General features: G+C 59.3%; 111 protein-coding genes (1 of these 111 running past the window's edge). 48 read left to right on the top strand and 63 right to left on the bottom strand.

Annotated features, from left to right (window positions below; genetic code table 11):
- Nucleotides 1-73: the start of a class I SAM-dependent methyltransferase gene (locus tag ACA049_RS19470; RefSeq protein WP_497329014.1), read on the bottom strand. Its footprint begins 974 nt before the window's first position; only the first 73 of its 1,047 coding nucleotides appear in the window; it begins with the start codon at nucleotides 71-73; its stop codon lies beyond the left edge, outside the window.
- A gap of 435 nt (nucleotides 74-508) precedes the next feature.
- Between ACA049_RS19470 and ACA049_RS19465 the strand changes: the two genes are divergently transcribed.
- The 3 genes from ACA049_RS19465 to ACA049_RS19455 all read left to right on the top strand — a co-directional run bounded on the left by ACA049_RS19465 (nucleotide 509) and on the right by ACA049_RS19455 (nucleotide 3,578).
- Nucleotides 509-1,843 carry an acetamidase/formamidase family protein gene (locus ACA049_RS19465; RefSeq protein ID WP_497329012.1) on the top strand — a complete coding sequence of 445 codons (1,335 nt, stop codon included), beginning with the start codon at nucleotides 509-511 and terminating at the stop codon, nucleotides 1,841-1,843.
- Nucleotides 1,844-1,987: 144 nt separating this feature from the next.
- Complete coding sequence (locus ACA049_RS19460; protein WP_497329010.1) at nucleotides 1,988-2,827, top strand: HvfB family MNIO-type RiPP peptide maturase; 840 nt, start codon at nucleotides 1,988-1,990, stop codon at nucleotides 2,825-2,827.
- Nucleotides 2,820-3,578: an HvfC family RiPP maturation protein gene (locus ACA049_RS19455; protein WP_497329008.1), complete on the top strand. Its 759-nt coding sequence runs from the start codon at nucleotides 2,820-2,822 to the stop codon at nucleotides 3,576-3,578. Before ACA049_RS19460 ends, ACA049_RS19455 begins: the two co-directional genes overlap by 8 nt.
- A gap of 136 nt (nucleotides 3,579-3,714) precedes the next feature.
- On the opposite strand, the gene ACA049_RS19450 is transcribed toward ACA049_RS19455, so the two are convergent.
- The 5 genes from ACA049_RS19450 to ACA049_RS19430 all read right to left on the bottom strand — a co-directional run bounded on the left by ACA049_RS19450 (nucleotide 3,715) and on the right by ACA049_RS19430 (nucleotide 8,093).
- Nucleotides 3,715-4,662, bottom strand: coding sequence for a phosphatidate cytidylyltransferase (locus ACA049_RS19450; RefSeq protein ID WP_497329006.1), 948 nt, complete (start codon nucleotides 4,660-4,662; stop codon nucleotides 3,715-3,717).
- Complete coding sequence (locus tag ACA049_RS19445; RefSeq protein ID WP_077749092.1) at nucleotides 4,659-5,258, bottom strand: lysophospholipid acyltransferase family protein; 600 nt, start codon at nucleotides 5,256-5,258, stop codon at nucleotides 4,659-4,661. Before ACA049_RS19445 ends, ACA049_RS19450 begins: the two co-directional genes overlap by 4 nt.
- Complete coding sequence (locus tag ACA049_RS19440; protein ID WP_497329004.1) at nucleotides 5,245-5,877, bottom strand: CDP-alcohol phosphatidyltransferase family protein; 633 nt, start codon at nucleotides 5,875-5,877, stop codon at nucleotides 5,245-5,247. Before ACA049_RS19440 ends, ACA049_RS19445 begins: the two co-directional genes overlap by 14 nt.
- Nucleotides 5,878-6,060: 183 nt before the next feature.
- The gene (locus ACA049_RS19435; RefSeq protein ID WP_497329002.1) at nucleotides 6,061-7,356 is read right to left on the bottom strand and encodes an ATP-binding protein; all 1,296 of its coding nucleotides are present in this window, start codon (nucleotides 7,354-7,356) and stop codon (nucleotides 6,061-6,063) included.
- Nucleotides 7,353-8,093, bottom strand: coding sequence for a response regulator (locus ACA049_RS19430; protein ID WP_033060285.1), 741 nt, complete (start codon nucleotides 8,091-8,093; stop codon nucleotides 7,353-7,355). The genes ACA049_RS19435 and ACA049_RS19430 overlap by 4 nt, the downstream gene beginning before the upstream one ends.
- A 306-nt stretch (nucleotides 8,094-8,399) precedes the next feature.
- Here ACA049_RS19430 and ACA049_RS19425 point away from each other — a divergent pair, with 306 nt between their 5' ends.
- From ACA049_RS19425 to ACA049_RS19415, 3 genes are all read left to right on the top strand, one after another.
- Complete coding sequence (locus ACA049_RS19425) at nucleotides 8,400-8,666, top strand: DUF2790 domain-containing protein (RefSeq protein ID WP_497329000.1); 267 nt, start codon at nucleotides 8,400-8,402, stop codon at nucleotides 8,664-8,666.
- Nucleotides 8,667-8,714: 48 nt separating this feature from the next.
- Nucleotides 8,715-8,927, top strand: coding sequence for a hypothetical protein (locus tag ACA049_RS19420; protein WP_497328998.1), 213 nt, complete (start codon nucleotides 8,715-8,717; stop codon nucleotides 8,925-8,927).
- Nucleotides 8,928-9,093: 166 nt separating this feature from the next.
- Nucleotides 9,094-10,302 carry a cytochrome c biogenesis protein DipZ gene (locus ACA049_RS19415; RefSeq protein WP_497328996.1) on the top strand — a complete coding sequence of 403 codons (1,209 nt, stop codon included), beginning with the start codon at nucleotides 9,094-9,096 and terminating at the stop codon, nucleotides 10,300-10,302.
- A 9-nt stretch (nucleotides 10,303-10,311) separates the two neighbouring features.
- Here ACA049_RS19415 and ACA049_RS19410 read toward each other — a convergent pair whose 3' ends face one another.
- Nucleotides 10,312-11,304 (bottom strand): AraC family transcriptional regulator, encoded by a 993-nt coding sequence (locus ACA049_RS19410; RefSeq protein ID WP_497328994.1) that lies wholly within the window; start codon nucleotides 11,302-11,304, stop codon nucleotides 10,312-10,314.
- Between the two features lie 184 nt (nucleotides 11,305-11,488).
- Here ACA049_RS19410 and ACA049_RS19405 point away from each other — a divergent pair, with 184 nt between their 5' ends.
- Nucleotides 11,489-11,758, top strand: coding sequence for a DUF4242 domain-containing protein (locus tag ACA049_RS19405; protein WP_497328992.1), 270 nt, complete (start codon nucleotides 11,489-11,491; stop codon nucleotides 11,756-11,758).
- 37 nt (nucleotides 11,759-11,795) lie between these two features.
- On the top strand, nucleotides 11,796-12,608 hold the full coding sequence (locus tag ACA049_RS19400) for a class I SAM-dependent methyltransferase (protein ID WP_497328990.1): 813 nt from the start codon (nucleotides 11,796-11,798) through the stop codon (nucleotides 12,606-12,608).
- A gap of 136 nt (nucleotides 12,609-12,744) precedes the next feature.
- On the opposite strand, the gene ACA049_RS19395 is transcribed toward ACA049_RS19400, so the two are convergent.
- From ACA049_RS19395 to pcsA, 3 genes are all read right to left on the bottom strand, one after another.
- Nucleotides 12,745-13,671 carry a universal stress protein gene (locus tag ACA049_RS19395; protein ID WP_497328988.1) on the bottom strand — a complete coding sequence of 309 codons (927 nt, stop codon included), beginning with the start codon at nucleotides 13,669-13,671 and terminating at the stop codon, nucleotides 12,745-12,747.
- Between the two features lie 205 nt (nucleotides 13,672-13,876).
- Nucleotides 13,877-14,263 (bottom strand): DUF488 domain-containing protein, encoded by a 387-nt coding sequence (locus ACA049_RS19390; protein ID WP_497328986.1) that lies wholly within the window; start codon nucleotides 14,261-14,263, stop codon nucleotides 13,877-13,879.
- Between the two features lie 6 nt (nucleotides 14,264-14,269).
- Nucleotides 14,270-14,992 carry a phosphatidylcholine synthase gene (pcsA, locus tag ACA049_RS19385; protein WP_094471814.1) on the bottom strand — a complete coding sequence of 241 codons (723 nt, stop codon included), beginning with the start codon at nucleotides 14,990-14,992 and terminating at the stop codon, nucleotides 14,270-14,272.
- A 322-nt stretch (nucleotides 14,993-15,314) separates the two neighbouring features.
- On the opposite strand from pcsA, the gene ACA049_RS19380 reads away from it, so the two are divergent.
- Nucleotides 15,315-16,037 carry a tellurite resistance TerB family protein gene (locus tag ACA049_RS19380; RefSeq protein ID WP_497328984.1) on the top strand — a complete coding sequence of 241 codons (723 nt, stop codon included), beginning with the start codon at nucleotides 15,315-15,317 and terminating at the stop codon, nucleotides 16,035-16,037.
- 119 nt (nucleotides 16,038-16,156) lie between these two features.
- On the opposite strand, the gene ACA049_RS19375 is transcribed toward ACA049_RS19380, so the two are convergent.
- Nucleotides 16,157-16,621 (bottom strand): cupin domain-containing protein, encoded by a 465-nt coding sequence (locus ACA049_RS19375; RefSeq protein ID WP_497328982.1) that lies wholly within the window; start codon nucleotides 16,619-16,621, stop codon nucleotides 16,157-16,159.
- A gap of 193 nt (nucleotides 16,622-16,814) precedes the next feature.
- Here ACA049_RS19375 and ACA049_RS19370 point away from each other — a divergent pair, with 193 nt between their 5' ends.
- From ACA049_RS19370 to ligD, 3 genes are read left to right on the top strand one after another with little or no spacing between them, the layout of a single operon-like run.
- Nucleotides 16,815-18,200, top strand: coding sequence for an iron-containing redox enzyme family protein (locus ACA049_RS19370; protein ID WP_497328980.1), 1,386 nt, complete (start codon nucleotides 16,815-16,817; stop codon nucleotides 18,198-18,200).
- Nucleotides 18,201-18,210: 10 nt separating this feature from the next.
- Nucleotides 18,211-19,203, top strand: a complete 993-nt coding sequence (locus ACA049_RS19365; protein WP_497328978.1) for a methyltransferase — start codon at nucleotides 18,211-18,213, stop codon at nucleotides 19,201-19,203.
- Nucleotides 19,200-21,800 carry a DNA ligase D gene (ligD, locus tag ACA049_RS19360; protein ID WP_497328976.1) on the top strand — a complete coding sequence of 867 codons (2,601 nt, stop codon included), beginning with the start codon at nucleotides 19,200-19,202 and terminating at the stop codon, nucleotides 21,798-21,800. The genes ACA049_RS19365 and ligD overlap by 4 nt, the downstream gene beginning before the upstream one ends.
- 174 nt (nucleotides 21,801-21,974) lie before the next feature.
- On the opposite strand, the gene ACA049_RS19355 is transcribed toward ligD, so the two are convergent.
- From ACA049_RS19355 to ACA049_RS19345, 3 genes are all read right to left on the bottom strand, one after another.
- The gene (locus ACA049_RS19355) at nucleotides 21,975-22,640 is read right to left on the bottom strand and encodes a DUF3313 domain-containing protein (protein WP_497328974.1); all 666 of its coding nucleotides are present in this window, start codon (nucleotides 22,638-22,640) and stop codon (nucleotides 21,975-21,977) included.
- A 47-nt stretch (nucleotides 22,641-22,687) separates the two neighbouring features.
- Nucleotides 22,688-23,962 (bottom strand): OmpP1/FadL family transporter, encoded by a 1,275-nt coding sequence (locus tag ACA049_RS19350; RefSeq protein ID WP_497328972.1) that lies wholly within the window; start codon nucleotides 23,960-23,962, stop codon nucleotides 22,688-22,690.
- A gap of 68 nt (nucleotides 23,963-24,030) precedes the next feature.
- Nucleotides 24,031-25,647, bottom strand: a complete 1,617-nt coding sequence (locus tag ACA049_RS19345) for an arylsulfatase (RefSeq protein ID WP_497328970.1) — start codon at nucleotides 25,645-25,647, stop codon at nucleotides 24,031-24,033.
- A gap of 315 nt (nucleotides 25,648-25,962) precedes the next feature.
- Here ACA049_RS19345 and ACA049_RS19340 point away from each other — a divergent pair, with 315 nt between their 5' ends.
- The 3 genes from ACA049_RS19340 to ACA049_RS19330 all read left to right on the top strand — a co-directional run bounded on the left by ACA049_RS19340 (nucleotide 25,963) and on the right by ACA049_RS19330 (nucleotide 28,446).
- Nucleotides 25,963-26,781 (top strand): DUF2092 domain-containing protein, encoded by an 819-nt coding sequence (locus ACA049_RS19340; RefSeq protein ID WP_497328968.1) that lies wholly within the window; start codon nucleotides 25,963-25,965, stop codon nucleotides 26,779-26,781.
- Nucleotides 26,782-26,797: 16 nt separating this feature from the next.
- Nucleotides 26,798-27,613 carry a hypothetical protein gene (locus tag ACA049_RS19335; protein ID WP_497328966.1) on the top strand — a complete coding sequence of 272 codons (816 nt, stop codon included), beginning with the start codon at nucleotides 26,798-26,800 and terminating at the stop codon, nucleotides 27,611-27,613.
- A gap of 62 nt (nucleotides 27,614-27,675) precedes the next feature.
- Nucleotides 27,676-28,446, top strand: a complete 771-nt coding sequence (locus ACA049_RS19330) for a transporter (protein WP_497336916.1) — start codon at nucleotides 27,676-27,678, stop codon at nucleotides 28,444-28,446.
- A gap of 52 nt (nucleotides 28,447-28,498) precedes the next feature.
- Here ACA049_RS19330 and ACA049_RS19325 read toward each other — a convergent pair whose 3' ends face one another.
- The 5 genes from ACA049_RS19325 to ACA049_RS19305 form a co-directional block, all read right to left on the bottom strand.
- On the bottom strand, nucleotides 28,499-30,085 hold the full coding sequence (locus ACA049_RS19325) for a class I adenylate-forming enzyme family protein (RefSeq protein WP_497328964.1): 1,587 nt from the start codon (nucleotides 30,083-30,085) through the stop codon (nucleotides 28,499-28,501).
- Nucleotides 30,086-30,127: 42 nt separating this feature from the next.
- Nucleotides 30,128-30,904, bottom strand: a complete 777-nt coding sequence (locus ACA049_RS19320) for an SDR family NAD(P)-dependent oxidoreductase (protein WP_497328962.1) — start codon at nucleotides 30,902-30,904, stop codon at nucleotides 30,128-30,130.
- 73 nt (nucleotides 30,905-30,977) lie between these two features.
- A complete protein-coding gene (locus ACA049_RS19315; protein WP_497328960.1) occupies nucleotides 30,978-32,135 on the bottom strand; it encodes an acyl-CoA dehydrogenase family protein in 1,158 nt (385 codons plus the stop codon).
- An 11-nt stretch (nucleotides 32,136-32,146) separates the two neighbouring features.
- Nucleotides 32,147-33,394: a thiolase family protein gene (locus ACA049_RS19310; protein ID WP_497328958.1), complete on the bottom strand. Its 1,248-nt coding sequence runs from the start codon at nucleotides 33,392-33,394 to the stop codon at nucleotides 32,147-32,149.
- A gap of 34 nt (nucleotides 33,395-33,428) precedes the next feature.
- On the bottom strand, nucleotides 33,429-34,214 hold the full coding sequence (locus ACA049_RS19305; RefSeq protein WP_497328956.1) for an enoyl-CoA hydratase/isomerase family protein: 786 nt from the start codon (nucleotides 34,212-34,214) through the stop codon (nucleotides 33,429-33,431).
- Between the two features lie 248 nt (nucleotides 34,215-34,462).
- On the opposite strand from ACA049_RS19305, the gene ACA049_RS19300 reads away from it, so the two are divergent.
- From ACA049_RS19300 to ACA049_RS19290, 3 genes are all read left to right on the top strand, one after another.
- Nucleotides 34,463-35,905: a coniferyl aldehyde dehydrogenase gene (locus tag ACA049_RS19300; protein WP_497328954.1), complete on the top strand. Its 1,443-nt coding sequence runs from the start codon at nucleotides 34,463-34,465 to the stop codon at nucleotides 35,903-35,905.
- Between the two features lie 139 nt (nucleotides 35,906-36,044).
- Nucleotides 36,045-37,814, top strand: coding sequence for an arylsulfatase (locus ACA049_RS19295; protein ID WP_497328952.1), 1,770 nt, complete (start codon nucleotides 36,045-36,047; stop codon nucleotides 37,812-37,814).
- Nucleotides 37,811-38,362 carry a DUF2889 domain-containing protein gene (locus ACA049_RS19290; RefSeq protein ID WP_497328950.1) on the top strand — a complete coding sequence of 184 codons (552 nt, stop codon included), beginning with the start codon at nucleotides 37,811-37,813 and terminating at the stop codon, nucleotides 38,360-38,362. Before ACA049_RS19295 ends, ACA049_RS19290 begins: the two co-directional genes overlap by 4 nt.
- A 155-nt stretch (nucleotides 38,363-38,517) precedes the next feature.
- Here ACA049_RS19290 and ACA049_RS19285 read toward each other — a convergent pair whose 3' ends face one another.
- The 3 genes from ACA049_RS19285 to ACA049_RS19275 form a co-directional block, all read right to left on the bottom strand.
- Nucleotides 38,518-39,639 (bottom strand): CaiB/BaiF CoA transferase family protein, encoded by a 1,122-nt coding sequence (locus ACA049_RS19285; protein WP_497328948.1) that lies wholly within the window; start codon nucleotides 39,637-39,639, stop codon nucleotides 38,518-38,520.
- Between the two features lie 148 nt (nucleotides 39,640-39,787).
- Nucleotides 39,788-40,147, bottom strand: a complete 360-nt coding sequence (locus tag ACA049_RS19280; RefSeq protein WP_497328946.1) for a hypothetical protein — start codon at nucleotides 40,145-40,147, stop codon at nucleotides 39,788-39,790.
- Entirely contained in the window at nucleotides 40,116-41,777 is a 1,662-nt protein-coding gene (locus ACA049_RS19275) for a GMC family oxidoreductase (protein WP_497328944.1), read from the bottom strand. The genes ACA049_RS19280 and ACA049_RS19275 overlap by 32 nt, the downstream gene beginning before the upstream one ends.
- Nucleotides 41,778-41,986: 209 nt before the next feature.
- On the opposite strand from ACA049_RS19275, the gene ACA049_RS19270 reads away from it, so the two are divergent.
- On the top strand, nucleotides 41,987-43,039 hold the full coding sequence (locus tag ACA049_RS19270; RefSeq protein ID WP_497328942.1) for an AraC family transcriptional regulator: 1,053 nt from the start codon (nucleotides 41,987-41,989) through the stop codon (nucleotides 43,037-43,039).
- Nucleotides 43,040-43,168: 129 nt separating this feature from the next.
- On the opposite strand, the gene ACA049_RS19265 is transcribed toward ACA049_RS19270, so the two are convergent.
- On the bottom strand, nucleotides 43,169-43,627 hold the full coding sequence (locus ACA049_RS19265) for an REP-associated tyrosine transposase (protein WP_497336914.1): 459 nt from the start codon (nucleotides 43,625-43,627) through the stop codon (nucleotides 43,169-43,171).
- 231 nt (nucleotides 43,628-43,858) lie between these two features.
- The gene (locus ACA049_RS19260) at nucleotides 43,859-45,853 is read right to left on the bottom strand and encodes an alkyl/aryl-sulfatase (RefSeq protein WP_497328940.1); all 1,995 of its coding nucleotides are present in this window, start codon (nucleotides 45,851-45,853) and stop codon (nucleotides 43,859-43,861) included.
- 314 nt (nucleotides 45,854-46,167) lie between these two features.
- Between ACA049_RS19260 and ACA049_RS19255 the strand changes: the two genes are divergently transcribed.
- The 4 genes from ACA049_RS19255 (at nucleotide 46,168) to ACA049_RS19240 (ending at nucleotide 53,100) form a co-directional block, all read left to right on the top strand.
- Nucleotides 46,168-47,997 carry a DUF1302 domain-containing protein gene (locus ACA049_RS19255; protein ID WP_497328938.1) on the top strand — a complete coding sequence of 610 codons (1,830 nt, stop codon included), beginning with the start codon at nucleotides 46,168-46,170 and terminating at the stop codon, nucleotides 47,995-47,997.
- 31 nt (nucleotides 47,998-48,028) lie between these two features.
- Entirely contained in the window at nucleotides 48,029-49,393 is a 1,365-nt protein-coding gene (locus tag ACA049_RS19250; RefSeq protein WP_497328936.1) for a DUF1329 domain-containing protein, read from the top strand.
- Between the two features lie 173 nt (nucleotides 49,394-49,566).
- A complete protein-coding gene (locus ACA049_RS19245; RefSeq protein ID WP_497328934.1) occupies nucleotides 49,567-50,643 on the top strand; it encodes a WD40/YVTN/BNR-like repeat-containing protein in 1,077 nt (358 codons plus the stop codon).
- Nucleotides 50,644-50,670: 27 nt separating this feature from the next.
- Nucleotides 50,671-53,100: an efflux RND transporter permease subunit gene (locus ACA049_RS19240; protein WP_497336912.1), complete on the top strand. Its 2,430-nt coding sequence runs from the start codon at nucleotides 50,671-50,673 to the stop codon at nucleotides 53,098-53,100.
- A gap of 182 nt (nucleotides 53,101-53,282) precedes the next feature.
- Here the strand turns inward: ACA049_RS19240 and ACA049_RS19235 are convergent, their stop codons facing one another.
- From ACA049_RS19235 to ACA049_RS19225, 3 genes are read right to left on the bottom strand one after another with little or no spacing between them, the layout of a single operon-like run.
- A complete protein-coding gene (locus ACA049_RS19235; RefSeq protein WP_497328932.1) occupies nucleotides 53,283-53,822 on the bottom strand; it encodes an HD domain-containing protein in 540 nt (179 codons plus the stop codon).
- Nucleotides 53,823-53,833: 11 nt separating this feature from the next.
- Nucleotides 53,834-54,235, bottom strand: a complete 402-nt coding sequence (locus tag ACA049_RS19230; protein WP_497328930.1) for a hypothetical protein — start codon at nucleotides 54,233-54,235, stop codon at nucleotides 53,834-53,836.
- 33 nt (nucleotides 54,236-54,268) lie between these two features.
- Complete coding sequence (locus ACA049_RS19225) at nucleotides 54,269-54,838, bottom strand: RrF2 family transcriptional regulator (protein ID WP_497328928.1); 570 nt, start codon at nucleotides 54,836-54,838, stop codon at nucleotides 54,269-54,271.
- 256 nt (nucleotides 54,839-55,094) lie between these two features.
- On the opposite strand from ACA049_RS19225, the gene ACA049_RS19220 reads away from it, so the two are divergent.
- Nucleotides 55,095-56,300, top strand: coding sequence for an NAD(P)/FAD-dependent oxidoreductase (locus ACA049_RS19220; RefSeq protein ID WP_497328926.1), 1,206 nt, complete (start codon nucleotides 55,095-55,097; stop codon nucleotides 56,298-56,300).
- An 80-nt stretch (nucleotides 56,301-56,380) separates the two neighbouring features.
- Here ACA049_RS19220 and ACA049_RS19215 read toward each other — a convergent pair whose 3' ends face one another.
- The 3 genes from ACA049_RS19215 to ACA049_RS19205 all read right to left on the bottom strand — a co-directional run bounded on the left by ACA049_RS19215 (nucleotide 56,381) and on the right by ACA049_RS19205 (nucleotide 57,760).
- Nucleotides 56,381-56,812, bottom strand: coding sequence for a nuclear transport factor 2 family protein (locus tag ACA049_RS19215; RefSeq protein ID WP_497328924.1), 432 nt, complete (start codon nucleotides 56,810-56,812; stop codon nucleotides 56,381-56,383).
- 147 nt (nucleotides 56,813-56,959) lie between these two features.
- Nucleotides 56,960-57,211 (bottom strand): glutaredoxin 3, encoded by a 252-nt coding sequence (grxC, locus tag ACA049_RS19210; RefSeq protein WP_497328922.1) that lies wholly within the window; start codon nucleotides 57,209-57,211, stop codon nucleotides 56,960-56,962.
- A gap of 30 nt (nucleotides 57,212-57,241) precedes the next feature.
- Nucleotides 57,242-57,760, bottom strand: coding sequence for a carboxymuconolactone decarboxylase family protein (locus ACA049_RS19205; RefSeq protein ID WP_497328920.1), 519 nt, complete (start codon nucleotides 57,758-57,760; stop codon nucleotides 57,242-57,244).
- Nucleotides 57,761-57,895: 135 nt separating this feature from the next.
- On the opposite strand from ACA049_RS19205, the gene ACA049_RS19200 reads away from it, so the two are divergent.
- The 3 genes from ACA049_RS19200 (at nucleotide 57,896) to ACA049_RS19190 (ending at nucleotide 61,365) form a co-directional block, all read left to right on the top strand.
- On the top strand, nucleotides 57,896-58,726 hold the full coding sequence (locus ACA049_RS19200) for an AraC family transcriptional regulator (RefSeq protein WP_497328918.1): 831 nt from the start codon (nucleotides 57,896-57,898) through the stop codon (nucleotides 58,724-58,726).
- 744 nt (nucleotides 58,727-59,470) lie between these two features.
- Nucleotides 59,471-60,691, top strand: coding sequence for a helix-turn-helix domain-containing protein (locus ACA049_RS19195; protein WP_497328916.1), 1,221 nt, complete (start codon nucleotides 59,471-59,473; stop codon nucleotides 60,689-60,691).
- A gap of 35 nt (nucleotides 60,692-60,726) precedes the next feature.
- Nucleotides 60,727-61,365: a Vgb family protein gene (locus tag ACA049_RS19190; RefSeq protein ID WP_497328914.1), complete on the top strand. Its 639-nt coding sequence runs from the start codon at nucleotides 60,727-60,729 to the stop codon at nucleotides 61,363-61,365.
- Here ACA049_RS19190 and ACA049_RS19185 read toward each other — a convergent pair.
- Nucleotides 61,362-61,631: a hypothetical protein gene (locus tag ACA049_RS19185; protein WP_497328912.1), complete on the bottom strand. Its 270-nt coding sequence runs from the start codon at nucleotides 61,629-61,631 to the stop codon at nucleotides 61,362-61,364. The two genes, ACA049_RS19190 and ACA049_RS19185, sit on opposite strands and share 4 nt — an antisense overlap.
- Complete coding sequence (locus ACA049_RS19180) at nucleotides 61,628-61,840, bottom strand: hypothetical protein (RefSeq protein ID WP_497337027.1); 213 nt, start codon at nucleotides 61,838-61,840, stop codon at nucleotides 61,628-61,630. The genes ACA049_RS19185 and ACA049_RS19180 overlap by 4 nt, the downstream gene beginning before the upstream one ends.
- Before the next feature lie 213 nt (nucleotides 61,841-62,053).
- Between ACA049_RS19180 and ACA049_RS19175 the strand changes: the two genes are divergently transcribed.
- Together ACA049_RS19175 and ACA049_RS19170 are read left to right on the top strand one after the other, a co-directional pair.
- Nucleotides 62,054-63,121, top strand: coding sequence for a hypothetical protein (locus ACA049_RS19175; protein WP_497328910.1), 1,068 nt, complete (start codon nucleotides 62,054-62,056; stop codon nucleotides 63,119-63,121).
- A gap of 16 nt (nucleotides 63,122-63,137) precedes the next feature.
- The gene (locus ACA049_RS19170) at nucleotides 63,138-63,491 is read left to right on the top strand and encodes a DUF1428 domain-containing protein (RefSeq protein WP_497328908.1); all 354 of its coding nucleotides are present in this window, start codon (nucleotides 63,138-63,140) and stop codon (nucleotides 63,489-63,491) included.
- Between the two features lie 14 nt (nucleotides 63,492-63,505).
- Here the strand turns inward: ACA049_RS19170 and ACA049_RS19165 are convergent, their stop codons facing one another.
- Entirely contained in the window at nucleotides 63,506-63,700 is a 195-nt protein-coding gene (locus ACA049_RS19165; RefSeq protein WP_497328906.1) for a hypothetical protein, read from the bottom strand.
- Nucleotides 63,701-63,760: 60 nt separating this feature from the next.
- Here ACA049_RS19165 and thpR point away from each other — a divergent pair, with 60 nt between their 5' ends.
- Nucleotides 63,761-64,300 carry an RNA 2',3'-cyclic phosphodiesterase gene (thpR, locus tag ACA049_RS19160; protein ID WP_497328904.1) on the top strand — a complete coding sequence of 180 codons (540 nt, stop codon included), beginning with the start codon at nucleotides 63,761-63,763 and terminating at the stop codon, nucleotides 64,298-64,300.
- Between the two features lie 253 nt (nucleotides 64,301-64,553).
- On the opposite strand, the gene ACA049_RS19155 is transcribed toward thpR, so the two are convergent.
- From ACA049_RS19155 to ACA049_RS19135, 5 genes are all read right to left on the bottom strand, one after another.
- The gene (locus tag ACA049_RS19155) at nucleotides 64,554-65,651 is read right to left on the bottom strand and encodes a polyamine ABC transporter substrate-binding protein (protein WP_497328902.1); all 1,098 of its coding nucleotides are present in this window, start codon (nucleotides 65,649-65,651) and stop codon (nucleotides 64,554-64,556) included.
- 176 nt (nucleotides 65,652-65,827) lie between these two features.
- Entirely contained in the window at nucleotides 65,828-66,712 is an 885-nt protein-coding gene (locus ACA049_RS19150; RefSeq protein WP_497328900.1) for an ABC transporter permease subunit, read from the bottom strand.
- Nucleotides 66,709-67,590 carry an ABC transporter permease subunit gene (locus ACA049_RS19145; RefSeq protein WP_497336910.1) on the bottom strand — a complete coding sequence of 294 codons (882 nt, stop codon included), beginning with the start codon at nucleotides 67,588-67,590 and terminating at the stop codon, nucleotides 66,709-66,711. Before ACA049_RS19145 ends, ACA049_RS19150 begins: the two co-directional genes overlap by 4 nt.
- Nucleotides 67,591-67,619: 29 nt before the next feature.
- Nucleotides 67,620-68,762: a polyamine ABC transporter ATP-binding protein gene (gene potA / locus ACA049_RS19140; protein WP_438660361.1), complete on the bottom strand. Its 1,143-nt coding sequence runs from the start codon at nucleotides 68,760-68,762 to the stop codon at nucleotides 67,620-67,622.
- A 348-nt stretch (nucleotides 68,763-69,110) separates the two neighbouring features.
- Nucleotides 69,111-69,872, bottom strand: a complete 762-nt coding sequence (locus ACA049_RS19135) for a gamma-glutamyl-gamma-aminobutyrate hydrolase family protein (RefSeq protein ID WP_497328898.1) — start codon at nucleotides 69,870-69,872, stop codon at nucleotides 69,111-69,113.
- Nucleotides 69,873-70,152: 280 nt separating this feature from the next.
- Here ACA049_RS19135 and ACA049_RS19130 point away from each other — a divergent pair, with 280 nt between their 5' ends.
- From ACA049_RS19130 to ACA049_RS19105, 6 genes are all read left to right on the top strand, one after another.
- Nucleotides 70,153-71,529, top strand: a complete 1,377-nt coding sequence (locus tag ACA049_RS19130; RefSeq protein ID WP_497328896.1) for a glutamine synthetase family protein — start codon at nucleotides 70,153-70,155, stop codon at nucleotides 71,527-71,529.
- A gap of 223 nt (nucleotides 71,530-71,752) precedes the next feature.
- Nucleotides 71,753-73,243: an aldehyde dehydrogenase gene (locus ACA049_RS19125; protein WP_497328894.1), complete on the top strand. Its 1,491-nt coding sequence runs from the start codon at nucleotides 71,753-71,755 to the stop codon at nucleotides 73,241-73,243.
- A 56-nt stretch (nucleotides 73,244-73,299) separates the two neighbouring features.
- Entirely contained in the window at nucleotides 73,300-74,586 is a 1,287-nt protein-coding gene (locus ACA049_RS19120) for an NAD(P)/FAD-dependent oxidoreductase (RefSeq protein WP_497328892.1), read from the top strand.
- A 416-nt stretch (nucleotides 74,587-75,002) separates the two neighbouring features.
- On the top strand, nucleotides 75,003-75,551 hold the full coding sequence (locus ACA049_RS19115; protein ID WP_007946335.1) for a cupin domain-containing protein: 549 nt from the start codon (nucleotides 75,003-75,005) through the stop codon (nucleotides 75,549-75,551).
- A gap of 104 nt (nucleotides 75,552-75,655) precedes the next feature.
- A complete protein-coding gene (locus ACA049_RS19110; protein ID WP_497328890.1) occupies nucleotides 75,656-76,102 on the top strand; it encodes an NUDIX hydrolase in 447 nt (148 codons plus the stop codon).
- A gap of 72 nt (nucleotides 76,103-76,174) precedes the next feature.
- A complete protein-coding gene (locus tag ACA049_RS19105) occupies nucleotides 76,175-76,747 on the top strand; it encodes a nucleotidyltransferase family protein (protein ID WP_497328888.1) in 573 nt (190 codons plus the stop codon).
- Nucleotides 76,748-76,773: 26 nt separating this feature from the next.
- Here ACA049_RS19105 and ACA049_RS19100 read toward each other — a convergent pair whose 3' ends face one another.
- Both ACA049_RS19100 and ACA049_RS19095 read right to left on the bottom strand, forming a co-directional pair.
- Nucleotides 76,774-77,286, bottom strand: coding sequence for a DUF6644 family protein (locus ACA049_RS19100; protein ID WP_497328886.1), 513 nt, complete (start codon nucleotides 77,284-77,286; stop codon nucleotides 76,774-76,776).
- A complete protein-coding gene (locus ACA049_RS19095) occupies nucleotides 77,286-77,636 on the bottom strand; it encodes a DUF6152 family protein (RefSeq protein ID WP_497328884.1) in 351 nt (116 codons plus the stop codon). The genes ACA049_RS19100 and ACA049_RS19095 overlap by 1 nt, the downstream gene beginning before the upstream one ends.
- Before the next feature lie 227 nt (nucleotides 77,637-77,863).
- Here ACA049_RS19095 and ACA049_RS19090 point away from each other — a divergent pair, with 227 nt between their 5' ends.
- Together ACA049_RS19090 and ACA049_RS19085 are read left to right on the top strand one after the other, a co-directional pair.
- Nucleotides 77,864-78,484: a hypothetical protein gene (locus ACA049_RS19090; RefSeq protein ID WP_497328882.1), complete on the top strand. Its 621-nt coding sequence runs from the start codon at nucleotides 77,864-77,866 to the stop codon at nucleotides 78,482-78,484.
- A 251-nt stretch (nucleotides 78,485-78,735) separates the two neighbouring features.
- Nucleotides 78,736-79,206, top strand: a complete 471-nt coding sequence (locus tag ACA049_RS19085; protein ID WP_497328880.1) for a GNAT family N-acetyltransferase — start codon at nucleotides 78,736-78,738, stop codon at nucleotides 79,204-79,206.
- 160 nt (nucleotides 79,207-79,366) lie between these two features.
- On the opposite strand, the gene ACA049_RS19080 is transcribed toward ACA049_RS19085, so the two are convergent.
- Nucleotides 79,367-80,839 (bottom strand): hypothetical protein, encoded by a 1,473-nt coding sequence (locus tag ACA049_RS19080; protein ID WP_497328878.1) that lies wholly within the window; start codon nucleotides 80,837-80,839, stop codon nucleotides 79,367-79,369.
- Between the two features lie 129 nt (nucleotides 80,840-80,968).
- Between ACA049_RS19080 and ACA049_RS19075 the strand changes: the two genes are divergently transcribed.
- Together ACA049_RS19075 and ACA049_RS19070 are read left to right on the top strand one after the other, a co-directional pair.
- Nucleotides 80,969-81,391, top strand: coding sequence for a hypothetical protein (locus ACA049_RS19075; protein WP_497328876.1), 423 nt, complete (start codon nucleotides 80,969-80,971; stop codon nucleotides 81,389-81,391).
- 38 nt (nucleotides 81,392-81,429) lie between these two features.
- Nucleotides 81,430-82,119, top strand: coding sequence for a hypothetical protein (locus ACA049_RS19070; RefSeq protein ID WP_497328874.1), 690 nt, complete (start codon nucleotides 81,430-81,432; stop codon nucleotides 82,117-82,119).
- 617 nt (nucleotides 82,120-82,736) lie between these two features.
- Here the strand turns inward: ACA049_RS19070 and ACA049_RS19065 are convergent.
- The 8 genes from ACA049_RS19065 to ACA049_RS19030 form a co-directional block, all read right to left on the bottom strand.
- Nucleotides 82,737-83,510 carry a hypothetical protein gene (locus ACA049_RS19065; RefSeq protein WP_497328872.1) on the bottom strand — a complete coding sequence of 258 codons (774 nt, stop codon included), beginning with the start codon at nucleotides 83,508-83,510 and terminating at the stop codon, nucleotides 82,737-82,739.
- A gap of 320 nt (nucleotides 83,511-83,830) precedes the next feature.
- Nucleotides 83,831-84,124, bottom strand: a complete 294-nt coding sequence (locus ACA049_RS19060; RefSeq protein WP_497328870.1) for a fructose-bisphosphate aldolase — start codon at nucleotides 84,122-84,124, stop codon at nucleotides 83,831-83,833.
- Nucleotides 84,125-84,813: 689 nt separating this feature from the next.
- Nucleotides 84,814-85,032 carry a PLD nuclease N-terminal domain-containing protein gene (locus tag ACA049_RS19055; protein WP_497328868.1) on the bottom strand — a complete coding sequence of 73 codons (219 nt, stop codon included), beginning with the start codon at nucleotides 85,030-85,032 and terminating at the stop codon, nucleotides 84,814-84,816.
- Between the two features lie 173 nt (nucleotides 85,033-85,205).
- Nucleotides 85,206-86,621, bottom strand: coding sequence for a purine-cytosine permease family protein (locus tag ACA049_RS19050; protein ID WP_497328866.1), 1,416 nt, complete (start codon nucleotides 86,619-86,621; stop codon nucleotides 85,206-85,208).
- A gap of 286 nt (nucleotides 86,622-86,907) precedes the next feature.
- Nucleotides 86,908-88,059, bottom strand: coding sequence for an acetylornithine deacetylase (argE, locus tag ACA049_RS19045; RefSeq protein ID WP_497328864.1), 1,152 nt, complete (start codon nucleotides 88,057-88,059; stop codon nucleotides 86,908-86,910).
- Nucleotides 88,056-88,733, bottom strand: a complete 678-nt coding sequence (locus ACA049_RS19040; RefSeq protein WP_131062270.1) for a DUF1028 domain-containing protein — start codon at nucleotides 88,731-88,733, stop codon at nucleotides 88,056-88,058. Before ACA049_RS19040 ends, argE begins: the two co-directional genes overlap by 4 nt.
- Before the next feature lie 167 nt (nucleotides 88,734-88,900).
- The gene (locus ACA049_RS19035) at nucleotides 88,901-89,317 is read right to left on the bottom strand and encodes a RidA family protein (RefSeq protein ID WP_017338215.1); all 417 of its coding nucleotides are present in this window, start codon (nucleotides 89,315-89,317) and stop codon (nucleotides 88,901-88,903) included.
- Nucleotides 89,318-89,341: 24 nt separating this feature from the next.
- A complete protein-coding gene (locus ACA049_RS19030; RefSeq protein ID WP_497328862.1) occupies nucleotides 89,342-90,652 on the bottom strand; it encodes a flavin-containing monooxygenase in 1,311 nt (436 codons plus the stop codon).
- Nucleotides 90,653-90,923: 271 nt separating this feature from the next.
- Between ACA049_RS19030 and ACA049_RS19025 the strand changes: the two genes are divergently transcribed.
- Entirely contained in the window at nucleotides 90,924-91,907 is a 984-nt protein-coding gene (locus ACA049_RS19025; protein WP_497336908.1) for a GlxA family transcriptional regulator, read from the top strand.
- A gap of 29 nt (nucleotides 91,908-91,936) precedes the next feature.
- On the opposite strand, the gene ACA049_RS19020 is transcribed toward ACA049_RS19025, so the two are convergent.
- A complete protein-coding gene (locus ACA049_RS19020; protein ID WP_497328860.1) occupies nucleotides 91,937-92,425 on the bottom strand; it encodes a copper chaperone PCu(A)C in 489 nt (162 codons plus the stop codon).
- Complete coding sequence (locus ACA049_RS19015) at nucleotides 92,425-93,030, bottom strand: SCO family protein (RefSeq protein WP_109629716.1); 606 nt, start codon at nucleotides 93,028-93,030, stop codon at nucleotides 92,425-92,427. Before ACA049_RS19015 ends, ACA049_RS19020 begins: the two co-directional genes overlap by 1 nt.
- A gap of 319 nt (nucleotides 93,031-93,349) precedes the next feature.
- Here ACA049_RS19015 and ACA049_RS19010 point away from each other — a divergent pair, with 319 nt between their 5' ends.
- Nucleotides 93,350-93,550, top strand: coding sequence for a YbdD/YjiX family protein (locus ACA049_RS19010; protein WP_497328858.1), 201 nt, complete (start codon nucleotides 93,350-93,352; stop codon nucleotides 93,548-93,550).
- A 191-nt stretch (nucleotides 93,551-93,741) separates the two neighbouring features.
- Complete coding sequence (locus tag ACA049_RS19005; protein WP_497328856.1) at nucleotides 93,742-94,548, top strand: hypothetical protein; 807 nt, start codon at nucleotides 93,742-93,744, stop codon at nucleotides 94,546-94,548.
- 40 nt (nucleotides 94,549-94,588) lie between these two features.
- Here the strand turns inward: ACA049_RS19005 and ACA049_RS19000 are convergent, their stop codons facing one another.
- From ACA049_RS19000 to ACA049_RS18980, 5 genes are all read right to left on the bottom strand, one after another.
- A complete protein-coding gene (locus ACA049_RS19000; RefSeq protein ID WP_497328854.1) occupies nucleotides 94,589-95,332 on the bottom strand; it encodes a hypothetical protein in 744 nt (247 codons plus the stop codon).
- A 253-nt stretch (nucleotides 95,333-95,585) separates the two neighbouring features.
- Nucleotides 95,586-95,834: a hypothetical protein gene (locus ACA049_RS18995; RefSeq protein WP_109629727.1), complete on the bottom strand. Its 249-nt coding sequence runs from the start codon at nucleotides 95,832-95,834 to the stop codon at nucleotides 95,586-95,588.
- A 189-nt stretch (nucleotides 95,835-96,023) separates the two neighbouring features.
- Complete coding sequence (locus tag ACA049_RS18990; RefSeq protein WP_497328852.1) at nucleotides 96,024-96,449, bottom strand: hypothetical protein; 426 nt, start codon at nucleotides 96,447-96,449, stop codon at nucleotides 96,024-96,026.
- Nucleotides 96,450-96,690: 241 nt separating this feature from the next.
- Nucleotides 96,691-97,596: an alpha/beta fold hydrolase gene (locus tag ACA049_RS18985; protein ID WP_497328850.1), complete on the bottom strand. Its 906-nt coding sequence runs from the start codon at nucleotides 97,594-97,596 to the stop codon at nucleotides 96,691-96,693.
- Between the two features lie 116 nt (nucleotides 97,597-97,712).
- Nucleotides 97,713-99,389, bottom strand: coding sequence for an MFS transporter (locus ACA049_RS18980; protein WP_497328848.1), 1,677 nt, complete (start codon nucleotides 99,387-99,389; stop codon nucleotides 97,713-97,715).
- Nucleotides 99,390-99,719: 330 nt separating this feature from the next.
- Between ACA049_RS18980 and ACA049_RS18975 the strand changes: the two genes are divergently transcribed.
- Entirely contained in the window at nucleotides 99,720-100,388 is a 669-nt protein-coding gene (locus tag ACA049_RS18975; protein ID WP_497328846.1) for an ATPase, read from the top strand.
- Nucleotides 100,389-100,425: 37 nt separating this feature from the next.
- Here the strand turns inward: ACA049_RS18975 and ACA049_RS18970 are convergent, their stop codons facing one another.
- Nucleotides 100,426-101,304, bottom strand: a complete 879-nt coding sequence (locus ACA049_RS18970) for a serine hydrolase domain-containing protein (protein WP_497328844.1) — start codon at nucleotides 101,302-101,304, stop codon at nucleotides 100,426-100,428.
- 113 nt (nucleotides 101,305-101,417) lie between these two features.
- Between ACA049_RS18970 and ACA049_RS18965 the strand changes: the two genes are divergently transcribed.
- Together ACA049_RS18965 and ACA049_RS18960 are read left to right on the top strand one after the other, a co-directional pair.
- A complete protein-coding gene (locus ACA049_RS18965) occupies nucleotides 101,418-102,206 on the top strand; it encodes a DeoR/GlpR family DNA-binding transcription regulator (RefSeq protein ID WP_497328842.1) in 789 nt (262 codons plus the stop codon).
- Between the two features lie 10 nt (nucleotides 102,207-102,216).
- Nucleotides 102,217-102,360, top strand: a complete 144-nt coding sequence (locus ACA049_RS18960) for a hypothetical protein (RefSeq protein WP_497298758.1) — start codon at nucleotides 102,217-102,219, stop codon at nucleotides 102,358-102,360.
- A gap of 128 nt (nucleotides 102,361-102,488) precedes the next feature.
- On the opposite strand, the gene yghX is transcribed toward ACA049_RS18960, so the two are convergent.
- Together yghX and ACA049_RS18950 are read right to left on the bottom strand one after the other, a co-directional pair.
- Nucleotides 102,489-103,376, bottom strand: coding sequence for a YghX family hydrolase (gene yghX, locus ACA049_RS18955; protein ID WP_497328840.1), 888 nt, complete (start codon nucleotides 103,374-103,376; stop codon nucleotides 102,489-102,491).
- A gap of 60 nt (nucleotides 103,377-103,436) precedes the next feature.
- Complete coding sequence (locus ACA049_RS18950; protein ID WP_497328838.1) at nucleotides 103,437-104,282, bottom strand: LysR family transcriptional regulator; 846 nt, start codon at nucleotides 104,280-104,282, stop codon at nucleotides 103,437-103,439.
- A 146-nt stretch (nucleotides 104,283-104,428) separates the two neighbouring features.
- Between ACA049_RS18950 and ACA049_RS18945 the strand changes: the two genes are divergently transcribed.
- Entirely contained in the window at nucleotides 104,429-105,361 is a 933-nt protein-coding gene (locus ACA049_RS18945) for a DMT family transporter (RefSeq protein ID WP_497328836.1), read from the top strand.
- A 1,542-nt stretch (nucleotides 105,362-106,903) separates the two neighbouring features.
- On the opposite strand, the gene ACA049_RS18940 is transcribed toward ACA049_RS18945, so the two are convergent.
- Nucleotides 106,904-107,167, bottom strand: a complete 264-nt coding sequence (locus ACA049_RS18940; protein ID WP_497328834.1) for a DUF2790 domain-containing protein — start codon at nucleotides 107,165-107,167, stop codon at nucleotides 106,904-106,906.
- Between the two features lie 175 nt (nucleotides 107,168-107,342).
- Nucleotides 107,343-107,756: an ester cyclase gene (locus tag ACA049_RS18935; RefSeq protein ID WP_497328832.1), complete on the bottom strand. Its 414-nt coding sequence runs from the start codon at nucleotides 107,754-107,756 to the stop codon at nucleotides 107,343-107,345.
- 102 nt (nucleotides 107,757-107,858) lie between these two features.
- Here ACA049_RS18935 and ACA049_RS18930 point away from each other — a divergent pair, with 102 nt between their 5' ends.
- Nucleotides 107,859-108,740 (top strand): LysR substrate-binding domain-containing protein, encoded by an 882-nt coding sequence (locus ACA049_RS18930; protein ID WP_497328830.1) that lies wholly within the window; start codon nucleotides 107,859-107,861, stop codon nucleotides 108,738-108,740.
- Between the two features lie 2 nt (nucleotides 108,741-108,742).
- Here ACA049_RS18930 and ACA049_RS18925 read toward each other — a convergent pair whose 3' ends face one another.
- Complete coding sequence (locus ACA049_RS18925; RefSeq protein WP_497328828.1) at nucleotides 108,743-109,135, bottom strand: hypothetical protein; 393 nt, start codon at nucleotides 109,133-109,135, stop codon at nucleotides 108,743-108,745.
- Between the two features lie 77 nt (nucleotides 109,136-109,212).
- On the bottom strand, nucleotides 109,213-110,976 hold the full coding sequence (locus tag ACA049_RS18920) for an L-lactate permease (protein ID WP_497328826.1): 1,764 nt from the start codon (nucleotides 110,974-110,976) through the stop codon (nucleotides 109,213-109,215).
- Nucleotides 110,977-111,135: the final 159 nt, after the last annotated feature.

Below are 111,135 nucleotides of genomic sequence, written 5' to 3'. Positions count from 1 at the left end.
TGGCAAGCATCGCCGCGCCGCCCATGTCGTTCACCAGTTTGCCCATGAAATCGTTGAGTCTGGCCTCGTCCATCACGTGTGCTCCTTCAGCAGGATCACGGTCCAGAGGCCTTGTTTATCGAGGCGTTCACCCCTGGGCGGTGGTCGTGGGAATGAACAGGACGCTGTGCACGTCCCGCGTGCAGTAAGTTTAGTCCGAGCCCCGTGCGCCGCGGCCTGGAGCGACGAAAGCCCACATTTCCCTGACCACCACCAATCCCTGTAGGAGCTGTCGAGTGAAACGAGGCTGCGATCTTTTGATCTTGATCTTTAAAAGCAAGATCAAAAGATCGCAGCCTCGTTTCACTCGACAGCTCCTACAGGGGATTTGTGGTGTGTATCGCATTGTGTCCAACCTGCGCCCCGATACATTCCGCTTCATTCCCTGGCGCTGCCGAACACAGACGAGATACAAATCTGCGATGAACTGTGACCCCGTATTACGCCTTTCACCGTTAAGGGGACACCAATGACCACGCTTGCGTCTGAAACCGACCTCAACACTTCACCCGTCAACCACCTGCGCGTCGATCAGTACACCAACGGCCTGATCGGGCCCAGCCAGCCAATGCTCGGTCCTCTGGCCGACGGCGGCACCCTGATCACCGGCACACCGCCGGGCTGCTGGGGCCCGATGATCACGCCGGCCTTCGAGGGCGGCCACGAAGTGACGCAACCGGTGGCCATTGCCGGCGCCGAAGTCGGCGACGCCGTGGCGATCAAGATCAAAAGCATGCGCGTCACTTCGCTGGCGACCTCGTCCGGGGTCATGAGCTTCGTGGAAGGGCGATACAACGGCGACCCGTTCGTCTCCAAATTCTGCTCCAAGTGCGGCACCGATCACCCGGCCAGTCATGTCGAAGGCATTGGCGAGGAGTCGATTCGCTGCAACAACTGCGGCGCCGAAGTCAGCGCGTTTCGTTTCAGCCATGGCTACGTGATCGTCTTCGATGCGCAGAACCAGGTCAGCCTGACCGTCAATCAGGACGTCGCTAACCGATTGGCCGGCAATGCCTCGCAAATGTCGGCCTTGCCGGAATTCGCCGCCCAGCACTCGATCCTGTCCCTGGCTCGCGCCGACATCCCCGGCGTTGCCGCGCACATGCGCCCGTTCCTCGGCAACATCGGCACCACGCCGTCCCGTGATTTACCCGATTCGCACAACTGCGCCGATTTCGGCCAATACCTGATCAACGCACCGCACCGTTTCGGCATGACCCGCGAAGAACTGCACGCGGCCAAGACCGACGGCCACATGGACACCAACTCGATCCGCGAAGGCTGCGTGCTGATCTGCCCGGTGAAAGTGCCGGGCGCTGGTGTGTACATGGGCGACATGCACGCCCAGCAAGGCAACGGCGAGATCGCCGGGCACGCCACCGACTGCTCCGGGGAAACCGAAGTGGTGGTGCAAGTGGTGAAAAACCTCACGCTGGAAGGGCCGATCCTCCTGCAAAACCTCGACGATCTGCCGCCAATGGCGCGGCCGATGAGCGCCGAACAACGGCAGAAAGTCCGCGAACTGGGCGAGCGTTGGGGTCAGCACGAAATCGAACAGAGCGGCCCGATCACTTTTATCGGCAGCGGCGAGAACCTCAACGTTGCTGTCGAGAACGGCTTGAAACGCGCCGCTGCGGTGACCGGTCTGCCATACGACGAAGTGCTCAACCGCGCGACCATCACCGGCTCGATCGACATCAGCCGCTTGCCGGGCACCGTCCGCGTGACCTTCCTGTGCCCGATGGACGTGCTCGATCGCATCGGCATCGGCCATCTGGTACGTGAGAAATACGACTTGGCGTAACCCTTGCCGAAGGGTCTGTACCGAAGTGTGTACAGACCCGCCGGCGATACAACCGCCGCGATTTTCTGCCGCTACGGAACACAGCCCCGATACACCGCTTGGATTAACTGTGATTCCGTACTGGCAACCCTCGAGATCGACACCATGCAGACCCCCATCACCTCAGCGAAAGCGACCGTCGGGCTCGGCTTGCGTCGCGGATTAATGAAGGACCTCCAGGCCGCCCGTACCGGCGATTTCGACTTCCTGGAAGTCGCGCCGGAGAACTGGATCGGCATCGGCGGCGCCCATGGTCATGCCTTGCGTGCCCTGGCCGAGCGTTTTCCGTTGTCCTGCCACGGCTTGTCGCTGTCGTTGGGCGGACCGGCGCCACTGGACGTCGGGTTTCTGCAGGAAGTCCGGGTGTTCCTCGATCACTACAACGTGCCGCTGTACAGCGAGCACCTGAGTTATTGCAGCGATGACGGTCATCTCTACGACCTGTTGCCGCTGCCGTTTACCGAAGAAGCGGTGCATCACGTGGCCGCGCGGATTCGCCAGGCCCAGGACATTCTCGGTCGGCGCCTGGCGGTGGAAAACGTGTCCTACTACGCGGCGCCGCAGCAGGACATGGACGAAGTGACCTTCACCAACGCGGTCCTGCGGGAAGCCGATTGCGACCTGTTGCTGGACGTCAACAACGTCTACGTCAACTCGATCAATCACGGGTTCGATCCGCAGACCTTTCTGGCCGGCATCGATTCGGGCCGGGTGGTGGCGATGCACGTGGCCGGGCATTTCGATGAATCCGACACGTTGAAAATCGACACCCATGGCGCGTCGGTGAAACCGGTGGTGTGGTCGTTGCTGGCCCAGGCTTACGCCCGGTTTGGCGCGCAACCGACGCTGCTGGAGCGGGATTTCAACTTCCCGGCGTTTTCTGAACTGGTGGCCGAATTGCAGACCATTCGCCGTCTGCAAGCGAAGGGGGTGAACCGTGGATAAGCACTCGTTGCTTCAACAGCAATCCACGCTGGGCCAATACCTGCGCGATCCCGATCACTGCGCGCCACCGGCCGGGATGGATGTGGCGCGGGCACAGGTTTACCGCGACCTGATTTTTTCCAACCTGTCGTTGTTGCTCAGCGGCACCTTTCCGGTGCTGATCAAGATTCTCGGTGATGAGCATTGGCGCTCGCTGGTGCGAATCTTCCTGCGGGACTACCGCGCGCGCACGCCGAAATTCGGCGAAATCGCCCAGGAGTTTGTCGAGTTCCTGGCCTCCGGACCGCAGGCGTTGAGTGAGCGTGAGTGGCCGCCGTTCATGGTGGAGCTGGCGCATTACGAATGGGTCGAGATGGCGTTGCAGCAGTCCGAGGCCGAGCCGTTGGCGCCGAGTGATGTGGCGTTGATCCTGGAGCGACCGCTGCAAGTGTCGCCGCTGGCCTGGCCGTTGGCCTATGCGTGGCCGGTGCAACTGGTGGGGCCGGATCATCAGCCGGACATTGCACCGCCTCAACCCACATTATTGTTGGTGCGCCGGGACGAGGACTGGAGTGTGAAATTTTCCGAGCTGAGCCCGTTGGCGTGGCGGTTGTTGCAGCGGGTCGAGGAGTTTCCCGAGCTGGATGGGCAGGCGCAGCTGGAAGGGCTGGCGGTGGAAGCGGGGGCCGCTGGATCGCCGGAGTTCATGGCGAGTGGCGCGGCGTTGTTGCGGCAGATGCATGGGGAAGGGGTGGTCGGCATCGTTGCTTGATTTCCCAACCACCACATATCCCCTGTGGGAGCGGGCTTGCTCGCGAAGGCGTCGTGTCAGGCAACATCACTGTCGACTGACACACCGCCTTCGCGAGCAAGCCCGCTCCCACAGGTTGAGTGGTGTGTCTGGATACTTATGGCGCGGAGAAGAAATACCGCGTCAGGTGAAAGAAGATCGGCGCCGCGAAGCAGATCGAATCCATCCGATCCAGCATGCCGCCATGGCCCTTGATCATGGTCCCCCAATCCTTGGCGCTCAGGCTGCGTTTGATCGCTGACATAACCAGCCCACCCAGAAACCCCATCACCACGATCACCAGCGACATCAGCAGCGATTGCCAAAAATTGAACGGGGTCATCCAGAACATGCACCCGCCGATCAGCGTGGCCGACAGGCCTCCACCGACCAGGCCTTCCACCGTTTTCGACGGACTTACCAGCGGCGCAACCTTGTGCTTGCCGAAGAGCTTCCCGAACACGTACTGCAACACGTCACTCAACTGCACGACGAACACGAGATAGAACAGCAGCAGCGCGTTCTGCCCCTTGAAGCCTTCCAGGTCCAGCAGCAACAGGGCCGGCGCATGGCTGATGCAGTAGACACAAATCATCACCCCCCACTGGATCTTGGCCGCCCGTTCCAGGAACGCGTCGGTGTCCTGGCTCAGCACCGCAATCGCCGGCAACAACAGGAAGGCGTACACCGGAATCAGCAGCGTGAACAGCGAGTACCAGTGGGTGCCGATCAATACGTATTGCAGCGGGATCAGAATGAAAAACGCCGAAAACAGCGCGTTATGGTCGCCAAGCCGAGTCGGCGTCAGGGTGATGAATTCCCGGAGCGCGAACAGTGAAATGAAGCCAAACAGAATGACCGTCGCGTTCCCGCCCAGCAGGTAGGACACGAAGAAAATGATGACCATGCCCCACCAGGCGTTCACCCGCTGGTTGAGGTTTTCGATGGTCGACATCGAGCTTTCTGATTTAGCGCGCTTGGCCAGAATCCGGCCGATGATCGAAGCGATCGCCAGCAGGGCGGCAATGGCACCGAAGAACCACAAGAACTTTTGGTCAAGATTCATTCCGACAACCTCACAATCGCTTCACGCGCCCGATCCAGAAACACCTGTTTTTCCTCGCCACTGATCCTCGGCAACGGGTCGCCGATCCGGATCGTGCAGATGATGGGCAGCGGCACGTGTTTGCCTTTTGGCATGGAGCGATGCAGGTTTTCCAGGTAGATGGGCACCAAGTCGACCTCGGGGAATGTCTCGGCCAAGCGGTACAGGCCGGATTTGAAAGGACCGGGCAACGCCTCGCTGCCGCGCGTGCCTTCCGGAAAGATGATGATCGAATGGCCGGCGCGCACCACATCGAAAATCGGCTCCAGCACGTTGACGCCGGGCGCCGGGTTACGCTCGATCAGCACCGCATTCAGGCCTTTCTGCGAGATGTACGACAGAAACTTGTTCTTTCCCCAGTAGTCGGCGGCCGCGACCGGTTTCACGTTCACCCGGGCTTCCGGTGGCAGGGCGGCGATGATTGCCAGGGTGTCCATGTGACTGGAGTGATTGGCGAAATAGATGCGCTGGCGTGTCAGGTCGGGCGGGCTTTCCCAGCGGGCGGTGACGCCGATCAGGAAGCGAAGGACAGAAATCAGCGCGTTACTGATCCACATGAGCATTCCCCTTGAGCTGGCGCGAGATGGCCAATGTGCGCGTGACGCAGGTCGCGGCTGAGCCGGCAGCGATGATGACCAGCGCGATCAACAGCACGTAGTGAGTGGCATAAACGCTGGCTTCGACGGCATTCAACAGCAGTGCCACCGTCATCACGGCCATTCGGTGTTGCTTGGCCATCGGGCCGATGAAACTCTGCTTCAGGCCAATCGAGCCGCCGAACACCCTGACATACGCCGTCAGTGCCGCCGCCAGCGCCGCGAACCAGCCAAGATCGGCGTAGCCGATGGCATACCCCAGCGCGACGATCAGCAGGCTGTCGGCGATGCGGTCGGGGAATTCGTTGTAGAGGCTGCCGATGTCGGACTTCTTGCCGCCCTCGATCGCCACCATCCCGTCGAAGAGGTTGCACAGCAGGCGCAATTGAATGCCGACGGCGCAGAGGATCGAGCCGATGAGCCCGTTATCGATGTTCAGCGCCACCGCCCCGGCGAGCGCGAAGGCGATGCTGGCGACGGAGATCTGATTGGGGGAGATGTCTCTTTTCACCAGGAGGTCGGTGATGTGTTTCGCCCAGCCCGCAGAGCGCGTCTTGATGGGCCTTCTGTTGTCATCCATTCGCCAATATCCATATAAGTGTCGGTTGCTATCGGGTGCGCACGACTGTGTCCGACAATATAAAGACTTTCCATCGCCATTGGGCCGTTTGTAGGAGCGAGGCTTGCCCGCGAAGGGCGTTACACGGTTTTAATCGAGAACCGCGTCATCGTTCTTCGCGGGCAAGCCTCGCTCCTACAAAAGCTAAATCGGCAGCTTCAACTCCGCACACAAACCGCCGCCCTCACGATTGCTCAACGTCAACGATCCCCCGAGCGCCAACGCCAATTGCTGCGCAATCGCCAGCCCCAGGCCGGTGCCGCCGGTGCTGCGGTTGCGCGAATTCTCTACCCGATAAAACGGCTCCATCACGTGCGCCAGTTCCTCTTCGGCAATGCCCGGGCCGCGATCCATGACCTTCACCGACAGGCTGCCGTTTTTCGCTTCCACCCACAATTCAGCGGCCCCGGCGAACTTCAGTGCGTTATCCGTCAGGTTCACCAGCACCCGCCGCAGGGCATGCGGTCGGGTGTCGATCACCGCGCCACTTTTGCCACCCAATTGCACGTTTTTGTCCATGTCCTGGTAGTCGAACACCAGGCTGTCGAGGAACGAATCCAGGTCGGTGCGGCGGCTTTCTTCGGTGGCGCCGTGCACGCTGCGGGCATACGCCACGCCTTCGCGCACCAAGTGTTCCATCTCGCCGAGGTCGTTCCACAGTTTGTCTTTTTCGAGGCAGTCGTCCATGAATTCGGCGCGCAGTTTCATGCGGGTGATCGGGGTTTGCAGGTCGTGGGAAATCGCCGCCAGCAGTTGCATGCGTTCCTTCAAGTACGCGGCGATCCGCGCCTGCATCGAATTGAAGGCGATGGCGGCGTGGGCGACCTCGGTCGGGCCTTTTTCATCCAGGTGCACCGCGTGGGTGTTGGGATCAAGGTTGTCCACGGCTTCGGCGAGGCGGGTGAGGGGGCGGATGGCGATTCTGACGGCCAGCCAGGTGCAGGCGATCATCAGCGCCAACTGACCCAGCAACACGATGGGTAACCACGGCGACAGCGCCACCATGGTCGGACGCACATCGATGGTCACGGGGCTGCCGTCCGCGAGTTTCAGGTGCACCTGAAAGTGTTTCTGCGGGCCGGGAATGTCGGTCACGGTCATCGGGTAATCCTTGCCGATGGCGTCTTTGATCGAGGTCATCGCGATGGGCATGTCTTCCATGCGGGTGCCCGGCGAACCTTCATTGAGCAGATAACTGTAATTGCGCCGATCCAGTTGTTTCAGCCAGCTCATGCGTTCTTCGGCCGGCAAGCGGTCGAGGATGGCAATGGAAGTCGAGACGTCGGTTTCCAGGTTGCCGAGCATGGTGTTTTTCGCGCTTTCGTAACGCTCGTAATACTGCGCGCCGAAGGACAGCGCCTGCGCCAGGATCAGGCAGACCAGGAAGATCAGCGACAACCGTGAGGCGAGGGTGCGTGGCCAACGAAGCGACAGGTTCATGACGGCGCACCGAGTACTTCCACCGGCAGCGAAAACACATAGCCTTCGCTGCGCACGGTTTTGATGTAGGCCGGTTCGCGGGCATCGTCCAGCAAGCGCTGGCGCAAACGGCTGACCAGCAAGTCGATGGAGCGGTCGAACAGATCGGCGTCGCGGCCCTGGGTCAGGTTCAGCAGCTGGTCACGGTTGAGTACCCGTTGCGGGTGATCGAGGAATACCCGCAGCAATCGGTATTCGGCGCCGCTGAGCGCGACCATGGTGCCGTCTTCATCCAGCAAGTGGCGGGCCGAGGTGTCCAGGCGCCAGCGGCCGAACGCCAGCAGGCGGCCGCTTTCGGTGACCACCAGGTTCGGCGGCAGCATCCGCGTGCGGCGCAAAACGGCGTTGATTCGCGCGAGCAATTCACGGGCGGCGAACGGCTTGACCAGGTAATCGTCGGCGCCCATTTCCAGGCCGATGATGCGGTCGGTTTCGTCGTTGCGGGCGGTGAGCATCAGTACCGGCGTGGCCTTGTGTTTGCCGGCGCGCAACTCGCGGCAAAGCATCAGGCCGTCGTCGCCCGGCATCATGATGTCGAGCACGATCAGGTCCACCGGCGTGGACTCAAGAAACGTGCGCATCTGGCGCCCGTCGGCGACGACCGTGGTGCGCAGGCCGTTCTTCTTGAGGTAGTTGCCTACCAGTTCCCGGATCTCGCGGTCATCGTCCACGATGAGAATGTGATCGACGTGTTCCATGGGGCCAAGCCTCTATCAATGGGGGATGTTGCGCAGTCTATCGAGCCTTGGCCCGCTCGCCCGCAGCCCTTTGTATTGCAGTGTATCTGGCGTGGCAGCGGATACACGCGAACGCAAAAATGCGATTTTTCGGGGGTTTTGTATCGCTCTGTATCAGGGGCCGACTTTGATACGTACCGATTTACACGCGGCTGTTTTCGACACAGACGAGATACCTCGCGAGCTTCTAATGGGTTCCATCGAGGCAACCCACACCGCCTCTTCTCGATTGAACGATCTACCCATTGAAGCCTTGAGGAAATCACCATGAACACCAAAGCCATCTACGCCGCTTGCCTGTTTGCCGCCCTGAACATCTGCACCTTGTCGGCCCGCGCCGAAGCCGCCGATGTCAACGCCAAAACCTACTCCTACGGCACCCACCTGGACATCAAGAAAGTGGTGTCGCTGAAAGAAGACGCTGCGCCTGCCTGCGGGATCGTGAATGCCCAGCTGACCTACCTGGATTCCCAGCACAAAACCCAGGTGCTGGATTACCGCAAATTTGCTGACGGCTGCAACGCGGACAACTGAGTCATTCGCTGACCGATTGCCAATCCCCTTTGAAACAGGAAGAACACCATGAAAAACGTCACTCGCTTCTTGACCGCTGTTGCTTTCTCCGTCGCCGGCGCGGCGGCCCATGCCAATGCCGCTGTTGAGCAGAAAAGCTGTGGCAGCGCGACCTGCTTTCAGCTGACGCCGGTGGCGGAGCAGAGCGGCCATGCCTTCCTGGCTGAGGATGGTTCCAGTCGTACGCCGCAAGGTCAGCAACTGGAAAGCCAGACGGCGTGATGCCTGTTTTGAGCCCACCACCCATCCCCTGTGGGAGCGGGCTTGCTCGCGAAAGCGGAGTGTCAGTCGACATTCATTTTGAATGTACTGGCCTCTTCGCGAGCAAGCCCGCTCCCACAGGGGGGATGGGTGGTGTGTCGTCCCTCCCTATTTCAAGGTGATTACCATGTTTCTCATCGCTTTCCTGGGCGGCATATTGACCGTCCTCAGCCCCTGCATCCTCCCGGTCGTGCCGTTCCTGTTCGCCGGGGTCAAACGCACGCGTTCATCCATCCTGCTCACCCTCGGCGGCATGGTCCTGACCTTCGCCCTGATCTCCAGCCTGGCCGTGGTCAGCAGCGAATGGGTGGTGCAAGCCAACAATACCGGTCGCCACGTCGCGCTCTTCGTGATGGGGTTGTTTGCCCTGTCGCTGATTTCTGCTCGTGTCGGTGACTGGCTGGCCCGTCCCTTCGTGGCGCTGGGCAATCGCCTCGACCCCGACACCCGCAAAATGTCCGGCCCGCTGGGTTCGGTGATGATCGGCGTTGCCACCGGACTGCTCTGGGCACCGTGCGCCGGTCCGATCCTCGGCGTAATCCTCACCGGCGCCATGCTGCAAGGCGCCAACGCCCAGACCAGCCTGTTGCTGCTGGCGTATGGTCTGGGCAGCGCGTTGTCCCTGGGCACCTTGCTCTTCGCCGGTCGCGGCCTGGTCAATCGCTTGAAAGCGTCGATCCCGGTCACCGGTTGGTTGCGTCGTGGTGCCGGTGTTGCCGTGTTGGCCACCGTGGCGGTGATTTCCACAGGTGCCGACAGGACACTGCTGGCCAGCACCTCGTCCGAAGGCGTCAGCAGCCTCGAAAAAGGCGTGATGGAAAACGTGCCGAAAGTCGTCGATTACTTCGTCAGCAAGGTCAAGGCCGACTCCCTGGACAACGCCCAAGGCGCCATGCCGTCGCTGTCCGGCGCCGTGCAATGGCTGAACTCGCCAGCGCTGAGCAATGATTCGCTCAAAGGCAAAGTGGTGCTGGTGGACTTCTGGACCTACGACTGCATCAACTGCCAGCACACCTTGCCGTACGTGAAGGACTGGGCGAAGAAATACGAGAAGGATGGTCTGGTGGTCGTCGGCGTCCACACCCCTGAATACGGTTTCGAGCGCATCATCGACAACGTCAAGGATCAGGTGAAGAAGCTCGGCATCACTTACCCGGTGGCCATCGACAACAACTACGCGATCTGGCGCGCCTTCGACAACCAGTACTGGCCCGCTCACTACCTGATCGACGCCAAGGGCCAGGTGCGTTACACCCACTTCGGTGAAGGCGCCTACGAAACCCAGGAGAAAATGATTCAGCAACTGCTGGAAGAGGCCAAGGCACCTTCCGCGTAACCCTCGACATCAATGGCTCACAGGCTGCGCGCCGTGGGCCATTGGTCTTTTCTCCTGATTGCGCCGCCACGCTGCTGGAGGCGCTCCATACTCTCGACGAAAGGCCCGGCTGAACGCCGTGTCGGTCTGGTAGCCCACCTCTTCGGCAATTCGCATCAACGAACTGTTACTGCTGCGTAACAGGTTGGCCGCGAGCAACATCCGCCATTGCGTCAAATACTGCATCGGCGAACTCCCCACCAATTGCGCAAAGCGCTCCGCCAACACCGACCTTGATGTCCCGGCGGTCCGCGCCAGCTCATCCAGGGTCCAGGCGTGACAGGGTTTTTTGTGCAACGCATTCAGGGCGGCACCGACGATTCGGTCGCCGACACCGGCCAGCCAACCGGTCCGGCCTTCACCGTGTTCGTTCATGTACAGGCGCAACACCTCGATGAACAACACCTCGGCCAGTTTCGCCAGCACACCTTCGCCGCCGGGCCTGGGCGAGCGTGCTTCGGCCAGCGCGTAACGAACCGAAGATTCCAGCCACATACCCGCATTCGAGCCGCGCACATTGACCCGGACCACGGCTGGTAAACCGGTCAGCAACATGCCCGCCAACCGTGTATCGCACGCCAGATAACCGCACACCAGACGCGTGACCGCGCCGCCACCGCCGTAGCTCAGTTGCCGGGGACGGCGCGCCAGCACCACGTCCAGGCGCTTGCCGGTGACCGGCGTCAGCCCGGGTTGCGAGCTCATGCGATGGGCGTCGCCCTGAGGAAACACCACCACATCGCCAGCGGTCAGCAGCAGCGGCGGATCGTCGCCCAACTCCACATAACACGTGCCTTCGGTGATCAAGTGGAAGATCACCACCCGTTCCGCGCCGGGCTCCAGAAACGGCGCGGCGGTGTCGGCGCTGGGCGACTGGTAACACCAGGGCGCGGAGAACCTGGCATTGATGAAAATCGCGCCGACCAGGTGGACGACTCGCAGGGTTTGGGACAGGGCATCCATGGTGCGTTACCCGCGTGGGCAAATGTTTTCTGATTGTGAGCCTGTCTCGGCCGTCCGCGAAAGCTCCGGACGATCGGACAGTACTGGCCGACGATCGGGCAGGACGCCGGCCCGCGCCAGAGCGATAGTTTGCACACAGGGCCACTGCCGACCCTGTCATCAATAACAAGAATGAGAGGTTGCCATGCCAAAGTTCGTCATAGAACGCGAGATCCCAGGTGCTGGAACACTGTCAGAAAGGGATTTGAAAGCGGCTTCGCAAAAGTCCTGCCGGACGCTGCGCGATTTGCCGGAGGTGCAGTGGCTTCAGAGTTATGTCACGGGCGACAAGTTGTACTGCGTGTACATCGCGCCGAGCGAAGCGCTGATCCAGGAACACGCCAGGCAGAGCGGATTCCCGGCCAACCGCATCTCCCAAGTCACGAGCATTATCGATCCCACCACGGCGGAATAAGCCGGGGCAGCGTTCCAACCCGTACGGAGCTGACTTAATGAGTACACCCATTGATCTCACTGCCCTGAAAAACCGCCAGATGGCCTCCTGGGCCAGCGGCGACTACGCCGTCATCGGCACCACCCTGCAGATTGTCGGCGAGCAACTGGCCGAAGCCTGTGACTTGCTCTGCGACGAGCGTGTGCTGGACGTGGCAGCCGGCAACGGCAATGCGACGCTCGCCGCCGCCCGCCGTGGCTGCAACGTCACCTCGACCGACTACGTCGCCGCGCTGCTCGAACGCGGCGATGACCGGGCCCGGGCGGAACGCCTGGAGGTGACCTTCCAGGTCGCTGATGCCGAGGCGCTGCCGTTCGACGACGCCAGCTTCGATGCCGTGCTCTCGACCTTCGGTGTGATGTTTACGCCGGATCAGGCCAAAGCGGCTTCGGAACTGGCCAGAGTGTGTCGCCCCGGCGGCCGCATTGGCCTGGCCAACTGGACGCCGGAAGGCTTTGTCGGCCAGATGTTCAAGACCCTGGGGCGTCATCTGCCGCCACCAGCAGGCGCGCAACCGCCTTCAAACTGGGGAACCGAAGCCTGGTTGCACACGCACTTCGATGAGCGCGACTTCCAGGTCCAGGTGACGAAACGCACCTTCAACTTCCGTTATCGCTCGGCGGCGCACTTTATTGACACTTTCCGCACCTGGTACGGCCCGGTCCACAAAGCCTTCGCGGCGCTGCCACCCGAGAGTGGCCAGGCCTTGGAAAGCGACCTGACCGGACTGATCAACAAGATGAACAGGGCGGGAGAGAAATCGCTGGTGGTGCCGAGTGAATACCTCGAAGTGGTGATCACCCGGCGCTAACCAGGACACCACAAAACCTTGTAGGAGCGAGGCTTGCCCGCGAAGACGGAGTGTCAGGCAACATCTTTGTCGACTGATACTCCGTCTTCGCGGGCAAGCCTCGCTCCTACAGGGGGATGCGGTGTCTGGAAGAGGCTCACTCATCCACCCGCTCGGTGTACACCACCCACACGCTGCACGGCATTTTGTACAGCAAATGCTCCACCGTGCTGCCGATCAGCCGGCCCAAGCCGCGATGGCCGACCCGGCCCATGACAATCACATCGACGTCATAGGCATCGGCATAACGGGTCAATACCTTGGCCGGGTTGCCCATGATCATGTGCCGCTGCTCCGGCGCGATGCCGTTGCGCTCGGCCAATTCGTTGAAGGCGTCTTCCTGGTAGTCGAACAGGGTCTTGGCCTTGCCGGAACTGAAAAACGCCGAACCGTTGTCGAAGCCGAACTCGTCGGCGCTGATGGATGACAGGTCGTAGGCGTAGACCACATCCAGCTCGGCGTTGCAGGCGCTCGCCAGTTTCGCCGCTTCGTGAAGGATCCGGTCGTTGAAGGTTTTGTAGTGGTCATCGCGATGGAAAGGGTCGACCGCCGCGACGATCCGGCGTGGCAGGGCGTGAACCGCGTGGCTGACGAAATGCAGCGGCACCGGGCATTCGCGCAGCAAATGCACGTCGAGCGGGGTGAACATCAGCCGCGACAGCAGCGATTCGTGCTCCAGCGCCTTGATCAACACGTCCATCGGCTGTTCTTTGAGGTGAATCAGGATTTCTTCCAGCGGTTTTTCGACCCATGCCACTTCGGTGGTGACGTGGACACCGATCTTGCGCAAGGGGCGGGCCTGCTCCTCAAGCCACTGGCGGTGTCGATCGACGTAGCCCAGGCGTATCTGTTCCAGGGCTTTTTCGTTGACCATGCTGGCGGTGGCCAGGCCTTCCAGGTAATCGAAAGCCACGATGTGCAACGCTGCGTCTTCGGCCTTGGCCAGCGCCGCGGCTCTGTCGAAGGCGGGGCTGTGCTCCATCAGTGGCGAGGCGACCAGCATGAAGCGTGATTGACCCGACATGGCAAACCTCCCGTGGAGAAACGAAGAGACATTGGTCATTCAACAGGCATTCAATCCCTTGAGTATTGACCATGATCAACGTCCTGTAGGAGCTGTCGAGTGAAACGAGGCTGCGATCTTTTGATCTTGTTGTTAAAAATCAAAGTCAAAAGATCGCAGCCTCGTTTCACTCGACAGCTCCTACAGGGGGAGGTGTTTGGTCTTTCTAGAGAACTTTTGCGCCGCGTGCTTCAAGCAGCTCGCGCAATACGGAACGATGGCAATGCGCCTCTTCCTCGCAATAACAGCCCACCGCCAGCGAGGTTTGATGGGAGAGGGCAGCCAGCAGGTCCAGCAATTGATTGGGCGCGGGATGGTTCATTTCCGCCTTGAATTTGCGCCGAAAGGCCTCCCAGGCCTTCTCATCCTCGGCCGCTTTGGCTTCGGCCACCAGTTCGGCGCTAGGCGACAGCAGCGGCTGCCACACATCATAAAAATCCCGACTGGCAAACTCGGCCTTCGGTACCCCGCGAGGCGGGCGGCGTACCGTGCCGATCCGCAGGCCTTCATCGGGCGTGCGGGGTGAGCCAAGTCGAACGATATGGATGGCCATGCCGCGTTACTTGTGGCGCGATCCGTCAAACCACTCCATGGCGGTGCGCCAGATGCAGATACCGAGGAAGTACGCCGACATCAGCAGCCAAAGGCCCATGACCATTGGGTTGATGACCGGATGGTTGACCACCAGCGACAAGCTGCACAGCAACCAGATGGCCGTCACGGCGATGTTGATCGGCATGAACTTGCGCACGCGGAACGGGTGCAGGAATTTCATTCGCGTCACGGTCAACAACGCCAGGCCGATGACGGTCAGGAAGGTAATCCACGGCGACGGGGCGATGATGTAAAGGCACAGGGCCACGACGTTCCACGCGGCGGGGAAGCCCTGGAAGTAGTTGTCCTTGCTTTTCATGTTGACGTTGCAGAAGCAGAACAGCGACGAAACCAGAATCAGCGACACGGTCAGCAGCAGCGTGTAGTCCGGCAACGGAATGTAGCGATAGATGAACAGCGCGGGGATGAACACATACGTCAGGTAGTCGATCACCAGATCGAGGATCGATCCATCGAAACTCGGCAGCACCGATTGCACATTGACCTTGCGCGCCAGGGCACCGTCCAGCCCGTCGACGATCAGGGCCACGCCCAGCCACAGCAGGCAGTTGGTGGCCTGGTTCTCCAGCAGGGCGAGGGTGGCGAGGAAGGCAGTGACCACGCCGGTGGCGGTAAAACCATGGGCGCCCCATGCTTTGAGCCTGGCGATGTGTAGGGTGGATATCACGGGGGCGTTCTCCAGAAAGTGAAGCAAGCCAGTCATCACCCTCATCATCGAGGGCGGCGGCAAACCGGTTCGGTTGCAGGTATCGACCGGAAATCCGGGAATAAGGTTCACCGTCAGTAAATCTTAGCTGGGCCGCCAAGAAATACTTCGGATTAATCTACAAGACTCTTCACTTAAAAGCGGCACCTCAGGCGAGCAAGAAGTTTGTCCCGTTTTCTCCGCCAGTTGGGTCGATGTCATGTCAGCCAAACGGTGGTGGCGCATTTAGTGGCGAGGACTATTGTTGCCTGACCGGGTCACTCCCATCGATGAGGACGTCGTCATGAACACCAGCGATTTGCTCGAACAACTCCTGCGGGCCGGCCAGGGCTCCGGGGCGCAACAGGGTGGCGCGTCCGCTCAGGGTGGCATCGGTGGCGGCCTGGGTGGGTTGCTGGGCGGCCTGTTGGGTGGTGGCGCCGGTTCAAGTGCGGGCGGTGGCGGATTGGGTGGTTTGCTTGGTGGGCTGCTGGGCGGCGGCTCACCCCTGGGCGGCTCGACCCGGACCCGCTCGGGTGGCGGCACCAATTATGCCGCGCTGGCGTCCCTCGGGATGATGGCCTTCCAGGCGTATCAGGCGTGGCAACGCAGTCAGGCGGCAGCGCCACAACAGGCACCGCGCACCGTAGATCTGTTGTCCGGCCCGGAAGTCGAAGACCACAGCCATGCGGTCCTGCGCGCGTTGATTGCGGCGGCCAAGGCTGATGGCCGGATCGATGACTCCGAAAAGCAGATGATCAGCACTGAAATCGGCCGCCACACCGATGATCCGGAGCTGCAGCAGTGGCTGGATGACGAAGTGGCCCGGCCGCTGGATGCTGCCGATGTGGCGCAGTCGGCGACCGATCCGGCGATGGCGGCGGAAATGTACCTGGCCAGTGTGATGCTGGTGGACGATCAGCAGGATGCCGAGCGCAATTATCTGGATGAACTGGCGGCTGCGCTGGGCATTGAACCGGAGCTGCAAGTGCATCTGGAGCAACAGGCCAAGGGTGGCGTTGCCTGACACCGAACCCTGTAGCAGCTGTGTAGGAGCTGTCGAGTGAAACGAGGCTGCGATCTTTTGATCTTGTTCTTTAAAAAATCAAAGTCAAAAGATCGCAGCCTCGTTTCACTCGACAGCTCCTACAGGGAGTGTGGGGGTTGTGGGGAGTGTGGGGAATTTGGGATCAGGAAGATGACGCCGTGTTCTTCGGCTATCTGGAGAATTCGGGGCAGATCTTCAGGCACTCTCAGCCGATCCACCGCCGCAAAGAACTGGCCACCCCGCGGATCGGACACCACACCGATCATTTTCGCCGTGGCGCTGATGTTCTTGTAGGCATGAATCGACCCACCGGGAATATGCACATACCCCCCGGCCGACACCGTGGTGGATTTGCCCGCCACGGTCACTTCGACCTGGCCGTCGACCACGTAGAATGCCTCGTCCCACGGATGAAAGTGCGGCGGCGGACCTCCGCCTTGCACGCCTTCCTGAATATGCATTTCAAACGGTTTGCTCAGATCGCCGCCCGCTAGAATCGTGATCGCTTCGCCCACGACATTCACCGGCGCCGACGCTTGCTCGATGACGTGCACCGTTCGCATGATTGCTCTCCGAAGATGAGTCAACACCCGCTGAGTATATGCCCGGCACGCCAGCCGGGCGCCGCCCGCGCAAGCCCGTCCGTCAGGGCAAATTCAACGCCAATTGAATTTTTATCCCGGCAAATCGCTCTGCTGATGTAGAGACCTGTTGATTCAGCGTCCTGCCACTGGCCTGAGACCGAGAGATGCGCCCATGACTGCCCTGACACGACTTGAATCGCGGACTGCCGACGAACACCCGATCCCGGACGCCGGAAGCCTGAAACAGGCCTACGAGCAACTGCTGCTGGGCGATGACCCCAAGCAACGGCGCGCACTCGCCCGAAGCTTTCTCGAGACGCAGATCGAACACGCCACCGACCTGCCTCAGGAGATGCCGACGGACCTGTCGGCCCTGCAATCGTTCGTCGAACAGCACAGCGTCGAGGTTGCCCGCCAATACGCCGACTACCTGCAACAACGCAAGGCAGGCGGACCACGCCAGTTCTTCACCAACAAGGCGCACGCGCTGTTTTTCCTGCAAGCCGTGGCCCCGACCAAACTGGTTGACGGCGCCTGGCTGTATGGCCTGTTGCGTCAATGGCGCGACCCGCGTTTCGAAGGGCTGATTTGCACTTACCTCGAGGAACTGGGCGACGGCAACCCGGCGCAGAATCACGTGGTGATCTACCGCAAACTGCTCGCCGAACATGGCCTGCAAGACACCGGGGTGATCGCCGACGAGCATTACCTGCAAGGCGCGATACAACTGGCGCTGGGCGAATCCGCCGACGAGTTTCTGCCGGAGGTGATCGGCTACAACCTCGGCTACGAACAACTGCCCCTGCATTTGCTGATCAGCGCCTATGAACTCAGCGAACTGGGCATCGATCCGTACTACTTCACCCTGCACGTGACCATCGACAACGCCAGCACCGGCCATGCGCACAAAGCCGTGCAGTCGGTGCTGCAACTGCTGCCGGTGGAAGGTGATCGCGAAGACTTCCTGCGCCGGGTGGCGCTGGGTTATCGGCTCAACGATCTGGGGCAGGGCAGTCGCGCGATCATCGAATCGTTCGACCTCGACACCGAGTTGCTCAACATGCTTGAGCGCAAGCGCCCGTTCGGCCAGCACATGCATTCCGACTATTGCCGTTTTGAAGGCAAGACCGTTAACCAATGGTTATCGGCGCCGGAGCAGTTGCCAGGCTTCCTCACCGCCATGGAAAACAAAGGCTGGATCAAACGTCAGCAAGACCCGCAAGCCAGCCGTTTCTGGCAGTTGATCGAGGGCGATGGTGCCGCGATGTTCGGGGTGTTCAGCCCTTATGAAAAACAGCTGCTGCATGACTGGATCGCCGACGGCTGGACGCCTGAGCGTTCAGCCGCAGCGGTTCGCCGGGGCACTTCGGTTGCGACGGAACTGCCAGTGCCCGACAACGATCCGGATATCCAGAGCCTGAACACCTCGCTGGAGGGGCTTGCCGCACACGAGCAGATGCCGGTGTTGATTGCGTGGCTCTCGGCCCATCGACACTCCCATCCGGCCGGCCTGATGGCCACGCGACGGTTCATCGAACTCAAATCCAGCCTGCGATAGGGAGCACGGCATGAATCAGGAAGAGCAACTGGGCGCGGCCGATCTGGCGTTGGTGCAACTGGGGCGCCGCTTGCAGGCCGATGGCTACCGGTTCATCACCCCGACGCCGCTTACCCATCAGCGGGTCAATGACCGAGCCTTTGGGCAGAACGCCCGGACCCTGCGCGATGTGTTCGGCTGGTCGCGCTCATTCGAACCGGGTCTGCTGTCGACGGATGAACAGTTGCAGTTACAACAGGCGGGCGTCCTTCAAGAAAGCAATGGTCGACTGAAAAGCCGCGTGCGCTGGTCCAGCCTGGATGACCTGCTGTTCGTGCACTCGGGGTTCCCCACGGAAGCCGCCGATGCGGTGTTCTTCGGCCCGGACTCCTACCGGTTCGCGCAGCTGATTCACGCCCATCTGCAGCAAACCTTCGCGCCGATCAGACGCGCCGTCGACATTGGTTGCGGCGCGGGCGTCGGGGCGATTGTGATTGCCCGCGCACGCCGTGAAGCCGAGGTGCTGGCCGTCGACATCAACCCGGCGGCGCTGCGCCTGACGGCGGTCAACGCGGCGCTGGCCGAAGTCGCTAACGTCACGGTCGAGGCCAGCGACGTGCTGCAGGATGTCGACGGCCAGTTCGACCTGATCGTCGCCAATCCGCCGTACATGGCCGACCCCGCCGAGCGTGCTTACCGCCATGGCGGCGGCGAATTCGGTGAGCAATTGTCGTTGCGCATTGTCGAGCAAGCGCTGTATCGCCTGGCGCCCGGAGGCTCTTTGGTGTTGTACACCGGGGTAGCAATGATCGATGGCCAGGATCCGTTTCTCGAGGCGCTGACTCCGCGTCTCGAGTCACCGATGTTCGGCTGGACCTACCGCGAACTCGATCCCGACGTGTTTGGCGAAGAATTGCTGACCCCCGGCTATCAACGGGTGGAGCGGATTGCAGTCGTGGCCTTGATCGTCACGCGCATCGGCTCCGGCATTGGAGGCAGCGTTGAATCAGCAGGTGCGCCATGAGCAAGAATCTGGACGACTACAACCGCATGCGCGATTTCTCGGCGACCTCTGAACCCGCCGCGAAACGCTCGGGCAAGAAAACCGCGAAAGACCATGCCTTGCAGTTCTGTATTCAGAAGCATGATGCCTCGCGCCTGCACTATGACTTTCGCCTGGAACTCGACGGCGCATTGAAGAGTTGGGCAGTGCCCAAAGGCCCATCGCTGGACCCCAAGGTCAAACGCCTGGCGGTCCACGTTGAAGACCATCCGATCGATTACGCCACGTTCGAAGGCAGCATTCCCCAAGGGCATTACGGCGCTGGCGACGTGATTGTCTGGGACCGGGGCGTGTGGATCCCGCAGGAGGATCCGGCCAAGGCCTATGCCAAGGGCAAGCTCAAGTTCGAGCTGCAAGGCGAGAAACTCGGCGGCCTGTGGAACCTGGTGCGCACGCACATGCCGGGCAAGCAGGAGCAATGGTTTCTGATCAAGCATCAGGACAGCGCGGCGAAACCCGAAAGCGATTACGACGTGGTCGTCGCCGAGCCGGGCAGCGTGCTGAGCGACCGAACCATCGTTCCCAGGAAGGCCAAAACTGCCGACAAACCCAAACCGGTCAAGAAGCCTGCGCGCAAGGTCACGCCGAAAGAACAGTCAGCGCAACTCACCGGGGCGCACAAGGCCAAGTTGCCCGACCAGCTCAAGCCGGAACTGGCGACGCTGGTGGAAAAAGCCCCGCAGGGCGAGTGGAGCTATGAGATCAAGTTCGACGGCTACCGGATCATGGCGCGCGTCGACCACGACGAAGTGAAACTCTTCACCCGCAACGGCCACGACTGGACCCACAAACTGCCGAAACAGGCCGAGGCGTTGGCCGCGCTGGGCCTCGAATCTGCCTGGCTTGACGGTGAAATGGTGGTGGCCAACGAGCAGGGCGTGCCGGACTTCCAGGCGCTGCAAAATGCCTTCGAAGCCAATCGCAGTGGCAACATCGTTTACTACCTGTTCGACATGCCTTACCTCAATGGCGTGGACCTGCGCGAGGTGCCGGTCGAGGAGCGGCGGGTCGCGCTGGCAACGGTACTCAAACCCAATGAAAACCCGCTGCTGCGTTTCTCCGATGCGTTCGGCGAAGAGCCGGAAGCCTTGCTCAACAGCGCCTGCCAGATGCAAATGGAAGGGTTGATCGGCAAGCGCCTGGGGTCGCCTTACGTGTCACGTCGCAGCAACGACTGGATCAAGCTCAAGTGCAAGCATCGGCAGGAATTCGTCGTGGTCGGTTTCACCGATCCGAAAGGTGCGCGCAATGCCTTCGGTGCGTTGCTGCTGGGGTTGCACGACCGAGACAGCGGCGAGTTGCGTTACGCCGGCAAGGTCGGCACGGGGTTCAACGAGACCACGCTCAAGCACATCTACGAACAGCTGAAACCGTTGCAAGTGAAGAAGCCAGCGGTGGTCAATCCGCCCACCGGTTTTGACGCCAAGGGCGTGCATTGGCTCAAACCGGTTTTGCTCGCCGAAGTCGCGTTCGCCGAGATGACCAAGGATGGGTCGGTGCGCCATGCGGTGTTCCATGGCCTGCGCGATGACAAGCCCGCCGAAGACATCACTGAGGAGCGTCCGAAAGCCGTGAAAGCCCAGACCAGCAAGAAAGCCGCCGCAGAGAAACCGGCCGCCGCGGCGAAAAAGAAACCGGCCAAGTCAGCGCCCGCGCCCTCACAAATCGGCCTCGGCGAAGGCAAGGTGCGCATCACCCATCCGGACCGGGTGATCGACGCCAGCAGCGGCACCACCAAAGTGCAACTGGCGGAGTATTACGCCAGCGTCGCCGAATGGATCTTGCCCGAGCTCAAGGACCGGCCAGTGGCGTTGGTGCGCGCCCCGGACGGCATCGCCGGCGAGCTGTTCTTCCAGAAAAACGCCGAGCGCCTGGCCATTCCCGGGATCACCACGCTGGACAAGGACGTCACCGGTCAACCAGTGATGATCATCAACAACGCCGAAGCCCTGATTGGCGCCGTGCAGATGAGCACGGTGGAGCTGCACACCTGGAACGCCACCACAGATAACCTCGACAAGCCTGACCGCTTCGTCCTCGACCTCGACCCGGACCCGGCGCTGCCGTGGAAAAGCATGGTCGAGGCGACTCAACTGACGCTGTCGGTACTTGATGAACTGGGGCTGAAGGCCTTTCTCAAGACCAGCGGCGGCAAGGGGATTCACCTGGTCGTGCCGCTGACCCGCAAGCTCGGTTGGGACGAGGTGAAGGATTTCAGTCATGCGATTGTCAGCCACATGGCCAAGTTGCTGCCGGAGCGCTTTTCCGCGGTGTCGGGGCCGAAGAACCGGGTCGGGCGGATCTTCATCGATTACCTGCGCAACGGTCTGGGCGCCACCACCATCTGCGCGTATGCCGCACGGACCCGCGAAGGGCTGCCGGTGTCGGTGCCGATCTTTCGCGAAGAAGTGGCCGAATTGAAAGGCGGTAATCAGTGGAACATCCACAACGTGCAGGAGCGACTGGCGGAAGTGGGCGATGAGCCTTGGGCAGACCTGAAGAAAACCCGGCAAGCAATCACCGCCGACATGCGGCGCAGAGTCGGAATGAAGAAGTAACCTCATCACAACCCTTGTAGGAGCTGTGTAGGAGCTGTCGAGTGAAACGAGGCTGCGATCTTTTGATCTTGATCTTTTTACAAGCAAGATCAAAAGATCGCAGCCTCGTTTCACTCGACAGCTCCTACACAGCTCCTACACAGCTCCTACACAGCTCCTGCAAGGGGCCGGTGTTTAACGGATGAATGCCTGCAAATCAGTACCCAGTTTGTCGATGGCCGCCTTGAAGTCCTGGGCGGTGATCTTCTGGCTGGCGTTTTCCAGGGTGCTGCCGAAGACTTTGCGCACGACTTTGGCCACGGTCTGGTTATTGCTGGCGTCGATGAACTCGGCCTCGATAAACAACGTGGTGTCCTGATCGCGGTGGCCACTGGCAGCGGATACACCACCGACGACGGCGGCGACCGGAATCACTTCATACCATTTCATGCCTTCGTTTTCAGCGTTAACCCCGGTGATCGCCGCGCGCATGATCAGGGTCTTCGAGCCTGGTTTTGCGGTAGAGACCACGCGGTATTTCTGACCGAGGATGCCTTTGGTCTTGGTGGTCATGTAGTTCTGGAGGTCATCGAGGGTTTGCCGGTTGACCCGCTCGTTGGGCTGCGGCGACGGGTACAGCTCCAGCTTGTTGAACGCCACGGTGTCATAGGCATTCGGATTCCACGACGGGCTCACCCAGCGCATCGCGGTTTCGCCGCTGGTGGTGGTGACTTGCTGCAGGTTGTTGTAATTCGAGAGGTAGCCTGAGTACTGGTCTTTTTCCGTGACTTTCGAGGTGCAACCGCCGAGCAACAGGCTGGTCAATGTAACGCCGATGAGTAATTTTCGGGACAGATTCATTGTGGTGTGTGCTCCATGGATTTAGTCGTTTTTTTCGATTGCAGGCATCAAAAACGCCAGGTCATGTTTCCGGTCACCGCTTGAATCCAGGCATTGTCGAACTGACCGGAAGTTCGAGTGCCCGACGTGGTCTTGGTCTGGTCCACCGGCATGTCGCCAAGCCAGACCATGGCCCAGCTGACGTTAATGTCGGTGACCTTGTTCAGAGCATAGGTGGCCCCGGTCGCAATGCGCCAGGATTCGCCCATGGGCGCGGAAAATGTTCGGTTGTTGTCTGAAACGGCGCTGCTGTCATACGCCACGCCGACGTTCCATAACAGTTGCGCAGTGGCCTGGTATTGGGCACCCAGGGCGAGTTGCCAAGTGTCTTTGTAGTGGGCGTCGATCGTGGTCGATCGGGAGCCGGCAGCCGTGGTGTCGACCTGCACGGCGACGTCGCCGAACTCGGACCAGTCCTGCCAGTTGACCGAGGCCAGCAGGGCCCATTGCGGGTCGAGTTGCTGGAACAGGCTCAGCGTGACGGTTTGCGGCACGGTCATGTCGAGCTGGGTGTTCAGGCCGTCCAGACGATCCAGCCCCGGACCATTGCCTTTGATATCCAGACCGTCCTCGAAGTCCAGATCGACCTTGCTGGTGTAGGCCAGGCCGATACGCGTGGCGGGTTGCGGGGCGTAAATCACCCCCACATTTGCACCAAACCCCCAGTCATTGTCCTTGTACTTGAACTGGCCGTCGCTGCGGTCGGTGAATCCGAAGGGCGCGCGGTCGATCGCGGTTTGCGCTTGCAGCATGCCGTACATGGCTTTCACACCGACGCCGACCGACCATTGCTCGTTGAAGCGATACGCCACGCTGGGCACAAACGACAAACCGGCGAGGCTGACGTTCTGCGCAAAGTAGCGCCCGGACCAGTCGTTGTCGTAATTGGCGGCCAACCCGAAGTCGCCGTAATTGCCGAAACCGACGCTCCAGTGGTCATCGAGTTGATGGCTGATGAAAAAGCTGCCGCCGGGAATCGGGTCGAGGGCGTTGCCACTGCCGCTGCCCGTACCGTTGGTGTTGGTGTTGGAGTCGCGATCAAAGGTCAGGTCGCCGTAGAGCACCTGCAATCCGCCGGTAATTTGCGTACCAGGCAGATAACTCATTCCCGCCGGGTTGCTGGCAATTGTTGAGGGGCCTTGGGCCCGGGCGGCGGCACCGGCGTTGGCCAGGCCGGCGTTATCTGTGCCGATTTCATAGAGCATGATGCCGCCGGCCTGTGCTTGCTGGCAGCACAGCGCAAGGAGGGTGAGGGTGGGCAGGGTGGTTGTTTTTGGCTGCATGGGGCTACCTCGACAAATGTCCTTCACGAACTCGGGTGGCCGCCGTTGGCCACCCGTCTATCGACGGCCTACTTGGCCATCTCCGCCCGAGCCGCTGCGATCTTGGCTTTGACAGAATCGAGGTTGAAGCTCGCGCCTTTTTGCATCGGTGGGTATTCAATCGCTGTTTCAGCCAGTTTGGCGACCTGTTGCTGAACGAACACAAAGCGCCAGAACTGGTACTTGAACCAGTCGAAGTACTGTTGGGAGCCTTGAGCTGCCTGGTTTTCCGGCCAGCCCATACGCTCGAACGGATCAAGCCGAAGATTGGTCAGGATCGGTACGTCGACCGCCAGTTTGGCGCCCATCCAGCCACCAGGTTGATCGATAAAGCGATATTTGTAGTCGCCGATTCTCACCGCGCCCAGCGCACTCTCACCAAAGTAAAAGATTTCGTTACGAGTCGACGGACCTTTGCCGGTGATCATCGGCGTCTGGTCATAGCCGTCCAGGTGCACCTTGTAGGTGCGGTCGCCCAGTTGTTTGCCTTTGAGCAGTTCCTGGGTAATATTGGGGTTACCGGCCGCCGCGACCAGCGTCGGGAACCAGTCCATCCCGGACATGATGCCGTTGGCAATCTGATTGGCCGGCACCTTGCCAGGCCAGCGAATGATCGCCGGAACCCGGAAGCCACCTTCCATCACGGTGCCTTTGCCCATGGCAAACGGTGTGGTGCCGCCATCCGGCCAGGTGAAGTTTTCCGCACCGTTGTCAGTGGTGAAAATCACAATGGTGTTGTCATCCATGCCGTCCTTTTTCAGCTTGGCCATGACGTCGCCGACGATGTCATCGAGCTGCGCCATGCCGGCTTCCTGCTCCGACCAGCCATTCTGCGAATTGCGCATCGCTTCGTACTTGTCGGACAGGTGCGTGACGATGTGCATGCGGGTCGGGTTGAGCCACAGGAAGAACGGTTTGTTATCGGTCTTGGCCTTGTCGATGAAGGTGAAAGCCTTGTCGCGAATTTCGTCGTCGACGGTTTTCATGCGCTCTGGGTAGAGCGTGCCGGCGTCTTCGATTTTCTGTTTGCCGACCTTGCCCCAGCGTGGCATCACCGTCGTATCGTCGGTTGCGGTCGCCCAGCTGTGAACCATGTTGCGCGGGCCAACGGTGGCCAGCAGTTCCTGTGGATAATTGGGGTGCGCCGGGTCTTCCATGGCGTCGAGGTGATAGAGGTAACCGAAGAACTCGTCGAACCCGTGCACAGTGGGCAGGAATTCGTTCAGGTCACCCAAGTGGTTCTTGCCGAACTGGCCGGTGGCGTAGCCCATGGATTTGAGTGCGGTGGCGATGGTGACGGCTTCGGCGGGAATGCCGATGGGAGAACCGGCCTGGCCGACGGTGGTCATCCCGGTCCGGATCGGCAGTTCGCCGGTGATGAAGTTGGCGCGCCCGGCGGTGCAACTGGCCTCGGCGTAATAGTCGGTAAACCGCATGCCTTCAGCGGCGAGCTGGTCGAGGTTGGGGGTTCGGCCGGCCATCATGCCCTGGTTGTAGACGCCGATATTGGACCAGCCGATATCGTCGCCCATGATGACCACGATGTTGGGGGCGGGGTTGTCAGCCGCTTGGGTGATGCCGGGTAGAACCATCGCGGACAACAACATTGAAGCAGCAAACAACCGGGATAATTTTGTCTGGTTCATGTGACGCTCCTGCGTACTGACGTAAGTACCGAAGACAGGCCCCCCGACCGTTCTTTAAATTCATGTCCCCCGCAAGAGCGTAGGTATGAACTGTAAAATATCCAGTAAAAAGTTGCCGACCGTGAGCCATCGTTTCATGGGCTTTACAGCGCGGTCGGCGATTCAGATGGCAAGTGACATCCAGTCCATAAAGTGCCCGCGTCGTCACACGGGTTTTGCAGCTCGGATCTTCGCAAGGAGCGGAAAATAATCCGTTGCAGTGCAACACCGTTGCTACGCTTAAATTCCTGACACGACCTCTATGGAGAGCAAGCGATGTCACACCACCTGCATCTTTTCCGGTTGTTCTCCTTCGGTCTGATCATGGGCGTGTTCGTCCTCCCCTTGTACGCGGGCCAAGCCCTGGCCGCCGATTCCCCGGAGGGTCAACTGGAGCCCAAAGCGCTGGAGGTCTTGAAGTCCATGAGTGCAAGGCTTGCGGGCACCCCAGGCTTAAGCTTCAAAGCCGTCACCACTTACGAGAAACCCAGCCGTCTGGGGCCGCCGTTGGCCTACAACACCGTGGCACTCGTTAATGTGCAGCGCCCCGATCACCTGCGCGTGTTGACCTCGGGTGATGGTCCTGCGACCGAGTTCTATTACGACGGCAAGCAAGCCTATGCCTTTGAGCCGAAAGAAAAGTTGCTGGCACAAGCGCAGGCGCCTGCGACCATTGATGCAACCCTTGAGGCCGCCTACCAGCGCGCGGCTATCTATTTTCCTTTTACCGATGTCATCGTTGCCGATCCCTACAAGGATCTGAAAAGGGATATGCGCCTGGCGTTTTACATCGGTCAGTCCACGGTGGTGGGCGATACCACGACCGATGTCATTGCTTACGCCAACGATGTGGTGTTCGTCCAGGCCTGGATCGGCGCGCAGGACAAGCTGCCGCGCATGCTGCGTGCGGTGTTTCGTGATGATCCCACTCAATCCCGGCATCAGGTCGCGTTCAGCGACTGGAAACTTGAGTCGTCGCTGCCTGCGGATTTCTTCAAACCCGAGCATATCGAGGATGCACACAGAATTCAGTTTGCTCCACCGCCCGACCTGCGTGCCCCACAAGGGGTCAAACCACCGGTCGCAAAACCCTGAGCGAGGAGACTGAACCATGAACAGATCGACCTTCAAGTTCGCCGGCCTGTTGGTTGCGGCACTCACGTGCAATCAAGCCGCGGCCTGGTCGCACGCGTCCAGCTTCGGTCATTCATCCGGTGGCGGTGGTTCCTGGAGTCACTCCGGTGACTATGGCTCGGCGTCGGGTGGCAGTGGCAGTTGGAGTGGATCGAGTAATCGAGGCGGGACGGCGTCCGGCGGCGGTGGTAGTTGGAGTGGCTCAGGCTATCGCGGTGGCTCGGCTTCGGGTGGTGGCGGTAGCTGGAACGCCCACGACGAGAATGGTGGAAACGCCTCCGGCGGGGAGGGTTCGTGGCACGGCACCGGAGCCGAAGGCGGCACCGCTTCCGGGGGCGGGGGTGCATGGCATGCTCAGGGTGAATATGGCGCCAGTGCCAGTGGTTACCATGCGGACGGAGAGGGTGCGACGGTCTACCATCCGGCGACCTACGGCACCAGCTACTACCACCCGCCGACCGCTGTCTATGCCAGCAGCGGCTGCTACAACTGCGGATACAACGAAGGTGTGAACCCCGCTGCCGCAGCGGCGGCAGGGGTGGTGGCCGGCGCCGCCGTCGCTACTGCGGCCAATGAGAATGCAAACAACAACGCCTATGGTGCTGGCTATAACGCGGGAATGACGGCCTCCGCGCCGCCGACCATGCCTCTGGGAACGACGTTTGTCAGTCTTCCTTCAGGGTGTGGGCTGAGGACGGTCTCAGGAGGGACTTTTTATCAGTGCGGTAATTCGTGGGTGCGGCCTGCCTACGGCGCCAATGGCGTGTTCTACACCGTGGTACCGATGCCGTAATCCGGAGTTGAAACATGTTGATCAAGCAACCGAAGTACTTGCTGCTCTGTTGCAGTGTCTGCATGGCCCCCTTGGGGCTGGCACAGGCGGAAGATTCTGCCGAACTTGCCAAAAAGGCCCTCAACCCGATTGCGGCGATGTACAGCCTGCCGATCCAGTACACCTGGGACCAGAAGATGGGTGCATCGGGCGAGGGCATGCACAGCGTGACCAACATTCAGCCGGTGTTGCCTTTCGAATTGAACAGCGAATGGAACCTGATCTCGCGCACGATTTTGCCGGTGATTGATCAGCATGGCCTGGCCCCGAATGGCGCTGCGGACAAGTCGGGTATCGGCGACGTGACTCAGAGTTTTTTCTTCTCTCCCAAGGCGCCGACGCACAGTGGCTGGATCCTCGGGGGCGGGCCGGCGATTCTGATTCCCAGCGGCAGCGACAGTCTGTTAAGCAGCCGCCAATGGGGACTTGGCCCCACGGTGGTGGCACTGAAGCAATCGAACGGATGGACCCGAGGTATTCTGGCCAATCACATATGGAGCCTGGACGGTGAAGGATCGAATGGTGCGCCGAAGGTCAACCAGACGTTCCTGCAGCCGTTCCTGTCATACACCACGGCCACCTACACCACCTTCGGGGTCAACACCGAGTCGATCTATAACTGGCAGACCAAGGAGTGGGCTGTCCCGGTGAATGCGACGGTCACCCAACTGCTGAAAGTGGCGGGGCAACCGTTTACGATCCAGGTCGGGCCACGCTACTGGGCCGACAGCCCGCAGGACGGGGCTCGGGGTTGGGGCGTGAGGGCGGCGTTCACGCTTTTGTTCCCCAAGTGAATGCTGCGCGCGGTGCCGCGCCTGTTCCAGTGAACAAGCGCTGCTCCGAACCTCAGCTGATCTTGCGCAATGAACCCTGCCAGTATTTCTCCCGCACTTGCCGCCGTAAAACTTTGCCGACCACTGAGGTTGGAAGCTCATCGACAAACACCAGCGATTTCGGCGCCTTGTAGCCACCCAGTCGCGTGCGGGTTTGTGCGATCAACTCTTCTGAAGTAACCGTTTCCCCCTGACGCAGGATCACTTCGGCATGCACCGCTTCACCCCATTCCGGGTGCGGAATACCGACCACGGCCGCCATCAGCACTGACGGATGAGCCGCCAGCGCCGCCTCGACTTCCACTGCATACACATTAAAACCGCCGCTGATAATCATGTCCTTGAGCCGGTCAACGATGTACAGGAAGCCGTCGCTGTCGATATAGCCCAAGTCACCGGACTTCCACGCGCCATCGTCGAACTCCGCCGCCGTGGCTTCCGGGTTTTCGTAATAGCCCTTGATGATGGCTTTGCAACGGATACGGATTTCTCCGGTTTCGCCAACGGGTAGCGGATGACCGTCCGGGTCGGCGATAAACACTTCAACGCCAGGCGTCGGTCGGCCTGCCGAGGACAGATGTCGCAGGGCGGTAGCATTTCCGGGTTGATGCGCAGCCTTGTCCAGCGACGCAATGATCATCGGTGACTCGGTGGCGGCGTAACCCTGCACGAAAATCTGCCCGAAACACTCCACCAGTTCACCCAACTTGTCCGGACTCATCGGTGCTGCGCCATAGATCAGTGTGGTCAGCGACGAGAAGTCTTTCGGATCGGCCCGTTGCAGTTCCAGCAAGCGATACAGCACGGTCGGTACCAGGAAGGAATGGGTGACACGCTCGCTTTCTACAATCTGCCGCCAGCTTTCCATGTCCAGCTGATTCAGGGTGATGTTGGTGCCACCGCCATAAACCGTCGGGAAGAACAGCATCAGGGTGCCGTGTGACAACGGCGAGACATGCAGCAGGCGAGTACGGTTGGACAGGCCCAGGTCGGTATTGATGAAGGCCGCATCGCGACACGCCATCCAGTTGTCGATGGAATACATCGCGCACTTGCCCTTGCCGGTGGTGCCACCGGTGAAGCGCAGCATGCAGATGTGCTGGTCGGTATCGAGCGTCACGTCATTGTCGACATCGGACGCGGCTTCCACCATCGGCCAAAAACTGTGCACGCCGGGGAGGGCGGCTTGCTCGGCGGTGGGCGGGTCCATCACCACGATCTCGCAATTGCGATGGCGCAGCATGCCGTAGTAGCTGTCCAGCAGGCGGGTTTCGAGGAACACCACCCGCGGCCGGACCAGGTCGATTTGCCGCGCATGCTCGTCAAGCGGGTCGCGCAGGTTGGTCATGACCACCGTACCTTCCTGCTTGAAGGTGCCGGGAAACATCATCAGGCTGAGGTTGTCGTTTTCCAGGATCAGCATGAAGCGCTCGCCCGCGCGAACCTGCAGCGTGGAGCGCAGGACATCGGCGATGCGGTTGGTCAGTAGATGGTATTGCTCGTAGGTGAAACGCCGGTTGCGCTCGACGTTGACGATCGCTTCTTGATCGCGATGGCGCAGCGCGAGCAAGCGCATGATTCGGCTGAAATTCATTTTCATGGCGTGTTGGCCCTGTAGGACTGGCGCAATAGATCGAGGCGTTTACCGGGCACGCATGCGCGAGGCGGCATCGAGGCGAATGGTTTCGCCGTTGATGTAGGCGTTCTCGATCAGGAAGGCGCAGCAATGGGCAAACTCGCGCATGTCGCCCAGACGTTTCGGGGCTTCCATTTGTTCCTTCAGGGAGTTCAGGACTTTCTCGTCCAGGCCGGCGACCATGGTGGTCAGGAACAGGCCCGGTGCGATGGCGTTGACGCGCACCCCGATCTCGCCCAGCTCACGAGCAGCGGGCATGTTCATGCCGATCACCCCGGCCTTGGTGGCGGCATAGGCGCACTGACCGACCTGACCTTCATACGCGGCACCGGACGACACGTTGATCACCACGCCGCGCTCTTCGCCGGCCTCGGCTTCGTTGTTGGCCATGTGCTCGGCACACTTGGACATGACGTTGAAGACGCCATTGAGGTTGATCGCGGTGGCCTGGGCGAAACGCGCCAGCGGCGCTGCCTTGCCTTCCCGGCCCAGCACTTTGAAACCGGTCGGCACCGCGGCGCCGTTGATGCACACGTGAATCGCGCCAAATCTGGCCATGACCGCGTTGACCGCGTTCTGCACCGAAGCTTCATCGCTGACGTCGGTCTGTACGAACATCGCCCGGTCCGGGCCGATCTCGGCCACGGCTCGTTCGCCGGCTTCGATGTTCAGGTCGAAAATCGCCACGCAAGCGGCTTTTTCGGTCACCAGGTAATGAGCGGTCGCCAGGCCCAGGCCCGACGCACCGCCAGTGATCACAACGACTTTGTCTTGAATACGCATGAAAAGTGTCCCTGTTCGCTGCCCGGCCCACACAGGCCGGGTTGTTATTGTTGGGTGTCGAACTGACGGCTGATCAGAACGCGTTGACCCCGGTCAGGGCGCGGCCAATGATCAGTTGCTGGATTTGCGTGGTGCCTTCCGGGATCGGCACGATGATGGCTTCACGGGCGAGTTTTTCGACCAGGAAGTCGGTGGTCACACCGGCGCCGCCGTGAATCTGCACGGCTTGACGGGCGACAGTCACCGCCATTTCGCACGCGAAGTATTTGGCCATCGCGGCTTCCATTTCGGCCGGGACGCCAGCACCGATCATCTCGGCGGCGCGATAGGTCAGCAGGCGGGCGGCGTCAACGTTGGTGGCCATTTCCGCGAGCATGCCGCTGATCAACTGGTGACCGGCGATCACTTTTCCGTGTTGCTTGCGCTCTTTGGCGTAGCGCACGGCTTCTTCCAGGGCGCGACGGCCGATGCCCAGGCCTTGAGCGGCCACGAACACGCGGGAGCGCTCGAAGAACGACAGGGTGTTTTTCAGTGCCTGACCTTCGCCGCCGATGATGTTGCTGGCCGGCACGCGCACGTCGTTGAGGAAAATCTGTGCGGTGGACTGGCTGTTCCAGGCCATCTTGTGGATGTTCTGTACTTCGTACGGGTGTTCTTTGCGGTCGAGCAGGAAGTGGGTCAGGCCCTTGCGTGGGTCTTCACCGGTGCGGCAGGTGCAGATCAGGAAGTCCGAGTACGAACCGTTGCTGATCCAGGTTTTCTCGCCGGTGATGATGTAGTCGTCACCGTCGCGGCGGGCGCGGGTCTTGATTTCCAGCACGTTGGAGCCGACATCCGGTTCCGAAATGCCGACGCTGACAAACGAGTCGCCGCTGATAAGGCCCGGCAGATAACGCTCGCGCAGGTGCGCCGGGGCGAGTTTTTCCAGCATCTGTGCGCCGAAGGAGTTGATGACCACCGGTGTCGACAGGTCCACCGAGCAGGCGGCGACTTCTTCGAACAGCATGGTCATGGTCGGCCAGTCCAGGCCCAGGCCGCCGTTGGCTTCGCTGACGGCGCCGGAGACCATGCCGAACTCGGAGAGCTGGCGCATCATCTCGGCCATTTTCTCTTTCGGCATGAATTTATCGCGGTACTCCTTGTTGAACACCGGGTCGATCTTGTCGGCCAGGAAACGACGGAAACTCTCGACGGCTTCGAGTTGTTCCGGGGTGCGCATGACGTGTCCCATGGGGGTTCTCCTTAAATATTCTTGTTGGCGAGAATGTTGACGGCGACCACGGCTTCTTCGATGCCGAACAGGCCACCGCCGTTTTCCTGAATGGCAATGCGGGCGTCTTCGACTTGGCGCTTGCCGGCTTCACCGCGCAGTTGCGTGACCAGTTCATGGATCTGGCCAAGACCAGTGGCACCAATCGGATGGCCCTTGGATTCGAGGCCGCCCGATGGGTTGATCGGCATGCGGCCGCCGACGGTGAAATCACCGCGTTCGGCTGCCGGGCCACCTTCGCCGAAGGGCACCAGCATCAGCGATTCGGCGTTGAGGATTTCGCCGATGGCCGAGGCGTCATGGACTTCCGCAACGTCGACGTCGGATGGGTCGACACCGGCCATGGCGTAGGCTTTTTTCGCGGCGAGGTGGGCGATGATTTTTTCCGGCTCTTCCAGGCCACGGTTGGTGCCGGTCTGCACCACGCTGGCGAGCACGCGAACGGCGCGGTCACCGTTGTTTTTCAAACGCTTGAGACCTTCGGCGGTGCACAACAGCACGGCGGCCGCGCCGTCGCTGATCGGCGAACACATCAGGGTGGTCAACGGGTAGCAAATCGGCGGCGAAGCCAGGACTTCGTCGATGCTGAAGGCTTGCTGGAACTGCGCCAGCGGGTTGTGTACCGAGTGCTGGTGGTTTTTCGCCGCAACGGCAGCGATCTGCCGCTGAGTGGTGCCGTAACGCAGCATGTGGTTGCGGCAAATCGCGGCATACACGTCCATGAACACACTGTAAGGACGCTCGGAAACGGTGCCCGGCGGCGGCTCGATGCCTTCGCCCATGGCCAGCAGGATGTATTTGTTCTGTTCAACGGTGGACACGTCCCAGCCGCCATCGAACACGGCGAACATCTTGGCCTTGTCGGGGATGTTCATTTTCTCGGCGCCAACCGCAAGTGCGATGTCGCACTGGCCGGCACGCAGCGCCAGCGTGGCGAGGTTGAACGCCGAAGAGCCGGATGCGCAGGCGTTCTCGACCGAGAACACCGGCACGCCTTCGATGCCGATGCGGCGCATGGCGATCGGGCCGGGAATACCGGTCTGGCCCTGCAACAAGCCGTTGGTCATGGTGCTGTAATACACCGAGCCGACGTCAGCGGTGGTGGCGCCGGCATCCTTCAACGCCAGGCCGACGGCTTCGTCGACCATGTCGTAGACGCTGCGCTCCAGCAACCGCCCAAATGGCGTCATACCAACGCCCACTACGTAGATATCGTTCATTGTCTGTTCCTGAAAATGGCGGGGACGTGGCGGCCTAGCGGCCCTTGAAGTTGGGTGCGCGTTTTTCGCTGAAGGCTTGCAAACCTTCCTGGAAGTCGGCGGTGCGCAGGTGTTGGCGCAACATCACTTGCTCGTGCTGCAAGGCGTCGTCGCGGGACTTGTCGGCCGAGGCGCGGGCCACTTCTTTCATGCGGCGCAGGGCGATGGGGCTCTTTTTCGCGATCTGGCTGGCCAACGCCAGGGCGGCGTCGGCGAGTTCGGTGTCGGCATGGACTTCGCACACCAGGCCGTAGCCTTTCATTTCGCTGGCGGACAGGGATTTGCCGGTCATCAGCAAATACATCGCCATGTTCAACGGGATCAGCCGTGGCAGGACTGCCGCGCCGCCTGCACCGGGATAAACGCCGAAGTTGGCGTGGGCATCCGCGAGGGTGGCGCTGTGTGCCGCGATCACGATGTCGGCGCACATGGCCAGTTCGAGGCCGCCGGCCATGGTCACGCCGTTGAGCGCGGCGATCACCGGTTTGGGAAAGTTGCGCAGCTGACCGAAGACCTGATTGGCACGATCGAGGAAGTCAGCTTCGCCCGCTGCCAGGCTGGCGCCGGCCAACACTTCCTTGAGGTCGGCACCGGCGCAAAAGGCCGGGCCGCTACCGGTGAGGATCACTGCCCGCAACTCGTCATTGTTCGCGATGTCGTTGAGGCAGTGCTCGAGTTCGGCGAGTGTCGCCAGATTGAGCGCATTCATGGCCCGTGGCCGATTGAGCGTCAGGCGCGCCACCGGGCCGATGATTTCGTACAGCAAGACCTCTTCATTCATGACAACTCCCCTTTATTGTTAGTCGCGCTATTGGCGTAGTTGATGGGCCGATAGTAGGAATGCCGCCCGGGGCTGCGCAGGTCATTGCAACGAAAGCGCTTGTCCGCTGGGTGTTGGCGGGGGGATGCGCGAAGGGGATTGCCTGTCCGGTTGCGCCAAAGACTGGAGAAAGGGTTCAGATGACCGGCGCCGGGCAGGGGTCTTGCGCACCATCGGGTCATTAAAATAATCAGCACCCAAGGAATGTCATGGCCAGCAGCCAACACTTCGATGCCCACGAGACCATCGGCCGAATGCAGGATGTCCTTGCGCGCCAAAAGGCGGCATTCATTGCCGAAGGAGCGCCCTCGGTCGCGTTGCGTGTCGATCGGATCGATCGGGTCATTGCCCTGGTGCTGGAGAACCGGCAGGCATTGTGCGAGGCGCTGGCTGCGGATTTTTCGTGGCGCTCGCATGACCATTCATTGATGAGCGATGTGCTGCTGCCGGTCGCAGGGCTCAAATACGCGCGCAAGCGGGTACATCGGTGGATGAAAGCCGAACGGCGTACGCCGGAAATGGGCGCTGGCTGGTTGGGTGCCAAGGCACAGATTCATTTCCAGCCACTGGGCAGCATCGGCATCATGGCGCCGTGGAATTTCCCGGTGGCCATCGCCCTTGGGCCGCTCGCCGAAGCCTTTGCCGCGGGCAACCGGGCGATGATCACGTTGTCGGAGTTCACTCCGGCGACGGCTGCATTGTTGATCGAGTTATTGGCCCGCTATTTCGATGACACCGAAGTGGCAGCGTTTGTCGGTGGCGCCGAGGTCGGCGCGGCCTTTTCGGCATTGCCGCTGGACCACATCATTTTTACCGGTAGCCCGAGGGTAGGGCGTCTGGTCATGGCCGCCGCTGCGCAGAATCTCACGCCGTTGACGCTGGAGTTGGGCGGCAAGTCCCCGACCATCATCGGTCGCGGTGCCGATCTGGATAATGCAGCACGACGGATCTGGGGCGGCAAAGGCATCAGCGCCGGACAAGCCTGCATTGCCCCGGACTACGTGTTGGTGCATGAAGACGATCTCGAACGGTTGCTGATCAGCATGCAAGACGAACTGCGCAAGATGTTCCCGACCCTGCGCGACAACCCCGACTACACCGCCATGGCCACGCCCGGCCAGTACCAGCGTCTGCAAACGTACCTGGCCGATGCCGAAGCGCGGTATGTGCGTTGCATCGAAGTCAATCCGGCGCAGGAAGAACTCGCCAGCGTGCGCAAGATTGCGCCCACCTTGTTGGTGGACCCGCCGGAGGACGCATGGGTGATGCAGGAAGAACTGTTCGGGCCGCTGCTGCCGATCCGCAGCTATCGATCCATCGACGAAGCCATCGCTTACGTGAATGCGCGCCCGCGTCCGCTGGCGTTGTACTACTTTGGAAATGATCGCGCCGAGGCGAAGAAAGTGCTGGAACGAACCTCTTCGGGCGGTGCCTGCATCAACGAGGTGATGCAGCATATTTTCCAGAGTGACTTACCGTTTGGCGGCTGTGGAAATTCGGGTTTCGGTCGTTATCGCGGCGGTGACGGGTTCAAGGCCTTTAGCTTGCAGCGCGCCGTGTTTACGCCGCCACGATGGGATGTCATGGGCTTGCTGCGCCCGCCTTACGGCAAGTTGTTCCGCCGAGTGATGAACGCTTTGTTGAAGCCGTGAGGCTGCCAAAAGATCGCAGCCTCGTTGCACTCGACAGCTCCTACAGGGATTTGTGGTCCACCCGGTCAATGTAGGAGCTGTCGAGTGCAACGAGGCTGCGATCTTTTGACCTTGATCTTCGCCCAAAAGGAAACCACGAATGTCCCTGCTGAAACCCCTTGTTCTGGCCACATTCTGCCTGGCATCCGCCCCTCACTGCCTCGCCGCCCCCAACATCGTGGTCCTGGTCGCCGACGATTGGGGCTACAGCGATGTCGGCTCGTTCGGCAGCGAAATCGCCACACCGAACATCGACACCCTGGCCCGTGAAGGCGTGCAGTTTGCCGACTTCCACGTCACCGCGTCCTGCTCGCCGACCCGCTCGATGCTGCTGACTGGCGTCGACAATCACCGCAACGGCGTCGGCAACATGCCGGAAACCATGCCCGCCGAACACCTGGGCAAACCCGGTTACAGCGGCGTACTCAACGATAATGCGATCACCGTGGCCAGCCTGCTCAAGGACAAGGGTTATCACACCTACATCACCGGCAAATGGCACCTGGGCAAAACCGCCGACACCTTGCCGAACAACCGTGGCTTCGAGCGCTCGTTCATCCAGGCCGACAGCGGCTCGGACAACTGGGAAGAGCGGCCGTATGCGCCGCTGTACGACAAGGCGGCCTGGTTCGAGAACGGTCAGCCAGCGCACCTGCCCAAGGACTATTACTCTTCGACTTTTATCGTCGACAAGGTCATGGATTACATCGCGGCGGATCGGCAGGACGGCCAGCCGTTTTTCGCTTATCTGGGGTTTCAGGCCAACCACATTCCGGTCCAGGCGCCCAAGGACATCATCGACAACTACCGTGGCCGCTATGACGAAGGCTGGAGCGCATTGCGCAAGGCGCGCCGGGATCGCGCGGTAGAACTGGGCCTGATTCCCGCCACAGCCGGCATGCAAACCATGGCGAGCACCGCTGACTGGGAGGCCCTGAGTGATCAGGAAAAACGCTACGAAGCGCGGCGCATGGAAGTCTATGCCGGCATGGCGCAAACCATGGACCTGGAAATCGGTCGCCTGATCGCCCACCTCAAAGCCACCGGCGAGTACGACAACACGGTGTTTGTCTTCCTTTCCGATAACGGCAGTGAACCCACCGACCCTTACGACATCCTCGCCCTGAAACTTTGGCTTGAAGTGAAGTACTCCCGCGACATCGATCGCCTGGGCGGCAAGGGCGGGTTTTCCAGCATCGGCCCGAGCTGGGCCAGCGCCGCGGCGGCGCCCTTGAGCGGCTACAAGTTTTTTGCCGGCGAGGGCGGTTTACGCACGCCGCTGATCGTTTCTGGTGTGCCCGGTATTCAGGCCAATCAGATTTCCAGAGCCTTCACCCATGTCACCGACATTGTCCCGACCTTGCTGGAAGTGGCCGGGGTCAAACCTCACGACGGTCATTACCAGGGCAAAGCAGTCGAACCCTTGATCGGCGCCAGTCTGGTGCCGGTTCTGCAAGGGGGATCCGAACGGGTGCATGCCGAGGACAAAGCCATCGGTTATGAACTGTCCGGCAGCGCCGCGTTGTTCAAGGGCGATTACAAGCTGGTGAAAAGCCTCAAGCCAGTGGGCGATGAACAGTGGCACCTCTACAACATCGCCACCGATCCCGGTGAAGTGATCGACTTGCAGCTGCAGATGCCGGAACGCTTCCAGGGTATGCAGGCCGACTATGCCGAGTACGTGCGCGTCAACGGCGTGCTGCCGATGCCGGCGGGTTACGACTACAAGCGTCAGGGGCAGTTGTACGCCTTGCAACATGTACTCATACCGAAACTCAAGGCCGCCGCGCCGCCCGTTGTGGCGGTGTTGGTGCTGCTGGTCGGGGCGTGGGTATGGCGCCGTCGTCGTCGAAAGGGGGCAGATTCATGATTGATGAAGCGGATGAGTGGGGCCGCCGGTTGATTCACTGCCGCAAGGTAGAGTGCCAAGGCTATCTGCGCGCCGATGGGCTTTGGGATATTGAAGGCCGATTGAGTGACAGAAAGACCCATCCGGTGACCCTGGCTGAGGGCCGGACCGTGGCGGCGGGGCAGACCTATCACGGCATGCTGATTCGCCTGACCGTGGACGATGATTTCATGGTGCGCGAGGTTCAGGTGTCCATGCCCGACGTGCCCACCAGTGAATGTCGCGGTGCTATTCCGAACTATGAAAAGCTGCTCGGGGAGCGCATCGGGCCGGGGTTTTCACGGCGAATCAAAGAGCTGTTCGGCGGGATTGGCGGCTGCGTGCACTTGACCGAGTTGCTGCTGCCAATCGCAACAACGGCGTTCCAGACCATCCCAATGGCGCGGGCCATGGTTGCGCCGCGCACGGCGGCGGATACCGAGGCGTATGGCAACGCCACCGGCAAGCTGATCAATACGTGTCACGCGTTGCGCGAGGACAGCCCGGTGGCCATTTTCCTCAAGAAGTGAGGCGGGCGAGGCACGAATCAAAAGATCGCAGCCTCGTTTCACTCGACAGCTCCTACAGGGGAGTTGCATGCGGTGTGTACACCGCGAAATTCCGGGTGCCTCCGATCCCTGTAGGAGCTGTCGAGTAAAACGAGGCTGCGATCCTTTGATCTTAGTCAGATCAATCGCTGGATCTGCTCTTCGCTCAAGCCTGACTTGCGCAGAATCCGAGTGCTGTGTTCGCCGCGCCTCGGCACATTCCCCACGGCCGAAGGCGTCGCCGAAAAGCGCGGCGCCGGTGCGGCTTGAAGTACGCCGTTACGACGCGAGTACACACCACGTTCGGCCATGTGCGGATGCGTCAGGGCTTCGACCGGTGTGAGCACCGGGGCGAAACAGGCGTCGCTGCCTTCCAGCAAGTCGATCCAGTGCTGGCGTGGCTGGCTGGCAAACACGGCGGCCAGACGCTCGCGTAACGTGCCCCACAAACGCGGATCGTAAGGGCTCTTGAAATCCGGGTCATCACCCAGCCCGAGCTTGTTGAACAGCAGGGCGTTGAACTGCGGTTCGAGGGCTTGCACGCTGACAAATAACCCATCGGCGCACGCGTAAGTGCGGCCCCAATGCGCGCCGTCGAGCAACCCGCAACCGCGCTCCAGCGGTTGTTGACCGGCGGCGTGTGCGGACAGCAACAGGTTCATCAGGTTGGCGCTGCCGTCGACAATCGCCGCATCCACGACCTGGCCGATACCGTTGGTGCTGGCGTTGATGATCCCGGCCAGAATGCCCATGGCCAGGTACAGCGCGCCGCCGCCCAGATCACCCACCAGGGTAGGTGGGGCCATCGGCGGTTGACCCGCTTCACCGCTGAACCACAAGGCGCCGGAGATGGCGATGTAATTGAGGTCATGACCCGCCGCTTGCGCCAGCGGACCTTGCTGGCCCCAACCGGTCATGCGCCCGTAGACCAGTCGCGGGTTGCGGGCCAGGCACACGTCGGGACCCAGTCCCAGACGTTCCATGACACCGGGGCGCATGCCTTCGATCAGCGCGTCGGCCCCTTCGATCAGGCGCAACACGGCTTCGATCGCTTCAGGGTCCTTGAGGTCGAGGGCGATTGATTGTTTGCCACGATTGACGATGGCGTGCCGGCCCAGGTCGAGCAGGTCGGCGCCCTTGCTGCCGGCGCGTTCCACCAGAATCACCTCGGCGCCCATGTCTGCCAGCAACATGCCGCAAAACGGGCCCGGCCCGATGCCGGCGATTTCCACGATGCGAACGCCGTCCAATACGCCCATGTGCGTACTCCTTTGGATGAATGTAGTTTTTTTGGGGGAGATCAAAAGATCGTAGCCTCGTTGCACTCGACAGCTCCTACATTGGCCGGGTGGAACACAAGTCCCCTGTAGGAGCTGTCGAGTAAAACGAGGCTGCGATCTCTTGACCTTAACGACGGAACAACAACACGGTCATCACCGCATGAAACCCAACCGCCGGCCATAACAACAACCCGCTGCTGAGCACCACGCCGATGTACGCCAGATACAACGCAATCAACCCGTTATAAACAACCATCGCCCGCACCGCCGCGACGTTGACCGGCCGGGGCCAGCAGGCAATTGCCAGTGCAATCAAGGCCAGTCCGAAGAACCGCGCAAACAGCTCGATGACCTCGGTCCCGGTGATGCCCAGCAGCAACTGGCTGACCAACCCGGGCGTGAACAGCAACGCCAGCCCGGTGGCCAGTTCGACCACCGCAGCAACGGTCAGCAACTTAGGCGTGGTGATGAAGGTCGTTGGTTTCATGATCGTCACTCGAGGGTGTAGAGGCGCTGGCTGCGCGGTCCTGGCGGATAAATTCGGCGGCTTTTTCGCCGATCATCACCGTGGCTGCCGTGGTGCTGCACCCAATGATAGTCGGCATGATCGAGGCGTCGACCACGCGCAGACCTTGCAGGCCGTGCACCTTCAATCGAGCGTCGACCACTGCCATTGCATCGGCGCCCATTTTGCAGGTGCCCACCGGGTGATACAGGGTGTCGGAACGGTTGCGCAGGACCTGCTCGATCTCGGCGTCGGTGTTCATGGACGCGTCGATGACATCCGTTGGGTTGAGCGCCTTGAAAGCCGGGGTGGCCATGACTTTCTCGATGACCCGGTAGCCTTTGATCAGTGTCTTGATGTCGTCAGGGTGGGTCAGGAACGCCGGGTCGATCACCGGTGGCACCATCGGATCGGCACTGGCGAGGGTCAGTTGCCCGACACTTTTCGGGTGCAACAGACAGGCGTGCACGCTGAGGCCATGACCTCGATACAACGTGCGGCCATGGTCGGCGAACATGGCGATGGTCAGGGCCAGTTCGATATCGGCCTGACGCAGCTCCGGCGAGGTTTTGACGAACGCACACGCCTCTGCAAAGTTGCTGGTCAGCGGGCCCGTGCGTTTGCGCCAGTAACGGATCGCTGCCTTGGCAATGTCCCAGGCGCCTGCCAGCGAAAGGCCGATCAGGTGGCGGGATTTGACGCGGTAGGAGTGCACGTAATCAATGTGATCCACCAGGTTCTGGCCGACGCCCGGCAGCTCGTGGATCACCGGAATGTCGAACTTCAACAACTCGCCAATCGGCCCCACGCCGGACAGCAGCAGAAGCTGCGGGGAGTTGAAGGCACCGGAACTCAGGATCAGCTCCTGGCGGGCGCGCAGCGTGCGTTTTATGCCGTTCTGGACGAACTCGATGCCCACCGCGCGCTTGCCATCGAAAATGATGCGCGTGGCGTGGGCATGGGTTTCGATGTGCAGGTTCTGCCGGTGCCGGTTGGGCGTCAGGTAGGCCTTGGCCGCGCTGCAACGCTGTCCGTCCTTTTGCATGACCTGCACTCGGCCGAAACCTTCCATGCTCGCGCCGTTCTGGTCGGGGCAGGCGGGATAACCCGCTTGCTGGCCAGCCTCGACAAAGGTTTCACCAAAAGGATTGGGCGAGGAGTGGAAGCGCACGTTGAGCGGACCGTTCTGTCCATGCAGCGGGTCTTTGAAGTGTTCGTTGTGCTCGGCGCGTTTGAAGAACGGCAGCACCTCCTGATAACTCCAGCCAGGATTGCCCAGCGCTGCCCAGCGGTCGAAGTCTTCGGGATGGCCGCGATGATAGGCCATGGCGTTGATCGAAGAACTGCCACCCAAGGTCTTGCCCCGGGGCTGATAACCGACCCGGCCGTTCAAGCCCGGTTGCGCCACGGTCTGGTACTGCCAGTTATTGATCGAGGTCGGCACCATGGCCGCGACACCGGCCGGCATGTGCACCAAGGGGTTGGTATCGGGGCCGCCCGCTTCGAGCAGGCACACCGAAATATCCGGGTCTTCCGACAAACGACTGGCAACCACGCAGCCGGCAGCGCCTGCGCCGACTACGATGTAATCGAATTCCGTGTTCTCGTTCATGCGTTCTTCTCTTTGTTCGATGCACTACTTGAATGCATTGTGGACAGAACGCTGCGCCGCCACCGGTCAATAGAATCAATTCGACAGTCACTGCGACAGGTGACTATCGCGCCAAGCACCGGAACATCCCGGACAGGCGCTGCGCCAGTGATTGACCGGGGCGCATCCGGGGGCGAGTATCGGTTTTCGCATCTCCAACAGGCAGGCACATGTCAGGTTCGAAAATGGATACGCCCGGCACCGAAGAATCGTTGCGTGAAGAAGCGTTGCAGCCCACCACCATCGGCAGCTACACCGTGGCCATTGCGCGGGCGCTGGACGCCAGTGGTGTGGACAGCAAGCGGATTTTCACCGCGATGGGCATTCCGCTGGACCTGTCGACCGACCCGATGACGCGCCTGCCGGCGGCGACCATGACCCGGTTGTATCGGGCCTGTGTCGATGTGACCAACAACCCGTATTTCGGCCTGGCCGTGGCCAAGCACATTCACCTGACGCACTTGCATGCCTTGGGGTATTCACTGGCGGCCAGCGGCACATTGATGGATTTCTGTCGACGCCTGGAGCGTTATTTCCGGCTGGTTTCGCAGGTGGCCAAGATCAGTGTCGACCAGGTCGATGACCAAGTACTGATGCGATTCGAACATTTACTCGAACTCAGCAGCGAAACGGAGGATGCGTTTTTCGGTTTCCTGATCCGCACCATGCGCCTGATCTACAAGCAAGAATTCAGCCCCTTGCGGGTGGAGATGCGCCGCCCGATGCCCCACGAGGGCGGTCAGCCTTACGAGGCCTTGTTTCGCGCGCCGGTACTCTTCAAGCAGGAACACGGTCTGCTGGTTTTCGCCAAAACCGACCTCACGCAGGTGCTCAGCGGTTCCTGTCCGGAACTGGCCCAGGTCAACGACAACATCATCATCAGTTACCTGTCGCGACTGGATAAAAGCGATGTGATCACCGGGGTGACGCAAAAAATCATCGAGTTCCTCCCCGACGGCGATTGCACCCGGGACAAGGTCGCCAGCGCCCTGTGCATGAGCCCGACCAAACTGCAGCTAAAACTGTCGCAGCGCGGCACCAATTTCCAGCAATTGCTCGATGACACGCGCAAGGAACTGGCGTGCAGCTACCTGAGCCAGGCCTCGCGCCCGGTGACTGAAATCACTTTTCTGCTGGGGTTCAGCGACACCAGCAACTTCACCCGCGCCTTCAAGCGCTGGACCGGTTTGTCCCCCACGGATTTCCGCGCACAACCCTTGTAAGAGCTATGCAGGAGCAATGTAGGAGCTGTCGAGTGAAACGAGGCTGCGATCTTTTGATCTTGCTTTTTTAGATCAAGATCAAAAGATCGCAGCCTCGTTTCACTCGACAGCTCCTACAGGGGGGGTGTGTTAAAGCCAGATGGCGTCCCATAGCGGATAGTTGCCAATTCGTTTTACCAACCCCGCACGCAACGGATTCATGATGATGTAGCGCGCAGCACCTTTCAGGTCTTCATTACGACGCAACGCTCGGTCGTAATAACCCTTTTGCCAAAGTCGTCCCTGCTCGCCACAACTGATGTTGATCGAGTGGCTGCTTCGGGATTTGATGCGGCACACGAGTTCGGACAGCGAGCCTTGTTGTAGCTGGAACAGCCAGTGCAGGTGATCGGGCATTACCACCCAAGCCATCGAGGTGACCCTGTCGCATTCTTCTGCACAGCGCAGTTGCTCGACCAAGAGGCGTCCCACCCGCCAATCTGCAAAGACAGGCTGGCGCTGAAATGTAACGGCGGTGAGGAGATAGATGTGTCCCGGTTCAGAAAACCGGCCCTTGCGCAGATGACATCCGTTTGCAGCGACAGGCATTCCATTGCCCTCCAGCCATGAGTGAAAGATAAACATTAGCCGGCGCCTCGCGTACCGACGGCGTAAAGCAATTCAGAATTTGTCGAATCCCCCTGTAGGAGCTGTCGAGTGAAACGAGGCTGCGATCTTTTGATCTTGATCTTCAGCCATTCCGAAAAGAGCAAGATCAAAAGATCGCAGCCTCGTTTCACTCGACAGCTCCTACAGGGGGCGGTGTAGGGCGTCGGTGGTTTATTGCGCCGGTGGGTTAGGCAGGATGACTTCGAACCCCGGGGAGAAGGTGTCCATCATTCCCAGCAGGCCACCAAAGGCCTGGGCGTTGCCTTCGATCTTCAATTGTCCGTTCTGGATCGCCTGTTGTGGGGACAACTGCTGGGTCATGATCGCGTTCAGGGTGTCGCGGCTCAGGGTGAGTGTGGCGTCCGGGTTTGGTGCGCTGCGGTCGGCGGAGTAAGTCAGCGCCGAGTTCTCGAGGTTGAGCAGGTAGCGCTTGCCGCTATCGCTGAAATTCCAGTTCATCACGATGTGCTTGCCCTCGGCTTTCGGTCCGTTGAGGCGCACCCCGAGCAGGTCGAAGATGTTTTCGATAGACAGCGCACGGATGGTGTCCGGGCTGGCGGTGCGCAGCGGCGATGGGACTTTTTTGCCGCCACTTCGCAGCTCCATGGCTCCGGTCAGGTAGCTGTTGCGCTCCACGGCGGATTCGGCTTGATACCCGAGTTGTTCCAGTGCATCGGCAAACAGATCCAGTGCCGGTTGGTTGGTGGGTTCAGCGTCGACCAAATGGCTCATCGCCTGGGACACCCAGCGATATTCACCCGCCTTGTAATCCGTGCGCGCACGAGCGAGCAGGGCGTCGGCCCCGCCGGCGTAGTCGACGAACTTGCGCCCATAATCGGTATTGCTCAAGGCGTCCATGTTGGCCGGGTTGGCGTCATACCAGCCCATGTATTGCTGATAAACCGCCTTGGCATTGCGCTGCACCGAACCGTAATACCCGCGGGTGAACCATTCGGTCGCCAGGCTGGACGGTACGTTCTGGCGCATGAACTCAGCGATTTCCACTGGTTTGTAACCCTTGTTCATCAGACGCAATGACTGGTCGTGCAGCCATTTATAGAGGTCGCGCTGTTTGCTCAGGTAATTGTTCACCTGTTCTTTGCCGAACACCGGCCAGGTGTGCTGGCCGACCAGAATGTCGGTGTCCGCACCAAAGCGCTGCAACGCTTCGTTGAGGTATTTGGCCCAGGCCTGGCTGTCACGGATTTCCGCGCCGCGCAGGGTCAGCAATTGATGCTGGGTTTGCAGGGCCAGTTCACCGGTGTCCAGCACCTTGTGCTGCGGGAAGTAATGAACCATCTCGGCCGGCGCTTCGGTGCCCGGTGTGAGCATGTTGATGATCTCGACGCCGTCGATTTCAATCTTCTCGATCGGCTGGCTGATCTCGCGGGTCGGCGGGATCAGGGTGATGGTGCCGTTGGGCAACGCCTTCGCACCGCCGAGGTCCAGTTGACCGCGATCGCTGCGGGGCAGGGTGGTGCCGAACTGGTATTCACTGCGACGGCTCATGGCGTTGCCGGCCATGACGTTTTCGGCAATCGCGTGGTCCATGAAACCCACCGGTGCGATGATTTGCACCTTGCCGGCCTTGACGTCCGCCTCATCGACGATGCCTTTGACACCACCGTAATGGTCGACGTGGCTGTGGTTGTAGATCACCGCCAGCACCGGCTTTTTCGGGCGATGTTCGTAGTAGAGATTCAGCGCAGTGCGTGCGGTTTCGACGGTCATCAACGGGTCGATGATGATCAGGCCGGTCTTGCCTTCGATGATGGTCATGTTGGCGATATCGAACCCGCGAACCTGATAGAAACCGTCGGTGACCTTGTATAAACCGGTGCTCATGGACTTGCGTGCTTGCAGCCACAGGCTTGGGTTGACCGTCGCCGGTCCTGCGAGCGGTTTGAGGAATTCATAACCCTTGAGGCTATAGATCACCTTGCCGTCGGCGGTCAGGGTTTCGGCGTCCGGGATGCTGGCGATGAAACCGCGATTGATGTCGGCCTCATTCTGCCCATTCATGCGTTGCAGCATCTGACCGGTCGCGGCATTCGCCGCGACGGTGGCAGGCTCGGCGGATTTGGGCTCGACAAGGGCCATCGCGGATTGACTGATCAGGCTGGCCAGCAACGTCGGTAACAGTAGAACAGGAAGGGTCTTTTTCATGGGCTCTGTTTTCAGGTCAGTAGGTATTGGCCGGCGCAAGCCGGACCGCTCGACTGTTGTTCTACAGCCAACGATCAAGACAGGCCGGTCAATACCGCCCGTTTGCCAGTCCATCCAAAACGGCATCGGCACTTTTTCACCACCACGTTGCGCTGACCGATGATTTGGCCCAATTGACCGGCGACCCACCCACCGCTCGCGATACAACAGCCTCGACCGATCCGGCCTGCGCTCCATTGAGCAGGGCGCAGTACCGGATCCGGCATTTTCTTGAATGACTTTTCGTGAAACCACAGAGAAGGCGAGCACGCTAGATGAATAACAACAATAAGATCTGCCAAACCAATCTGCGGCGCGGGCTTCTGGCTTCGGCGGTTCTCGCCGGGCTGGGGATGACGCCGGTGCAGGCGTTCGAGTTCGACACGGGGAATGAGGACCTGTCGGTACGTTTCGACAACACCTTGAAGTTCAACTACGCCCAGCGGGTCGAAGCCCCGAACAGCAAGCTGGCCAACTCGTGGAACAACAACGACGGCGATCGCAACTTCTCGTCCGGTAGCCCGGTGGCCCAGCGTCTCGACATCCTGTCGGAGCTGGACGTGGTGTACAAAAAACAGATGGGTTTTCGGGTCAGTACCAACAGCTGGTACGACCATGCCTATGACGACATCGGCAGCTTCAACCCGTCGACCAATCAGATGAACAGCGGCAAGCCCGATTCCCGTCACCAGAGCGGCTATGCCGACCGTTACTACAACGGCCCGTCGGCGGAAATCCTCGACGCCTTCGTGTTCGGCAGCACCGAGATCGGCGACGAATCGCTGCTCAGCGGCAAGGCCGGCAAGCACACCCTTTATTGGGGTGAAAGCGTGTTGGCCTTCGCCCACGGCAACAGCTATGGCCAGTCGGGCCTGGATTTGTCCAAGGCGCTGGCGGTGCCGGGCACCGAAGCCAAGGAGCTGTTCATCCCGCGTAACCAGCTGTCCACCAGCTTTACCGTCAACCAGGAACTGACCCTGGCCGCCCAGTATTTCCTCGACTGGGACGCGGCGCGGTTGCCGGAGTCGGGTACGTACCTGGGCTTCAACGACGGTATCCAGAGCGGCGGTCACAACCTGTCGCTGATCGGCGGCGCTAACCCCTTCTTCGGCACACCTGGCCCGTTGGGCGCGAATCAATATCTGCGCTTGAGCAACGGTCACACGTTTACCCCAAGCAACAGCGGCGACTTCGGCCTGATGGCCAAGTGGAGCCCGGCGTGGCTGGACGGGACCATGGGTCTCTACTACCGCAAAACCTCGGACATCCTGCCCAACCTGGTGTTGCAACCGACCGCAGTCGGACCGGCTCAACTGATCTCGGGCAACGCCGGCAGCTACAACCAGTTCTACGTGGACGACATCGATATCTACGGCATCAGCCTGTCCAAAAGCATCGAAGGTGTGAGCGTCGGGTTCGACCTCAACTATCGCCACAACATGCCGCTGTCCAGCGTCCCGGCCACCGTCAACCCGACGTTGGGTGCAGCGGGGCGTCCTGGTTTTATCAGCAGCTTCGATGGCGAAAACGGCGTCGCTCGCGGCAACACCGTGCACGCGGTGCTCAACGGCCTGACGACTTTCGGCGATACCCCGTTTTGGGATTCCTCTTCGCTGCTGGTTGAACTGGGTTACAGCCGCTGGTTGGACGTGACCGAGAACAAGCAACTGTTCAAAGGCGAAGACTGGTACCGCGGCGTCGACAAGGTTTCCAAGGACAACTACATCCTGGGCATGAACTTCAACCCGACCTGGTATCAGGTGTTCCCAGGCGTCGATATGTTCCTGCCGGTCAGCTACAACGTCGGCCTCAAGGGTCAGTCCGCCGTGCAACTGGGCGGCAACAAAGGCACCGGCAGCTACTCGGTCGGCGTCGGCATGGACGTGCGCAGCCAATACCGTTTTGACCTCAAGTATGTCGATAACTTTGGTGACTTCGACACCTGCGGTTCTGCCGGCAACGCCGGTACAAACGGCGATGGAGCCGCTCCGGGCGCCAACGGTCAGTACAACTGCGTTCCCGGTCAGACCACTGCGTTTGCCGGTACCGTGGCCCAGCTCAAGGATCGCGGCATGGTCACTTTCACTTTTAAAACCACCCTCTGATCTTCGAGCTGTGCGTTAACAGGAGACACCCATGACATTTATCCAATCCGTATTAGCCAGCGCCCTGGCGCTGACCGTCGCAGGTTCCGCCCATGCTGCGGTCAGTGCCGATCAGGCCGCAAAACTCGGCAGTAGCCTGACCGCTGTCGGTGCTGACAAAGCCGCCAATGCCGATGGCAGCATTCCCGCTTACACCGGCGGTCTTACCGCGATTCCAGGCGATTTCAAAACCGGCGACTCGTTCCGTCCGGACCCGTTCGGCGCTGAAAAGCCGCGTCTGGTGATCACCACCAAGAACCTCGCCGAGCAGAAAGACAAACTCACCGCGACGGCCCAGGCGTTGCTCAGCCGGTATCCGTCCTATCGCCTCGATGTGTACCCGACCCACCGCAGCGTTGCACTGCCCAAAGAGGTGCTGGACAACACCGCAAAAAATGCCGTGACCGCCAAAACCACCGACGGTGGTTTGTCGCTGCAAAACGTGCTGCCGGGTGTGCCATTCCCGATTCCGGCCGACGGTAACGAAGCGATGTGGAACCATTTGCTGCGTTATCAAGGCGTGGCAATGACCAACAAGTACGACTCCTGGAACGTTGATTCCTCAGGCGCTGCGTCCCTGAGCTCCACCGGTAACTTCTTCATCGAATATCCGCTGTACGCGCCGGCACGCCCGGTCGGCCCTGTGTCGGCCGATGAGGTGTTCTACAAAATCAAACTGGCTTATTCCGGCCCGGCCCGTCGTGCCGGTGAAGCGCTTTTGCTCATGGATTCGGTCAACCCGCTGACTCAACCGCGTCGTGCCTGGCAATACCTGCCGGGGCAACGCCGGGTGAAACTGGCGCCGGACCTGGCTTACGACACGCCAAACCCGGGCACCGTCGGTGCCGCGACCTATGACGACGCGTTCCTGTTCAACGGGGCGATGGACCGTTATGACTTCAAACTGGTCGGCAAGAAAGAACTCTACGTGCCGTACAACACCTACAAGCTGAGCTACCACAAGGACGCGGCCGACGTGATGAAGGCCGGCCACGTCAACCCAGATCTGCTGCGCTGGGAGCTGCATCGGGTGTGGGTGGTGGAAGCCACGCTCAAGCCGGGCAAGCGGCACATCTACAGCAAGCGCACCTTCTACCTCGACGAGGACAGCTGGATCGCTCTGGCTTCCGACGAGTATGACGCGCGCGGCCAGCTCTACCGTGGCGGCTTCTCGCACCTGACTTACAGCTACGACGTGCAGGCGCCAGACACCATCAACCACATGCTCTACGACCTGGTTTCCGGTGCCTACAACATGAACGGTTTCTATGGTCCTTACGGCGGTCTGAAGTACATCGACCCACTGTCCAAGGCCCAGTGGTCCGCCGAGTCGCTGGCCGGCACCGGCATCCGCTAAACCCACAAATCCCTTGTAGGAGCTGTGTAGGAGCTGTCGAGTGAAACGAGGCTGCGATCTTTTGATCTTGTCTTTAAAAAATCAAAGTCAAAAGATCGCAGCCTCGTTTCACTCGACAGCTCCTACAGTCCCACACAGGTCCTGCAGGGCCGTGGTGTACCGAGATAATAATAATGACGATGATCAAGTGGTTTTTGCTTGCCGCGCTATCAGCTGCCATGGCGGTGCCTTTTACCCGTCCGGTGATCGCCGGCGAGTTTGCCGATGTGCTCGACACGCCTGCACTGCAAAGCAATCTGGCCGCGCAGTCGACGCTGACCGGGCTGGCTCGGGGCGGCGAGCGACTGGTTGCCGTGGGCCAGCGCGGGCACATTCTCTATTCCGATGACGCCGGCCAGCACTGGCGACAAGCGCAGGTGCCGGTCAGTTCGGACCTGGTCGCCGTGCATTTTCCAAGCCCGCAACAAGGTTGGGCAGTCGGGCACGATGGCGTGGTCCTGCACAGCAGCGACGCGGGCCAGACCTGGAGCCGACAACTGGACGGGCGTCAGGTCGGTCCGATCCTGCTCGATTACTACCAGCAGCAACTCGCCAGCCAGCCGGATGACGCCGACTTGCAAGCACGCGTCAGCGACGCTCAACGCATGGTCGAGGAGGGTGCCGATAAACCGTTCCTCGATGTCTGGTTCGAAAGCGATCAGGTCGGCTACATCATTGGCGCGTTCAACCTGATTTTTCGCACCGACGATGGTGGTCGCCACTGGACGCCATTGCTTGATCGCACCGACAACCCGAGCGCACTCAATCTCTACGCGCTGCGGCCGGTGGGTAATGACCTGTTCATCGTTGGCGAGCAAGGGCTGGTCATGAAACTGGATCGCGCCAGTGGCCGCTTCAACGCTACACCTACACCTTACAACGGCAGCTTTTTCGGCATCACCGGCAAACCGGGTGCCACGCTGGTATTCGGTCTGCGCGGCAACGTTTTCCGGAGCACTGATAGCGGGGCGAGCTGGAGCAAAATCGAACTCGGTCTGCCCCTGAGTATTACCGCCAGCAGCGTCACTGCCGACGGCCGGATCGTATTGGTCAGCCAGGCCGGTCATGTGCTGGTCAGCGCTGATGACGGTGCGAGCTTTCAAATCCAGCCACACACCGCACTGGCTCCAGTGGCCGCCGCACAGGTTGCTGTCGGTGGCTCACTGGTGCTCGCGGGCACCCGTGGTCTGCGGCAGTTGCCCCTCGAATAAGCCCGGCATTACATAGAGAACACCATGATGGGTCACTACGAACTCGAAACAATGCCGGTCATCCGCGAGCTCAAGGGCTTCGACGCCCGCTCCGGCAACGGTCTGGAACGGCTGATTTTCAATAACCGCCTGATGGTGGTGTTGGCCTGCCTGTTGGTGACGGTGGCGCTGAGCTTTTTCGCCACGACCGGGCTGACGCTCAACGCCAGCTTCGAAAAGATGATCCCGCAGAGCCAGCCCTTCATCAAAAACTACCTGGAAAACCGTCAGGCCCTGCGTGGTCTGGGCAATGCGGTGCGGGTGGTGGTGGAGAGCAGCAACGGCGACATTTTCGATCCGCACTACCTCGACGCCTTGAAGGAAATCAACGACGAACTGTTCGTGACCCCGGGCGTTGATCGTGCGTGGATGAAGTCGCTGTGGACCCCCGCGGTGCGCTGGACCGAAGTCACAGAGCAAGGCTTCCAGGGCGGCCCGGTGATGCCCGATTCCTATGACGGCTCGGCCCAGAGTGTGCAGCAACTGCGGCAGAACATCGCCCGTTCGGGCATCGTCGGCAGTTTGATCGGCAACAATTTCAAGTCGAGCATGATCTTCGTGCCGCTGCTGGAGAAGGACCCGGTGACGGGGCAGGGCATCGACTATCACCAGTTTTCGAAAACCCTCGAAGAGAAGCTGCGCGACAAATACGAGTTCGAAGGTAGCGTCCGCGTCGTGGGCGAGGAGGGCAAAGGCCCGATCAAGATTCGCGTCATCGGCTTCGCCAAACTGGTGGGCGACCTGATCGATGGCCTGATGCAGGTGATGCTGTATTTCGGCGTCGCGGCGCTGATCGCCACGGCAATCATCTTCTACTTCACCCGCTGCGTGCGCAGCACGGCCCTGGTGATCCTCTGCTCGGTGATCGCGGTCGTCTGGCAACTGGGGCTAGTCGCGCTGTTCGGTTTTGAGCTGGACCCGTTCTCGATTCTGGTGCCATTCCTGGTGTTTGCCATTGGCGTGTCCCACGGCGCGCAGAAGATGAACGGGATCATGCAGGACGTCGGACGTGGCACCCATCAATTGGTCGCCGCCCGTTACACCTTCCGCCGTCTGTTCCTGGCGGGGCTTACCGCGTTGCTGGCCGACGCCGTCGGGTTTGCGGTGTTGATGCTGATCGACATTCCGGTGATCCAGGACCTGGCGATCACCGCCAGCATCGGCGTCGCGGTGCTGATCTTCACCAACCTGGTGCTGCTGCCGGTGTTGCTGTCTTACTGGGGCGTGAGTCAAAAGGCCGCCGAGCGCAGTCTGCGGGCAGAGAACAAAGAACTGCGCGGCAAAGGCATGGGCGCGCTCTGGAGTTTTCTCGACAAATTCACCGAACGCCGCTGGGCCACCGTGGCTGTGACCGTCGCAGGCCTGATGGCGGTAGGCGGGGTTGTCGTCAGCCATCATCTGAAGATCGGTGATCTCGATCCCGGCGCGCCGGAACTGCGCTCCGACGCGCGTTACAACCGCGACAACGCCTACATCACCGCCAACTATTCGCTGTCCAGCGACCAGTTCGCGATCATGCTCAAGACCCCTAGCGAAGGTTGCCTGAAATACGAAACGCTAGTGGAAGCCGATCGTCTTGGCTGGCTGTTGCAGCAACAACCTGGCGTGCAAACCACGGTGTCGCTGGTCAATGCCGTCCGACAGATCACCGCCGGTTCCTATGAAGGCAACCCGAAGATGCTGACCATCGCGCGCAATCAGGATGTGCTGAATTACGGCGCGCAGCAGGCGTCGGTCAGCAGTCCGGATCTGTTCAATAACGATTGTTCGATGATGCCAATCGTCGCGTATTTGTCGGACCACAAGGCCGAAACCCTGGACCGCGTGGTGCAAGTGGCCGAAACCTTCGCCCGTGAACACAGTAACGGCGAACGCCAGTTCATGCTCGCGGCCGGCAGCGCAGGGATCGAAGCGGCGACCAACATCGTTGTGCGCGACGCCAACCGTACGATGCTGCTGTACGTGTATGGCGCGGTGATTGTGTTGTGCTTCATCACCTTCCGCAGTTGGCGGGCGGTGGTGGTGGCGGTGGTGCCGTTGATGCTGACGTCGATTTTGTGCGAAGCGTTGATGGTCTGGCTGGGCATGGGTGTCAAAGTCGCCACGTTGCCGGTGATCGCCCTCGGTGTCGGGATTGGCGTGGATTACGCGTTGTACCTGTTGAGTGTGCAATTGGCGCAGCAACGTGCCGGGTTGTCGTTGACCGAGGCGTATCGCAATGCCGTGGCGTTCACCGGCAAAGTCGTGGCGTTGGTCGGCGTTACCCTGGCCGCCGGCGTGATCACCTGGGCCTGGTCGCCGATCAAGTTTCAGGCGGACATGGGCATTTTGCTGACGTTCATGTTCATCTGGAACATGGTCGGGGCGCTGGTGCTGATCCCGGCGCTGTCGCACTTCCTGTTGCGCAAAGTTAAATAACACGACGGTCCCTGTAGGAGCTGTCGAGAGAAACGAGGCTGCGATCTTTTGATCTTTTTTTTTGGCAATTTCAAGATTGCCGAAGATCAAGAGATCGCAGCCTCGTTTCACTCGACAGCTCCTACAGGGTACGTGCTGCACCTCTTTAATGGCTTTTTTCCCAGGCTGGGGCGACGTCTGTTTCACCAGCGAAACATCGGCAGTGGCTTGAGCGGGGAGCGCAGGAATTGCCGCGCGGTTTGCCGCAGCAGCATCCCGTGAAAGCCATGATTGGGCAGCGCCGATTTCACCGTTTTGATGTAGGCCCGAGGCAGGCCGAATGTCAGCAGGCCGAGGGACACATCAATGACATCGGCACGCCGGAAGGGCTCGACGCTGAGCGCATGGTCGGCAGCGTAGGGCCGCACTTTGTGGTGTTCCAGGATCAGCGCCGTGACTTCGCCGCTCAAGTGCGCCAGTTGCCGGTTGGCGAGGTAGTCGGTGGCCAGGCGAACCGAGGGTTCCAGGTAATCGATGGTCTGGTCGGTCCAGATGCCCAGGTCGTGAAACGCCGCCGCGATCTGCACGGCTTCAGAGGGCAGGCCTTCAATGCCGCTGATCGCGCGGTAGAAGTTCAGCACCCGGTAAATGTGATTGCGATAGCCCGGCAGATCGGTGCCGATCGCCAGCGCGTAGGAGGTGAGTATTTCGTCGGTAACGGGGAATTCGAGAATGGGGTTCATCGGTGCGGACCTCAGGCGTCGCGCAACAAGTCATTGGCGTTGAGGATTTCGAAGGCGATCTCCGGGCGCTTCTCCAGGCTGCGGCGAATCGCGGCCGGGATCGACTGGCGGGTCTTGCGGCACAGGCCCGGCAATTCCCCGAGGGTGATGCCGATGCCGCGCATGGTACGGACTTCGTTGAAACTGGGGACGATGTCCACGCGGATGCCCAATTGTTCGTACATGCGGTTTTGCACACGTTCGAGGTCCGCCAGGCTTTGCAGGTTTTCCAGACGGTCGAGCAGGCGCTTTTCTTCCTGCCGGGTCAGAAACAGGATGCGCACGTCCGCGCCCGGTGTTTCCAGCAACGGGTCTCGCCCGCAGATGCAGGCGCCGGGCGGGCAGGGTGAGCGGATCGGGGTCGAGGTCGTCATGGGCCTTAATCATAGAGCGGCCCGGACGAATCGTCAGTCGGAAATATCGGTCACCGGGATGATCTGTTCACCATCGGGCTGAGTGCCGGTCAGCGTTTTCCTTTCCCGACGATCATTGATCCAGTTGTCCACCTGGGCGCCAAACTCGGCCGGGGCTTTGCGCCCGACCCTGCGGGCCAGGTCGAGAATGGTTTGCTGGGCGAGGGCGTCTTCCATGCGTTGCTGCGCGGTCATCATGACCGCGTGAACCGAGCAATGGCCTTCCACGGCCCAGGTCGGCGGGGAACCCTCAAACAGCGCACAACGCCCGCGGATATCACGGCAATCGAAGATCAGCTTCTGGCCGTCGATGGCGTTGACGATGTCCAGCACGCTGATTTCGTCCGCTGGCCGCGCCAGCTTGAACCCGCCGCGCACACCTTCGGTCGCCACGACCAGTTTGGCCTTGGCCAGCTTGGTGAAGATTTTCGCCAGGTAGTCCAGGGGCACGCCTTGCAGTTCAGCGAGGTCGCGCACACTTGCCTCACGGCTGTCGCCGTAATCGCCCACCAGAAAAAGCAGGCAGTGAATGCCGTACTCAACGCCCGCGCTGTAAAGAGACATGGTTATCTCCGACTGAAAGAGTCGCCAATGTTACCAGCCGATCAACAGGGGTGCAACGAACCATCGGCATGGCTTTAATCATTGCAGGTCCTGCGATGCTTATGGATAGAAGCTTATATCTGGGTTGTCGAGGTATTTGTGTGGGTGATGGCAACCATCGATAGAAGGTCATTGCTTCTGATAACTCGGATCACTATAGTCGCCGTTGTCAGCTCGGCGACGAGTTCAGTCTTTGGTCTTCTTCGGAGTTAAAACAATGAAACAGCACATTCTGGTCATCGGCGCGGGTTTCGGCGGTATGTGGACGGCATTGAGCGCCACGCGCCTGTTGGACATCCATAATCACAACGCCGTGGAGGTCACGGTACTGGCGCCACAGGCCGAGCTGCGGGTGCGTCCGCGCTTCTACGAGCCGAATGCCCATCAACTCGCTGCACCCCTCGGCGACCTGTTCGATGCCGTCGGTGTGAAGTTCATCAAGGGCGCCGCAGAAACCATCGACGTGCAGCAAAAACGTGTCGGCTACACTGATGCGTCGGGTGCCAAACAGGTGTGCAGCTACGACAAACTCGTTCTGGCCACCGGCAGCGGTCTCGCGCTGCCCAACACCCCGGGCGTGGCTCAACACGCCTTTGACGTGGACCAGATCGAACAGGCCGTCCGCCTGGAAAACCATCTGAAATCCCTGGCCAACCTGCCAGAAAGCAACGCGCGCAACACGGTGGTGGTGGCTGGCGGTGGCTTTACCGGGATTGAAACGGCGACCGAAATGCCGGCGCGTCTGCGGGCCATCCTCGGTGAAGACGCCGACATCGAAGTGATCATCGTCGACCGCGGCGAAAAAGTCGGGGCGTCTATGGGCAGCGAAATCAGCCAGTCGATCGCTGAAGCCAGCACTGAGCTGGGCGTGAAGTGGCGCTTGAAGTCGTCGGTGGTGGCCGTCGATGAAAACGGTGTGACGCTGGACAATGGCCAACGCATCGACGCCAGGACCGTGGTCTGGACCACCGGTGTACGGGCCAGCTCGCTGACCGAGCAGATCCCGGCCGAACGCGATCACCTCGGTCGCCTGCACGTCGACGCACATCTGAAAGTCATTGGCCAGGACGACATTTTCGCCACCGGCGATGTGGCTTACGCCGCCACGGATGACATCGGCAACTACGCGCTGATGACCTGCCAACACGCGATCTCGCTGGGGCGTCACGCCGGCAACAACGTTGCTGCGCAAATCCTGGGTGTGGATCCGAAGGCGTACAGTCAGCCCAAGTACGTTACCTGCCTGGATCTGGGGGCGTGGGGCGCGGTGTACACCGAGGGCTGGGATCGCCAGGTGAAACTGGTCAAGGAAGAAGGCAAGTCGCTGAAGACCCAGATCAACACGATGTGGATCTACCCGCCGGCGGCTGACCGCGCAACAGCGCTGGCGGCAGCGGATCCGATGATCCCGGTTGTGGCCTAAGAGGTTGGCAGGGGTGTCTCGATGACACGGCCTGCCTGAAAAAATCCCGCTCAAATGATCTTGAGCGGGATTTTTTTTATTCAGATTCGAAAGGCTTGTCGGCCTACCAGCAACCATTTGCCGGCCTTCTTCTGCCAGATCTGGAAGTTCTCGATTTCGGTCGGGACCAGCTCAGTGCCCTTGATCGCCTGTGCCGAGAAGTGGTGACGAACAAGCGCTACATCCCCCGAGACGGTGATGGTCTGGTTCTGCATTTCCAGGGTTTTAAAGGCGCTTTTGCCGGTTTCGATATCGGCGATGAAGTCTTTCTTGTCCTGGACCTTGCCGCTGGAGTGTCCGTAGGTCAGGTTTTCAGCAGTCAACGCTTTCAGTTCGGGGATGTTTTTGTGGAGCATGGCTTGCGTCAGATGGTCCACAGCGTCCGCGACATCCTTCTCTCCCGGTGCCGTGGCTGCCGCCACATAGCCACTGAACAGGCACAGAAAACCAATCAGCACTTTCACTTTTTTCATGGGTAGTTCCTTGTTGTTATGAATAACTCGTCGGTCATCGTACAACCAAGCGGAAATTAAATGAAGAGTGGCAAAACGACGAGGCAAGACTTCCATGGGTTGATAGAAGTCTTGCCGGGTAAAGGGAAGGGCGTCTGGATTGCAGCTTCAGGCCAGCATCGACAGCAGGGCACCTTGACGGTCCAGTTTGGCCAGGTCGTCGAAGCCTCCGACATGGGTGTCACCGATGAAAATCTGCGGCACGCTGCGACGACCGCTGCGGGTGAGCATTTCCTGGAATTTGCCGGGGTCTGACTGAACGTTTATTTCCCGGGTGGCGATCCCTTTGTTGGCGAGCAATGCCTTGGCATTGCGGCAATAGGGGCAGGTGTCCGTGGTGTAAAGCGTCACGGTGTTCATGGCGTGTACTCCTCGAGTCAGGGATCCGGTTCAAGCGTCGATCGCAGGAAAATCGATCTCGGTCAGGGCCAGATTGTTCAGGTAGTTGGTCAGGGTTTGCGAGGCAATGTGGGCGACCACCTCGATGATCTTGGCGTCGGTGATGCCGGCTGCGCGCGCTGCTTCAATCTGCTCGTTGCTCAAGTGGCCGCGACTCTCGGTGATCTGCTGGGCGAGGGTGGCGAAAGCATTGAGTTGGCCGTGTCGGGCACTGAGGATGTCTTGCGCAGACAACCCGGCCTTGCCGGCAAACAGTGTGTGCGCCGCCAGGCAGTAGTCGCAGCCGTTGACCTGCGAAGTGGCCAGGAAGATCGCTTCTTTTTCAGGGGCGGTCAGGGACGTTTTGCCCAGGGCCACCGACTGTTGCAGGTAAGCAGACAGCACGGCGGGGGCATGGGCCAGCGTCTTGAAGACGTTGGGCAAAAAGCCGATTTTTTTCTGCACGCCTTCCAGCAGCGGGCGAGTGGTGTCGGTGGCTTGGTCAAGGCTCAGGGTGTTGATGCGGCTCATGGTGAGACTCCGTCGATTCAAGCGCGGTATGCGCTGGGTACGGGGTCCATGCTAGGGATCTGCGCTGGCCTTGAGGGTGCAAATCGTCGAGGATATGCGACAGATCGTCCAAATATCGCCCCGGGGAGTCATTCCATGGATCGCTTGTCCACCTTGCTCACGCATTTCGGTGTCAGTGCCGGAACCTTCCACAGTGGGGATTTTTGCGGCGTCACCGCGTTTGATGGCGAGCAGGCCACCGGACACCTGCATCTGCTTCAGGCCGGCGAACTGACGCTCAAACTGGCTGATGAGCGCGACCTGCACATCAATGAGCCGACGCTGATTTTCTTCCCGCGACCTTATCGTCATCGGTTGTTCGCCAGCGAAGCGTCGGGCACTCAACTGGTGTGCGCCACCCTGGCATTCGACGGTGGGGCGGGCAATGCCCTGGCGGCCGCGCTGCCTGAATACCTGGTGCTCACACTCGACAGTATTCCGACCATGACCGGCACGCTGGACTGGCTGTTCAGCGAGGCCTTCGGCGGCATTTGTGGGCGCGAAGCGATGATGGACCGGCTGTTCGAACTGCTGGTGATTCAGTTGTTGCGGCACATTCTGACCAGCCGCGATCAGACGCCCGGGATGATGGCGGGGCTCGCCGATCCGCGCCTGGCGCGCCCCTTGAGCTTGATGCACGACTCGCCCGGCAAGGCCTGGACCGTGGCCGAACTGTCGGCGGCGGCCAACATGTCCCGGGCCAGTTTCGCCGACTACTTTCGCTCCGTGGTGGGGCAGACGCCGGTCGATTATCTGGTGAGCTGGCGGATCAGCCTGGCGCAGAAACGCTTGCGTGAAGGCAAGTCCATCGCGCTGATCGCCGATGAAGTCGGCTACGAAAGCGCCTCGGCGCTGGCCCGGGCGTTCCGACGTAAAACCGGCAGCAGCCCGCGTGAATGGGTGCAGGACGCAAAACGCCCGCGCTGACCACGCCAGTCGGTCAAACACATTCCAATGTGGGAGCGGGCTTGCTCGCGAAGAGGCCGGCACATCCAGCATCGATGGCGACTGATCCACCGCTTTCGCGAGCAAGCCCGCTCCCACAGGGATTGTGCTTAACCGTCGGGCTGTTTGGTGGGCGTGAGATAGACTCATCAACGGGCATCGAACCAGTCGGTCAAACACATTCCAATGTGGAAGCGGGCTTGCTCGCGAAGAGGCCGGCACATCCAGCATCGATGGCGACTGATCCACCGCTTTCGCGAGCAAGCCCGCTCCCACAGGGATTGTGCTTAACCGTCGGGCTGTTTGGTGAGCGTGAGATAGACTCATCAACGGGCATCGAACCAGTCGGTCAAACACATTCCAATGTGGAAGCGGGCTTGCTCGCGAAGAGGCCGGCACATCCAGCATCGATGGCGACTGATCCACCGCTTTCGCGAGCAAGCCCGCTCCCACAGGGATTGTGCTTAACCGTCGGGCTGTTTGGTGAGCGTGAGATAGACTCATCAACGGGCATCGAACCAGTCGGTCAAACACATTCCAATGTGGAAGCGGGCTTGCTCGCGAAGAGGCCGGCACATCCAGCATCGATGGCGACTGATCCACCGCTTTCGCGAGCAAGCCCGCTCCCACAGGGATTGTGCTTAACCGTCGGGCTGTTTGGTGGGCGTGAGATAGACTCATCAACGGGCATCGAACCGTGGGAGTGTCACCTGTGGCGCCATTCAAATGGACTCGCTGATCACCGCTGCAGCCCACGCACTCGCTGCGGGTGATCCCCTTGGTGCGCTGAACCGGGTTGCCCTGCGCGACGATGCCCCTGCACTGGCACTTCGCGGTATCGCCATGGCGCAGTTGGGCGATCTGGTCCGGGCCAAGGAACTGGTGCGCAGCGCCGCACGGGCCTTCGGTCCGAAAGCGCCGTTGGCCCGGGCGCGGTGCGTGGTGGCTGAGGCCGAAATCGCCCTGGCTTCGCGGGACTTGGGCTGGCCGGTGAAGGCGCTCGAAGCGGCGCGAGTGATACTGCAGGCCCATGGCGATGGCCCGAACGCGGCCCATGCGCGGTACGTGCAGATTCGACGTTTGTTGTTGGTCGGGCGTCTTGATGAGGTCGACAGTTTGCTCGCCGAGCTGGACCCTGCGCCGCTGCCGCCGGCATTGCGCGTCGTCCATGAGTTGGTGGTAGCCGGGATTGCCGTGCGGCGACTCGAGACCGGGAGGGCTCGGTCCGCGCTCGAAAGGGCTCAACGCGCCGCGTCCGACGCCGACATTCTCGCGCTGACCGCCGAGGTCGAACACGCCGCTCAAGTCCTCAACACACCCGCGGCAAGACTAATTGCCCGTGGCGAAGAGCGCCCCCTGTTGCTGGATGAGGTGGAAGCGCTGCTGAGTTCACCGTCACTGGTGGTGGACGCGTGCCGATACGGCGTGCGCGGCGCGGGGATGTCGGTGTCCCTGGCCAAACGCCCGGTGTTGTTTACCCTCGTGCGAGCGTTGGCCGAAGCCTGGCCCGCAGACGTGGCGAGGGAAACGCTGATCACCCAGGCCTTTCGCTTGAAGCTCACCGATGAGTCCCATCGCGCAAGGCTGCGCGTCGAAATCGGGCGACTTCGCGCGGCGCTGAAGCCTCTGGCGGGTATCAGTGCGACTAAGCGCGGGTTCGCGCTGCAACCCCTGATTGCTGACGACGTTGTGGTGCTGGCGCGGCCCGTCGAAGAGCCGCAGGCGGCGCTGCTCGCTTTCCTGGCCGACGGCGAGTCGTGGTCGAGTTCGGCGCTCGCCCTGGCGCTGAAGGCCAGTCAGCGCACCGTGCAGCGGGCACTCGACTCACTGGCGACCGCCGGCAAAGTGCAGTCGTTTGGCCGCGGGCGCGCGCGGCGCTGGATGACGCCGCCGCTGCCGGGATTCGCGACGACTTTGTTACTCACAGCTTGGGTGCCGGGTGACTAGGATCCATCCCACCACCCAACGAAGAGGATGCAACCATGAAGCAATCATCAGCCGAAATCATCCGTGAATACGGACCCTTTCCGGGCGTCGACAGCGTGCATGGCGTTTCTTATGACGGTCAGCACGTCTGGTTCGCCTCCGGAGAAAAACTCAACGCCCTCGACCCGGCCAGCGGTAAGACATCTCGTTCCATCGATGTCGCCGCGCATGCGGGAACAGCCTTTGACGGCCAGCACCTGTTCCAGATCGCCGAGGATCGCATCCAGAAAATCGATCCATCAAACGGCCGGGTACTCGGCACCATTCCTGCGCCCGGCGGTGGGGGCGACTCAGGGCTCGCCTGGGCTGAAGGAACGCTGTGGGTCGGGCAGTATCAGGAACGCAAGATCCATCAGATCGACCCGGACACCGGCAAGATTCTGCGCACGATCGAATCCAACCGCTTCGTCACCGGCGTGACCTGGGTGGAAGGCGCGCTCTGGCACGGCACATGGGAAGGAGAGGAAGGTGAATTGCGGCGAGTTGATCCGAACACCGGCGAGGTGCTGGAAAGCCTTACGCTGCCCACCGGTGTCGGCGTGTCAGGGCTTGAGTCCGATGGCGCGGACCGGTTTTTCTGCGGCGGAGGGAACAGCGGCAAGGTGCGCGCCGTTCGTCGGCCCGCCTCATCCTAGAACGTGAACTGGCGGGAAGACCGAGGCGCGCTTTGCGCCAATTCGATCTCCAGCAGGTGTTCAACCAAGACATCATTGAGGAAGCGGAACTGATCGTTGAGCCCGACCACTTCGTTGTTGAAGTGGTTGGCGGCGGCCGGTATCAGCAACGCCTCGAATTTTTTGTCGAACACCAAGGACAACACTTTGCGAGAGACAAACTCTTGCGAATAGTAGTTGTTGCCGAACACCGGGAAGCTGACGGAGAGGGTAATGGCGTGGATCATGATCTGCGCTCCTCGGCGAGGACGATGTAGGAAAAGACAGTCAAGGTCACGGCCGTCAGGGCCAGGCAGGTCAGTAGATGGATCAACATGATTTTCCCCTCCGGTGTGGGCTTTTGCCTTGGGATGGGTTGATCCTGCGCCTGGCGGTTTTTTAGCGGAAGGCAATCATCGCGATGGTGAGTATCGACGTCGTTGATGGTGGACTTCATGGCCCCTTCGCGAGCAAGCCCGCTCCCACAGGGTTTAGCGTCGTTCGCAAATCTGTGATTCACCAGATTCCACTGTGGGAGCGGGCTTGCTCGCGAAGGCGTCCTGAAAATCACCAACAACCCCAAGCGAACAAACCCCTCCACCTATACTCAAATAAATAGGCTTTTCAGCACCGGACATACCGTCCGGGGAACACTGTAGGAACCGCGATCTTGAACCTGCGTTCGCTGATCGTCGCCGTGATGGTGGTGTTGGCGGGATGCGCCACGCCTCCGCGTGCCCCGGTGGTGGCGCCGATCGTGGTGGTGTCCGAGAGCACCTGGCGTCAGGTGGATCAGGAGATTGTCGCAGCCTCCCAATCGGCCACCGAACAAACCAAAATCTACGCCCGCGGCGCCATGGATTACTGGCGCACCCGGGTCTACCAACTGACCGAAGAGAACTTCATTCCCTGGTTCAGCAGTTACTGGACCCAGGAATGGCTGTCGATGAAGGTCAGCTGGTACAGCCTCAGCGCCAAGGGCGAGCAGGATGCCTCGGCCAAGCGCTTGGCCGCTTATCTGCTGGAGCAATACCAGAAGCGCGTGCTGGCGCCGGTCGCGGTGGAGATCGATCCCGACGCGATTCTCGGTCTGGCGACGGCCTTCTACGTGGACATTGTTCAGGAAGAACTTCAGCGAATCTCCCAGCGCCACGGCATACCGATGGCCCAGCTCAACGGCCGCATCCAGAAAATCCCCGCCATTGCACTGGGCCCGCCGCCTGCTCGCGACGCTTCGCTGTATCAAGTGGTGCACACCCAGCCGTTGAACAGCTTGCCGGCGTATGCGGCGCTGATCGAGAAGATCCACAAGGCGGGCGGCGACAAAGGGGTGGATAACACCGAGACCGCCATGGCACCGGTGGCCAAGCGCGCCAGCCAGCGGATGGAGGCCGAAATGGCCCCGAGAGGCGCGGCCAGTGCGGTGGCGGCGGCAGCCGGAAAACTGGCCGGCGCCCTGATTTCTGTGGGGGTGGCAGGCGTTCGGGCGATTATTCAGGCCAACGACCGGCCAGACAGCGAGGCGCTGATCCGCAGCAGCCTGGGCAATACGTTCGACAAGGCTTGGACGAAACTGGTGCAGAACCCGACCACCGGGGTGATGGCGGGAACGTTTTACATGGCGGCGCAGATCGAGGGCAGCCTGGCGGGGAGCGCCGACGTACCGTCGGTCAGTTCGGGCAGCGGCGCTGTCGATTGGACCCCTGCGCAATCGACTACCCAGCAGACCGTTCCATAACCGAAGGAGAAACACCATGTCCTACGTCGATGGCTTCCTCGCTGCCGTACCCACCGCCAATCGCGAAAAATTCAAGAAGCACGCCGAAACTGCGGCGGTCATTTTCAAGGAAAGCGGCGCGCTCAGCGTGACTGAATGCTGGGGCGACGATGTACCTGACGGCAAGGTGACCTCGTTTCCCATGGCGGTGAAACTCAAGGAAGACGAAACCGTGGTGTTCAGCTGGATCATCTGGCCGGACAAGGCCACGCGTAATGCGGGCATGGACAAACTGATGAACGATCCGCGGATGCAGCCGGACGTCAATCCGATGCCATTCGATGGCCAGCGCCTGGTCTTTGGTGGTTTCGAAATGATCGTGAGTGCCTGATCCCGACGAAAGGATCACTCCGGCGTCGGGGTGATCCTGCAGCTTTTGCGGTTGCGGATCTCGCTGTCCGTCGGCCGCTCCCTGACGAACTCGAAGCGCGGCTCACCTTCGCTATAGTGAACCAGCCAGCCCCATTCCAGCTCGGACTCATCCTGACCCGGTTTCGGTGGCGTCGCCCACCATGGCTCTTTGCTGATGATTGCTCGCATGGCCCCCTCCCGTTGATTCGGTTGGTTCAACTATAACGTGCATGTCAGGAGCTGCCAGGCATGACTGACGAATCCCATGAGCCGTTGAAGCGGCTGTTCTTCGCGCTGAATTGCCCGCCGGAGCAACGCAAGGCCATTGCCCAATGGCGCAGCGCCCTTGAGCTGCGCAGCGGGCGTCCGGTGCCAGCGGAAAACTTTCACCTGACGTTGTTGTTTTTGGGGGCTGTCGGCGTGGCGCAGATCGGCGAGATCTGCACGGCGGCGGCGAAGGCTCGCGTACCGGGTGCGCCGTTGCGGCTGGCGCTGGATCGAATGGATGTCTGGCGCAGGGCCGGGGTGTTGGTGCTGGCGCCAGAGCAGGCGCCGCCGGAGTTGTTGCGTCTGGTGTATGCGCTGGAGCAGGCGATGTTGCCGTTCGGGTTTGATGAGGCGCCGAAGGAGTTTCGGCCGCACCTGACGTTGATGCGTGACTATCGACTGCCGGTGCCTGAATCCGCGACGCCGCCCGGGTTTTTCCTGCGGGCTGACCGTTTTGTCTTGTTTGAATCCCATAAGGGAAGGTATCGGGCGCTGGCCGAATGGCCGCTCGTCCCCGCATAAAAAAAGGCGCCCGAGGAGGGCGCCTGAATTCACCTGAACCGAGGAAGCCAGGTGAGGCCGTTCGTCAGAGAGGGTGCAGCGGTGGTAAGGCGCTGCGTGAACGGAAATCGAGAGATCACCACATATTTTGGGTCAATGCTGAGTCCCTGTAGGAGCGAGGCTTGCCCGCGAAGAGGCCGTCACATTCAACATTGTTGGTGACTGGAATACCGCTTTCGCGGGCAAGCCTCGCTCCTACAGGGGTGGGGCGCAATTACTTGCCGAGCTTCACCCGCGTCCAGCCCCGGGTCATCACGCGCTGAACGCCAATCGGCATGTCCGGAATCGCATACAACGTCGCCATCACCGCTTGCGGCGGGTATGACCCCGGATCATTGCGGATTGCCTCGTCCACCAACGGCGTGGCCGCCGCGTTGGCGTTGCTGTAGCCGATGTTGTTGGTGATCTCGGCGATGATGTCCGGGCGCATCAGGAAATTCATGAACAGGTAGGCGTTCTCGACGTTCGCCGCATCCCGCGGGATCGCGACCATGTCGTAGAAACTGCCGGCCCCTTCTTTGGGAATGCTGTAATCGATCTTCACCTTGTCGCCCGCTTCCTGCGCGCGGGCCTTGGCCTGCAACACGTCGCCGGAGTAGCCGACCGCGACGCAGATGTTGCCGTTGGCCAGGTCGGAGATGTATTTCGACGAATGGAAATACGCCACCGACGGCCGAATCTTCATGAACAGCGCTTCGGCCTCGGCGATCTGAGCCTTGTCCTGCGAATTCACCGGGTAACCCAGATAGTGCAGGGCCGCCGGGAGCATTTCCGTCGGCGAGTCGAGGAAACTGATGCCGCAGGCTTTCAGTTTTTCCGCGTTTTCCGGTTTGAACAGCAGGTCCCAGGAGTTGGTCGGTGCATTGGCGCCGAGCACTTCCTTGACCTTGGCCGGGTTGAAGCCGATGCCGATGGAGCCCCACATGTACGGGAAAGCATGACCGTTATCCGGGTCGCTCGCGGAAGCGTTTTTCAGCAGCACCGGGTTGAGGTTTTTCCAGTTCGACAGCTTCGACTTGTCCAGTTCCTGATAGACACCGGCCTTGATCTGCTTGGCCAGGAAACTGTTGGACGGCACAACGATGTCGTAGCCGGATTTGCCGGCGAGCAGCCGCGCTTCAAGGGTTTCATTGCTGTCGAATACATCGTAGGTCACGCGGATGCCGGTCTCGTCTTCGAACTTCTTGACCGTGTCCGGGGCGATGTAATCCGACCAGTTATAGACGCGCAGAACCTTGTCGTTGGCCTGGGCGCCGGAGGCCATTGCGCCCAATAAGGACAGTGTCAGCAGAGTCCTGCCAAACATTTTCATCGGTACAACTCCATTTCTCTTTATTCAAGTACGCAAAGCAAAATTGCAATGAACATAAAACCTGTGGCCAGGGAGCAGGCCCATCATCTTGTAGGAGCTGTCGAGTGAAACGAGGCTGCGATCTTTTGATTTTTAGACGCAGGATCAAAAGATCGCAGCCTGCGGCAGCTCCTACATCAGGCCGTTGCCCCAACCATTTGCTTTTTAGGTTGCTGCCACGATTCGCTGGCGGTCTGGTCCATCGCTTCCTGGATCGCGCGTTTGCGGGTGGCTTCGGCGCGGCGGCTGAAGTACCAGACCATGAAGGTCACGATCGAAACGGCCAACAGAATCAGACTGGCCACGGCATTGATCTCAGGCTTCACACCCAGACGCACCGCCGAGAACACTTCCATCGGCAGCGTCGTCGAACCCGGTCCCGACACGAAGCTCGCCAGCACCAGATCATCCAGCGACAAGGCAAACGACATCATGCCGCCGGCCGCCAGTGACGGCGCGATCATCGGAATGGTGATCAGGAAAAACACCTTGAACGGCTTGGCCCCGAGGTCCATGGCCGCTTCTTCGATGGACAAGTCCAGCTCACGCAAACGCGCCGAAACCACCACCGCCACATAGGCGGCGCAGAACGTGGTGTGGGCGATCCAGATGGTGACGATGCCACGCTCCATCGGCCAGCCGATCAACTGCGCCATCGCCACGAACAACAGCAACAGCGACAGACCGGTGATCACTTCCGGCATCACCAGTGGCGCCGTCACCAAACCACCGAACAACGTGCGGCCCTTGAAGCGCGTCACCCGCGTCAGTACAAACGCCGCCAGCGTTCCCAGCGCCACCGCCGCAATCGCGGTGTAGCAGGCGATTTCCAGCGAGCGCACCACCGAGCCCATCAGTTGCGTGTTGTCGAGCAAACCGGCGTACCACTTGAACGACCAGCCACCCCAAACGGTCACCAGCTTGGAGGCGTTGAACGAGTAGATCACCAGAATCAGCATCGGCAGGTAGATAAACGACAGGCCGAGCACCAGCATCATTTTTGAAAAACCGAAACGTTTCATCCCCGTGCCTCCATCTCTTTGGCCTGGCTGCGGTTGAACAGCAGAATCGGCACAATCAGGATCAACAGCATCACCACCGCCAGGGCAGACGCCACCGGCCAGTCGCGGTTGTTGAAGAACTCTTGCCACAGCACGCGACCGATCATCAGCGTCTCCGGGCCGCCCAGGAGTTCCGGAATCACGAACTCACCGACCACCGGAATGAACACCAGCATTGCGCCTGCGATGATGCCGTTCTTGGCCAACGGCACGGTGATTTTCCAGAAGTTGTTGAAGTTGCTCGAACCCAGGTCGGACGCGGCTTCCAGCAAGCTTTGATCGTGCTTGACCAGGTTGGCGTACAGCGGCAGCACCATGAACGGCAGATACGCATACACCACACCGATGTACACGGCAGTGTTGGTGTTGAGGATCTCGATCGGGTGATCCGTCAGCCCGGTCCACATCAAAAACCCGTTGAGCAAACCGTTGTTGCTGAGAATGCCCATCCACGCATAGACGCGGATCAGGATCGCGGTCCAGGTCGGCATCATGATCAACAGCAGCAAAACGTTTTGCGTTTCCTTGTTCGCCTTGGTGATCGCGTAGGCCATCGGGAAGCCGATCACCAGGCACATCAGCGTGCTTAAAAACGCGACCTTCAACGAGCCGAAGTAGGCCGAGATGTACAGCTCATCTTCGGTCAACAATGAGTAGTTGCCGATGTTCAGCAGCAGCTGGAATTTCTGCTCGGCGAAGGTGTAGATCTCGGAGTAAGGAGGAATGGCCAGGGCCGCTTCCGAGAAGCTGATCTTCATCACCAGGAAGAACGGCAACAGGAAAAACAGGCACAGCCACAGGAAAGGAATCCCGATGACGAGCTTTCGACCACTCGGCATCAGCCGCATGAACTGCTGATTGAGTGTTTTCATGAGCGCAGTACCACGCCGCTGTCGTCTTCCCACCACACGTAGACCTTGTCGTCCCAGGTCGGACGGGCGCCACGGCGTTCGGCGTTGGCCATGAACGATTGCACGACCTTGCCGCCAGGCAATGCCACGTAGAACACCGAGTGACCGCCGAGGTAGGCGATGTCATGCACCTTGCCTTCGGACCAGTTGTAGCGGGTGTCCGGCTTGAGGGTGCTGACCAGCATTTTTTCCGGGCGGATCGCGTAGGTGATCGACTTGTCCTGCACCGAAGTGCTGACGCCGTGACCGACGTAAATCTTCTGCTCCAGGTCCGGGCTGTGAATGATCGCGTGACCCTCAAGGTCTTCCACCACCGTGCCTTCAAAGGCGTTCACATTGCCGATGAACTCGCAGACCATGCGGCTGACCGGCGCTTCATAGATGTCGACCGGGCTGCCGATCTGCGCGATCCAGCCCAGGTGCATGATCGCGATGCGCTGGGCCATGGTCATGGCCTCTTCCTGATCGTGGGTCACCATCACGCAGGTCACGCCGACGCGTTCGATGATCTCCACCAGCTCCAGTTGCATCTGCGAGCGCAGCTTTTTATCCAGCGCGCCCATCGGTTCGTCGAGCAGCAACAGCTTCGGGCGCTTGGCCAGGGAGCGGGCGAGGGCCACGCGCTGGCGCTGACCGCCAGACAACTGATGGGGTTTGCGTTTGGCGTACTGGGTCATGTGCACCAGGCGCAGCATCTCTTCAACGCGGGCGTCGATTTCGCTGGCGGGCAAACGGTCCTGCTTGAGGCCGAAGGCAATGTTCTGCGCCACGGTCATGTGCGGGAACAAGGCGTACGACTGGAACATCATGTTGATTGGCCGTTCGTACGGCGGCATGTCGGTGATGTCGACGCCGTCGAGGAAAATCCGTCCTTCGGTCGGGCGCTCGAAGCCGGCGAGCATGCGCAACAGGGTCGATTTGCCGGAGCCGGAACCGCCGAGCAGGGCGAAGATTTCGCCTTGATGGATCTCGAGCGAGACATCATCTACTGCGCAGGTTTCGTCGAATTTCTTGGTGACGCGGTCGACTTTCACCAACACCTTTTTCGATGTCTGGTGACCTTCAAGAGCCTTCCTGTAAGTGCTGGAGGCGTTTGCCATGTGAAACTCCCAACAGGTTTCAGTCGTCGGGCCAACGCGGCCTGACTTAAGAGTGGATTGCTAGCCCGGATAGTTTCAGTCGGAGCGCGACCCCTGTAGGAGCGAGGCTTGCCCGCGAAGACGGAGTGTCAGTCGACATCATCGTTGCCTGATACACCGCCTTCGCGGGCAAGCCTCGCTCCTACAAGGGATTGCGTTCGCCTGTCCATACCGCTCGGGCTAATTCGGCGCCGCCGTCCTGGCTGCCTGGGTCGTACTTGTTGTTATTGCAGTGTGTTGTTTCGCAAGTCACGGACGCGCAAAGGCACGCCCGCCTGACTCGCGGGGGCAGTAAAGGGTTGTTTTAAGTCAGCGGGTTTTACGCAACGCGGCCCGTCGCCGGCACGCATCGCCAAACGCCTGGAAAATACTCAGATAAGGCGGATTCGAAAGCACCTGCCATTCCGGGTGCCATTGCACGCCGACGGCAAACGCCTTGCTGTGTTCCACCGAAATCGCCTCGATCAAACCGTCCGGCGCCACCGCTTCCGAGCGCAAGCCCGGCGCCAGTCGGTCGATGCCTTGGCTGTGAATCGAATTGACCATGAACTCGGCGGGCAACTCCAACGCTTCGAACACGCCACCCGGTTGCACCGTCACCGCATGGGCCGGTGCGTATTGCACCGCCAGCTCCGGACTGTCCGCTTCCCGGTGATCGAGCATGCCGGGCAGTTCGTGCACCTTCTGATGCAGGCTGCCGCCGAACGCCACGTTCATTTCCTGGAAGCCGCGGCAGATGCCGAGCACCGGAACGCCCGCCGCAATGGCTGCGCGCAATAAAGGAAGGGTAGTGGCGTCCCGGGCCGGATCGTGATCCGTGCCGGGGGCACTGGCCGGGCCTTGATAGTGGAAAGGTTCCACGTTCGAGGGAGAGCCGGTCAGCAGCAGACCGTCGAGATGCGCGAGCACATCCTCGATTTCAGTCAATTCGCCTAAGGAAGGAATGACCACAGGCAGCCCCAGAGCCGCGACGCTGACAGCACGCAAGTACTTGTCGCCGCTGACGTGGTAGGGGTGCAGGCCAATCTGTTTGACGCACGCAGTAACGCCGATCAATGGCTTGAATGCCATTTTTATCACCTCGAAGTTTCACACTTGAACGAGCTTTTCCGGAGCTTAGCCTTGTTGATTTTAATTAACAACTCTCATGTAAAAAATTCTAAACGCCGTGCGTCTGATCTTCAGGTTTTACGCGATGCATAAGACTCAGTTGGCACTCTCGTCCCCCAAAAAGGCCCGAAAATAAAGGTTAAGAGGCCAGGTGTTCGCTATTGACTTCACTTTGCCGTTCGGGTTGACTGGGCTCGCAATAAGGTAGTGAACATAATAATTAACAGCTAATAGGTGCATCATGTCGGTCCCTCTGCGTACCGTTCAACTCAACGAAGCAAACGCATTCCTTAAGAAATATCCTGAGGTTTTGTACGTCGACCTTCTGATTGCGGATATGAACGGTGTGGTGCGCGGTAAGCGCATCGAACGCACCAGTCTTCATAAGGTTTACGAAAAAGGCATCAACCTCCCGGCGTCTCTGTTTGCCCTGGACATCAACGGCTCCACGGTGGAAAGCACCGGCCTGGGTCTGGACATCGGCGACTCCGACCGAATCTGCTTCCCCATCCCTGGCACCCTGAGCATTGAACCGTGGCAGAAGCGCCCAACCGCTCAGTTGCTGATGACCATGCACGAACTCGAAGGCCAGCCATTCTTTGCCGACCCGCGAGAAGTGTTGGCCAATATCGTGCGCAAGTTCGATGACCTGGGCCTGACCATCTGCGCAGCCTTCGAACTCGAGTTCTATCTGATCGACCAGGACAACGTGAACGGTCGTCCGCAATCGCCGCGTTCGCCGGTATCGGGCAAGCGTCCGGTGTCGACCCAGGTCTACCTGATCGACGACCTCGACGAATACGTCGACTGCCTGCAAGACATCCTCGAAGGCGCGAAAGAGCAGGGCATTCCTGCGGATGCCATCGTCAAGGAAAGCGCCCCGGCGCAGTTCGAAGTGAACCTGCATCACGTCAACGACCCGATCAAGGCCTGCGACTACGCGGTGTTGCTCAAGCGTCTGGTGAAGAACATCGCCTACGACCACGAGATGGACACCACGTTTATGGCCAAGCCGTATCCGGGCCAGGCGGGCAACGGTTTGCACGTGCACATTTCGATTCTCGACAAAGAAGGCAACAACATCTTTGCCAGCGAGGATCCCGAGCAGAACGCCGCGCTGCGACACGCGATCGGCGGTGTGCTCGAGACCCTGCCGGCGCAGATGGCCTTCCTGTGCCCGAACGTCAACTCGTACCGTCGTTTCGGCGCGCAGTTCTACGTGCCGAACTCGCCAAGCTGGGGCATCGACAACCGTACCGTTGCCGTGCGTGTACCGACCGGTTCGCCGGACTCGGTGCGCATCGAACACCGCGTTGCAGGCGCCGATGCCAACCCGTACTTGCTGATGGCGTCGGTGCTGGCCGGTATTCACCACGGCCTGACCAACGAAATCGAGCCAGGCGCACCGGTCGAAGGCAACAGCTACGAGCAGAACGAGCAGAGCCTGCCGAACAACCTGCGCGATGCCCTGCGCGAACTGGACGACAGCGAAGTCATGGCCCGTTACATCGACCCGCTGTACATCGACGTGTTCGTGGCGTGCAAGGAAAGCGAGCTGGCCGAGTTCGAGAACTCCATCTCGGACCTTGAGTACAACTGGTATCTGCATACCGTCTGATGGGTTGAGCGGTGGGGCAATTACTTTCGATATTGAATGTGAGGGCCTCTTCGCGGGCAAGCCTCGCTCCTACAGGGAGAAGTGCCTGGCGCAGAAGCCGTGCACGCTGCAATACCTGTAGGAGCGAGGCTTGCCCGCGAAGACGGCCGCGCAGTCAGCGATGCAATTCGCCTGAGACACCACCTTCCAACGACTTCTTATTCCTCTGCGTCGAGTCACAACCATGACAAACACTCGCAGCGACTGGGAACAACGTTTCCAGTCCCTCAGCATCGAAAGCCGCGCCTTCATCGACGGCCAATACCGCCCGGCACTCAGTGGTGACACCTTCGAATGCATCAGCCCGGTCGACGGCCGCTTCCTGGCCAACGTCGCCAGCACCGACGAAGCCGATGCCAACGAAGCCGTGGCCGTCGCGCGCCGCACTTTCGAATCCGGCATCTGGGCCAATCTTGCCCCGGCCGAGCGCAAACGCATCCTGATCCGCTTCGCCGACCTGATCCTGGCCAACCAGCAAGAACTGGCCCTGCTCGAAACCCTCGACATGGGCAAGCCGATCAACGACTCGATGAACATCGACATCCCGGCGACCGCCAACGCGATCCGCTGGAGCGCCGAAGCCATCGACAAGATCTACGACGAAGTCGCCGCTACGCCGCACGACCAACTTGGCCTCATCACCCGCGAACCTGCGGGCGTGGTTGCTGCCATCGTGCCGTGGAACTTCCCGCTGATCATGGCCAGCTGGAAATTCGCTCCAGCGCTGGCAGCCGGCAACTCGTTCATCCTCAAGCCTTCGGAAAAGTCGCCACTGACCGCGATTCGCATCGCCCAGTTGGCGCTGGACGCCGGCATCCCCAAAGGCGTGTTCAACGTCCTGCCGGGCTACGGTCACACCGTCGGCAAGGCGCTGGCGTTGCACATGGACGTCGACGTGCTGGCCTTCACCGGCTCGACCGCGATTGCCAAGCAACTGCTGATCTACGCCGGGCAAAGCAACATGAAACGCGTCTGGCTCGAAGCAGGGGGGAAGAGTCCAAACGTGGTGTTTGCCGACGCGCCGGATTTGCGCGCGGCAGCACAAGCGGCGGCCGGTGCGATCGCCTTCAACCAGGGCGAAGTCTGCACCGCCGGTTCGCGTTTGCTGGTCGAGCGTTCGATCCGCGAGCAGTTCATTCCGCTGCTGGTGGAAGCGCTGCAAGCCTGGAAACCGGGCCACGCGCTGGACCCGGAAACCACGGTCGGCGCGGTCGTCGATCAGCGTCAACTGGACAACGTATTGCGCTACATCCAGGTCGGTAAAGACCAGGGAGCGCAATTGATCGCGGGCGGCAGCCGCACCCTCGAAGCCACCGGCGGCCTGTACGTGGAACCGGCGATTTTCGACGGCGTGACCAACGCCATGACCATCGCCCAGGAAGAAATCTTCGGCCCGGTGCTGTCGCTGATCACCTTCGATACCGCTGAAGAAGCGCTGGCCATCGCCAACGACAGCATCTTCGGCCTGGCCGCCGGCGTCTGGACCAGCAACCTGAGCAAGGCCCACACCTTCGCCCGTGGCTTGCGCGCCGGCAGCGTCTGGGTCAACCAGTACGACGGCGGCGACATGACCGCGCCGTTCGGCGGGTACAAGCAGTCGGGTAACGGTCGGGACAAATCGCTGCACGCGTTCGACAAATACACCGAGCTCAAAGCGACCTGGATCAAGCTCTAATACCTATAAAAAAGCGGCGGTCGCCGGCACGCTGCCGGTGGCCATCGGAGAAATGTATGAAACAAACAATACATGTAAACAGCTACTACGCCGCCACCCGCAACTTCACCGGCGATTTCCCGGTATTGGAGCAAGCGGTGGACTGCGACGTCTGCATCATCGGCGCCGGCTACACCGGTTTGTCCTCGGCGCTGTTCCTCTGCGAAGCAGGTTACAGCGTGACCGTACTCGAAGCCGCCAAAGTCGGTTTCGGCGCCAGCGGTCGCAACGGCGGGCAACTGGTCAACTCGTACAGCCGCGACGTCGATGTCATCGAAGAGCGCTACGGCGACAAAACCGCCGAAGTGCTTGGCAGCATGATCTTCGAAGGCGCCGACATCATCCGTCAGCGCATACAGCACTACGACATCCAGTGCGACTACAAGCCGGGCGGCATTTTTGCTGCGCTGAACAAGAAGCAGCTCAAGGGCTTGGCCGAGCAGAAAAGCAGCTGGGAACGCTACGGCAACAAAAACCTGAAAATGCTCGACGCCGCTGATATCAAGCGCGAAGTCGGTTGCGACAACTACGTCGGCGGCCTGCTCGACATGCAGGGCGGCCACATCCACCCGCTGAACCTGGCCCTCGGCGAAGCCTCGGCCATCATCGGTCTGGGCGGCAAGATCTACGAACAATCGGCAGCGGTGGAAATCACCTACGGCGAACCGATCACCGTGCGCACCGCCAAAGGCCTCGTGCGCGCCAAATACCTGCTGATCGCCGGCAACGCCTACCTGCCGCAAGACCTCGACAACCGCGTCACGCGCAAAAGCATGCCGTGCGGTTCGCAAATCGTCGTTACCGAACCGTTGTCCGAGCAAGTTGCACGCAGCCTGATCAAGAACAACTACTGCGTCGAAGACTGCAACTACCTGCTCGACTACTACCGCCTCACGGCCGACAACCGCTTGCTGTACGGTGGCGGCGTGGTCTACGGCGCCCGCGAACCGGATGACATCGAGCAACTGATCAAACCAAAAATCCTCAAGACCTTCCCGCAACTGAAGGACGTGAAGATCGACTACCGCTGGACTGGCAACTTCCTGCTGACCATGTCGCGCATGCCGCAATTCGGCCGCATCGAGAAAAACGCCTACTACATGCAAGGCTACAGCGGCCACGGCGTCACCTGCTCGCACCTGGCCGGCAAACTGATCTCGGAAATGATCCGCGGCGACGCCGAACGCTTTGATGCTTTCGCTTCGCTGCCGCACATGCCCATGCTCGGCGGCCGCACCTTCCAGGCCCCGCTCACCGCCATGGGCGCCGCGTATTACGCGTTGCGCGATCGGTTCGGTATCTGACCCCAGTGCTGATGATGTGGAAACAACACTGATCAACTGTGGGAGCGGGTTTGCTCGCGAAGGGGCCCGCTCAGTTGCCATTGGCGTGACTGACACACCGCTTTCGCGAGCAAGCCCGCTCCCACAGTTTGGTCCCAGGTGTACACAAATCTGGAGTACGCCACAGATCCACTGTGGGAGCGGGCTTGCTCGCGATGAGGCCCTACCAGCCACCACCAACCCCAACCAAACACTCTGATTTCAGGCCCGGACAACCTTTTCACCCACCCATTCATCGAACCTGCTGAGCAACACCACCAAACGTGATTTAATACCCGCCTTTCACATTTCCGGGACAGGGAAGCGGTACTTTCGCGGCCAAAAGTCGCCCGCCATCCACCCCCATAACCCTTAAGTATTTCTCGCATAAGGCTGTCATGGACACGGGCTCACGACTCAAACTAGTACGCGAAAGCTACAAACTGTCCCAGCGCGAGCTGGCCCGGCGTAGCGGCGTCACCAATGCCACCATCTCCCTGATCGAACAGAATCGCGTCAGTCCCTCCGTCAGCTCCCTGAAAAAACTGCTCGAAGGCATCCCCATGTCTTTGGCGGATTTCTTCACCTTCGACCAACCGCCACGCGAGCATCAATACGTGTTCCGCGCCAATGAACAGCCGGATCTCGGCCGTCATGGGCTGCGGTTGCTGCTGATCGGCGCTTCCGTGCCGAGCCGGCAAATGCGCTTGTTGCGCGAGCAATACGCACCGGGGGCAAGTTCGGGGGAAGAGCCGATTGTGCATTCGGAAGGGGAGGAGTGTGGGCTCGTTACCCGTGGCACTGTGGAGCTGACAGTTGATGGGCAGATCAGTGTGCTCAACGCTGGCGACGGGTATTACTTTCCGACAACGCTGCCTCACAAGTTTCGCAATATCGGCCAGGATGAAGCGGAAATCATCAGCGCCAACACCCCGGCCAACTTCTGATATCAAAACGGACGGACGCTGTTGAAGGCTGCGTCCGCGGCCACCCCCCGTGCAAATGGAAGCACCTGCTAAAGGGTTTAAACAATGGAAATGGACTTCACTTCATGACTACACACCGCATCCGTCCCCTCGCACTCTGCATCTTCCATCACGATGGCAAGATACTGGTCAACGAAGCGTATGACCCCATTACTGAAAAGCCATTCTTGCGCCCAATCGGTGGCGGTATCGAATTTGGCGAAACCAGCGCCCAAGCCGTCATACGTGAAGTCGAGGAAGAACTCGGTTTATCCATCACCGATGTTCGCCTGCTCGGCACGCTCGAAAACATCTTCACCTATGCCGGCACGCCCGGGCACGAAATCGTGCAGGTCTACGATGCGAAATTCGTGGATGCCAGCGTCTATGAACTGCCCCACTTGAATGCTCAAGAAAGCGATGGTGCTGCCTTTATCGTGAAGTGGCTGCCGCTGAAAAGTATCACTGGCGATACGCCGCTGGTGCCTGTCGGATTGTACGAGCTGCTGAAGAAGGCTGCGCTGCTGAACTGATGCTCGGTCATTAGAAATCGCGCTGTTTAGCTTATCGATCGTCAGGATGCGATCACCTTTCAAGGAACGAAAATGACATTGACTGCCGAAAAGCTGGTCAGCCTGGCGATGGCCAATCCAATAAACGCTGAAATCACCGCACGCTTGCCTTCACTCGGTTTGAGTCAATGCATGCTCACGGCCGGCTGCCTTTTCCAGGCCGTCTGGAATCACCAGTCGAATCAGCCGCCCGCGTGGGGGATCAAGGATTACGACGTTTTCTATTTCGATGAGGACCTGTCCTGGGAGGCCGAGAACGAGGTCATCAACTCGGTACAGCGCCTCTTTCAGGATCTCGGCGTTAGCGTCGAAATCAAGAATCAGGCGCGCGTTCACCTTTGGTACAGCCAGCGGTTCGGCGGTTCTTATCCTCGGCTTCAATCGACTACCGACGGCATTGATCGCTACCTGATTGCCGGTACGTGTATAGGGCTGGATATTGAAACGGGTGAGGTCTATGCACCCAATGGTCTGACTGACACGGAACAGGGGATTCTTCGTATCAACCCGAAAACGCCTCAACCTGATTTATTTGAACAGAAGGCGAAGAGTTATCGGGCTCGCTGGCCTTGGCTCAAGATTCGTGAGCACGGGCTCATGACTTAACTTGCACAAGCGTTGAAAGGTGACTGTCAGGTGTACGCCAGCAGCCGACCGCAGAGCACTACGCTGATCCATAACATAATCGAAAATATCGCCTGGATTTTTGCCATTCCAGGCGCCGCGGTGTCGGTGTTCCAGCGTTCAACTGAGCGGAAGACACCCACGTGAAAAAGAGCCGCATTGAGGCCCGCAATCCCAATCAAGCACAGCTTCAGAATAAAAACGCTGTTGGATGCGAAGTCGTGCGGATGGGCTGAAAACATCATCAGCCCGGCCGGGACAATCAATAGCAGCGCCGCGACTCCCCACCTCAGGAGGTGGCGAGCCAGTGCCGTCACCGGAAGAACTCTCGACAGCCCGAGCACCCGCAGATCGAACATGACGACCGAGCCGACCAGCACCACGAAGCCAATGATGTGAACCACCTCGACGATCGGATACAGCCATAACTCGCTTCGCATGGCCGACCCGAGTTGCGAGTCACCCACATAGTCCAGCCAGCCGTCCAGACCCGATCCACCGCTGGTGCCAGTTGTCTGCATCAGCGTAACTCAGTGGTTTTGTTGTCGACCGTGATGCGCTCTGCACGCAGTTCATCTGGGTTATTGCGATTCTGATAGCCCACTACCGTAGCCCGTTTGCCGACACTCAGCATGTCCTTGGAAAGACCACGGTTTTCCATGCGCGAGGGCGGCGCCAGCACGACGTTCCAGGTCTTGTCGTTGGTCTTCAGGCGCACGAACCCATGCGGGTGGGAATAGCCGGATTCCTCGATAGTCCCATCCAGCTCCAAGGGTTTGCTCGAGTCGTACTCGCTCCAGCCGTGATGAGCGAACACCGCCGATGCCACCAGTAACGATGAGAATCCAAGGGACGCAAGCAAGCGCTTCATGATGCGATCTCCTGTTACGGATCATTGATGACCGTCAGCCTGTTCTGATCAGGAACAGGTCAATCCAGAGAGTTTATAAAAATAGTACAGATTCGGCTTTTGCGTTGATTGGGGAAGGCGGGTAGGGGTAAAAACAGGTCATGAAAAACCCGCAGTGATGCGGGTTTTTTATAGTTGAATAAATATGCTCAAGACTTGCTATGTGAACCGGGCTTCATGGCTTCACATTGTTTGCGCAGGTCGCTCTTCCTGATAATCGAGCAGCCACAGGCATCTTGTTTTGGCTGGCTGCTATATCATTTCGCAGCGGCTTCGCATCGATTTCGCATGTCGTGATTTCTGATGTTTTCGCAACCATTGCCGCTCTGTTTGGCTTGGCACAAGCTACGTTGATCATTATCGCGGATGTTTTCGCACCCGAAACCGGTTGTTTCTCCCCGGCAAGCATTTCTCATGTCATCGTTTTTGATGTTTTCGCAAGCACCACTACCGCGCTGTTTGGCTTCGCACAAGTTACGTTGATCATTATCGTGGATGTTTTCGCACCCGAAACCGGTTGTTTCCCCTCTGCAAGCATTTCTCAGGTCATCGTTTTTGATGTTTTCGCAACCAAAGCCAGTTTCCTGGGCTCTGCAATAATTTTGTTGGTCATTATCTGCGATGTTTTCGCAGCCGGCATATGTAAATCCACTGAACATCAACAAAATCCAAATAATCGCTTTCATCATAGGCTTCCATGGTTTGTCAGGTTATTGCCTGACGCTGCTAGATTCCAGGATTTGAATCCGTGGCCATCATATCGACATCACCTTGCAGGAAAGTTCCGAGATGGAAAGCCGGCTGGGTAGTTTGTCAAATTCCTGCTCGGTAAAAGGGGACGCATTTATTTTCCCCCTCAAAATTGACAACCCGGATCATCCAAAACACTATCGACCCATGACCTGCATCTCTCGCTTGAACATGATGTGCTCCTCCATGACCGCCGCTGGCGGGCCGTGAGGTCACGCGTTCACAGGATTTGACGCAGGTACCCAAGGCCCCGCCAGAAATGGACGGGGCTTTTTAGTTCTCTGTCCACCGATGGCTCAAGGAGAATGAAATGTTCGAGATCAGACGCGCCAATCCTATTGATGCACAAACGGCATTTGATATTCGCCTTCAGGCTATACGGCACCAATGCATCGGCGCTTATACCGCAGAACAAATGCTCGCCTGGACAGCCGGAGCCGCCAAGGATGGGTATGGCGATTTAATGGATAAGCACTTTTACCTGGGCTGCATTCAGGGTGAACCGGTGGCGACAGGGATGCTTGATCTGGAGAACAGCGAAATCGGCGCGATCTTTGTGCTGCCCGGTTTCATGGGAGAAGGCATCGGCTTGAAGATGCTCAGCCATCTTGAATGCCTGGCGCGGCAGTTGGGCCTGAAGGAGGTCAATCTGGACGCTACGTTGAACGCAGCTGATTTTTACCGGCGCTGCGGTTTCGTGGGTGACGAACCTGCTGTTTACCATTCACCGTCAGGGCTTCAGTTGGCGTGTATACCTATGGTGAAGGGGCTTTTGCGTTGATTGGGAAAGGCGGGCAGGGGTAAAAACAGGTCATGGAAAACCCGCAGTGATGCGGGTTTTTTGTGGCTAAAAAATGCGGCCAAGATCTGTTCGGACAAAAAAGGTGACAGATCTATTTGAATACATAGATCTGTCACCGTTTTCGAAATGGCCGGTCAGCTCAAGATTCCACCACCTCAATCGTCCATTCTGCCTGCACGTTCTTCGTGACGTATTGGAACGGCACAAACATTCCATACGCTTCGAGGTAGACGTAAATGTCGGTGCTGTATTGGTAAGTATCTTTTATGCAGCTGATTACCTTGGCAGTCCCGGTCAAACTCGGGTGATACGTGCTGGCAGGTTTATGCGACAGCACCTCACAGCTGAACCTGTCGTCGACCGGCACCAGGGCTCTGGGACCTTTCCCACCGTTGGTGTATTGAAGCCGCATCTCCTGCGCCGTGTATCGCAGGAGTGCGCCGACCGGCATGTGCGCCCAATCGCCCTCGAAACTGAGGTTCGTCAGCGCCTTATCCTCAATCGATATCTCACCTGCACGAGCGCTGAATTCATTTTCAGACAGGTCAATCAAGCCTCGGAAAGTGGCTTTGGCCCACTGACTTCCTTGCTTCTCAAAACGCTCCGTCAGTTGATTGCCTGCCTCGCTTGAAAGGTATGTCGAGTCACGCCCGTTGAGCCGCACGCCTTCGTCTGAATACTGTCTTGGCTCGGAGTTATCCTTGAACACCCGGCGAAGGTGTTGAATGCTTTTCTTCGGTTTAGGCATATTCAATGCTTCGATGGCTTTCAACACCGGGGCGGCAACGGCGGGGACCGGTACTTCGAAGGGCAACTGCTCACGCCCTTCAAATTGCTTGTATTGGTCCAGCGATTGCGGTTTGCCACAGGCCACCTGAACCAGCTGATGCTCATCGACGCCGAGGCTTTGCGGGCCGATGGCTTTGAGGTCTGTCTCCATTCTTCCAGCGAGCACACGACTCTGAGTATCAAGGTAGAAAAAGCTTAACGCGGTCAGTTGTTGCAGGGCGCAGTTGGCCGTCCACCGCTGGCGTACCTGCCCATACAAGGCGTTCTTGCCGGGCAGCAACATCTCGCCGGGCAGTACCCGAGCCGTCCAGAAAGTGACCTCATCACCTGTTACTTTCAGGCTGCTGCGGTCGATCATCTGCCAATCCTGATGCTCGGGTGCCGAGAACACACGCCATTGTGGAGGTGTTGTCTGGGCACACACCTGCTTCAACTGCGTACTTTGCAGGTACTGCCTCTTTTGTTCAGCAGGCAATTGCCGGGAGTCCTCAGAACGCCCCCGCGGGTTGGCGGAGAATGGCGACATTCCCGCTTTGCTGCGGTAAGCCATTTGCGCATCCGGCTGGCTGCAGTTGGCGTCGAAACGTGCCAGATAGTGGAGTTCCGGACTTGGGGACGAAGCCACTAGATAGGTGACTCGATCGCCCTCGCGCACGATCGAGTTCGGCTCGGCTGTCGCGAACAGCACACTGTTGAAGACCGCAAAACCCGGTTGGGCCTCAGGTGTTGTGATTTGAGCGGGTTTTGTTGTCTGGCATCCAGAGAGGATCACGGCAACGGTCAGCAGTGAAAAAAAGCGGGAAGGGCGGGACGTGGCATCCATGCGGGTGTACTTCATTGACAGGGTGATGGCATATTAACATGAGTCATGGCTGCCAAATAAGATGCCGCTTATAGCGACAAACAGGCACCTGGATTTCAGGGCTGCTACTCAAATCATGGAGAGGCAAGGATGACTGGACAGGTTTTGAAGTCGAAGTTGGTGAATTTTCTGGTGGCCGATGCCGAGGTGAATTACGACAACGTGGACGAAATATATTCCATGGCTGAAGCTGGCAATGTGGACACGTTGGGCGATGTGCTGGACGCCTTCAAGGAAGCCTACGGGGGACTTTGGGTTGGCGGGAAAATGGAGCTGACGCAAAAAATGGTTCGTCTGAGTGCCAATGCCATGAACCGCCTCGTTCAGGACGGGACGCTGGATATTGAACTGCCATTGGCATTAATCCGGAAGGTCACGATTGAAGGCGGGTTCATGACGAAGATTATCCGTCTGGATACCGGTGCTGGTAGCGTTAAGTTTCGGTGTTTTGGTGCGAAGGATGTTGCTGGGCTGATAGAGAAGACTATCCTCTTGCCATCTCGACAGGCCTGAATGAAACAAAAAACAAATCAAAAAGGTGACAGATCTATTTGAATAAATATATCGGTCACCTTTTCTGCCAGTACGTTGGTTTAGCCATCTATTTATCTTATTTTAAGGAGTTATCTTTGACTACGATCGCATGGAATGGGAAATTTATGGCTGGAGATACATTCGTATCTCAGGTAGGGAGTCCTTATGGTTCAAAATCAGTCCCTGTTGGGGAATCGTATCCGACTAAAGTTTTCGTGCCGGATGGCACAGCTACCTTTTTCAATGGTGAACCACTTATTGCCGTAGGGGCGGCCGGAGATTGGGGGCTGGTAGAATCTTTAACGGATGCGTTACTTCTTCCCAGCCAAGAAAACGTTAACTTCACTTCGTTTGCGTGTAGTGAGGCTCAACGACTGAATCAAACATGCTCTTTACTCATATTGACCAGTGCGAAATGCATAAAGGTAACTATTAGCTCCACAGTTTTTGATGTTTCCGATGTCACGAAAAAAAATGTAGCAATTGGTTCGGGAGCGCCCTATGCGCAAAAGGTCTTGAATGTCAGGGGTGGAGTAATAACTAGCATATTGTTTGCTTCTTGTAATGATGGGGCAACCAATGATGAAATTACATTGGTGGAGTGGGCGGCAGGGATGAAGTGGCGAGCTGCCACGTCATTTGAGATGTGGTTTTCTGAGTGGTGGATGAAGGTTTTATATAAATTTGGTTTTTTAAGTAGAGGGTGACTAAAAAAAGGTGTCAGAATCTATTAAATAAATAGACCTGGCGCCGTTTTCTTGGGTGTTAATTCTATTTGCAGTTAAAAAGTTTGATGTTTTTAGCTGGCGGGGTCAGCGTAGTTGATTCAATAATTTTGGTGGTTTTCGACAATTGATCCGAAGAGAAGGTGAAGTCAAAGTGAGTCAATTTTCTGGTGGCCGATGCCGAGGTTAAATACGACAGCGTTGACGATTTATATTTCATAGCCAGGGCTTGAAATGTGAACGCGTTGGCTTGGCGCTGGGGGCCTTTAAGATAGCATACGGAGGGCTTTGGGTCGGCGGGAAAATGGAGCTGACTCATGCAGCAGTTCGCTTGAGTGCCAATGCCATTAACCGTCTGATTCAGGATGGCTGGATATTGAATGCCCACTGGAGTTGACCCGTTGGCAGCGTTAAATTTCGGTATTACAGCGCGAAAATCGCCGGGTTGATAGAGAGGACAATCTTCTAGCTAACTTGACTGGCCTGAACAAAACCAACGGCCAAAAAACCGAAATTTGATGCAGATTTCTTTATGACTCGATAAATAGATCTGTCATCGTACTATTTGTTGTTTTCTGTCCTGTCCAAATTTTAGACAGTTAAAGAACTGAAAATTCTATGTATTCGCAGTGCATTGGCCAGGTTTTAGAACGCCAGCTGAACACGTACTCCGCTTCATCTAAGTCACTGCAAGCTTGGCCAAGCAGCATAGTGCCCGTAGGATTTGCAATTATTTTCTTGGATATGAAATTCCAAGCCTTAAAGCTTCCACCTAAGCTTTTATCTGGTTCAAATCTAGAAAGATCAACCACGCCGCAGTCTCCCACCGGCTTGCTGTTTGCAACCCAAACTTCAGTTTCTGGCATTAATCTGTAACTTTGTTCAAATATATATGAGCTAGCCAAGCAGGTTCTAGATATTTTATTGTTGTGTAATTGCACGATTTTCATGTATTTGTCTTCTGTAGGGCTTTCGCAAAAGTCCACTACGGCCTTGAAATAAGCGATATCGTCTGAATTGTTAAGCAGCATGATTTGATCTAAATTTTCACTATTTTTAGGTTTTTCTCTGCCCTCGATAACTCCCGCGATGTGACGATACTGATCACAATCGGCTTTTTCAAGCCGCACTCCATTTTTGAATTCTTTACGACCAGCTTCAAGGTTGTTAGCCAGATCCTTTTCCTTGAGAGCGGGCCTTACCCTGGTTTGAGTGAACTCACAATCAATCGTAAATTTATCAGTTGAAGTGCATCGGTATATGATCGAATTTGTTTCCTTAGTGTTGTAAGCAATTCCGGATCCTGGAGTGCTGTCGGCGAACGCACTAATGGAAGTGGTGAGGATGCAAATAGAAATCCATGACTTGTTCATGTTTTGTGATTTCCTTCATGTGATGGAGTGGCGCTTACATCGATCCACATAGCGTAGCTAACTCTTGATACATGGATTAAAAATTTCCGGATGCAAACGTACATCTGCATGAAAAGTGTCACTTGACTACCTCGTCCAATAACTCCTCATTTTTTTGCATGATCTGTTGTTCAGATTGATTTTTCACCTTACACATCCGCTACCGGCCGTGAACCTTGATGAAATCGAATAGATCCCAACTCAAGATATAAAGCCGAAAATCACCGAATTGGTGTAGACAAAAAAACCCGCATCAGCGGGTTTCTATACGAAAAAATGAGTCACTGGCTTGTATGTGTATCAAACCCACGCTGCTCAATCACCCGAAACACATCACTCACGTCCTGGACCAGGATCCGGGCGATGTTGGTGACGGTGTTGATGTCGTGTTCGGCGTAGTCGGGGAGGCTGGTGCAGGCCATGAGGTTGAGGTATTTGAGGACGGCGTTGAGGCGTTCGCTGAGGCAGTTGTGGAGTTCGCGCAGTGGGGCGTCGTAGTCGATGAGCAGGACGGGGTAGTCGGTGGCGAGTTGGGACATTGGGGTGAAGCGGCGAGGCGTGTTGTTTGTGGACATAAGGATGAGCTCTTCAAGGAATTATGAGGCGCCACCTTTCTGCTGCGAAACAAAGGGGTGGCAGCTATGTGCGGGTTCGCAGACCGGAGAAGAGAACAAAGCCGGCAGACCCGAAGGTCTCCCACACACAGCCGCCATAAAACGTAACTGCGGCAAAGTTTGCCACAGTTGTTTTTAGCGGTGTGATCACTTCTGCAGGGCTGCGAAACCCAATCGCTAACTTTGGTCAGCGACGGGTCGAATATAGACGTCGATTTTGGTAGCTGCAAACAGGGTTGTAGGACCGAAATCCGGGTTTTGTGGGTGATGGTGGAGACTGCGTTTTGCTTAGAAGCTGATGTGAATTCGAATGTTGTTTAGTGTCAGTTGGGCCGTGTGTGCTGGCTTTGCGACTGCTGCGCAGCCGAACGCAGGCTTCGCCAGCTGCTACGGGATGTGGGTGTGTTTAAAAGTTTGGTGGGGTTCGGGCGGGTTCGCTGCTCGGCGGGAGTGAGTGCCTTCGCTATAGAGGGTGAATTCCTACGCGATTTTAGGACGTCAGGATCAAAAGATCGCAGCCTCGTTTCACTCGACAGCTCCTACAGGGGTGGGTGGTGGGTTATGAAGTTTGTGTGTCAGGTAGAAAAGATAAAGCCCCGAATTATTGGGGCTTTGTTTTTGGCGCTGCGTTTATCGGACATTCTCCGAAGTCATTGCCTGGCCTGCGGCGAATGCGGATTGTTTTCGGTGTGTTTCGGTCCTGCCAACGCCCACGCCACCACCCCGATCAGCGGCACAAACACGATCACCACGATCCATAAGAGTTTGTTGCTCGATTTGCCTTGAGCTTTGCGCACTCGGTTGATGGCCCATAGCTCGACCAGCAAAAGAACGGCTGTGAGTACGATCCAGATTGTTTCGATTTGCATTAGTCACCCTCCAGATAGTCTTTCTGTTAGGTGGGTGGTGGTGGGCAGGGTTCATTTAATTTTGGGGTTTCCTGGAAGCTTAAGATCAAAAGATCGCAGCCTCGTTTCACTCGACAGCTCCTACAGGGATCGCGGGGCAGCCCATGATTTTGGGCTGCCCCGGTGTTTTGCGATTACAGACTGGTCGCGAGTTTTCCGGTTGAGAGGCGGCGTTTGTACGCGGTGTCGCGGTTGGCCAGCCAGTAGTAGAGCGGGGAGGTGATGAGCAGGCCGACCAGCCAGGACAGGTCAGCGCCGTTGATGTGTTCGGAGATCGGCCCGACATACAGCGGCGTGTTCATGAAAGGAATCTGCACCGCGATGCCGATCGCATACGCCAGCAACGCTTGCGGGTTGTAGCGGCCATAGATCCCGCCATCGACCTGGAAGATCGATTTGATGTCGTACTGACCTTTGTGAATCGCATAGAAGTCGATCAGGTTGATCGCGGTCCAAGGCACCAGCACCACGAGCAGCACCAGCACCATGTCGACGAAGTGGCCGATGAAGTTGGCGGAGGCGCCGACGGCGGCGAAGCAGCAGGCGGCGAGGATGATGAGGGAGAGGACTGCGCGGCTTTTCGCGGTGGGGATCCAGCGGTAGGCGAAGGTCTGCACCAGGGTGATCAGCGACAACACAGCGCCGTAGAGGTTGAGGGCGTTGTGGCTGATGACGCTGAGCAGGAACAGTACGAGCATCAGCGGGCCGATGGAACCGGTGGCGAGTTTGACGGCGTCCATGGTGTCCATGCCGACGGGCGTGGCGAGGACGGCGACGGCGCCGAAGATGAACGAGAGGCTGGAGCCGAGCACGGTGCCCAGGTAGGTGGTCCAGAACGTGGCGGCCACGGGTACGTTGGCCGGCAGGTAGCGCGAGTAGTCGGAGACGTACGGCGCAAAGGCGATTTGCCAGAGCGCAGCCAGCGATACGGTGGCGAGCCAGCCGGAGATGTTGAAGCTGCCGCGAGTGAGGAAGTCAGCGGTTTGCACGTGAGTGAAGATGTAGCCGAAGCCGAGCACGATGCCGGCGCCGAGTACCCAGGTGCCGATGCGGTTGAGTACGTGGATGAAGCGGTAGCCGATGATGCCGATGATGCCCGAACCGAGGGCGCCGATGACGATGCCCACCGGCACCGGCACGCTGTCGACTACGCCGTGCAGGGATTTGCCGGCGAGGACGATGTTGGAGGCGAAGAAGCCGATGTACATGATGCCGGCGATGAGTACCACCAGCAGCGCGCCGAGGGAGCCGAACTGGGCGCGGCTCTGGATCATTTGCGGAATGCCCATCTGTGGGCCTTGCGCCGAGTGCAGCGCCATCAGCACGCCGCCGACCAAGTGGCCGACGAGAATGGCGACGATGCCCCACACCAGGTTGAGGTGGAACATTTGCACGCCGAGGGCACCGGTGACGATGGGCAGCGGGGCGATGTTGCCGCCGAACCAGAGGGTGAACAGGTCGCGGGTTTTGCCGTGGCGATCTTCGGGCGGCACGTAGCCGATGGTGTGTTTTTCGATGAGCGGGGCGGCGGTTGTTGCTGTGGTAACCATGACGGACTCCAAGGCAATTTGAGTACGTGGACGTACTTCGGTGAGCGCTGCACGGGGGCGACGCTTTTCTTGTTGGAGTGGATGATGTGCGGTGGGGGCGGATAGATAAATTAGTAAGATTGTGGGTATAGACGTTAAAAAATGTATGTCGCTGGACAGCCGAAAAACCTGTGGGAGCGGGCTTGCTCGCGAAGGCGGAGTGTCAGGCAACATCATTGTCGACTGACACTCCGCCTTCGCGAGCAAGCCCGCTCCCACAGGGGTTTTAGGGTGTTTGAAATCTTTGTTATTCAGTGATCGATAGCAGCATCCGTTGCAGCATGGCGTCGCACGCGGTGAGTTGTTCGAGGCTGACGAATTCGTCGGGTTTGTGGCCCTGGTCCATGCTGCCGGGGCCGCAGACGACGGTGGGGATTCCGGCGGCGTCGAACAGGCCGCCCTCGGTGCCGAATGCCACGGTGCCGAACTCCCGGGAGCCGCAAAACATGGCGATCAACTCGGCCGCTTCGCTGTGCGCATCGGTGGCCAGTCCAGGGTATGCCGACAACTGGCTAAATCGAATCTCACTCTGTTCACTCACGGCACGCATACGCGGTAAAACCTGCTGCTCGGCGTAGGTCTTCAGCGCCTGCGCAACTTCACTCGGATCATGCGAGGGCAGCGCGCGGATCTCGAAGTCGAAACGGCAATCGGCGGGGACGATGTTCAACGCTTTGCCCCCGGAAATCACCCCGGTTTGCACGGTGCTAAAGGGCGGATCAAAACGGGTATCGTGATGCTCGGGCGCTTTGAGTCGGTTGCCGATCCGCCCCAGTTCACCAATCAGCTCAGCGGCATATTCGATGGCATTGACCCCAAGCGGTGCATACGCCGAATGGCACGCTTCGCCGTGAATATCACAGCGCATCGCCAGTTTGCCTTTGTGTCCGAGCACCGGTTTCAGTTCGGTCGGTTCACCAATGATGCAGAGCATCGGTTTGACCGGCCGTTGTTCCAGTTCCGCCAGCAACGAGCGCACGCCGAGGCAGCCGACTTCTTCATCGTACGAAAGCGCGATGTGCACTGGCATTCGCAGCGTAGCCTTCACCAACGACGGCACCAGGGCCAGCACGCAAGCGATGTAGCCCTTCATGTCCGCCGTGCCGCGACCGTACAACTTGCCGTCGCGCTCGGTGAGTTCAAACGGCGCAACCGTCCACGGCTGGCCGTCGACGGGCACCACGTCGGTGTGCCCTGACAGCACGATGCCCGGCCGATCCGCAGGGCCAATGGTCGCGAACAGATTGGCCTTGCTGCGCGGCTCGTTGTAGATGAGTTCGCAAGGCACATCGAAACCCGCGAGGTAGTCGCGGACGAACTCGATCAGGTGCAGGTTCGATTCGCGGCTGGTGGTGTCGAACGCCACTAGGGTTTCCAGCAAATCGCGGCTGCTGCTCATCGGTCGTCTCCGGCGACGCCGTAGCCAGGGGATTTGTCGGGGGCGAGGGCGCGGTCGATGTAGTCCTGAACTTGTGGGCGGTAGGCGTCCCAGAGTTTTTCCAACTGGCCAATCGGGTTTTCATCGGCCCAATCCACCCGCAGGTTGATGATCGGCCAGGTCAGTTCGCCGACCACCACCATCGCCGCCGAATGCACCGGCCCGGCTTCGCCACCGGCGGCGATGGCGGCTTTCATCGCGGCGAGCAAGCGGTCGGCGAGTTGACCTTCACCGTGTTCGAACGCTTCGACCATGGCCTCGATTACCGCACGATCCGCGAGCATGTTGCCGGCGGCGACGCATTGTTCACCCGACACCGCGTTGTGGTTGCCAAGGGTTTGCGCGCCGCTGAAATGCGCGGTCTGGCCGAGGTGGTCGATGGCGGTGATCTGGCGGTATTGGCTGTAGCCGTTGCGGGTCAACACCTTGTCCAGCGCCTCGGCCGGGGCGAGGCCTTGTTCCATGAGGGCGAGGACTTCCGGGCCTAACGATGGCAGGGTGATGTTTTGCGTCGAGACGGCGCCGACACCCGGCAGCAGCCACGGGCAACGGGCGCCGACGGCGATGCTGGAGGAACTGATCGCGATGCCGAACTGACCGGTTTCGGGGCAACGGGCGGTGATGGAGAAGGTCATGGGTTTTGCTCCTTGGTTTGCCTTGGAGAAGGTGGTGTCTGCACTGGCGCCTTCGCGAGCAAGCCCGCTCCCACATTTGGATCGGTATCGCTCACAAATGGTCTGTTCGCTAGAGATCCCCTGTGGGAGCGGGCTTGCTCGCGAAGGCCGCGACTCGGTGAACCTGCTTACTCGGGAATCACCGCAATCACATCAATCTCCATCAACCACTGCGGCTGCCCGAGCGCCGAAACAACCAATCCGGTCGAGATCGGAAACACGCCTTTCAACCACTTCCCGACTTCCTGATACACCGGCTCGCGATACCGCGGATCAATCAAATAAGTCGTGGTTTTCACGATGTGGCTCAGGTCGCTGCCAGCCTCTTCCAGCAACTGCTTGACGTTGCGCATGGCTTGCTCGGCCTGGGCACGCGGGTCACCGAGACCCACCAGTCTGCCCTCGAAATCAGTCCCGACCTGGCCGCGAACATATACGGTATTGCCGGCCCGAACTGCCTGGCACAGGTCGTTGTCCAGGCTCTGGTTCGGGTAGGTTTCCTTGGTGTTGAACATGCGAATACGGGTATGGGTTGGTGTGGACATGTTTAGCTCCTGACAAAAAAAGGCTTAGGCACTGACCGTGGTTTTATGGGCGACCGGGGCCTGTTCAGCCTCGCGTTGCGCCGCATCGTGGTAGTCGAGATAAGAGCGCTGGATGGCGATGTGATCCGCCACGTACTTGGCGTCGTGCCAGACACCCCAGATGAACGAAGACCCGCGCCGCGACTGCCACGGCAGGCCGAGGAAATACACACCAGCCTCGCTCGACACACCGCGCTGATGCTGCGGCTTGCCGTTGTCGTCGAAGGCGTCGACCTTGAGCCAGCTGTAATCCGTGGCAAAACCGGTGGCCCAGATGATCGAGGTGACGCCGGCCTTGACCAGGTCGAGCTCGAGAATCGGATGGGTCACGCACTCCGGATCCGGGAACACGTGGCGCGCTTCAGGTTCTTCCGGCAGGTCCAGGCCATTGCGTTCGATATAGGCATCGGCGGCATTCAGCAGCGCCAGGTAGTTCTCGTCGCCACGGGCCAGATTGTCGGCCAGGTTCGGCTGGAACGTCGCCACGCCACCGTTGAACGATTGAGTCAAACCCACCAGCGTCATCCCGCGATGAGCCAATCCACGGAAGTCCACCGTACGGCCACCATGGGCGCCGCTGACCGCGATGGTCACGTGCTCCCGACCCGGTTTCATCGCCGCCTGATCCCACTCGCCCAGCACACCCAGCCACCAGCAGAAATCTCGGTTGCGATAGGCGCGAGGCGGGCGGTCGTGGGCGCCGACCGAGAGGTAGACCTTCTTGCCGGCACGCTGCAATTCGTCGGCGATCTGTACGCCGGACGAACCTGCGCCGACCACCAGCACCGCGCCTTCAGGCAGTTGCGCCGGGTTGCGGTAGTCGGCGGAGTGGATCTGCATGAACGGCTGATCTTGCGGCGCAATCGGCGGGATGACCGGACGCTGGAAAGGCCCGGTGGCCGCCACCACGCGGTTGGCTTCGATCACGCCTTCGGAGGTTTCAATGGTGAAGCCCGGGCGACCGACATTGCGCTCGACTTTCAGCACATCGACGCCGGTGCGGATCGGCGCGTTGAATTTCCTGGCGTAGGCTTCGAAGTAATCGGCGACGCGTTCTTTCGGGGCAAATTCGTCGGGACTGAGGTCGTCAAAATCGAGACCGGGAAAGCGGTCGTGCCACGCCGGACCATTCGCGACCAGCGAATCCCAGCGCCCGGTGCGCCAGCGTTCGGCAATACGGCTGCGTTCCAGCACCAGGTGCGGCACGCCGAGTTTGCTCAAGTGTTCACTCATGGCCACGCCAGCCTGACCGGCGCCAACAATCAGCGTATCTGTTTTTATTTTTTCAGTGGTCATCTCAATACCCTTCGAAGTTGGAGTTCGGTCGCGAACGACCTGCCATTTCTTGGGCTCAAGACTAGGGATGACCCTGGTATCGGTAAAATATTATTAAGCTGGCATTTGAGTATAAATAACTGAGGCAGCGGGTTTGCTTGTGCTCTATCGAGCGTACGCCGTAGCGACGTTGCGGGGTAAGATGGCGCCTTATCAAGGCACCAGACAACCGGTTCGGTAACGTAATGGAGTGGGGCGAGCATTGATCGAACGACGCCAATTCAGCGGAGGCATGAAGGGCAAAAACCTTCGCTATCTGAATGAACACCCCGATGGGCCCCAGCAAACGGTCCGCGCAGGATTCCTGCTGCTCGAACACTTCTCGCTGCCCGCGTTCACCCAGGCGCTGGACACGGTTGTCACCGCCAATCTGCTGCGGCCAGAGTCGTTTTCTTCGCGCACCTTCGGTTTGAACGACGGCGAGGTCGTCAGCGATCTGGGCCTGGTCATTCGGCCCGATGCCCGTATCGATTGCTCGGCGGTCAAAGCACTGGACCTGCTGGTGATTTGCGGCGGCTACCGGACAGAACTCAAGGCCAGCGAAGGCTTGATCAGCCTGTTGCGCACGGCATCGGATCAGGGTGTCAGCCTGGCCGGACTGTGGAACGGTGCATGGTTTTTGGGGAAGGCCGGTTTGCTGGACGGTTATCGGTGTGCGATTCACCCGGAGCATCGCCCGGCGCTGGCGGATTTCTGCAAGGCGACGCAGGTCAGCAGTGAGCCTTACATCATTGATCGGGACCGGCTGACGGCGTCGAGTCCTTCCGGGGCCTTTCACATGGCGCTGGACTGGATCAAAGGGCTTTACGGCAAAGCGTTGGTCGAAGGGATCGAGGATATTCTGGCGTTCGAGGAGTCTCGTTACCGACGCATCAAGCCGACGGAAAATGTGTGTGTGAGCGCGCCGTTGCGCGAGGTGGTGAAGCTGATGGACGCCAACCTTGAAGAGCCTTTGGAGCTGGAGCAACTGGCGGTTTACGCCGGCCGCTCACGGCGACAACTCGAGCGCTTGTTCAAGGAGCAACTGGGTACCACGCCGCAACGGTATTACATGGAACTGCGGATTACCGAAGCGCGGCGGCTGCTCCAGCATACGGAGCTGTCCCAGGTGGACGTGCTGGTGGCGTGTGGCTTTGTGTCGCCAAGCCATTTCAGCAAGTGTTACAGCTCGTATTTCGGCTACCGGCCTTCCAAGGAGAAGCGACTCGTCAAGTAAGAGTCGCTCGCCCAAAGAAATCCCGACGGTTAATGCATCTTGCTGTGATCAGCCATGCCCAGTGCCCGGGCCTCAGCGTCCACCTGAATGGTCTCTTTCTCGCCCTTGGCATTTTCCACAGTCAGGATCAGCGGGACTTTATCGCCTGCCTTCACCTGCGCCGTCAGGTCCATCAGCATCACGTGGTAACCGTGGGGATCAAAACTCACTGGTTTGCCGGCCGGCAACTCGACGGACTCGACCTGACTCATGCTCATCACATCGTCTTTCATGCTTGATTGGTGAATTTGCACGATTTTAGCGACAGGCGACTGCACGCTGAGCAACTTGCTGTCGCTGTCGGCTTGCAGGGTCATGAACGCGCCGGTGGATGGCTGGCCGGCAACGGTCGCGCGGACCCAGGCGTCGTCCACTCGGGTTTGCGCCGATACCTGCCAGGCCATGCCGATCAGGGCGCAGCCCAGGACCAGTTGTTGGACGCGGCGCGAGAAAGCGGTGTTTGCGTGGATCGAATTCATTAGCAGACTTCCATGACGGTGAGCAGGTCTTCTGCGCACTCTTTAGCCGTGAGGGACGCGGACAGCCCCAGGCGCAAGTTGCCCCTGGAGTCGAAGACGTAGCTGGTCGCGGTGTGGGAGAGGGTGTAGGTCGAGCCGCTGGGGATCTTTTCGAAGAACACGCCGAACTCTTTGGCGGTGGCGGCGGTTTCTTCCAGCGTGCCGTGCAGCGCCTCGAAACTCGGGTCGAACGATTTGACGTAAGCGTCGAGCATTTGCGGGGTGTCGCGTTCGGGGTCGAGGGTGATGAAGATCACCTGCAGCTTCTCGCCGTCGCGGCCCATCAGTTTCTTGGCTTGTGCCGCGCGGGCCAGGGTCGTGGGGCAGACCGCCGGGCATTGGGTGAAACCGAAGAACACCATCGGCATCAGGCCGCGATAGCTGGTGAGCATCTTCGTTTCGCCCTGGGCGTCTTTGAGCTTGAAGGTACGTCCCATGATCTTGTCGCTGAGGTCTTTGCCGTACTTGAACGACAGCTTGGGGCTGTCATCGCAGCCGGCGAGCAGGCCGAGACCCAACAAGCCCATACCGCGCAGAACCGTGCGACGGGTAAACAACGTACTCATGGAAAAACATTCCTGTGTTGCGACGTGAAATCTGCAGCGCCTGATGAGTCAGACGAAAAAAACGCGTGGATATTAGCAAACTGTGGCCGTGCGTCGCGCATTGTTGGACGAGGGGCGGGTTTGGTACAGGTGCAGAAGCTGCAGAAAACTACGGATCAGCAGAAACGCGCCGACCACTGACTAAACCATACCGCGATCCCCTGCTACAGGTTATGCGTTGCGGTTGATGGCGGGTATTGGACACATTGTCGCGCGGACACATTCCAGATACATAAGTGCGCTTTCATGGCCCCGTCCCCCTCACAATGAGAGCGTTGCCATGTTCCGTAAACTGCAGCAAGCCACCCGCTTCCTCAGCCAGAGCGCGCGTTTGATGGTCGGCGTTCCTGATTACGACAACTACGTCGTGCAGATGGCGCTCAAACACCCGGAAGAGCCGGTGATGAGCCATTCGGCGTTTCTTCGTGAGCGCCAGGAAGCCCGTTACGGCGGCAAGCAATGCACCACGCGTTGCTGCTGAAAACCGCTGGGAACATCGTTATCACCACAAACTCTTCGCCATTGCGTAACGGCTGCTAAGCTTCGACGTTGCAGCGTCCGAGCCTTTGCGTAATTGGGCGCTGCGCGTAGCCATGGAGTACGACTTCAGTATCAATATCCACTTCAACAGAGGTGGCGAACGATTGTCGGTAACCTGCACGGAGGCAGGCAATGGTGATCAAGCACGTAGGCCATTCGAGTGCCGAGGGTGTTCCCGAGCCACTCGATCGTGAAGAGATGGAACGGGTGCTGGCGTTATTGCTGGCCAGTCCGGTGTTTGCCAAGTCCAGGCGCATGGGCAGTTTGCTGCGTTTCCTGGTCGATCACGATCTTCAATTTTCCAACACACCGCTCACCGAACACGCCATCGGCATTGCGGTATTTCGCCGTGACCCGGCGGTTTACTGCACGGGCGATGATCCGGTGGTGCGCGTGCAGGTGGGCCGGTTACGGCGCAAGCTCGCGACACACTACGCCACCCTGGGGCAGCAAGACCCGGTCCGCCTGAGCATACCCGCCGGTTGTTATCGACTGGCTTACCAGCGGCTCAGGCCCAAAAGCATCGCGACTCGCCATCCTGTCCTGCAGATTCAGCCGTTTACCTGCATCACCCGCGACGGCGATGACTTCACCCGTGGCTTGTGCGAAGAGCTGAGTTGCCGGCTGTTCGAGTCGTTCGAGCAGACGCAAAGCAATGGTAACCATGTGCTGATGAAGGTGCCGCGCAACAGCGTCAAGGCACTGGACGTTGTGCGGGCCGGGCGTGGCAACTATTCACTCGAGGGCAGCGTGCGGGTGGAACCGAGCCGTGTCCGGGCGTCGGTGCGCCTGATTGATGTCGCTCAGGGACGCATCCGCTGGTCCGAGCAGTTTGATCGCAATCGACCTTACGGCATCGCGACCCAGGAAGATCTGGCGGAGTCGATCTGTCGGTCGTTGACGGGCTATTTCGCCCGGGGCGGCGGTGATGCTTGCTGAGTAGAAGGGGCAACCGCGAGGTTGCCCCTCGATGCGACGATTACACGGTTTTCCATGCACCGTCTTCGTAGAGGCGGGTTGCATCGTTAACGACGGTCAGGTCGATTTCGATGGCCTTGGACCGCGAAGTGCTGAACATGGTGCTGGTCTGCACGTTCTGCTCGAACCACACGAGAATGGTCTCGACCGGGGTCAGAACGGTACTGCCGGTGACTACCTGGTTCGTGGCGACGTAGATCGGGGTGCTGACTTGCTTGCCGTCGATGCCGACCGACAACTGGTTGATGCCGGGGTGGATCGGGCCGTATTCGTTATCCAGGGTGATGGAAATGGCAGGGCCACCGGTTACCGCCGGGCCCAGCAAGCCTTCCGGGCTGAGTTCCGATTGTTGTCCCAGACCGATCGTGACGATGTTGGTCGAGACCTTCACCGTCACGTCAGCCTGAAAAGTATTGGACCCGAATAGCTGGTATTGCGGGGTCCAGCTGAAGCCGTTGTTGCTCAGGTATTTGTCATAAGACTGCCAGACAACGTTATAGGCTTCGTTACCGACTTTCTTGGCAAAGCACAGCTTGTAGCCTGACTGCTTGAGCAGGGTCAGGTCATCGGGTGCGATCTCGATCGTGACCGATTTTTGCGTGGCCGCCAGGGTCGACGTCAGCACCTTGCTGTAGTCCGACGTTTTCAGGCTCGTTGGGGCGAGACTTTGGAATGACTTGAAGGCCTCTTGCACATCATTGTGAAGTTGCAGAGCTTGATTGCTTACAGCGCTCGACTTACTCATGGCTTTCCTCTTCCTTGGTTGTGTTAGGCAATCAATGGGCAGCGGGCAGCGAATCCGACAAGTGATCGGGCCGCACCCTCTAAACACATTGACGGTTTCACAGTAGGCGCAGGATTCAGGGCGGCGAAGTGTCTTGGCGTTACAGCGGGGAGGGCGATTGAACCAGCGAGGTAACAACCTGCGTAACCGGGTTGTATCAAGGGGATCTGTGATTGAAACAGCGGGGCAGCCGTGCGACCGCCCCACCGTGGCTTCATGCCGCCGGGCTACTCACCTTCGCGTCGGCCCAGACGAAGTTCCAGCTGGTTCGTTTGCCCTTGGCAATCTCGATCAGCTTGTTCTCGTACACGGTGTGATTGACCGTGCCGGTGTAGGTCAGCTTCCGGGCCGCGTTGGTCCCTGTGACTTCCCCGGGTTTGCCGCCAGAGTCGGTCATGGCCTTTTTCATATCGGCTTCCGACGGGGCGCTGCTCTGGTTCTTTTCAACGGTTACGAAACTCATGGTGTCACCTCTTCCGTGATGGGGGGATCGGCGGACAGCAGGGGCGAAACGTTCTCGACTCTGCCAACACGCCGAAGCCAATACTTTATTGGCCCGCCGGGCACCGCAGAAGTGACAACACGGTCGGTAAGGTAACAGCGCGGATACAGCAAAAAGCGCGATGTAACGGCTACGTATCAGCCAGCGACATCACTTCGCTTTCCAGTGCCCACCGCCCGACTCGCAATCGAGCTTCGATTGGTTCAAGTGTTCCGCGCCGTAGTAATACGTGGTGACCTGAGCATTGTCGGGAATGTTCAGCGACTTGCTGTTCTTGTCCTTGCTGGTGGAGTGAGGGTTGGCCAGCGACTCTTGCGTCAAGGTCGCGATGCAGGTGGCCTGGTAATGATCGTCGCACTGTTCGACTTTTTTCTTGGTGCTGGTGAGCATTTCCTTGCTTTCATTGCTGCATGACCAATCGATGGCGTTCACCGGCATGCCTTCGTACTCATAGCAGCTATGGGACTCGACCACAGGGACGGAAGGGCTTTGGGATCGGGTCAGGACGTCACAGCCTTCAGCGAACACCAGCGAGGGGCTCAGGCTGGCGAGCAAAAACAGCAGTCTACGGTTCATCGGGATTACCTCTCCAATGGCGCTGCTCATGATCAAAAGATCGGCGCTTATAGGGGTTCGAAAACGTGAAGAGGCGCGGGGTTCAATTCGTTTTGTGAAGTGCTGGCAGTGAAGCAATAAAGATCGCAGCCTCGTTTCACTCGACAGCTCCTACAGGATTACGCGATCCCTTGTAGGAGCTGTCGAGTGAAACGAGGCTGCGATCTTTTGATCTTACGAGTCGCGGCTCAAATAACCGGGATCACTGCGCAATAAACCCGCGAATCGCCTGAATCGTCTGCGTCGGCGCTTCTTCCATCAGCCAGTGCCCCGCCCCCGGGATCACCACTTCCGTCACATTGTCTGCGGCGTTGCGCATCACGATGGCTTCGTTGTTGCCGAAGGATTTCTCCCCGCCGACGGCCAGCACTGGCATCGTCAGCCGCGTCTTGTTCGACGCCTCATTGTCCACCGCGTCCTGACGAATGCTGCGGAACTGGGCGAAGGCGGCGTGCATGGCGCCGGGGCGGGCGTAGAGTTTGGCGTAGTGCTGGCGGGTCGCTTCATCGACCTTGGTCGGGTCGCCGGCGAACTCGTTCCAGAAGCGGTCGAGGTAGATGCGCTCTCGGCCGGCAACCAGCCGTTCGGCATCCGGTCCGCCGAAGTCAAAGTGCCAGAGCATCGGTGAGCGAACAATCTCGTTCCAGGGCGGAATGCCCGGCACGGGCGCATCCATCACCACCAGGCGATCCGTCAGCTGCGGATAACGCGAGGCGTAGGCGAAGGCGACCATGGTGCCGATGTCGTGGCCGATGACCACCGCGTGTTCGATCTTCAACGCTGCCAGCACGCCACGAATGTCGCCCGCCTGGGTCTTCTTGTCGTAGCCACCGTCCGGGATCGACGACAAGCCCATGCCACGAAGGTCGGGCACCACGACGGTGTGGTCCTTGGCCAGATCGGCAGCCAGTGGCGCCCACATGTCTCCGGTGTCGCCAAAACCGTGGAGCATCACCACGGCGGGGCCTTTGCCGCCGACGCGCACATGAATTGTCGCGCCTTCGACCGGGATGTCCTGAACACGAAAACCGGCAGGAAAGGGCGCCACTCCGGCATGGGCCGGAATACTCAGTGCAAGCAAAAACGCGCTCAACAGGATACGGATCATCACGGTGCCCCCATCAACGTTCGGGGCAGGAATCCCGAAGCAATGTGGATGAGCGTAGACCGTTTGATCCGAAGCAGAAGTGCCCTCTCGCTCGCACGAGAGGGCAGGTGCCAGGCTCAGGTGTGATGAATTTCCCGGTCCTTGGTTTCCGGCATGAAGAATATGCCCAGAACAGCCGTCATCACCGCTATGACGATCGGGTACCAGAGACCGTAGTAGATATCACCCGTGGCCGCGACCATGGCGAATGCCACCGTCGGCAGGAAGCCGCCAAACCAGCCGTTGCCTATGTGGTAAGGCAGCGACATCGAGGTGTAGCGGATGCGCGCCGGGAACAGTTCCACCAGCCAGGCGGCGATCGGGCCGTAGACCATGGTCACGTAGATCACGAGGATGGTCAGCAGCAGCAACACCATGGGGTAATTGGTCTTGGCCGGGTCGGCTTTTTCGGGGTAACCGGCCTCCTTGAGCGAGGTGCCGAGGGTAGCGACGAAGGCGTCGTTCTTGGCCTTGAAGTCGGCGGCCGGCATGCCGGTGCCCTCAAAGCTCTGGATCACCTTGTCGCCGATGCGCACTTGCGCGACGGTGCCCGGTTCGGCCTCCACGTTTTTGTAGGGGATGGCCCGTTTCGCCAGCACCGTCTTGGCGAGGTCGCAGGAACTGGTGAATTTGGCCTTGCCCACCGGGTCGAACTGGAACGAGCACTGATCGGGATCGGCGACCACCGTGACCGGGTTCTTCTCCTGCGCGATGAACACGTCGGGGTTTCCGTATTGGGTCAGCGCATGGAAGATCGGGAAGTAGGTCGCCGCCGCCAGAATGCAGCCGGCCATGATGATGCCCTTGCGGCCGATACGATCAGACAGGCTGCCGAAGATGACGAAGAAAGGCGTGCCGATCAGCAGCGAGCCGGCGATCAGCAGGTTGGCGGTCTGTGCGTCGATCTTCAGCGTTTGCAAAAGGAAGAACAGCGCATAGAACTGCCCGGTGTACCAGACGACGGCTTGGCCGGCGGTGCCGCCGAGCAGGGCCATGATGACGATTTTCAAGTTGTCCCAGCGGGCGAAGGATTCGGTCAGCGGCGCCTTGGAGGACTTGCCCTCAGCCTTCATTTTCAGGAACACCGGCGACTCGCTGAGTTGCAAGCGGATGTACACCGAGACAATCAGCAGCAGGATCGACAACAGGAACGGAATCCGCCAGCCCCAGGCCTCGAAGGCTTCGGTGCCGAGGGCGGTGCGGCAGGCGAGGATCACCAGCAGCGAAAGGAACAGCCCAAGGGTCGCGGTGGTTTGAATCCACGAGGTGAAATAACCGCGTTTGCCTTTCGGCGCATGCTCGGCAACGTAGGTCGCCGCGCCGCCGTACTCGCCACCCAGCGCCAGGCCTTGCAACAGGCGCAAGGTGATCAGGATGATCGGCGCCGCCACGCCGATGGTCGCGTAGCCGGGCAAAAAGCCCACGATGGCCGTGGAGATACCCATGATCACAATGGTGATGAGGAAGGTGTGCTTGCGCCCGATCATGTCGCCCAGCCGGCCGAACACGATGGCGCCGAAGGGCCGTACCGCGAAGCCCGCGGCGAACGCGAGCAGCGCGAAGATGAAGGACGTTGTCTCATTGACGCCGGCGAAGAAGTGCTTGGCGATGATCGCGGCCAGGGAACCGTAAAGGTAAAAGTCGTACCACTCGAACACGGTGCCCAGGGACGAGGCGAAGATGACCTTGCGCTCCTCCTTGGTGATGCCGTGGTGGGGCGCGCTGCCCGTGGAAGTGTTGTCGATTGCGGCCATGAGTCTTCTCCGTCGTTCTTGTTATAGGCCGGAGTACCTCATTACCTCTTTGCCGCACCCAGGCCCTTGGGCTGATGTCGTCAGATTACGGATTGCGCGAAGCATGCACACAGGTTGACGGCCTCGCATCGCTGCAAGGTTTCCTGAAGCATAATCGGCTTCGCGCAGATATCCACTCGCCATCACGTTCAACTGCTGGATCACGGCGCAGGGCTCAGTTCGCAACCATTCGTTTAATCAATAATCACCATCAAGGAAGGCAAGTTCCGTTTTTCTGTCATGAGAGGAGGATAGCGTCATACCAAAGTCGCCTCTGAAGGAACCTGCGCGATGAGAATCTCTACCTTGCTCGCCCTTGTCGCCGTATTGACCGGCAGTGTTGCCGCCACCGTCCCGGCCTACGCGGCTGACCCGTCCTGCCATTTCCTGCCGATGGCCGACAGCCCCGCCAGCTTGCAGCACACTCAATCGGTGGGCGTGCTCTACAGCGAAAACACCCTCAACACCCTCGAATACCTTGAGCAGTACCATTCTGTCGCACTGAACGGCGCGAAGAATCCGGCGCTGGATTCGCGCATCAGCAACGCCTTTGTCAACAGCTCCGATCCAAAACGGGCGATCACCTGGCTGATGGGCTCGCTGCAAAAACAATTCGCTTCGGTGACCGTCTACGACAACCTCGACGCCGTGGTGCAAGCCCATCCCGATGTGGTGGTGATGCTGGACACCTACAGCCGTCTGGTGTCCAAGCGCAACAACCAGGTCGAAGCGCGTTTCCTGGCCAAGTTCTACGACTCGAACCTGCAATACATCGGCAAGGCCGAAGGCTCACGTGAACAGCAGATGCCTTCGGTGTGGGTGCACGGCAAAGCCGCCCCGGAAATCGCCGCGCAGATTGACCAGCAAAACGTGGTGCAGGTGAATGCGCTGAAGCAGTTTGATGCGTCGTTGAAGGCGTTGGTGACGTCGGGTAGTGGGGCGCAAGTCGCCAGCTACTGACGTAACCCATCGGAGGGCAGCCAGATGATTCGCCGTTTTATTTAAGCGCTACGCTCAGATGGCGCACAACCTCGGCCTCCACAGCGCCTTCCTCGCTACCTTCATGAAACACCGCGCAACTCGCCGAACGATTGCCATCAACGCAACGGTAGACCGCAATGACGCTGCCCGGTCCAGCTCCCGTGTGACCGCTCAAAGTGAGCCCACCCTTTACAGTGCCCTGCATCAAACCAAGGCCGTAACCCGGAGCAACCCAGGGACGTCCGGCTATCGGCCCGCCCAGCGTGCGTACGGTTTGCATCTCCCGCAGCAGGGGGGGCGGCAACAGATTTCCATTCAGTAAACGGTCCAGGCACAGGGCCGCTTCTGCAAGCGGACCAACCAGCAAACCGTGATAGACCCAGCCCGGGTCGTAACTCGGGGCCGTTCCCATGTCCACGCCTTCCAGATCAGCTCGCGTCGTTGCTAGGCGTACCCGCGATAAACCGAGGGGAGAAAACACGCGTTGCGTCAGGGCTTCCTCAAGCGCGAGGCCTGTTACGCGCTCAATCAGTCTGGCGATGTGCAGGTAGCCAACGTTCGAATATCGCCAGCCGTCTCCCGGTACGTAGCGCAACCGGGTGGCATCCAGCCGTTGCAGCATTTCGGCGGCTGACCAAGGTGTCTCATGGCGCGCCACCGCGGCGTGGTAGTCGGCGAGCTCACCGTAATCCGCCAACCCCGCTTCATGTCGCAAAAGTTGACCCAACGTGAATGGGCCTTCAGGCACAACATCATCCAGACCGATCAATCCGTCACGCACCAGCGACAGCGCCGCGGCGGCGAGAACTGTCTTGGTGAAACTCCACCACGGCACGGTTACATCGGGCTGTTCAGGCGTGAGGAGTGAGCCGTTTGAGACAAGGGCGAAATGCATGGAGAGACTGCTCTGGAGAGGCGCCGAGGGAGTTTGCCAGAAAACAAAACCGTGATTGTGTTTGCGCAGCGCTTTGGCTAATCTCGCACAAACACGCAAACTCAGGCATAAACATGCAAGATCAGCATTCAGCCACCGAGCTGCCTTCCGTGCGCCGGCAAAAAATCCTTCTGATTCTTGAGCGCGACGGCAAGGTCATGGCCTCGGAGTTGAGCCAGCATTTCGCTGTGTCGGAAGACACCATTCGCCGCGACCTGTCGGAGCTGCACAATGCCGACCTGGTGCAACGCGTACACGGTGGCGCGCTGCCGCGACCCAAAGACACGGGCAAGGATTTCCTCACTCGGGTGGGTGAAACCGACGAGGTGAAAGTGCACCTCGCACAACTCGCCGCGCGACACGTCCGGGACGGTCAGATCGTGATGTTCGATTCCGGCAGCACCACGCTGCAGATCGCCCGGTCCTTGCCTTCGACTATTTCCATCACGGCCATCACCACCTCGCCGTTGACCGCGATTACGCTCGCGGAATACCCGGGCATCAAGGTGATTCTGGCGGGTGGGCAACTTAACCTGGCGACGATGTCGGTCAGCGGTCACGAGACCGTGCGTTTGTTGCAGGGCATCAAGGCGGACGTGCTGTTCACCGGGGTGTGTGCGATTCATCCGGAGGTCGGCATCAGCTCGCTGCATTTTGATGAGGTGCCCGTGAAGCAGGCGCTGTTTGACAGTGCCTCTCAAGTGATCGCCGTCACCACGGCGGACAAACTGGGTGCGGTGGAACCGTACATCGTCATGCCGTGCTCACGTTTGCACACCCTGATTACCGAGCGTCACGTGGCGTCGGGCGACATCGATGACTATCGCAAGCTGGGAATCGAAGTGGTGCAAGCGCACGCCTGAGCGATCACGCATGCCCCAGCGCAATCGCAAACGACACCACGATCAAGCACGCAAACGCAAAATTGATGTTCATGAAGCTTTCGCCCGAATTATCAGAGGTGGCGCCATCCTGAACTCGCCGCTGAAAAATAAAAAATTCGGCTTCATGATTTAAATGATCGAAGGAATTGATAACTGCGTTCGCCCAAAAGATCGCAGCCTCGTTTCACTCGACAGCTCCTACAGAGAAACGCATTCCAATGTAGGAGCTGTCGAGTGCAACGAGGCTGCGATCTTTTGACCCTAAACCAGGTATTTGTTGAACCAGGCCACCGTCCTGTCCCAAGCAAGCTTCGCCGCCGCCTCATCGTATCGAGGCGTGGAATCGTTATGAAAGCCATGGTTGCAGCCAGGATAGATGTAAGCCTCATACGTCTTGCCCGACGCTTTCAACGCTTTCTCATACGCCGGCCAGCCTTCATTGATGCCCTTGTCCAGCTCACCGTAATGCAACAGCAGCGGCGCCTTTATTTTCGGCACATCTTCAGCCTTGGGCTGACGGCCATAAAAGGGCACGGCCGCCGCCAGTTCCGGGTAGGCCACCGCCGCCGCATTGGAGACACCACCGCCATAACAGAACCCGGTGATGCCGACTTTTCCGGTGGTCTTGTCGTTTTTCATCAGCCAGTCAATGGCGGCGAAGAAATCGTTCATCAGCTTTTCAGGATCGACAGTTGCTTGTAGCTCCTTGCCTTTTTCATCATTGCCGGGATAGCCACCGACCGAACTCAAACCGTCGGGAGCGAGGGCGATAAACCCCGCCTTGGCAACGCGTCGGGCGACGTCCTCGATGTAAGGATTGAGCCCACGGTTTTCATGCACCACCACCACCGCCGGCACCTTGCCGGTGGCTTTGGTCGGGCGCACCAGATAGCCGCGGACATTGCCGTGGCCCTTGGGCGATGGATAGGAAATGTACTCGGCGAGGATGTCCGGGTCGGTGAATTCAACCTGCTCGGCGAGCGCGTAGTTCGGGCTCAGGGCGGCGAGGAGGGCGCTGGCCGTCAAACCGCCCAGGGTGAACAGCGCCGCTCGATCAAGAAACTCGCGTCGGTTGATCTTGCCGTGCGCGTAGTAGTCGTAGAGTTCAAGCAATTCCGGGGCGAAGTCTTTGGCGGTGAGACGTTCCATGGGGGGCGCTTCCCGTTGGTTCAGGATTTGAATCAGTAAAGCAGTGTTTGGCGCACTGACTCAGTTTTCGAAGCACGACGCCAGGAAGGCCATCACCGCCTGCACCGACGGGGTGTGCCGGATATCGCTGTGCACCACCAGCCACACTTCACGCGCAAGGCCCGCGCCCACAGCCTCCATCGTTTGCAAGCCGTAGTGCTCGCCAAGGAAGTACGGCAATGCCGCAACGCCAGCGCCTGCCTGGGCAATGGTCGCCTGGATGTTCAGGTCATTGCTGCGCAGCAGGATCGGTCGGTCGCCTGCTTGTTGCTTGAGCCAGACCTGTTGCGGGGTTTGCTCCATGGTCTGGTCGTAGGCGATGAAAGCCAGATCGTCCGGCGCTGTTTTGGCCAGATAATCCGCCGAACCGTACAAATGGAACTGCACTGTCGCGACCTTGCGTGCTACCAGGTCCGGCTCCTTGGGGCGGCTCAGGCGCACGGCAATATCGGCTTCGCGTCGCGACAACGACGCGCTGTCCAGACTGCCGATCAACTGCAACGACAGCTGCGGATGTTGGATGCGCAACGCGTTTATTCGCGGCGCGATCAACGCGCAGGCGAGGGCGGGCGGGGCACTGACGGTGACTTCGCCGGTAAAGCTTTCCTGCCCGGCCAACGCCGTGCGCTGCACCGCAAAAGACTCGCTTTCCATCCGCCGCCCCAACTGCGCAATCCGTTCGCCGTCCTCGGTGATGACATAGGAACGCGGGCGCCGGTCCACCAGCTTGAGGTTCAGCGAACTCTCCAGCGCGCTGATGCGCCGCGCCACCGTGGCATGGTCGACCTTGAGCTTGCGCGCCGCAGCGGACAACGACTGCTCGTGGGCGAAGACGATGAAGTAGCGAAGATCCTCCCAGTCGAACATGGGCGTTTTCTCACATGATGGGTGAATAAATGGGGAATTTTGCCCCACAGCCAAGCCTGCAAGAATCCTTCAACACCTGACAAGCAGGTCTGAAGCATTCCGCGATGTGCGGCGTGTTCATCGCACGACTTGACGAGGAAACAGCCATGTCAAAATCAACGCCTCTCGCCTATGCCGGCATCGTCGGTGCCACGTTTTTCTGGGGCACCAACTTCAATGCCGGCGCCTACATCATCAAGAGCATGGCACCGATCAGCGCGTCCATTGAGCGCTTTGCCATATCCACCCTGTTGCTCGTGCTGATTTTCGGTTTGACGGGCAAGTTGCGCCTCAGCACGCTGAAGCAAAATCTACCGGCCTTTATCGGACTGGGGCTGCTGGGCTTTACCGCGTTCAACCTCGCGACCTTCTTCGGCCTGCAAACCACCACGCCCATCAACGGCGCGCTGATCCTGGCGACCACGCCACTGTGGACCATGATCTTCGCCGTGCTGCTCGAAGGCGAACGCATCGATCGCGGCCGCGCCATCGGGCTGGTCTTGGGCTTGCTGGGCGTTGGCCTGGTGATTACGCGCGGTGACATCCAGGTGCTGCTCGGCCTGAAAGTGGCGACCGGCGATGCGATCATTCTGGCCGGCAGCATCGCCTGGGCGGCCAACATGGTCGGCACCCGGCGCTTCGTCAAAGACTCTACTCCGCTGGAAACCACCACGTTCTCGATGCTGTTTGGCGTCATTGGCCTGATCGTGTTGGGCTTCATCTATGAGAACCCGTTGGCCACGATCAGCACGGCTTCGCTGTCGGTGCATGGCGCGGTTGTTTACTTGGCGGTCTGTGGTTCGTTGATTGCGTACTTGCTGTGGTTCAAAGGCATTCATGCGATCGGTGCGGCGCGCACTTCGATCTTCTTTAACCTGGCGCCTGTGTTCACCATGCTGGTGTCGTCGATACTCGGAGTGCTGCCCAATGTGTGGCAGTTGCTGGGGGCGGGCGGCGTGATTCTTGGGGTGGTGTTTGCTTCGGGGTTGGTGTTCGGAACGGGTGAAGCCTCGGCAAAGATGACAGAAAAGACCTCGTGAAAATCAGGCATCCCTTCACCCCTGTAGGAGCTGTCGAGTGAAACGAGGCTGCGATCTTTTGATCTTCAGCGATTTCAAATTCGCCGAAGATCAAGATCAAAAGATCGCAGCCTCGTTTCACTCGACAGCTCCTACAGGAGTGGGTGTGACGTGCGACAAGTGAATAAAGCCTCTTCGTTAATTCGTCGTAAACCATGCTGGTGTCGTCGATACTCGGAGTGGGTGAAGCCTCGGCGAAGATGACAGAAAAGGCCGCGTGAATATCAGGCATCCCTTCACCCCTGTAGGAGCTGTCGAGTGAAACGAGGCTGCGATCTTTTGATCTTCAGCGATTTCAAATACGCCGAAGATCAAGATCAAAAGATCGCAGCCTCGTTTCACTCGACACTCCTACAGGAGTGGGTGTGACGTGCGGCAAGTGAATAAAGCCTCTTCGTTAATTCGTCGTAATCGGAGTGTTGCCCTATGTGTGGCAGTTGCTGGGGGCGGGCGGTGTGATTCTTGGGGTGGTATTTGCTTCGGGGCTGGTGTTTGGAACGGGTGAAGCCTCGGCAAAGATGACAGAAAAGACCTCGTGAAAATCAGGCATCCCTTCACCCCTGTAGGAGCTGTCGAGTGAAACGAGGCTGCGATCTTTTGATCTTCAGCAATTTCAAACACGCCGAAGCTCAAGATCAAAAGATCGCAGCCTCGTTTCACTCGACAGCTCCTACAGGAGTGGGTGTACCGTGCGGCAAGTGAATAAAGCCTCTTCGTTAATTCGTCGTAAACCATGCTGGTGTCGTCGATACTCGGAGTGAGTGAAGCATCGGCGAAGATGACAGAAAAGGCCGCGTGAATATCAGGCATCCCTTCACCCCTGTAGGAGCTGTCGAGTGAAACGAGGCTGCGATCTTTTGATCTTCAGCGATTTCAAATACGCCGAAGCTCAAGATCAAAAGATCGCAGCCTCGTTTCACTCGACACTCCTACAGGAGTGGGTGTGACGTGCGGCAAGTGAATAAAGCCTCTTCGTTAATTCGTCGTAAACCATGCTGGTGTCGTCGATACTCGGAGTGAGTGAAGCCTCGGCGAAGATGACAGAAAAGGCCGCGTGAATATCAGGCATCCCTTCACCCCTGTAGGAGCTGTCGAGTGAAACGAGGCTGCGATCTTTTGATCTTCAGCGATTTCAAATACGCCGAAGCTCAAGATCAAAAGATCGCAGCCTCGTTCCACTCGACAGCTCCTACAGGAGTGGGTGTGACGTGCGGCAAGTCAATAAAGCTTCTTCGTTAATTCGTCGTAAACCACGCTGGTGTCGTCGATACTCGGAGTGAGTGAATCCTCGGCGAAGGTGGCAGAAAAGACCGCGTGAAAATCAGGCATCCGTTTACCCCTGTAGGAGCTGTCGAGTGAAACGAGGCTGCGATCTCTTGATCTTCAGCGATTTCAAATACGCCGAAGATCAAAAGATCGCAGCCTCGTTTCACTCGACAGCTCCTACAGGAGTGGGTGTAACGTGCGGCAAGCCAATGCAGCTTTTGTTTTAGGGCCCCTCATTCAGTTCTGCTCTTCGCAGGCCTGGGCCATTTTGAAGTAGGTAAAGGCTTTGACGTTCCCGGAGTCGTCCAGATACGTGAGTTTGGCGTTGACCACTTCGCAATCGGCCGAGCGAGGTTCCTCAAGGGAAATGACTTTGGCCACGTGGATCGGCATGCCATAGCGATAAGGCTTGGCGGGTACGTTTGGCGTGTCAGCAAACGCGTTATGGGTGAGTGCTACAAAGGCAAAAGCAGCACTGGCGAACAAAGTAAGGGTATTCATGGTGTGTCTCCGGTTACTTCGACCAGGTCGGCGGATACTGCAACGCCGACCCTTGCAGAAGACTTCTGACATCCATCACAACTTCAGGTGGTCGCGCACCGTGTGGGGGAGTCAGGAGCTGCAGAAGCAATATGAAAAAAGTTGCGGGTTTCATGTTGCACTTCAACTCGGTTGCTCAGAATCCAATCAAATCGCGATGAACTTCCAGCGCATTACGCTCGACCCAGTTGTGGGCCAGCAGGCCATCCGGGCGAACTTCCCAGACCGCAGTGCCGAGCATTTCAAAAGGGCTGTTGCACGAGCGCCCACCAATAAATCCCTGGTTCTTTCCCGCCAGTTTCCAGCGAGAGGCAACGCGAGAGCCTTCGGCATTCTGAAACGTCTCGATACTGTCGAACTCGAAGTCTTCAATCTTCGACAAAAAGACACCGATCCATTGAATAAAAGCTTCGCGGCCAACGATATCCATACCGCCAGAAGTGATGACAAAGTCTTCAGCCACAAAGCGTGCTGCGGCTTGCGGATCTTTGGCTTGCCAGACTTCGCGCCAGAAACTTTCAACGATCTCCACTGCTTTATTGACTGCCATTTTCGAACTCCTCGTATTCAGGTTGAGTACGATGTTCGGCAATTGCTATCTAGAACTCAAACGCATAAATTTAATGGCATCCAGTTGAAAGGCGAATCCATCATGCAAGCCAGCGATCTAGAGATCGACCTGCTACGGGCGTTTATCGCAGTGGCGGAGACCGGCAGTTTCACCGCGGCTGCCGAGGTGATCGCTCGGTCGCAATCGGCGGTGAGCCAGAAGATCATCCGGCTGGAAGAGGTACTTGGTTTTCGTGTCTTCGAGCGCACCAGCCGTGCGCTGACGCTGACCCCGGACGGCGAACGCCTGCTGGTGGGTGCGCGTCGAATGATGGTGCATTTCGACACGTTCATGCGGGACATCAAGGCGCCGGCCACCGTCACCCTGCTGCGCCTGGGGATCTCGGAAAACCTCGTACCGACCCAGCTGCCCAAGCTGCTGTCGCGCTTCACCCAGTTGTATCCCGACATTCAGCTGGAACTGACCACGGGCCTGAGCGACGACCTGCTCACCGACTACGAAGCCGGGCTGTTGGACGTGGTCATTTCCAAACGAAAATTCAGTTCTGGCACCACGCGAGGCCGTGTCATCTGGCGCGAACCGTTGGTATGGATCGCCGCGAAGGATTATGAAATCGAATCATCGAAACCGGTGCGGCTGGTGATGATGCGGCCACCCTGTGCGTACCGCGCCATCATGATCGAGGCGTTGGCCACGGTCGGGCGGGAATGGGCATCAGCCTGTCTGGCCAGCAATTTGATGGGCGTGCAGGCGGCCGTTGCCGGTGGGTTGGGGATTACGGCGTTGGGGACTTCGTTTTTGCAGGAAGGGATGCGGATACTGGAACCGTCGGAGAAGTTGCCGACGTTGCCAAGTACCGAAGTCGCGGTGGTTGGCGATGATGTTCGTACTCAGCATTTGGTGCAGCCGTTGGTGTCGTTGCTGACGGAGGGGTTGATGGCGGGGGGTAGTTTGACAGTCTGATTTCAGGTCTTGTCGCACCATGTAGCGAAGATTGCGCCCAGGATTATTAAGATTGATAAAGTATGGAATAGCCTGACTTTCCAGGGCTTGACTGCTTCAACCACAAGCTGTTCGCCAACTGGACCTGTACCTTCAGAAGCCATTTTTACGGCTTCACCGAACTTATGGAGTTCTTTTTGTGAGAAAACAATCACCCATTGATTAGCGGCTGCGAAGATAAAGTAACTGGCCGCAATCAGCAGATAGGTTGAACCTGGCCAATGTCCTTTCTCGCTTCCAATCGTGTAGCCAAGAACGGCGAGAGAGATGAACTGAAAGTAAGCCCAAAGTTTATGAACGCTGTCACTTTGCTTCTGGTAGATGTCAAATGCATCTTTGAATGAAATATCCGTCACGATTTAACACTCCTGTTCCATTGTTTGCCACAACCCGGGCAACTCGCCCGGGCATGGACAACAGATTGACCTAGCGCTTAGTGCCCGCCCACCACCATATGACTGAACGGCGCCACATAAGCCTGCAACGTCACCAACCCACCGACCAGAATCGCCAGCACAATCGAGTGGAAGAACACATATCGCAGAATCTCCCCCTCATGCCCGTACCAGCGAGTCGCCGTGGACGCGACCACGATCGACTGGGCGTCGACCATTTTACCCATCACCCCGCCAGAACTGTTGGCAGCGGCCATCAGCACCGGGCTGATGCCCAGTTGCTCGGCGGTCACTCGTTGCAGGCCGCCGAACAGCACGTTGGAGGCGGTGTCGGAGCCGGTCAGCGCTACGCCGAGCCAGCCGAGGAGGGTGCCGAACATGGGGTAGAAGATGCCGGTCGCGGCGAAGGCCAGGCCCATGGTGGCGTCGAGGCCCGAGTAGCGGGTGAGGAAGCCGAGCGCGAGCATGGCCACGATTGTGATGAGTGAGTAACGCACGACCCACAGCGTTCGCAGGTATTGGCGTGCCAGTTGCGGGATGGAATAGCCCATCAGCAGGCCGCCGACGATGGCTGCCAGGAGGATGCCGCTGCCGGTGCTGGTGAACCAGGTGAACTTGTACACCGCTTCCTCGGTTTTAGCCGCGGGCACCACGGGTGGCACCTTCTCGATCTGCTGGTGAATGGTGGTGAAGGTCACGATCGGGGCGAAGATCGGGTTGGCTTCGCGCAGCGGTTTGCCTTGTGGATCGAGCTTGGCCGAGTTGGTGGCCGGATCGATCGCCGGGCGGGTGTCGAACATGTTTTTGAAGCCTTGGGTGCCCCAGGCGAAAACGAACACTGTGAGGATGATCCACGGCATCCACGCGCGCATCACCGCTGGTTTCGCATCGCTGGCAAAGGTCCCGCTGGCCTCGGGTTTTTGCTGATGCTCCTCGTCGATTTTCGAGTTGTCGACGCGCCCGGTCAGGGCGGCGGAGGTGTGGATCGTGGCCGGTTTCCAGACCTTTAGGAAACCGGTCAGGCACGCCATGGAGATCAGCGCGGCGATCACGTCCACCAGCATCGGCCCGTGGTAGTTGGACACGAGGAACTGCGGCACGGCGAAACTGACCCCGGCCACTAGAATGGCCGGCCAGATTTCCAGCATCTTGCGCCAGCCGGCGAAGGCCCAGATCAGCCAGAACGGCACCAGTACCGAGAAGAACGGCAATTGTCGGCCGACCATCATCGACAGCTCCATTTCATCCAGCCCGGTAACCTTGGCCAGGGTGATGATGGGCGTACCCAGCGCGCCGAACGCTACCGGCGCGGTGTTGGCAATCAACGCCAGGCCAGAGGCGGCCAGCGGCGAGAAGCCCAGCCCGATCAGAATCGCCCCGGTCACCGCCACCGGCGTGCCGAACCCGGCAGCCCCTTCGAAGAAGGCGCCGAAGCAGAACGCGATCAGCAGCAGTTGCAGGCGTCGATCGTCGGTGATGCGCGCGAGGGAATCCTGCAGCACTTTGAACGAGCCGTTCTCGGTGGTCAGCCGGTGCAGGAAGATGATGTTGAGCACAATCCAGCCAATCGGCAGCAGGCCGTTGGCGGCGCCGTAGAGTGCCGCCGAGCCCGCCATGTTCGCGGGCATGCCGAAGGCGAAGATGGCGATCAATAGCGCCGAACCAAGGGCCAGCAGGGCTGCCAGATGCGCCTTGATATGGAAAAACGCCAGGGATGCCAGCATGACCACCACGGGCACGGCCGCCATGATGGTTGATAGCACCGGGTTACCGAAGGGGTCGTAGATTTGCTGCCAGACCATGTTCCACCTCTGCTTTTTATTGTTGGTAGTGCAGGCCCCGGGCGGGGTTGGTGGAATGGAGTATAGGTGGCATTACGCCGCTGTCCTGCCGCAACATCTGGCACCTCGCTACCCCGGCACCGCGCACCCTCTGTAGCAGCTGTCGAGCCTGCGAGGCTG

Source organism: Pseudomonas sp. LBUM1662 (assembly GCF_059695915.1).
This window is presented reverse-complemented; position numbering and strand designations above follow the sequence as displayed.

Excerpts from the sequence above, each read along its gene's own strand:
- grxC (WP_497328922.1), bottom strand. The coding sequence starts at position 57,211 with ATGAACACCGTGACGCTTTACACCACGGACACCTGCCCCTATTGCCGC.
- ACA049_RS18920 (WP_497328826.1), bottom strand. The coding sequence starts at position 110,976 with ATGGTCTGGCAGCAAATCTACGACCCCTTCGGTAACCCGGTGCTATCA.
- yghX (WP_497328840.1), bottom strand. The coding sequence starts at position 103,376 with ATGGAACGTCTCACCGCCAAAGACTTCGCCCCGGAATTGCTTGAACTC.
- ACA049_RS19290 (WP_497328950.1), top strand. The coding sequence starts at position 37,811 with ATGATTGATGAAGCGGATGAGTGGGGCCGCCGGTTGATTCACTGCCGC.
- ACA049_RS19375 (WP_497328982.1), bottom strand. The coding sequence starts at position 16,621 with ATGCGAACGGTGCACGTCATCGAGCAAGCGTCGGCGCCGGTGAATGTC.
- ACA049_RS19105 (WP_497328888.1), top strand. The coding sequence starts at position 76,175 with ATGACATTGACTGCCGAAAAGCTGGTCAGCCTGGCGATGGCCAATCCA.
- ACA049_RS19180 (WP_497337027.1), bottom strand. The coding sequence starts at position 61,840 with ATGAAGTCCACCATCAACGACGTCGATACTCACCATCGCGATGATTGC.
- ACA049_RS19120 (WP_497328892.1), top strand. The coding sequence starts at position 73,300 with ATGAAACAAACAATACATGTAAACAGCTACTACGCCGCCACCCGCAAC.
- ACA049_RS19195 (WP_497328916.1), top strand. The coding sequence starts at position 59,471 with ATGGACTCGCTGATCACCGCTGCAGCCCACGCACTCGCTGCGGGTGAT.
- ACA049_RS19340 (WP_497328968.1), top strand. The coding sequence starts at position 25,963 with ATGTCACACCACCTGCATCTTTTCCGGTTGTTCTCCTTCGGTCTGATC.
- ACA049_RS19200 (WP_497328918.1), top strand. The coding sequence starts at position 57,896 with ATGGATCGCTTGTCCACCTTGCTCACGCATTTCGGTGTCAGTGCCGGA.
- ACA049_RS19445 (WP_077749092.1), bottom strand. The coding sequence starts at position 5,258 with ATGTGGATCAGTAACGCGCTGATTTCTGTCCTTCGCTTCCTGATCGGC.
- thpR (WP_497328904.1), top strand. The coding sequence starts at position 63,761 with ATGACTGACGAATCCCATGAGCCGTTGAAGCGGCTGTTCTTCGCGCTG.
- ACA049_RS19425 (WP_497329000.1), top strand. The coding sequence starts at position 8,400 with ATGAACACCAAAGCCATCTACGCCGCTTGCCTGTTTGCCGCCCTGAAC.
- ACA049_RS19165 (WP_497328906.1), bottom strand. The coding sequence starts at position 63,700 with ATGCGAGCAATCATCAGCAAAGAGCCATGGTGGGCGACGCCACCGAAA.
- ACA049_RS19125 (WP_497328894.1), top strand. The coding sequence starts at position 71,753 with ATGACAAACACTCGCAGCGACTGGGAACAACGTTTCCAGTCCCTCAGC.
- ACA049_RS19415 (WP_497328996.1), top strand. The coding sequence starts at position 9,094 with ATGTTTCTCATCGCTTTCCTGGGCGGCATATTGACCGTCCTCAGCCCC.
- ACA049_RS19350 (WP_497328972.1), bottom strand. The coding sequence starts at position 23,962 with ATGCAGCCAAAAACAACCACCCTGCCCACCCTCACCCTCCTTGCGCTG.
- ACA049_RS19085 (WP_497328880.1), top strand. The coding sequence starts at position 78,736 with ATGTTCGAGATCAGACGCGCCAATCCTATTGATGCACAAACGGCATTT.
- ACA049_RS18935 (WP_497328832.1), bottom strand. The coding sequence starts at position 107,756 with ATGGCAGTCAATAAAGCAGTGGAGATCGTTGAAAGTTTCTGGCGCGAA.
- ACA049_RS19355 (WP_497328974.1), bottom strand. The coding sequence starts at position 22,640 with ATGAATCTGTCCCGAAAATTACTCATCGGCGTTACATTGACCAGCCTG.
- ACA049_RS19250 (WP_497328936.1), top strand. The coding sequence starts at position 48,029 with ATGACATTTATCCAATCCGTATTAGCCAGCGCCCTGGCGCTGACCGTC.
- ACA049_RS19330 (WP_497336916.1), top strand. The coding sequence starts at position 27,676 with ATGGCCCCCTTGGGGCTGGCACAGGCGGAAGATTCTGCCGAACTTGCC.
- ligD (WP_497328976.1), top strand. The coding sequence starts at position 19,200 with ATGAGCAAGAATCTGGACGACTACAACCGCATGCGCGATTTCTCGGCG.
- ACA049_RS19115 (WP_007946335.1), top strand. The coding sequence starts at position 75,003 with ATGGACACGGGCTCACGACTCAAACTAGTACGCGAAAGCTACAAACTG.
- ACA049_RS19010 (WP_497328858.1), top strand. The coding sequence starts at position 93,350 with ATGTTCCGTAAACTGCAGCAAGCCACCCGCTTCCTCAGCCAGAGCGCG.
- ACA049_RS19075 (WP_497328876.1), top strand. The coding sequence starts at position 80,969 with ATGACTGGACAGGTTTTGAAGTCGAAGTTGGTGAATTTTCTGGTGGCC.
- ACA049_RS19465 (WP_497329012.1), top strand. The coding sequence starts at position 509 with ATGACCACGCTTGCGTCTGAAACCGACCTCAACACTTCACCCGTCAAC.
- ACA049_RS19220 (WP_497328926.1), top strand. The coding sequence starts at position 55,095 with ATGAAACAGCACATTCTGGTCATCGGCGCGGGTTTCGGCGGTATGTGG.
- ACA049_RS19260 (WP_497328940.1), bottom strand. The coding sequence starts at position 45,853 with ATGAAAAAGACCCTTCCTGTTCTACTGTTACCGACGTTGCTGGCCAGC.
- ACA049_RS19005 (WP_497328856.1), top strand. The coding sequence starts at position 93,742 with ATGGTGATCAAGCACGTAGGCCATTCGAGTGCCGAGGGTGTTCCCGAG.
- ACA049_RS19020 (WP_497328860.1), bottom strand. The coding sequence starts at position 92,425 with ATGAATTCGATCCACGCAAACACCGCTTTCTCGCGCCGCGTCCAACAA.
- ACA049_RS19100 (WP_497328886.1), bottom strand. The coding sequence starts at position 77,286 with ATGCAGACAACTGGCACCAGCGGTGGATCGGGTCTGGACGGCTGGCTG.
- ACA049_RS18995 (WP_109629727.1), bottom strand. The coding sequence starts at position 95,834 with ATGAGTTTCGTAACCGTTGAAAAGAACCAGAGCAGCGCCCCGTCGGAA.
- ACA049_RS19420 (WP_497328998.1), top strand. The coding sequence starts at position 8,715 with ATGAAAAACGTCACTCGCTTCTTGACCGCTGTTGCTTTCTCCGTCGCC.
- ACA049_RS19310 (WP_497328958.1), bottom strand. The coding sequence starts at position 33,394 with ATGAACGATATCTACGTAGTGGGCGTTGGTATGACGCCATTTGGGCGG.
- ACA049_RS18950 (WP_497328838.1), bottom strand. The coding sequence starts at position 104,282 with ATGTTCGACTGGGAGGATCTTCGCTACTTCATCGTCTTCGCCCACGAG.
- ACA049_RS19035 (WP_017338215.1), bottom strand. The coding sequence starts at position 89,317 with ATGTCCACACCAACCCATACCCGTATTCGCATGTTCAACACCAAGGAA.
- ACA049_RS19185 (WP_497328912.1), bottom strand. The coding sequence starts at position 61,631 with ATGATCCACGCCATTACCCTCTCCGTCAGCTTCCCGGTGTTCGGCAAC.
- ACA049_RS18975 (WP_497328846.1), top strand. The coding sequence starts at position 99,720 with ATGAGAATCTCTACCTTGCTCGCCCTTGTCGCCGTATTGACCGGCAGT.
- ACA049_RS18945 (WP_497328836.1), top strand. The coding sequence starts at position 104,429 with ATGTCAAAATCAACGCCTCTCGCCTATGCCGGCATCGTCGGTGCCACG.
- ACA049_RS19450 (WP_497329006.1), bottom strand. The coding sequence starts at position 4,662 with ATGAATCTTGACCAAAAGTTCTTGTGGTTCTTCGGTGCCATTGCCGCC.
- ACA049_RS19095 (WP_497328884.1), bottom strand. The coding sequence starts at position 77,636 with ATGAAGCGCTTGCTTGCGTCCCTTGGATTCTCATCGTTACTGGTGGCA.
- ACA049_RS19300 (WP_497328954.1), top strand. The coding sequence starts at position 34,463 with ATGGCCAGCAGCCAACACTTCGATGCCCACGAGACCATCGGCCGAATG.
- ACA049_RS19050 (WP_497328866.1), bottom strand. The coding sequence starts at position 86,621 with ATGGTTACCACAGCAACAACCGCCGCCCCGCTCATCGAAAAACACACC.
- ACA049_RS19255 (WP_497328938.1), top strand. The coding sequence starts at position 46,168 with ATGAATAACAACAATAAGATCTGCCAAACCAATCTGCGGCGCGGGCTT.
- ACA049_RS19205 (WP_497328920.1), bottom strand. The coding sequence starts at position 57,760 with ATGAGCCGCATCAACACCCTGAGCCTTGACCAAGCCACCGACACCACT.
- ACA049_RS19400 (WP_497328990.1), top strand. The coding sequence starts at position 11,796 with ATGAGTACACCCATTGATCTCACTGCCCTGAAAAACCGCCAGATGGCC.
- ACA049_RS19015 (WP_109629716.1), bottom strand. The coding sequence starts at position 93,030 with ATGAGTACGTTGTTTACCCGTCGCACGGTTCTGCGCGGTATGGGCTTG.
- ACA049_RS19065 (WP_497328872.1), bottom strand. The coding sequence starts at position 83,510 with ATGAACAAGTCATGGATTTCTATTTGCATCCTCACCACTTCCATTAGT.
- ACA049_RS18965 (WP_497328842.1), top strand. The coding sequence starts at position 101,418 with ATGCAAGATCAGCATTCAGCCACCGAGCTGCCTTCCGTGCGCCGGCAA.
- argE (WP_497328864.1), bottom strand. The coding sequence starts at position 88,059 with ATGAGCAGCAGCCGCGATTTGCTGGAAACCCTAGTGGCGTTCGACACC.
- ACA049_RS19215 (WP_497328924.1), bottom strand. The coding sequence starts at position 56,812 with ATGAAAAAAGTGAAAGTGCTGATTGGTTTTCTGTGCCTGTTCAGTGGC.
- ACA049_RS19365 (WP_497328978.1), top strand. The coding sequence starts at position 18,211 with ATGAATCAGGAAGAGCAACTGGGCGCGGCCGATCTGGCGTTGGTGCAA.
- ACA049_RS19395 (WP_497328988.1), bottom strand. The coding sequence starts at position 13,671 with ATGTCGGGTCAATCACGCTTCATGCTGGTCGCCTCGCCACTGATGGAG.
- ACA049_RS19055 (WP_497328868.1), bottom strand. The coding sequence starts at position 85,032 with ATGCAAATCGAAACAATCTGGATCGTACTCACAGCCGTTCTTTTGCTG.
- ACA049_RS19295 (WP_497328952.1), top strand. The coding sequence starts at position 36,045 with ATGTCCCTGCTGAAACCCCTTGTTCTGGCCACATTCTGCCTGGCATCC.
- ACA049_RS19150 (WP_497328900.1), bottom strand. The coding sequence starts at position 66,712 with ATGAAACGTTTCGGTTTTTCAAAAATGATGCTGGTGCTCGGCCTGTCG.
- ACA049_RS19155 (WP_497328902.1), bottom strand. The coding sequence starts at position 65,651 with ATGAAAATGTTTGGCAGGACTCTGCTGACACTGTCCTTATTGGGCGCA.
- ACA049_RS19405 (WP_497328992.1), top strand. The coding sequence starts at position 11,489 with ATGCCAAAGTTCGTCATAGAACGCGAGATCCCAGGTGCTGGAACACTG.
- ACA049_RS19030 (WP_497328862.1), bottom strand. The coding sequence starts at position 90,652 with ATGACCACTGAAAAAATAAAAACAGATACGCTGATTGTTGGCGCCGGT.
- ACA049_RS19270 (WP_497328942.1), top strand. The coding sequence starts at position 41,987 with ATGTCAGGTTCGAAAATGGATACGCCCGGCACCGAAGAATCGTTGCGT.
- ACA049_RS18980 (WP_497328848.1), bottom strand. The coding sequence starts at position 99,389 with ATGGCCGCAATCGACAACACTTCCACGGGCAGCGCGCCCCACCACGGC.
- ACA049_RS19370 (WP_497328980.1), top strand. The coding sequence starts at position 16,815 with ATGACTGCCCTGACACGACTTGAATCGCGGACTGCCGACGAACACCCG.
- ACA049_RS19315 (WP_497328960.1), bottom strand. The coding sequence starts at position 32,135 with ATGGGACACGTCATGCGCACCCCGGAACAACTCGAAGCCGTCGAGAGT.
- ACA049_RS19145 (WP_497336910.1), bottom strand. The coding sequence starts at position 67,590 with ATGCCGAGTGGTCGAAAGCTCGTCATCGGGATTCCTTTCCTGTGGCTG.
- ACA049_RS19280 (WP_497328946.1), bottom strand. The coding sequence starts at position 40,147 with ATGAAACCAACGACCTTCATCACCACGCCTAAGTTGCTGACCGTTGCT.
- ACA049_RS18985 (WP_497328850.1), bottom strand. The coding sequence starts at position 97,596 with ATGATCCGTATCCTGTTGAGCGCGTTTTTGCTTGCACTGAGTATTCCG.
- ACA049_RS19190 (WP_497328914.1), top strand. The coding sequence starts at position 60,727 with ATGAAGCAATCATCAGCCGAAATCATCCGTGAATACGGACCCTTTCCG.
- ACA049_RS18940 (WP_497328834.1), bottom strand. The coding sequence starts at position 107,167 with ATGAATACCCTTACTTTGTTCGCCAGTGCTGCTTTTGCCTTTGTAGCA.
- ACA049_RS19410 (WP_497328994.1), bottom strand. The coding sequence starts at position 11,304 with ATGGATGCCCTGTCCCAAACCCTGCGAGTCGTCCACCTGGTCGGCGCG.
- ACA049_RS19390 (WP_497328986.1), bottom strand. The coding sequence starts at position 14,263 with ATGGCCATCCATATCGTTCGACTTGGCTCACCCCGCACGCCCGATGAA.
- ACA049_RS19130 (WP_497328896.1), top strand. The coding sequence starts at position 70,153 with ATGTCGGTCCCTCTGCGTACCGTTCAACTCAACGAAGCAAACGCATTC.
- ACA049_RS19275 (WP_497328944.1), bottom strand. The coding sequence starts at position 41,777 with ATGAACGAGAACACGGAATTCGATTACATCGTAGTCGGCGCAGGCGCT.
- potA (WP_438660361.1), bottom strand. The coding sequence starts at position 68,762 with ATGGCAAACGCCTCCAGCACTTACAGGAAGGCTCTTGAAGGTCACCAG.
- ACA049_RS19235 (WP_497328932.1), bottom strand. The coding sequence starts at position 53,822 with ATGAACCCCATTCTCGAATTCCCCGTTACCGACGAAATACTCACCTCC.
- ACA049_RS18970 (WP_497328844.1), bottom strand. The coding sequence starts at position 101,304 with ATGCATTTCGCCCTTGTCTCAAACGGCTCACTCCTCACGCCTGAACAG.
- ACA049_RS19320 (WP_497328962.1), bottom strand. The coding sequence starts at position 30,904 with ATGCGTATTCAAGACAAAGTCGTTGTGATCACTGGCGGTGCGTCGGGC.
- ACA049_RS19170 (WP_497328908.1), top strand. The coding sequence starts at position 63,138 with ATGTCCTACGTCGATGGCTTCCTCGCTGCCGTACCCACCGCCAATCGC.
- ACA049_RS19305 (WP_497328956.1), bottom strand. The coding sequence starts at position 34,214 with ATGAATGAAGAGGTCTTGCTGTACGAAATCATCGGCCCGGTGGCGCGC.
- ACA049_RS19240 (WP_497336912.1), top strand. The coding sequence starts at position 50,671 with ATGGGTCACTACGAACTCGAAACAATGCCGGTCATCCGCGAGCTCAAG.
- ACA049_RS19245 (WP_497328934.1), top strand. The coding sequence starts at position 49,567 with ATGACGATGATCAAGTGGTTTTTGCTTGCCGCGCTATCAGCTGCCATG.
- ACA049_RS18960 (WP_497298758.1), top strand. The coding sequence starts at position 102,217 with ATGCCCCAGCGCAATCGCAAACGACACCACGATCAAGCACGCAAACGC.
- ACA049_RS19060 (WP_497328870.1), bottom strand. The coding sequence starts at position 84,124 with ATGTCCACAAACAACACGCCTCGCCGCTTCACCCCAATGTCCCAACTC.
- ACA049_RS19080 (WP_497328878.1), bottom strand. The coding sequence starts at position 80,839 with ATGGATGCCACGTCCCGCCCTTCCCGCTTTTTTTCACTGCTGACCGTT.
- ACA049_RS19265 (WP_497336914.1), bottom strand. The coding sequence starts at position 43,627 with ATGCCTGTCGCTGCAAACGGATGTCATCTGCGCAAGGGCCGGTTTTCT.
- ACA049_RS19025 (WP_497336908.1), top strand. The coding sequence starts at position 90,924 with ATGAAGGGCAAAAACCTTCGCTATCTGAATGAACACCCCGATGGGCCC.
- ACA049_RS19040 (WP_131062270.1), bottom strand. The coding sequence starts at position 88,733 with ATGACCTTCTCCATCACCGCCCGTTGCCCCGAAACCGGTCAGTTCGGC.
- ACA049_RS19335 (WP_497328966.1), top strand. The coding sequence starts at position 26,798 with ATGAACAGATCGACCTTCAAGTTCGCCGGCCTGTTGGTTGCGGCACTC.
- ACA049_RS18990 (WP_497328852.1), bottom strand. The coding sequence starts at position 96,449 with ATGAACCGTAGACTGCTGTTTTTGCTCGCCAGCCTGAGCCCCTCGCTG.
- ACA049_RS19460 (WP_497329010.1), top strand. The coding sequence starts at position 1,988 with ATGCAGACCCCCATCACCTCAGCGAAAGCGACCGTCGGGCTCGGCTTG.
- ACA049_RS19380 (WP_497328984.1), top strand. The coding sequence starts at position 15,315 with ATGAACACCAGCGATTTGCTCGAACAACTCCTGCGGGCCGGCCAGGGC.
- ACA049_RS19225 (WP_497328928.1), bottom strand. The coding sequence starts at position 54,838 with ATGTCTCTTTACAGCGCGGGCGTTGAGTACGGCATTCACTGCCTGCTT.
- ACA049_RS19110 (WP_497328890.1), top strand. The coding sequence starts at position 75,656 with ATGACTACACACCGCATCCGTCCCCTCGCACTCTGCATCTTCCATCAC.
- ACA049_RS19325 (WP_497328964.1), bottom strand. The coding sequence starts at position 30,085 with ATGAAAATGAATTTCAGCCGAATCATGCGCTTGCTCGCGCTGCGCCAT.
- ACA049_RS19440 (WP_497329004.1), bottom strand. The coding sequence starts at position 5,877 with ATGGATGACAACAGAAGGCCCATCAAGACGCGCTCTGCGGGCTGGGCG.
- ACA049_RS19345 (WP_497328970.1), bottom strand. The coding sequence starts at position 25,647 with ATGAACCAGACAAAATTATCCCGGTTGTTTGCTGCTTCAATGTTGTTG.
- ACA049_RS19430 (WP_033060285.1), bottom strand. The coding sequence starts at position 8,093 with ATGGAACACGTCGATCACATTCTCATCGTGGACGATGACCGCGAGATC.
- ACA049_RS18930 (WP_497328830.1), top strand. The coding sequence starts at position 107,859 with ATGCAAGCCAGCGATCTAGAGATCGACCTGCTACGGGCGTTTATCGCA.
- ACA049_RS19135 (WP_497328898.1), bottom strand. The coding sequence starts at position 69,872 with ATGGCATTCAAGCCATTGATCGGCGTTACTGCGTGCGTCAAACAGATT.
- ACA049_RS19230 (WP_497328930.1), bottom strand. The coding sequence starts at position 54,235 with ATGACGACCTCGACCCCGATCCGCTCACCCTGCCCGCCCGGCGCCTGC.
- ACA049_RS19000 (WP_497328854.1), bottom strand. The coding sequence starts at position 95,332 with ATGAGTAAGTCGAGCGCTGTAAGCAATCAAGCTCTGCAACTTCACAAT.
- ACA049_RS19435 (WP_497329002.1), bottom strand. The coding sequence starts at position 7,356 with ATGAACCTGTCGCTTCGTTGGCCACGCACCCTCGCCTCACGGTTGTCG.
- ACA049_RS19285 (WP_497328948.1), bottom strand. The coding sequence starts at position 39,639 with ATGGGCGTATTGGACGGCGTTCGCATCGTGGAAATCGCCGGCATCGGG.